The 113940-nt window shown below is 74.7% G+C and carries 96 protein-coding genes, 1 tRNA gene and 2 pseudogenes (2 of these 99 running past the window's edge); 38 read left to right on the top strand and 61 right to left on the bottom strand.

Annotated features, from left to right (window positions below):
- A protein-coding gene (locus IE106_RS20815; RefSeq protein WP_189536279.1) for a M14 family metallopeptidase crosses the window boundary here: on the bottom strand, positions 1-276 show its 5' end (the start). It extends 1023 nt beyond the left edge of the window; only the first 276 of its 1299 coding nucleotides appear in the window; its start codon is at positions 274-276; its stop codon lies beyond the left edge, outside the window.
- Entirely contained in the window at positions 273-2306 is a 2034-nt protein-coding gene (locus IE106_RS20810) for a Xaa-Pro dipeptidyl-peptidase (protein WP_373295969.1), read from the bottom strand. Before IE106_RS20810 ends, IE106_RS20815 begins: the two co-directional genes overlap by 4 nt.
- Positions 2307-2507: 201 nt before the next feature.
- Here IE106_RS20810 and IE106_RS20805 point away from each other — a divergent pair, with 201 nt between their 5' ends.
- Positions 2508-4079, top strand: coding sequence for a M1 family metallopeptidase (locus IE106_RS20805; protein ID WP_189536277.1), 1572 nt, complete (start codon positions 2508-2510; stop codon positions 4077-4079).
- Between the two features lie 517 nt (positions 4080-4596).
- Here IE106_RS20805 and IE106_RS20800 read toward each other — a convergent pair.
- Entirely contained in the window at positions 4597-6765 is a 2169-nt protein-coding gene (locus IE106_RS20800; RefSeq protein WP_189536275.1) for a TerD family protein, read from the bottom strand.
- A 198-nt stretch (positions 6766-6963) separates the two neighbouring features.
- Between IE106_RS20800 and IE106_RS20795 the strand changes: the two genes are divergently transcribed.
- Positions 6964-8013 (top strand): LacI family DNA-binding transcriptional regulator, encoded by a 1050-nt coding sequence (locus IE106_RS20795; RefSeq protein ID WP_189536273.1) that lies wholly within the window; start codon positions 6964-6966, stop codon positions 8011-8013.
- A gap of 96 nt (positions 8014-8109) precedes the next feature.
- Here the strand turns inward: IE106_RS20795 and IE106_RS20790 are convergent, their stop codons facing one another.
- Entirely contained in the window at positions 8110-10878 is a 2769-nt protein-coding gene (locus IE106_RS20790; protein ID WP_189536270.1) for a glycosyl hydrolase, read from the bottom strand.
- 244 nt (positions 10879-11122) lie between these two features.
- Between IE106_RS20790 and IE106_RS20785 the strand changes: the two genes are divergently transcribed.
- The 4 genes from IE106_RS20785 (at position 11123) to IE106_RS20770 (ending at position 15792) form a co-directional block, all read left to right on the top strand.
- Positions 11123-12427, top strand: coding sequence for an ABC transporter substrate-binding protein (locus IE106_RS20785; protein WP_189536268.1), 1305 nt, complete (start codon positions 11123-11125; stop codon positions 12425-12427).
- A gap of 95 nt (positions 12428-12522) precedes the next feature.
- Positions 12523-13494, top strand: a complete 972-nt coding sequence (locus IE106_RS20780; protein WP_189536267.1) for a carbohydrate ABC transporter permease — start codon at positions 12523-12525, stop codon at positions 13492-13494.
- Positions 13491-14327, top strand: coding sequence for a carbohydrate ABC transporter permease (locus IE106_RS20775; RefSeq protein ID WP_189536265.1), 837 nt, complete (start codon positions 13491-13493; stop codon positions 14325-14327). The genes IE106_RS20780 and IE106_RS20775 overlap by 4 nt, the downstream gene beginning before the upstream one ends.
- 49 nt (positions 14328-14376) lie before the next feature.
- Complete coding sequence (locus IE106_RS20770; protein WP_189536263.1) at positions 14377-15792, top strand: GH1 family beta-glucosidase; 1416 nt, start codon at positions 14377-14379, stop codon at positions 15790-15792.
- On the opposite strand, the gene IE106_RS20765 is transcribed toward IE106_RS20770, so the two are convergent.
- Positions 15764-16639 (bottom strand): oxygenase MpaB family protein, encoded by an 876-nt coding sequence (locus IE106_RS20765; RefSeq protein ID WP_189536261.1) that lies wholly within the window; start codon positions 16637-16639, stop codon positions 15764-15766. The two genes, IE106_RS20770 and IE106_RS20765, sit on opposite strands and share 29 nt — an antisense overlap.
- 233 nt (positions 16640-16872) lie before the next feature.
- On the opposite strand from IE106_RS20765, the gene sph reads away from it, so the two are divergent.
- Positions 16873-17889, top strand: coding sequence for a sphingomyelin phosphodiesterase (gene sph, locus IE106_RS20760; RefSeq protein WP_189536259.1), 1017 nt, complete (start codon positions 16873-16875; stop codon positions 17887-17889).
- On the opposite strand, the gene IE106_RS20755 is transcribed toward sph, so the two are convergent.
- The 4 genes and pseudogenes from IE106_RS20755 to IE106_RS20740 form a co-directional block, all read right to left on the bottom strand.
- Positions 17862-18656 (bottom strand): GNAT family N-acetyltransferase, encoded by a 795-nt coding sequence (locus IE106_RS20755; RefSeq protein ID WP_189536256.1) that lies wholly within the window; start codon positions 18654-18656, stop codon positions 17862-17864. The two genes, sph and IE106_RS20755, sit on opposite strands and share 28 nt — an antisense overlap.
- Positions 18657-18843: 187 nt before the next feature.
- Positions 18844-19035, bottom strand: a pseudogene (locus tag IE106_RS20750) (Appr-1-p processing protein); the annotation flags it as partial.
- Between the two features lie 159 nt (positions 19036-19194).
- Positions 19195-19440: pseudogene (locus tag IE106_RS31010) on the bottom strand (hypothetical protein); the annotation flags it as partial.
- 258 nt (positions 19441-19698) lie between these two features.
- Entirely contained in the window at positions 19699-20343 is a 645-nt protein-coding gene (locus IE106_RS20740; protein ID WP_189536255.1) for a hypothetical protein, read from the bottom strand.
- Between the two features lie 503 nt (positions 20344-20846).
- Here IE106_RS20740 and IE106_RS20735 point away from each other — a divergent pair.
- The gene (locus IE106_RS20735) at positions 20847-21584 is read left to right on the top strand and encodes a MerR family transcriptional regulator (RefSeq protein WP_189536253.1); all 738 of its coding nucleotides are present in this window, start codon (positions 20847-20849) and stop codon (positions 21582-21584) included.
- 249 nt (positions 21585-21833) lie between these two features.
- Here the strand turns inward: IE106_RS20735 and IE106_RS20730 are convergent, their stop codons facing one another.
- The 4 genes from IE106_RS20730 to IE106_RS20715 are packed head-to-tail and all read right to left on the bottom strand — an operon-like array spanning position 21834 to position 27601.
- Positions 21834-24005, bottom strand: a complete 2172-nt coding sequence (locus tag IE106_RS20730; RefSeq protein ID WP_189536553.1) for a 3-hydroxyacyl-CoA dehydrogenase NAD-binding domain-containing protein — start codon at positions 24003-24005, stop codon at positions 21834-21836.
- A gap of 45 nt (positions 24006-24050) precedes the next feature.
- Positions 24051-25265 (bottom strand): acetyl-CoA C-acetyltransferase, encoded by a 1215-nt coding sequence (locus IE106_RS20725; protein WP_189536251.1) that lies wholly within the window; start codon positions 25263-25265, stop codon positions 24051-24053.
- Between the two features lie 51 nt (positions 25266-25316).
- A complete protein-coding gene (locus tag IE106_RS20720; protein WP_189536248.1) occupies positions 25317-26459 on the bottom strand; it encodes an acyl-CoA dehydrogenase family protein in 1143 nt (380 codons plus the stop codon).
- Positions 26456-27601, bottom strand: a complete 1146-nt coding sequence (locus IE106_RS20715; protein WP_189536247.1) for a CaiB/BaiF CoA transferase family protein — start codon at positions 27599-27601, stop codon at positions 26456-26458. Before IE106_RS20715 ends, IE106_RS20720 begins: the two co-directional genes overlap by 4 nt.
- 188 nt (positions 27602-27789) lie before the next feature.
- Between IE106_RS20715 and IE106_RS20710 the strand changes: the two genes are divergently transcribed.
- Positions 27790-28983: a saccharopine dehydrogenase family protein gene (locus IE106_RS20710; protein ID WP_189536245.1), complete on the top strand. Its 1194-nt coding sequence runs from the start codon at positions 27790-27792 to the stop codon at positions 28981-28983.
- Between the two features lie 52 nt (positions 28984-29035).
- Here the strand turns inward: IE106_RS20710 and IE106_RS20705 are convergent, their stop codons facing one another.
- The 3 genes from IE106_RS20705 to IE106_RS20695 are packed head-to-tail and all read right to left on the bottom strand — an operon-like array spanning position 29036 to position 31267.
- On the bottom strand, positions 29036-29401 hold the full coding sequence (locus tag IE106_RS20705; RefSeq protein ID WP_189536242.1) for a VOC family protein: 366 nt from the start codon (positions 29399-29401) through the stop codon (positions 29036-29038).
- Positions 29398-30105 (bottom strand): endonuclease V, encoded by a 708-nt coding sequence (locus tag IE106_RS20700; protein WP_189536240.1) that lies wholly within the window; start codon positions 30103-30105, stop codon positions 29398-29400. The genes IE106_RS20705 and IE106_RS20700 overlap by 4 nt, the downstream gene beginning before the upstream one ends.
- A gap of 13 nt (positions 30106-30118) precedes the next feature.
- Positions 30119-31267: a beta propeller repeat protein gene (locus IE106_RS20695; RefSeq protein WP_189536238.1), complete on the bottom strand. Its 1149-nt coding sequence runs from the start codon at positions 31265-31267 to the stop codon at positions 30119-30121.
- Between the two features lie 141 nt (positions 31268-31408).
- On the opposite strand from IE106_RS20695, the gene ssgD reads away from it, so the two are divergent.
- The 3 genes from ssgD to IE106_RS20680 all read left to right on the top strand — a co-directional run bounded on the left by ssgD (position 31409) and on the right by IE106_RS20680 (position 34851).
- Positions 31409-31825 (top strand): spore wall synthesis regulator SsgD, encoded by a 417-nt coding sequence (gene ssgD / locus IE106_RS20690; protein WP_189536236.1) that lies wholly within the window; start codon positions 31409-31411, stop codon positions 31823-31825.
- A gap of 325 nt (positions 31826-32150) precedes the next feature.
- Complete coding sequence (locus tag IE106_RS20685) at positions 32151-33770, top strand: ABC-F family ATP-binding cassette domain-containing protein (RefSeq protein ID WP_189536234.1); 1620 nt, start codon at positions 32151-32153, stop codon at positions 33768-33770.
- 106 nt (positions 33771-33876) lie between these two features.
- The gene (locus IE106_RS20680; protein WP_189536232.1) at positions 33877-34851 is read left to right on the top strand and encodes an acyl-ACP desaturase; all 975 of its coding nucleotides are present in this window, start codon (positions 33877-33879) and stop codon (positions 34849-34851) included.
- A 46-nt stretch (positions 34852-34897) separates the two neighbouring features.
- On the opposite strand, the gene IE106_RS20675 is transcribed toward IE106_RS20680, so the two are convergent.
- From IE106_RS20675 to ligD, 3 genes are all read right to left on the bottom strand, one after another.
- Positions 34898-35167, bottom strand: coding sequence for a WhiB family transcriptional regulator (locus IE106_RS20675; protein ID WP_308427890.1), 270 nt, complete (start codon positions 35165-35167; stop codon positions 34898-34900).
- 215 nt (positions 35168-35382) lie between these two features.
- Complete coding sequence (locus IE106_RS20670) at positions 35383-36186, bottom strand: VOC family protein (RefSeq protein ID WP_189536228.1); 804 nt, start codon at positions 36184-36186, stop codon at positions 35383-35385.
- Between the two features lie 5 nt (positions 36187-36191).
- A complete protein-coding gene (gene ligD / locus IE106_RS20665) occupies positions 36192-37199 on the bottom strand; it encodes a non-homologous end-joining DNA ligase (RefSeq protein WP_189536226.1) in 1008 nt (335 codons plus the stop codon).
- Positions 37200-37265: 66 nt separating this feature from the next.
- Here ligD and IE106_RS20660 point away from each other — a divergent pair, with 66 nt between their 5' ends.
- Positions 37266-38330, top strand: a complete 1065-nt coding sequence (locus IE106_RS20660) for an ATP-dependent DNA ligase (RefSeq protein WP_189536224.1) — start codon at positions 37266-37268, stop codon at positions 38328-38330.
- Positions 38331-38449: 119 nt separating this feature from the next.
- Here the strand turns inward: IE106_RS20660 and IE106_RS20655 are convergent, their stop codons facing one another.
- Entirely contained in the window at positions 38450-38644 is a 195-nt protein-coding gene (locus tag IE106_RS20655) for a hypothetical protein (protein WP_189536222.1), read from the bottom strand.
- 170 nt (positions 38645-38814) lie between these two features.
- Here IE106_RS20655 and IE106_RS20650 point away from each other — a divergent pair, with 170 nt between their 5' ends.
- Entirely contained in the window at positions 38815-39075 is a 261-nt protein-coding gene (locus IE106_RS20650) for a hypothetical protein (protein ID WP_189536220.1), read from the top strand.
- 4 nt (positions 39076-39079) lie between these two features.
- Here the strand turns inward: IE106_RS20650 and IE106_RS20645 are convergent, their stop codons facing one another.
- The gene (locus tag IE106_RS20645) at positions 39080-39514 is read right to left on the bottom strand and encodes a YchJ family protein (protein ID WP_189536218.1); all 435 of its coding nucleotides are present in this window, start codon (positions 39512-39514) and stop codon (positions 39080-39082) included.
- 142 nt (positions 39515-39656) lie between these two features.
- Here IE106_RS20645 and IE106_RS20640 point away from each other — a divergent pair, with 142 nt between their 5' ends.
- Together IE106_RS20640 and IE106_RS20635 are read left to right on the top strand one after the other, a co-directional pair.
- Positions 39657-41429: a hydroxysqualene dehydroxylase gene (locus tag IE106_RS20640; protein WP_189536216.1), complete on the top strand. Its 1773-nt coding sequence runs from the start codon at positions 39657-39659 to the stop codon at positions 41427-41429.
- 24 nt (positions 41430-41453) lie between these two features.
- Complete coding sequence (locus IE106_RS20635) at positions 41454-42797, top strand: 6-phospho-beta-glucosidase (protein WP_189536214.1); 1344 nt, start codon at positions 41454-41456, stop codon at positions 42795-42797.
- Positions 42798-42863: 66 nt separating this feature from the next.
- Here IE106_RS20635 and IE106_RS20630 read toward each other — a convergent pair whose 3' ends face one another.
- From IE106_RS20630 to IE106_RS20610, 5 genes are all read right to left on the bottom strand, one after another.
- Complete coding sequence (locus IE106_RS20630; RefSeq protein WP_189536551.1) at positions 42864-44996, bottom strand: SpoIIE family protein phosphatase; 2133 nt, start codon at positions 44994-44996, stop codon at positions 42864-42866.
- 158 nt (positions 44997-45154) lie between these two features.
- Positions 45155-48130, bottom strand: a complete 2976-nt coding sequence (locus IE106_RS20625; RefSeq protein ID WP_229840640.1) for a SpoIIE family protein phosphatase — start codon at positions 48128-48130, stop codon at positions 45155-45157.
- A gap of 136 nt (positions 48131-48266) precedes the next feature.
- Entirely contained in the window at positions 48267-49097 is an 831-nt protein-coding gene (locus IE106_RS20620; protein WP_189536213.1) for an SAM-dependent methyltransferase, read from the bottom strand.
- Between the two features lie 112 nt (positions 49098-49209).
- Positions 49210-49446, bottom strand: a complete 237-nt coding sequence (locus tag IE106_RS20615) for a DUF397 domain-containing protein (protein ID WP_023590865.1) — start codon at positions 49444-49446, stop codon at positions 49210-49212.
- Positions 49447-50313 (bottom strand): Sco1979 family transcriptional regulator, encoded by an 867-nt coding sequence (locus IE106_RS20610; RefSeq protein ID WP_189536211.1) that lies wholly within the window; start codon positions 50311-50313, stop codon positions 49447-49449. It lies immediately after the preceding gene.
- Between the two features lie 215 nt (positions 50314-50528).
- On the opposite strand from IE106_RS20610, the gene IE106_RS30460 reads away from it, so the two are divergent.
- Both IE106_RS30460 and IE106_RS20600 read left to right on the top strand, forming a co-directional pair.
- On the top strand, positions 50529-51059 hold the full coding sequence (locus IE106_RS30460) for an ATP-binding protein (RefSeq protein WP_373295968.1): 531 nt from the start codon (positions 50529-50531) through the stop codon (positions 51057-51059).
- 5 nt (positions 51060-51064) lie between these two features.
- A complete protein-coding gene (locus IE106_RS20600; protein WP_189536206.1) occupies positions 51065-51496 on the top strand; it encodes a hypothetical protein in 432 nt (143 codons plus the stop codon).
- 335 nt (positions 51497-51831) lie between these two features.
- Here IE106_RS20600 and IE106_RS20595 read toward each other — a convergent pair whose 3' ends face one another.
- Complete coding sequence (locus IE106_RS20595) at positions 51832-52866, bottom strand: LacI family DNA-binding transcriptional regulator (RefSeq protein WP_189536204.1); 1035 nt, start codon at positions 52864-52866, stop codon at positions 51832-51834.
- Positions 52867-52988: 122 nt separating this feature from the next.
- Between IE106_RS20595 and IE106_RS20590 the strand changes: the two genes are divergently transcribed.
- Positions 52989-54398, top strand: a complete 1410-nt coding sequence (locus IE106_RS20590; RefSeq protein WP_229840638.1) for a glycoside hydrolase family 10 protein — start codon at positions 52989-52991, stop codon at positions 54396-54398.
- 113 nt (positions 54399-54511) lie between these two features.
- Here the strand turns inward: IE106_RS20590 and IE106_RS20585 are convergent, their stop codons facing one another.
- Both IE106_RS20585 and IE106_RS20580 read right to left on the bottom strand, forming a co-directional pair.
- Complete coding sequence (locus IE106_RS20585) at positions 54512-55573, bottom strand: rhamnogalacturonan acetylesterase (protein WP_189536200.1); 1062 nt, start codon at positions 55571-55573, stop codon at positions 54512-54514.
- 18 nt (positions 55574-55591) lie between these two features.
- Positions 55592-56695: a glycoside hydrolase family 43 protein gene (locus IE106_RS20580; RefSeq protein WP_189536198.1), complete on the bottom strand. Its 1104-nt coding sequence runs from the start codon at positions 56693-56695 to the stop codon at positions 55592-55594.
- Positions 56696-56822: 127 nt separating this feature from the next.
- Between IE106_RS20580 and mmuM the strand changes: the two genes are divergently transcribed.
- Positions 56823-57749, top strand: a complete 927-nt coding sequence (gene mmuM / locus IE106_RS20575; RefSeq protein WP_189536196.1) for a homocysteine S-methyltransferase — start codon at positions 56823-56825, stop codon at positions 57747-57749.
- Between the two features lie 104 nt (positions 57750-57853).
- Positions 57854-58975 (top strand): LacI family DNA-binding transcriptional regulator, encoded by a 1122-nt coding sequence (locus IE106_RS20570; protein ID WP_189536194.1) that lies wholly within the window; start codon positions 57854-57856, stop codon positions 58973-58975.
- Here the strand turns inward: IE106_RS20570 and IE106_RS20565 are convergent.
- The 6 genes from IE106_RS20565 to IE106_RS20540 all read right to left on the bottom strand — a co-directional run bounded on the left by IE106_RS20565 (position 58948) and on the right by IE106_RS20540 (position 66666).
- Positions 58948-59481 carry a hypothetical protein gene (locus tag IE106_RS20565; protein ID WP_189536192.1) on the bottom strand — a complete coding sequence of 178 codons (534 nt, stop codon included), beginning with the start codon at positions 59479-59481 and terminating at the stop codon, positions 58948-58950. The two genes, IE106_RS20570 and IE106_RS20565, sit on opposite strands and share 28 nt — an antisense overlap.
- A 311-nt stretch (positions 59482-59792) precedes the next feature.
- Entirely contained in the window at positions 59793-62528 is a 2736-nt protein-coding gene (locus IE106_RS20560) for an exo-rhamnogalacturonan lyase family protein (RefSeq protein ID WP_189536191.1), read from the bottom strand.
- A gap of 359 nt (positions 62529-62887) precedes the next feature.
- Positions 62888-63481, bottom strand: a complete 594-nt coding sequence (locus IE106_RS20555) for a hypothetical protein (protein ID WP_189536189.1) — start codon at positions 63479-63481, stop codon at positions 62888-62890.
- Between the two features lie 7 nt (positions 63482-63488).
- Positions 63489-64346, bottom strand: coding sequence for a carbohydrate ABC transporter permease (locus tag IE106_RS20550; RefSeq protein ID WP_189536187.1), 858 nt, complete (start codon positions 64344-64346; stop codon positions 63489-63491).
- On the bottom strand, positions 64343-65353 hold the full coding sequence (locus IE106_RS20545) for a carbohydrate ABC transporter permease (protein ID WP_229840636.1): 1011 nt from the start codon (positions 65351-65353) through the stop codon (positions 64343-64345). The genes IE106_RS20550 and IE106_RS20545 overlap by 4 nt, the downstream gene beginning before the upstream one ends.
- Positions 65354-65367: 14 nt before the next feature.
- Entirely contained in the window at positions 65368-66666 is a 1299-nt protein-coding gene (locus IE106_RS20540) for an ABC transporter substrate-binding protein (RefSeq protein ID WP_189536184.1), read from the bottom strand.
- Positions 66667-66998: 332 nt separating this feature from the next.
- Here IE106_RS20540 and IE106_RS20535 point away from each other — a divergent pair, with 332 nt between their 5' ends.
- Positions 66999-67448 (top strand): GNAT family N-acetyltransferase, encoded by a 450-nt coding sequence (locus tag IE106_RS20535; protein WP_189536182.1) that lies wholly within the window; start codon positions 66999-67001, stop codon positions 67446-67448.
- A 64-nt stretch (positions 67449-67512) separates the two neighbouring features.
- Here IE106_RS20535 and IE106_RS20530 read toward each other — a convergent pair whose 3' ends face one another.
- The 5 genes from IE106_RS20530 to IE106_RS20510 form a co-directional block, all read right to left on the bottom strand.
- Positions 67513-68532, bottom strand: a complete 1020-nt coding sequence (locus IE106_RS20530) for a LacI family DNA-binding transcriptional regulator (RefSeq protein ID WP_189536545.1) — start codon at positions 68530-68532, stop codon at positions 67513-67515.
- A gap of 229 nt (positions 68533-68761) precedes the next feature.
- A complete protein-coding gene (gene arfA / locus IE106_RS20525; protein ID WP_189536181.1) occupies positions 68762-70288 on the bottom strand; it encodes an arabinosylfuranosidase ArfA in 1527 nt (508 codons plus the stop codon).
- Positions 70289-70320: 32 nt separating this feature from the next.
- A complete protein-coding gene (locus IE106_RS20520; protein ID WP_189536179.1) occupies positions 70321-71178 on the bottom strand; it encodes a carbohydrate ABC transporter permease in 858 nt (285 codons plus the stop codon).
- Positions 71175-72140, bottom strand: coding sequence for a carbohydrate ABC transporter permease (locus tag IE106_RS20515; RefSeq protein WP_189536177.1), 966 nt, complete (start codon positions 72138-72140; stop codon positions 71175-71177). The genes IE106_RS20520 and IE106_RS20515 overlap by 4 nt, the downstream gene beginning before the upstream one ends.
- Positions 72137-73459, bottom strand: coding sequence for an extracellular solute-binding protein (locus tag IE106_RS20510; RefSeq protein WP_189536175.1), 1323 nt, complete (start codon positions 73457-73459; stop codon positions 72137-72139). The genes IE106_RS20515 and IE106_RS20510 overlap by 4 nt, the downstream gene beginning before the upstream one ends.
- A gap of 194 nt (positions 73460-73653) precedes the next feature.
- Between IE106_RS20510 and IE106_RS20505 the strand changes: the two genes are divergently transcribed.
- Together IE106_RS20505 and IE106_RS20500 are read left to right on the top strand one after the other, a co-directional pair.
- On the top strand, positions 73654-74364 hold the full coding sequence (locus IE106_RS20505) for a Clp protease N-terminal domain-containing protein (RefSeq protein ID WP_189536173.1): 711 nt from the start codon (positions 73654-73656) through the stop codon (positions 74362-74364).
- A 171-nt stretch (positions 74365-74535) separates the two neighbouring features.
- Positions 74536-75768 carry a CDP-glycerol glycerophosphotransferase family protein gene (locus IE106_RS20500; RefSeq protein WP_229840633.1) on the top strand — a complete coding sequence of 411 codons (1233 nt, stop codon included), beginning with the start codon at positions 74536-74538 and terminating at the stop codon, positions 75766-75768.
- A gap of 197 nt (positions 75769-75965) precedes the next feature.
- Here the strand turns inward: IE106_RS20500 and IE106_RS20495 are convergent, their stop codons facing one another.
- Complete coding sequence (locus tag IE106_RS20495; RefSeq protein ID WP_189536171.1) at positions 75966-78104, bottom strand: tetratricopeptide repeat protein; 2139 nt, start codon at positions 78102-78104, stop codon at positions 75966-75968.
- 207 nt (positions 78105-78311) lie between these two features.
- Here IE106_RS20495 and IE106_RS20490 point away from each other — a divergent pair, with 207 nt between their 5' ends.
- Positions 78312-81536, top strand: coding sequence for an AfsR/SARP family transcriptional regulator (locus IE106_RS20490; RefSeq protein WP_189536169.1), 3225 nt, complete (start codon positions 78312-78314; stop codon positions 81534-81536).
- 360 nt (positions 81537-81896) lie between these two features.
- Here IE106_RS20490 and IE106_RS20485 read toward each other — a convergent pair whose 3' ends face one another.
- From IE106_RS20485 to IE106_RS20475, 3 genes are all read right to left on the bottom strand, one after another.
- Positions 81897-82964, bottom strand: a complete 1068-nt coding sequence (locus IE106_RS20485) for a hypothetical protein (RefSeq protein ID WP_189536167.1) — start codon at positions 82962-82964, stop codon at positions 81897-81899.
- 60 nt (positions 82965-83024) lie between these two features.
- Positions 83025-83267 (bottom strand): hypothetical protein, encoded by a 243-nt coding sequence (locus IE106_RS20480; RefSeq protein ID WP_189536165.1) that lies wholly within the window; start codon positions 83265-83267, stop codon positions 83025-83027.
- Positions 83268-83428: 161 nt separating this feature from the next.
- Positions 83429-84361, bottom strand: coding sequence for an alpha/beta fold hydrolase (locus IE106_RS20475; protein ID WP_189536163.1), 933 nt, complete (start codon positions 84359-84361; stop codon positions 83429-83431).
- A gap of 110 nt (positions 84362-84471) precedes the next feature.
- Here IE106_RS20475 and IE106_RS20470 point away from each other — a divergent pair, with 110 nt between their 5' ends.
- The 3 genes from IE106_RS20470 to IE106_RS30455 all read left to right on the top strand — a co-directional run bounded on the left by IE106_RS20470 (position 84472) and on the right by IE106_RS30455 (position 86993).
- Complete coding sequence (locus IE106_RS20470) at positions 84472-85101, top strand: TetR/AcrR family transcriptional regulator (RefSeq protein ID WP_189536161.1); 630 nt, start codon at positions 84472-84474, stop codon at positions 85099-85101.
- Between the two features lie 95 nt (positions 85102-85196).
- Entirely contained in the window at positions 85197-85910 is a 714-nt protein-coding gene (locus IE106_RS20465; RefSeq protein WP_189536158.1) for a hypothetical protein, read from the top strand.
- Between the two features lie 24 nt (positions 85911-85934).
- Complete coding sequence (locus tag IE106_RS30455) at positions 85935-86993, top strand: class I SAM-dependent methyltransferase (RefSeq protein WP_229840631.1); 1059 nt, start codon at positions 85935-85937, stop codon at positions 86991-86993.
- Positions 86994-87134: 141 nt separating this feature from the next.
- Here IE106_RS30455 and IE106_RS20450 read toward each other — a convergent pair whose 3' ends face one another.
- Complete coding sequence (locus IE106_RS20450; RefSeq protein ID WP_189536155.1) at positions 87135-87581, bottom strand: cupin domain-containing protein; 447 nt, start codon at positions 87579-87581, stop codon at positions 87135-87137.
- Between the two features lie 52 nt (positions 87582-87633).
- Here IE106_RS20450 and IE106_RS20445 point away from each other — a divergent pair, with 52 nt between their 5' ends.
- Positions 87634-88662 (top strand): GlxA family transcriptional regulator, encoded by a 1029-nt coding sequence (locus IE106_RS20445; RefSeq protein WP_189536153.1) that lies wholly within the window; start codon positions 87634-87636, stop codon positions 88660-88662.
- 194 nt (positions 88663-88856) lie between these two features.
- On the opposite strand, the gene IE106_RS20440 is transcribed toward IE106_RS20445, so the two are convergent.
- Together IE106_RS20440 and IE106_RS20435 are read right to left on the bottom strand one after the other, a co-directional pair.
- Positions 88857-88941 (bottom strand) — tRNA-Leu (locus tag IE106_RS20440).
- A gap of 143 nt (positions 88942-89084) precedes the next feature.
- Positions 89085-90029: a beta-ketoacyl-ACP synthase III gene (locus IE106_RS20435; protein ID WP_189536151.1), complete on the bottom strand. Its 945-nt coding sequence runs from the start codon at positions 90027-90029 to the stop codon at positions 89085-89087.
- Between the two features lie 211 nt (positions 90030-90240).
- Between IE106_RS20435 and fdhD the strand changes: the two genes are divergently transcribed.
- Positions 90241-91095 (top strand): formate dehydrogenase accessory sulfurtransferase FdhD, encoded by an 855-nt coding sequence (fdhD, locus tag IE106_RS20430; protein WP_189536149.1) that lies wholly within the window; start codon positions 90241-90243, stop codon positions 91093-91095.
- Positions 91096-91177: 82 nt separating this feature from the next.
- On the opposite strand, the gene IE106_RS20425 is transcribed toward fdhD, so the two are convergent.
- Complete coding sequence (locus tag IE106_RS20425; RefSeq protein ID WP_373295967.1) at positions 91178-91567, bottom strand: (2Fe-2S) ferredoxin domain-containing protein; 390 nt, start codon at positions 91565-91567, stop codon at positions 91178-91180.
- Positions 91568-92409: 842 nt separating this feature from the next.
- Between IE106_RS20425 and IE106_RS20415 the strand changes: the two genes are divergently transcribed.
- Positions 92410-94233 (top strand): AMP-dependent synthetase/ligase, encoded by a 1824-nt coding sequence (locus IE106_RS20415; RefSeq protein ID WP_189536143.1) that lies wholly within the window; start codon positions 92410-92412, stop codon positions 94231-94233.
- Positions 94234-94370: 137 nt separating this feature from the next.
- Here IE106_RS20415 and IE106_RS20410 read toward each other — a convergent pair whose 3' ends face one another.
- The 4 genes from IE106_RS20410 to IE106_RS20395 all read right to left on the bottom strand — a co-directional run bounded on the left by IE106_RS20410 (position 94371) and on the right by IE106_RS20395 (position 98015).
- Positions 94371-95168, bottom strand: coding sequence for a hypothetical protein (locus tag IE106_RS20410; protein ID WP_189536141.1), 798 nt, complete (start codon positions 95166-95168; stop codon positions 94371-94373).
- Positions 95168-96451, bottom strand: coding sequence for a VWA domain-containing protein (locus IE106_RS20405; RefSeq protein WP_189536139.1), 1284 nt, complete (start codon positions 96449-96451; stop codon positions 95168-95170). The genes IE106_RS20410 and IE106_RS20405 overlap by 1 nt, the downstream gene beginning before the upstream one ends.
- Positions 96452-96685: 234 nt before the next feature.
- Positions 96686-97540 carry a class I SAM-dependent methyltransferase gene (locus IE106_RS20400; protein WP_189536137.1) on the bottom strand — a complete coding sequence of 285 codons (855 nt, stop codon included), beginning with the start codon at positions 97538-97540 and terminating at the stop codon, positions 96686-96688.
- A gap of 169 nt (positions 97541-97709) precedes the next feature.
- Positions 97710-98015, bottom strand: coding sequence for a 4a-hydroxytetrahydrobiopterin dehydratase (locus IE106_RS20395; protein WP_189536135.1), 306 nt, complete (start codon positions 98013-98015; stop codon positions 97710-97712).
- Positions 98016-98118: 103 nt separating this feature from the next.
- On the opposite strand from IE106_RS20395, the gene IE106_RS20390 reads away from it, so the two are divergent.
- Positions 98119-98934 carry a helix-turn-helix domain-containing protein gene (locus tag IE106_RS20390; RefSeq protein WP_189536133.1) on the top strand — a complete coding sequence of 272 codons (816 nt, stop codon included), beginning with the start codon at positions 98119-98121 and terminating at the stop codon, positions 98932-98934.
- A gap of 4 nt (positions 98935-98938) precedes the next feature.
- Here the strand turns inward: IE106_RS20390 and IE106_RS20385 are convergent, their stop codons facing one another.
- The 5 genes from IE106_RS20385 to ctaD form a co-directional block, all read right to left on the bottom strand.
- The gene (locus IE106_RS20385; RefSeq protein WP_189536132.1) at positions 98939-99361 is read right to left on the bottom strand and encodes a hypothetical protein; all 423 of its coding nucleotides are present in this window, start codon (positions 99359-99361) and stop codon (positions 98939-98941) included.
- A gap of 309 nt (positions 99362-99670) precedes the next feature.
- Positions 99671-100831, bottom strand: a complete 1161-nt coding sequence (locus IE106_RS20380) for a zinc-dependent alcohol dehydrogenase (protein ID WP_229840629.1) — start codon at positions 100829-100831, stop codon at positions 99671-99673.
- Between the two features lie 20 nt (positions 100832-100851).
- Positions 100852-101325, bottom strand: coding sequence for a hypothetical protein (locus IE106_RS20375; RefSeq protein ID WP_189536127.1), 474 nt, complete (start codon positions 101323-101325; stop codon positions 100852-100854).
- 208 nt (positions 101326-101533) lie between these two features.
- Complete coding sequence (locus IE106_RS20370) at positions 101534-101893, bottom strand: hypothetical protein (protein ID WP_229840627.1); 360 nt, start codon at positions 101891-101893, stop codon at positions 101534-101536.
- Positions 101890-103605: an aa3-type cytochrome oxidase subunit I gene (gene ctaD, locus IE106_RS20365; protein ID WP_229840626.1), complete on the bottom strand. Its 1716-nt coding sequence runs from the start codon at positions 103603-103605 to the stop codon at positions 101890-101892. Before ctaD ends, IE106_RS20370 begins: the two co-directional genes overlap by 4 nt.
- Here ctaD and IE106_RS31100 point away from each other — a divergent pair.
- Entirely contained in the window at positions 103556-104212 is a 657-nt protein-coding gene (locus IE106_RS31100) for an STAS domain-containing protein (protein ID WP_506004944.1), read from the top strand. The two genes, ctaD and IE106_RS31100, sit on opposite strands and share 50 nt — an antisense overlap.
- 227 nt (positions 104213-104439) lie before the next feature.
- On the opposite strand, the gene IE106_RS20355 is transcribed toward IE106_RS31100, so the two are convergent.
- A complete protein-coding gene (locus IE106_RS20355; protein ID WP_189536122.1) occupies positions 104440-104886 on the bottom strand; it encodes a DUF4383 domain-containing protein in 447 nt (148 codons plus the stop codon).
- Positions 104887-105114: 228 nt separating this feature from the next.
- On the opposite strand from IE106_RS20355, the gene tdh reads away from it, so the two are divergent.
- The 3 genes from tdh (at position 105115) to IE106_RS20340 (ending at position 108448) form a co-directional block, all read left to right on the top strand.
- Positions 105115-106143, top strand: coding sequence for an L-threonine 3-dehydrogenase (gene tdh / locus IE106_RS20350; RefSeq protein WP_189536120.1), 1029 nt, complete (start codon positions 105115-105117; stop codon positions 106141-106143).
- Between the two features lie 84 nt (positions 106144-106227).
- The gene (locus IE106_RS20345; RefSeq protein WP_189536118.1) at positions 106228-107421 is read left to right on the top strand and encodes a glycine C-acetyltransferase; all 1194 of its coding nucleotides are present in this window, start codon (positions 106228-106230) and stop codon (positions 107419-107421) included.
- 103 nt (positions 107422-107524) lie between these two features.
- The gene (locus tag IE106_RS20340) at positions 107525-108448 is read left to right on the top strand and encodes a LysR family transcriptional regulator (protein ID WP_189536116.1); all 924 of its coding nucleotides are present in this window, start codon (positions 107525-107527) and stop codon (positions 108446-108448) included.
- A gap of 152 nt (positions 108449-108600) precedes the next feature.
- Here the strand turns inward: IE106_RS20340 and IE106_RS20335 are convergent, their stop codons facing one another.
- From IE106_RS20335 to IE106_RS20325, 3 genes are all read right to left on the bottom strand, one after another.
- Positions 108601-109998, bottom strand: coding sequence for an amino acid permease (locus tag IE106_RS20335; protein WP_189536115.1), 1398 nt, complete (start codon positions 109996-109998; stop codon positions 108601-108603).
- A gap of 67 nt (positions 109999-110065) precedes the next feature.
- The gene (locus tag IE106_RS20330) at positions 110066-112183 is read right to left on the bottom strand and encodes a phage holin family protein (protein ID WP_189536113.1); all 2118 of its coding nucleotides are present in this window, start codon (positions 112181-112183) and stop codon (positions 110066-110068) included.
- A gap of 111 nt (positions 112184-112294) precedes the next feature.
- Positions 112295-112699, bottom strand: a complete 405-nt coding sequence (locus tag IE106_RS20325; protein ID WP_189536111.1) for a hypothetical protein — start codon at positions 112697-112699, stop codon at positions 112295-112297.
- Between the two features lie 58 nt (positions 112700-112757).
- Here IE106_RS20325 and IE106_RS20320 point away from each other — a divergent pair, with 58 nt between their 5' ends.
- Positions 112758-113525, top strand: coding sequence for an MBL fold metallo-hydrolase (locus tag IE106_RS20320; protein ID WP_189536109.1), 768 nt, complete (start codon positions 112758-112760; stop codon positions 113523-113525).
- On the top strand, positions 113522-113940 hold the 5' portion of the coding sequence (locus tag IE106_RS20315; RefSeq protein ID WP_189536108.1) for a DedA family protein. The gene runs 220 nt beyond the window's last position; only the first 419 of its 639 coding nucleotides appear in the window; the start codon lies at positions 113522-113524; its stop codon lies off the right edge, out of view. The genes IE106_RS20320 and IE106_RS20315 overlap by 4 nt, the downstream gene beginning before the upstream one ends.

Raw genomic sequence — 113940 nt, 5'->3', positions numbered from 1 at the left:
GCCCGCGCCGACGCGGACGAGCCGGAGGGGGCGGCCCTGGCGGGTGGTGCCGAGGGTGGTCGTGGTCGTCCGGTCGCTGCCCCGGTCGACGGCGGCGAGGAAGCGCTGTTCCTCGTCGGGACCGGTCCAGCGGGCGCCGCCGCTGGACTCGAAACCGGTACGGGGCGGCTGCGGGCCGGCCGCAGCGGCCTGCGCCGGACCGGCGGGCAGGGTCAGCGCGGCGGCGCAGGCGGCCAGGGCGGCCGACGCGGCCAGGGCACGGAGGCGGAGGTTCATCGGGCGGCTCCCGGGATCGGCGGCTGGGCGCGCGGCGGACGCGGGGCGTCCACTCCGGCGAGGGGGGCGGGGCTCGCGGGGGCGTCGGCCCGCGGGCGCGGGAAGGTGGCCAGGGCGTACGCCAGGGGGCCGCCGACGACCGGGACGCGGGCGTGGGTGCGGGCCAGGTCGAGGGTGAGCGTCGGGGTGGCGGGCGGGGCCTCGACGAGGTCCTCGTCGGTGCCCGCGATGATCAGGGCGAGTCGGTGCCCGGCCGGGACGACGTGGTCGGCCGCGTGCAGGCCGAGGGTGATCGTGTGCGGTTCGCCGGGGGTGAGCGGGCGGCCCCGGCGCGGGTCGGCCCAGGTGCCCAGGTCGGCCCAGCCGCGGCTGACGACGGTGAGGCCGACGTCCGCCGTCCGGGCCTCGGTCTCCTTGAAGCAGGCGCTGTCGCCTGCGGTGCTCGCGCCCCAGCAGGTGCGCTCGGTGAGGGTGGTGATGCCTTCGCCGGGCGCCGCGTAGTCGCGGATCACGGCGGGGCCCAGGTCGACGAGGACGGCCGTCAGATGGGCGCTGGTGGTGGTCGGGGTGGCGGTGACGGTCACCGTGGCGGAGCCGGCCAGCCGCAGGTCGCGGGCGAGCGGGCGGGTGGCGAACCCGGCCTTGGCCGGGGTCGGGGAGTCGATCCGCGCGGCCCAGTCGAGTTCGCCGAGCGACGGGTCGTCGGTGAACGTCTCGGTGGCGCCCGCGGGGGCGAGCAGCAGCCCGAGCGTGCCGACTCCGGGTGCGGGTCCGGGAGTGGGGCGCAGGGTGGCCGTCGCGGTGCCCGCCGGGGGCCAGGTGCGGTCGGTGGTCCACTGGTCGGGGGCGCGTTCGATGGTGGCCATGGGCTCCCGTTCGACGCCGTTGTCGTATCCGAGGAGATAGTGGTCGAACCAGCGGTGCAGGGTGCGGACCCACGCGGCGCGGCGCAGGTCGAAGGGGTCGACGTGCCCCGCCCGGGAGAGCCAGATCCTCCGTTCGACGCCGTGCTCGGCGAGCGCCCGCCACCACCGGCCGAGGTGGCCGGTGCGGACGTTGAGGTCCTGCAGGCCGTGGACGGCGAGGACGCTGGCCCGGACGCGGGAGGCGTCGGGCACGTGGTCGCGCGCGTCCCACAGCGGGGTCAGGTCGCCGGAGCGGGGGGCGCCCTCCACGAGGGCCCGCTGCACGGCCTGGCAGCGGGCGCGGGCCTCCGGGCTGCCGACGTGGTGGGACAGCCGGTCGGGGCCGGAGCCGTGGAGGGGGGCGCCCTGGCTGAAGTAGTAGTCGTACCAGGAGGAGATCGCGCCGATCGGCACGATCGTCTTCAGGCCCTCCACGCCGGTCGCGGCGACGCCGTTGGCGACCGTGCCGTCCCAGCTCTTGCCGATCATGCCGGTGGCGCCGGTCGACCAGTGTGCGCGGGCGGGGGTGGTGCCGGTGCGGGTGGTGTAGGCGGGGGCGCGGCCGTTCAGCCAGTCGACGACGGCCTTCGCGGACCGGACGTCGGAGGGGCCGCCGACGTCGACGCAGCCGTCGGAGCGGTTGGTCCCGGCCAGGTCGACGGCGACGAAGGCGTAGCCGCGCGGCACGAAGTAGTTGTCGTAGAAGAGGGGGAACCCGACGGGGCCGCCGTTCGCGTCGTAGGTCTTCCTCTGGCTCTCGTTGCCGCGTCCGCAGCAGGAGTAGTACGGGCTGGCCTCCATGATGACCGGGACCCTGCGGCCGTCCCGGTCGGCCTCGCGCGGCCGGACGACGTCGGCGGCCACCCGGTCGGCCCTGCCGTCGCCGTCGCCGTCGAGGCCGGTGTCCACCCAGACGGACTCGCGGATCGCGTTGTCGTACGCGTAGACGGGCCGGGACGTCCCGGGGCGGGGGGATCCGGCGCCGTGGGCGCCGGCCGCGGGGACGAGGGCGGACATCAGGGCGGCCGCGGCCGCCACCACCAGGGCCCTGCTCGGCAGGGGGGTCGCCCCTGCCCGGGCGGAGCCGGGAGCGTGGGAGGGGGTTCTCCGCATGCGTATCGGCATGGGCGGACGGTACTGCCGTCAACCGCGGCGCAGAAGAGGACGATTGCGGGGCAAGAGCGGCAGAGGGGGCGTGGCGGTTCCGGAGGGGCCATGTCGGCCGGATGGCGATCGTGTGACAGTGCGCGTCGTGGACATGACTGCGGCGGCCGAGCTGAATAGCGTTCAGACCGTCCGATCTTCCGACGACTTGGAGAGACACACGTGCACCGCAGACTGATCGTCCCGGGCGCGATCGCGGCCTCCCTGCTGCTGGCGATCCCGGCATCGGCCGCCGACTTCGAGCCGGGCGCGCCGGGTATCGGCGATCCCTACTACCCGGCCAGCGGCAACGGCGGCTACGACGTCACCCACTACGACCTGCGGCTGAAGTACCAGCCGTCGACGGACCTGCTGGAGGGGACGGCCACGATCCTCGCCACCCCGACGCAGAACCTGTCCCGCTTCAACCTGGACCTCGGCCTGAAGGCGCTGGAGGTGCGGGTGAACGGCCGGAAGGCCGCGTTCAGGGCGACGGGCACCCAGGAACTGGAGATCACTCCGGCGGCGCCGCTGCCGAAGAACCGACCGGTTTCGGTCGTCGTGCGGTACTCGGGCAAGCCGTCCGAGGTGAAGATCGACGGGTGGACGGCGTGGCACCGCACCCCGGACGGCGGGGTCGCCGCGCAGCAGCCCGAGGCGGCCGCCTGGTGGTTCCCCTCCAACGACCACCCGCTCGACAAGGCGACCTTCGACGTCTCCGTCTCCGTCCCGGACGGCACGCAGGCGATCAGCAACGGCGTGCTGCAGTCGCAGAGCTCGCGGCTCGGCTGGACCCGCTACAACTGGCGCTCCGACAAGCCGCAGGCGACGTACCTGGCGACGCTGGCGGTCGGCAGGTTCGACCTCACCACCGACACGACCGCGAACGGGCTGCCCGTCCTCAACGCCTACAGCAAGGACCTCGGGGCGAACGCGGGCGCGGCGCGCGCGAGCGTCGAGCGGACCGTCGAGGTCGCGGAGTGGCTGGAGGAGGTCTTCGGGCCGTACCCGTTCAACGCGCTCGGCGGGTACGTGCCGAACGTGCGCAGCGGGTACGCGCTGGAGACGCAGACGCGGCCGTTCTACAGCCCGCGTCAGTTCGCGGCCGGCTCCAACGTGTCGGTGGTCGTCCACGAGCTGGCCCACCAGTGGTACGGCGACAGCGTGTCCGTGGAGGGCTGGAAGGACATCTGGATCAACGAGGGCTTCGCCCGGTACAGCCAGTGGCTGTGGTCCGAGCGCGAGGGCGAGGGCACGACGCAGGAGCTGGCGGACTGGGTGTACGCCTCGCACCCGGACGACGACCCGTTCTGGACGGTCAAGCCGGGTGACCCGGGCCCGGACAACCAGTTCCACCTGGCCGTCTACGACCGGGGGGCGCTGGCGCTCCAGGCCCTGCGCAACGAGCTGGGCGACGAGGACTTCTTCCGCGTCCTGAAGGGCTGGCCGACGGAGCGGGCGTACGGCAACGCGAAGGTGGCGGACTTCGTCGCGTACGTGGAGCGGGTCTCCGGCAAGCGGCTGGGCGGCCTGTTCGACACCTGGCTGTACCAGCCGTCGAAGCCGCAGACCCCGCCCACCCCGTCCGCCCCGTCCGCCGCGGCGGCCCGCACGGCGACGGCGGTGCCGGTGAGCCCGCCGAAGTCCTGGTCCAAGATCGCCGCGACGAACACGATCCACGACCACGGCGACCACGGCGACCACGGCGACCACAGTGACGGTCACGGTCACGAGGACGGCCACGGCCACGACTGAGTCCGGTCCGGCCGGTCCCGGGAGGCCGCCTTCCTCGCTGCCGGGGGAAGGCGGCCTCGCCACAGGGACGGCAGGGAAGGACGTGGCCGAGGCCGCCTCCGCCGAAGTCCGCGGGGGTCCCGGACCCGGCTCCTTCTTCCGGCTCGGCCGTGAAGGTCGTACGGGAGGGGCGGGCGGGAGTCCCGTCACCCTGGAGCCGGCCGGGTGCGCCGCCCGTCCGTCCCGGCACCGGCTCCGCGCTCGGGGTGCCGGCCGGGTGGGGGCGCAGGGCGGTCACCGCATCCAGCCGGGTCCCGCCCTCGGCGGGGACGGTGGCCGCCATCCGCCGGACCGGGCCTGGACCCGCCGTACCGGCCCGGAGCGCCCGGTCCGGCCGACGCCGGGGAACGACGACGCCGGGGTGCCCCATCGGGCACCCCGGCGTGATGTCGGCGGCGAGGAAAGCGGAGGAACTGGATTCATGAGAGGAGTGGAGAAGGAAGCCCCTCCATGGCCTCGCCGCGCCCCACGCTAGCAGTCAGCCCGGGATCAGCGCGCGCAGGTTTTCCGGGGTGATCACCAGCGACTCCGGGTGCAGTCCGTCCGGGCGCTCCAGGCCGACGTACGTGACGGGGCCGTCCGGGACCGTGCCGTCCCACAGCGTGGTGGCCGTGGCGCGGTCGGCCATCAGGTCGGTGAGGTACCGGACCGTGAGGTGCTCGCGCTCGACGATGCCGCGCACCAGCGTGGCGACCGACAGCTGGTTCTCCTCGACCCGGTTGGCGGCCGGGGCGCCCCTCAGGTACAGGTGGAGCCACTTGGCGTGCCAGCGGCCGTCGTCCCCGCGCAGGAACACGAGCGGCAGGGCGACCCGGCCCGGCCCCCGCAGCTCCGACTTCATGCGTACCGTGCGCGCCTCGAAGGGGCGGCCCTTCTGCCCCGCCTCGCGCAGCATGAAGCCGAAGAACGACTCCTCGGCCTCGTCGAAGCCCTCCCCCGAGTAGATGTGGACCTGCGGGACGATGAAGGCCCCGCGCACGGCGCCCAGGCGCAGGTCGATGAATTCCGAGGCCCCGTGGGGGGCCTCCGTGACGTCACCGGAGTGCACACCCTCGAACTGCTTCAGGGCGGTGTACGACAGCCAGCAGTCGGTCTCGTAGCCGGCGTCGAGCATCAGCGCCGACAGGTCGTAGTCGGTGCGTCGGCGCTGCTGCTTCCAGTGGACGAAGAAGCGCAGCAGTTCGCCCTGGACGGGCGTGAGGGAGCCCCGGGGCAACACGCCGAAGCCACCGGTCGTCGCCCTGCCGCTGAGCGGGAGCGCCACGTCCAGGACGTCCGGGTCGATCAGCAGGTGCCCGGGGTCGGGAAGGCGGCGGCGGGTCTCCCCGTCCAGCGCGGCGATCAGGCGCGCGACGTCGGACGGCGGCACGGGCGCGCGGGTGTCGGCCACGACCCGGGCGCGTCCGCCCCGGTTGACGAAGACGCGGCTGCCGCCGGTGTTCCCGGCGCGGTGGTGCAGGTGCTCGCGGACCGACAGCAGGACCCGGCCGGAGACCTCCGGCAGGACCCGCTCGGCGGCGGCCACGACGGCGTCACGGGCGTCCTGGGTGCGGCACACGCGCAGCAGGCGGTCCAGGGAGCGCAGCAGCATGCCGGGGGCGGCCGTCAGGAGCCGCGCCGCGCCGGTCACGTCGTCCGCGCCGAGCAGTTCCTCGACGCGGCTCTCCAGGGTTCGGGCCTCCTTGTCGCCCCGGGCGACGGCGAACACGTCGGCGGCGTGCGGCCAGCGCGGGTACTCGTGCGGGTGGAGGCGCTCGCCGAGGCGCTTGAACGGCTCGCGGTGCGCGAGGACGTCGGCGAGTTTGGCGGGGGCGGCCGCGACCACCGCGTCGAGCCCGGCGAGCAGGGCGCGGCGCACCGGCCGGGACAGCGCCCGGAAGCGGGTCGGTTCCGTCAGGGTCACGTCGCCGCCGGAGAGGGCGCAGGCCAGACGCAGGACGTCGGTGACGGTGTCCAGCACGGGCTCGTGGCCCGCCATGAGCCGGGCGGCGTTGACGACGGCGCGGTTCTCGCGGACCGGCACCGCCTCCGGCTGCGGGCCGGCGGCGCAGTGCTCCGCGAGGGCGTACAGGTCGCGCAGGCCCTCGTCGCCCAGCGGCGTGGTGCTGCCGGCGAGGGCCGGGTACAGGGCGGCCACCTCGTCCTCGGCGGGGCCGCCCGGGTGCAGTACGGTCACCCGGTCGCCCGCCGCGGCGAGCAGCTCGTCGTGGGCGGCGAGCAGTTCGGCGTACGTGTGCTGCGGTCTGCCGTACGACGGGAGGGACAGCAGGTCCACCACACCGGCGCGCAGCCGGGCGAGCACGCCCGGACGCGAGGCGCCGTCGTCGAGGGCCTCGCGCACGCACCGCGCCCAGAAGTCGGGCGTGTCGGGGACGTTGGCGGGGAAGTCGCGGAAGTACGCGTTGTGCTCGACGTGGTCGCCGACCATCGCCCGGACGCAGTCGAGCGTCGGTGTGGCCGTGGCGACGACCGTCTCCTCGGACAGCTCCGACAGCCGCTCCAGCAGCTCCTTCGACAGCTTGAAGCCCGCGGACATCAGCGCCGCGTCGAACTGCCGCGCCACGACCTCACCGCGCCCTCGCGGTCCGGACGGGACGGGCAGTCGGTGGGTGTGCCGGACGACCAGGGATGCGAGAGGGTGAACCATCCGCGCATCGTCCCAAAGGGGCGTGCGGTGAGGCATCCGGGTTTTCGCACACGAGTGCGTGGTCGGAGTCCCTAGCTCCGTGCCGCCTCCGTGCCCGCGGGAGGCTCCGGACGCCGGGGTGAGAGCGCTCTCAGCACGGCCGGGACCGGATATTCTGACCGGTGTACGCCTTGCCGCAGCCGCCCTGAGGAGTCCGCCTTGCCCGATCCGAGCCCGGGGGCCCGTCCCACGCTCGAAGCCGTCGCGGCCCGCGCCGGCGTGTCCCGGGCGACGGTGTCGCGCGTCGTGAACGGCGGGGCGGGGGTGCGCCGGCCACTGGTGGAGCGGGTGCGCCGGGCCGTCGAGGAGCTGGGCTACATCCCGAACCACGCGGCCCGGACCCTGGTGACCCGGCGCAACGGCGCCGTCGCGGTGATCATCGCGGAACCGGAGTTCCGCGTCTTCTCCGACCCCTTCTTCGAGCAGCAGGTGCGCGGCATCAGCCGCGAGCTGACCGCGCACGACTCGCAGCTGGTGCTGCTGTGGGTGGAGGGCGCCGGCGACTACGAGCGGATCGCCCGCTACCTGGGCGGCGGCCACGTCGACGGGGCCCTGGCGTTCTCGGTGCACGACGACGACGAGCTGCCGTCGATCGTCCGCCGCGTGCAGGTGCCCACCGTGTTCGGCGGCCGCCCCGGCTGGCCGGGGGCGACCGGCGAGCTGGCCGTGCCGTACGTGGACGCCGACAACCGCGGCGGCGCCCGGGAGGCCGTGCGGTACCTGCTCGCCCAGGGCCGCGGCCGGATCGCGCACATCGCGGGGCCGCGCGACCAGACCTCGGCGACGGACCGGCTGGCCGGCTACCGGGACGTCCTGCTGGACGCCGACCCGGACCTGGTGGCGCAGGGCGACTTCACGGAGGAGAGCGGCGCCCGGGCCATGGCCGAACTGCTGGAGCGGCGGCCGGGCCTGGACGCGGTGTTCGCGGGCAACGACCTGATGGCTTCCGGCGCCCTGCGCGTGCTGCGCGAGCGCGGACTGCGGGTGCCCGAGGACGTGGCGCTGGTCGGCTTCGACGACATGGCGTCGGTCGCCGAGGCGACGGACCCGCCGCTGACGACGGTCCGGCAGGACATCGAGGGCATGGGCCGGCTGATGGTGCGGCTGCTGATGCGCGCCCTGCACCAGGACGGCGGCCCCGGGGCGCCGGACGCCGCCCCAGGGTCGGTGATCACGCCGACGGAGCTGGTCCGCCGGGCGTCCGCGTGAGCCCGGCGCGCGGACCCCGGACGGGGCCCGCGCGCCGGACGGGGTCCACGCGCGGACGGGGCCCGCGCGTGAGCGGGATCCACGCGCGGGCGGGGTTCACGCGTACGGGATGACCAGGACCGAGCGGTCCGTGCCCGTCTGGAGGCGGGCCGTGCCGTTGCCGATGGCGTGCCACACCTCCAGGCGGACCGTGCCGCCCCGGAGGTCGCCGAGCGTGCCGGTGGCCGCCTTCAGGCCGCGCGCCTGGGTGTACTCCTCCCAGCCCGTCACCGGGTCCGTCGCGAAGTACTGGTACGTCTCCGTGCGGTCGAACGTCCCGTCGCCCGTCAGGTCGTAGCTGACCCGCGCCTGCTGGCCGAGGGCGACATTGGTGCCCGCGTCGACCTGGAGGCGGAACGCCGTGGCCGCGCCCGGCCGGAGGGTGCCGTGGACGCCCTTCGCCTCGTAGACGAGCGGCAGGTGCGGGGTTCCGTCGTGGTTGCCGCCGGAGGCCGAGGCGATCGTGTCGGCGCCGGCCGTGCCGTCGGTCGCGGTGGTCAGCGCGCCGCCGGTGCGCAGCTGGAACGTGTTCCCGGTGGAGGGTCCGGGCTGGCCCGGGTCCGTGCCGCCGGTCCCGGTGCCGGTGGCGGTGGAGCGGGCCGGGACGGTGAGCTTCGCGCCGTCGGAGAAGGTGACGGTGCGGGCGGTGGAGCCGTGGTTGTGCGCCGCGTACGTCCGTACCGTGCCCTTGGTGAAGACCGCCGACGTCGGCAGGTCGCCCGTCACGGACGGGTCGGGCGCGCCGAGGGTGTCCAGGGTGGTCAGCCAGTGGTACGTGTGCGCCTTCGACTCGCCCTGCTCCGGGGTGTACGCGGCGTGGCCCGCGTCCCAGCGGGACTTGGCGGCCGCCGGGTCGGCGAGCGACTGGAACTCCCACAGGACGTCGCGCCACTCGACGGCCGGGCCGCCGTTCTCGCGCTCCATCTCGGCGATGTTGCGGCGGATCGCGTCCTTGCGGGCGGCCAGGTGCAGGGAGCCGCCGGTCACCGGCAGGACGTTGATGCCGTGGATCTCCTCGGGGTTGGCGGTCCACCAGGTGGAGTACGCGCCGCCGCTCCCCCACACCATGCCGACCGTGTCGTGGCCGAAGGAGGCGGGGAAGACCTGCTGGTCGGCGTCGAACCAGTACTGGCTGATCGCCTCGGACTCGGTGGTGAGGAGGTAGACGCCGAGGTCGCGCAGGGAGGTGTCGCCCGTCGCGGCGCCCCACAGGACGAGGCCGGCGCTGAGGTTGGTGGACTCCGAGGACGACTCCTGGTTGTTGCCCGCGGCGAAGCCCTGGTGGCCGGAGGCCCAGCTGTGCCCGGCGTACACGTCGAAGCCGCGCAGGAAGGGGAAGGCGGAGTCGGTGCGGCTGGGGTTGGCGGCGTCCCGGACGAGGGTCTTCACCATGCCGCCCCACGCCGAGTCGGCGGCCCAGGCCGGGTCGTACTGGGCGACGACGGCCGCCGCGTACACGTAGTACGAGTAGTGGAAGTGGTGGTCGTTGAGCTCGCTGTCGCTGCCGTACGAGGCGGGGTAGCCGGTCAGGGTCCGCCAGGTGCGGTCGTAGCTGAACTCGGAGGCGCCGCCCGCGGTGAACCACTCCTGGAGGCGGCCCTTCAGCAGTCCGAGGAGGCGGTCGCGGACGCCGGTCTCGCCGATCTGCTCGGCGACCGGGACGAGCTGGGCGAGCCGGCCGAGGGCCTTGCCGGTCCAGTACGTGTCGGTGGCGCCGGAGAACGGGTCGGGGGCGCCCACGACCTCGTTCAGGTAGCCGCGCAGCCGGGCCGCGTCGGTGCCGGACGCCTTGGGGAGGGCGGGCAGGACGGAGGCGGCGCGCTGGCTGGTGGTGAAGGTGCGGGACTCGCGGACCTTCATGGTGCCGCGCGGGGAGACGTACGTGTACGCGGTGAGCGGGTCCGCGGTGTGCAGCCACTGGTGGCGGTAGAGCGCCTGGAGGGTGCCCGTCTCGGTGCCCTCCTGCGGCTGGGTGGTGAGCGCGTAGGTGGCCCGGACGGTGCCGCCGCTCGTGCTCCAGCTCGCCTGGGAGCCGGTGACGAAGCTGTACGCGTACTTCCTGAACGTGGCCAGCGCCCCGGTGGAGGGCAGCACGGCGAGCGAGAAGTAGTCCTTGCCGGCCAGGCCCGCGGTGAGGGTCGAGCCGGAGACCGTCCAGTCCGCGCCGGTCGGCGCGAACAGCGCGTAGTGGTGGCCGGCGACGGTGATGCCGAGGACGTTGCCCTGGTCGGCGAAGACGGTCGGCGCGGAGGCGGTGGTGACGCGGGCGTCGCCGCCGGTGCCCTTGGCGTACACGAAGGGCAGGCCGTGGCCGATGGTGGTGCGCAGGGTGCGGGCGCCGTCGGACCAGTAGGGGGTGACGGTCCAGTCGGACCAGGCGTCGGCCTTGGTGTCGGGCGCGTTGAGGCCGGTCAGGCCGAGGGTGAGGTCGCGTTTGTGGGCGAACTCGTACTGCCGGCCGTCCCCGACGACGGCCGGGGTGGTCGGGTAGCCGACGTCGAGGCCGGCGGCGGTGGCCTGGTAGGTCAGCGGGTGGCCGTACATGGGGGTGGAGTACGGGTTGCCGCCGTAGCGCTGGAAGGCGAGGGACGACCACCAGTCGTTGGTGGGGACCGGTCTGCCCTGGGCGGCCGGGGTGACCTTGGGCGTGACGGGGGTGCCGGTGTCGGTGGTCGGTCCGGTGGTGCCGGGCGGGCGGGTGTCGGAGTGGCTGCCGGCGCCGACCGGGACGGTGGCGGCCGCCGCGGGGGCGGCGGCCGGGCCCGTGAGGCCGACGGCGGCCAGGGCCGCGGCCAGGGCGACGACGCCTGAGCGGGGGGTTCTCATGGGGGTCACCTCAGTGGTGAGGGTGGCGGAAAGCATTCGAGAGCGCTCTCAGATGCCTGGAACGTAAAACTCCTGAAACATGGCTGTCAATACAAGCGACACGGCGGGGAGTTGGGGGCGGCCCACGGCCGTTATCCGTTCGAGCCTTGACGCGACACGGCCCGCCGGGGCACGCTCCCCCCACATTTGTGAGAGCGCTCTCAACGAATGGTCACCGCTCGATCGAAGCCAAGGGAGGCTTCCCATGCCCATCGCCCGAGCCGCCAGAAGGGCCGCCGTCCGACTCGGTGCGGTCGCGCTCACCGGAGCCCTGCTCGCCGCCTGCGGATCCGGCGCGTCGGACGGTTCGTCCGACGCCGCGGGCGGCAAGGTCACGATCACCGTCGACCTGTTCGGCTCGTTCGGCTACAAGGAGGCCGGGCTGTACGCCGAGTACGAGAGGCTCCACCCCGGCATCACGATCAAGCAGACCGACACCGAGGACGAGCAGGACTACTGGAAGTCCCTGCAGACCCGGCTCGCGGGCGGCGGCGGGCTCGCCGACGTCCAGGGCATCGAGGTCGGGCGCATCGCCTCCGTCACCCAGCAGCAGGCCGACAAGTTCGAGGACCTCGGCAAGTACGGCGCCAAGGACCTCAAGGACCAGTTCGCCGAGGCCAAGTGGTCGGCGGCCACCACCAAGGACGGCCGCGTGCTGGGCCTGGGCACCGACGTCGGCCCGGAGGCCATGTGCTACCGCACCGACCTGTTCGAGCAGGCCGGCCTGCCCACGGACCGCGAGGAGCTCGCCAGGAAGTGGGCCACCTGGGACGGGTACCTGGAGCTCGGCAAGCAGTACAAGGCGAAGGCCCCCGCCAAGAGCGCCTGGCTGGACAGCGTCGGCAGCCTCTACACGATCATGATCGGCCAGGAGGAGGAGCGGTACTACGACGCCTCCGGCAAGCTGGTCTACGAGGAGAACCCGGCCGTCAAGGCCGCCTGGGACGCCGCGACCACGGCCGCCCGCGCGGGGCTGAGCGCCAAGCTCGACCAGTGGTCGCCGCAGTGGAACCAGGCGTTCGCCGCCGGGTCCTTCGCGACCATCCCGTGCCCCGCCTGGATGCTCGGCTACATCAAGGGCCAGGCCGGCGAAGCGGGCAAGGGCAAGTGGGACATCGCCAAGCTGCCCGGCGGCGCCGGCAACTGGGGCGGCTCCTACCTGGCGGTGCCGCGCGCGGCGAAGCACAAGAAGGAGGCGTACGAGCTGATCAAGTGGCTGACGGCGCCCGAGCAGCAGGCCAAGCTCTTCGAGAAGCAGGGCAACTTCCCCTCCTCGACCGGCGCCATCGCCAAGGTCGCCGACGCCAAGGACCCGTACTTCTCCGACGCGCCCATCGGGCGGATCTTCGGTGACGCCGCGAAGGAGGCGCCGGTCCAGATCCTCGGCGTGCACGACAAGAACGTCGCCGACCAGATCACCAACGCGCTGAGCGAGGTGGAGCGCAAGGGCACCGCCCCGGACAAGGCCTGGGCCAACGCGAAGAAGGGCGTCGACAACGTCATGGGGTGACCCAAGGCGCCGGCCCCGCCGGGCGCTGCCCGCCCGGCGGGGCCCTCCCCCTCGTCCCGACCCACCGACCCACCGACCTCCCGAAGGGCCGCACCGTGACCCTGACCGCTCCGGCGGGCACCGCCGCGCCGCCGACCCCGCCCCCCGACGAGGCCGCCCGGCCCTCGGCGGCGCGCCGGGTCTGGGCGACCGTCTCGCCGTACGCCTACATCGCCCCCTTCTTCACCCTCTTCGCCGCCTTCGGGCTCTTCCCGCTCGTGTACACCGCCTTCGTGTCGCTCTACCGGGTCGAGCTGCAGACCCCCGGCGACATGGAGTGGCGCGGACTCGGCAACTACACGGCGCTGTTCGCCGACGAGTTCTTCTGGACCTCGCTGCGCAACACGTTCACCATCGGCGTGCTGTCCACGGTCCCGCAGCTCGTCATGGCGCTGGGCCTGGCGCACCTGCTCAACTACAAGCTGCGCGGGCGGACCTTCTTCCGCACGGCGATGCTCCTGCCGTACGCCACCTCCGTCGCCGCGGCGACGCTCGTCTTCGCGCAGCTCTTCGGCCACGACTTCGGCCTGGTCAACTACGTCCTCGGACTGGTCGGGATCGGCCCGGTGGACTGGCAGACCGGGACGGTCGCCTCGCAGGTCGCCGTCTCGACGATCGTCGTCTGGCGCTGGACCGGCTACAACGCGCTGATCTACCTGGCCGGCATGCAGTCGATCCCGAGCGAGCTGTACGAGGCCGCCGAGATGGACGGGGCCTCCCGCTGGCGGCAGTTCCTGCACGTGACGCTGCCGGGGCTGCGGCCGACCATCGTCTTCACCGTCGTCGTGTCGACGATCGGCGCCACCCAGCTGTTCGGTGAGCCGCTGCTCTACGAGGGCTCCGTCTCCGGCGGCATCTCGCACCAGTACCAGACGCTCGGCCTCTACATGTACGAGCAGGGCTGGGGCTTCTTCCACCTGGGGCGGGCCGCGGCCATCGCCTGGGTGATGTTCCTGCTCATCGTGGTGCTCGTCGGGGCCAACGCCCTGTTCGCGCGCCGCCGTTCCCGCAAGGAGGCCGGTCGATGACCACGCGCGCGGGGCGCACGCTGCACGGCGGCAAGGTCGCGTACGCGATCCTGATCCTCGCCGTCCTCGTCTCGGCCTTCCCGTTCTACTGGACGATCGTCGCCGCCAGCCGGTCCAACGCCGACCTGGCCCAGGTGCCGCCGTCGCTGCTGCCGGGCCCGAACCTGATCCGCAACATCGAGGCGGTGATGGAGGAGGCCGACATCGGCACGGCGCTGGTCAACTCGCTGATCGTGTCCGGGTCCATCACCGTCGGCACCGTGCTGTGCTGCACGCTCGCCGGGTTCGCCTTCGCCAAGCTGCGCTTCCGCGGCCGGGGCGCGCTCCTCGCGGTCACGGTCGGCACGATGATGATCCCGCCGCAGCTCGGGGTGATCCCGCTGTTCATGGTGATCGCCGAGCTGAGTTGGGTGAACCAGCTCCAGTCGGTGATCCTGCCGGGCCTGGTCTCGGCGTTCGGGGTGTTCTTCATGCGGCAGTTCCTGGTGCAGGCCCTGCCGGACGAGCTGATCGAGGCGGCGCGGGTCGATGGGGCGTCGACCGCGCGGATCTTCTGGTCGATCGTGGTGCCGATCGCGCGGCCCGGCATGGCCGTGCTCGGACTGCTGACGTTCATGGCCGCCTGGAACGACTTCTTCTGGCCGATCGTCGCCCTGTCGTCGCAGAACCCGACCGTGCAGGTCGCGCTGCGCCAGCTCGGCGGCGGCTACGTCCACGACCAGTCCGTGATCATGGCGGGCACGCTGCTGGGCACGCTGCCCGTGCTGCTGGTCTTCGGCCTGCTGGGCCGGCAGATCGTCGGCGGCATCATGCAGGGCGCGGTCAAGGGCTGACCCCCGCCCCCCTTCCCCTTCCCCTCCGACTCCCGGGAGTTCCCTCCTCATGACCGCTGTCGACGCACGGCTCCGCCCGGCCGCGGGGCGCGCCTTCCCCGCCGGCTTCCGCTGGGGCACCGCCACCGCCGCCTACCAGATCGAGGGCGCCGCCGCCGAGGACGGCCGGACCCCGTCCATCTGGGACACCTTCAGCCGTACGCCCGGCAAGGTGCGCAACGGCGACACGGGCGACATCGCCGCCGACCACTACCACCGGATGGCCGAGGACGTCGCGCTGATGCGGGACCTCGGCGTCACCGACTACCGCTTCTCCGTCTCCTGGTCCCGCGTGCAGCCCACCGGGAGCGGCCCGGCCTCGCAGAAGGGCCTGGACTTCTACCGCCGGCTGACGGACGAGCTGCGCGGGGCGGGCATCCGCCCGGTCGCCACGCTGTACCACTGGGACCTGCCGCAGGAGCTGGAGACCCCGTCCGCCGACGGCCCCGGCGGCTGGCCGCACCGGGACACGGCCGAGCGGTTCGCCGAGTACGCGGCGCTGACGGCCGGCGCGCTGGGCGACCGGGTCGCCACCTGGACGACGCTGAACGAGCCGTGGTGCGCCGCGTTCCTCGGGTACGCCTCCGGGGTGCACGCCCCCGGCCGTACGGACCCGGCCGCCTCCCTGCGCGCCGCGCACCACTTCAACCTGGCGCACGGCCTCGCGGTACGGGCGCTGCGGGCGGCGCTGCCCGCGTCGGCGGAGGTGTCGCTGACGCTGAACCTGCACGCGGTGCGGCCGCTGACCGGGTCGGACGCGGACCGGGACGCGGCGCGGCGGGTCGACGCGCTCGGCAACCGGGTGTTCCTCGACCCGGTGTTCCACGGGCGGCTGCCCGAGGACCTGGTCGCGGACACGGCGGCGCTGACGGACTGGTCGTTCGTCCGGGACGGCGACCTGGAGGCGGCGTCCGCGCCCGTCGACTCGCTGGGGATCAACTACTACTCCCCCACGGTCGTCGCGGCCGGCACCCACGAGGGGCCGTCGCCCTGGCCGGGCGCCGAGGGGCACGTCCGGTTCGAGCCCGCGCCGGGGCCGCGCACCGCGATGGACTGGCCGGTGGACGCGGACGGGCTGTACGAGCTGCTGACCCGGCTGCGCGACGAGCTGCCGCACGTCCCGCTGGTGATCACCGAGAACGGCGCGGCGTACGACGACTACGCCGATCCGTCCGGCGCCGTCCACGACCCGGAGCGGGTGGCGTACCTGCACCAGCACCTGGCCGCCGTGCACCGGGCCCTCGCGGACGGCGTGGACGTGCGCGGGTACTTCCTGTGGTCGCTGCTGGACAACTTCGAGTGGGCGTACGGCTACGGCAAGCGGTTCGGCATCGTCCACGTCGACTTCGCGTCGCAGCGGCGCACCCCGAAGGACAGCGCCCGCTGGTACGCGGACGTCATCGCGCGGGGCGGCCTGCCCGGCTGAGCCGGTGGGCGCGGCGCGCCTCCCGGGCCCGCGGGAGGTAGCGCAGCCGCTCGGGGAGTGCGGGCACGACGGCCCGCACGACCCGGGCCAGGAGGCGCAGCCTGCGCTCCTGGGCGTCCGACCACTCCAGGCCGATCGCCTCCCGCGCCTCGGGCGGCAGGAACCCCACGGCGACGAAGGCGCGGAAGCGTGCGAAGCGCGGCCACAGCAGGGGCCACAGCGGGCGCAGCAGGAGGCGGAGCGGCAGGGGCCCGCGGTCGGGCGGCGGCAGCGGGACGTCGGTGGCCAGCAGCTCGCGGACGACGGCGGTCGCCTCGACCTCGTCGGCGAGGACCTTGCGGTAGTAGGGCCAGAACTCCTCGACGGTCTGCGGCATGTCGCGGTCGCGGATGCCGAGGATCCGGCCGACCTGGAGCCACTCGGCGTAGAAGCGGCGCTCCTGCTCCTCGGTCATGGGGCGGACGAGGTAGCGGGCCGCGTGGCGGTGGACGGGGAAGCCGGTGGCGTGGACCCAGGCGTAGACCGCCGGGTCCAGGGCGTGGTACGAGCGGCCGTGCGCATCGGTGCCGCGGATCGCGCGGTGCGCCCGGCGCAGGCGCCGGCCCTCCTCGGCGGCGGCCTCTCCCCCGTACACCCACAGCTGCAGGGAGCGCAGGGAGCGCTCGGCGCGGCCCCACGGGTCGGTGCGGAAGACGGAGTGCTCGTCGACGCCCGCGCCGACGGCCGGGTGGGCGACCTGGAGGACGAACGCCGAGGGCAGCATGAGCAGGGCGCGGACGTCGCCCGTGAGGCTCCACAGGACCCCGCCGGGAGGGGGCGGCGCGGGGTGGTCGGGGGCCTCGGTCACGGGAGCTGCTCCGGGGGTGCGGGTGGCGGGCCGGTGTCCGCCGGGTGGACTTCCAGTATGCGAGCGGCGGCGGTGGAGACCGTGGCGGGGTCCGGGGGCTTCGGGCGGCGGTTCTTCGCCGGACCGCCCGATCTCCGCAAGATTTCCTCCATCCGCGATCTACCCGAGAGTAACCGCGGCTGCTTTGATGTGCGGCGCCGAGTCCGACGCCCCACCTCTCCGAGGGAGTTGCCGTGCCCCTTTCCCCGCGTTCCGCGGTCCGCCGCGCGCCGCGCGCCGCCCTGTCCGCCGCGGTGTCCGCCGCGCTCGCCGCGGTGTCGCTGGCCGCCGCGGCGCCGCGGGCGGCGGCCGCCCCCGCCGCGGCCGAGGCGACGCCGAGCCTGAGGGTCCTGACGTACAACGTGTTCCTCTTCAGCCGGTCGCTGTACCCGAACTGGGGGCAGGACCACCGCGCGAGGGCCATCCCGGCGGCGCCGTTCTTCCAGGGCAACGACGTGGTGGTGGTCCAGGAGGCGTTCGACAACTCCTCGTCGGACGCGCTGCTGGGGAACGCGTCCGACCGGTACCCGCACCGGACGCCCGTGATGGGCCGCGGCACGTCCGGCTGGGACGCGACGGGCGGGTCGTACGCGTCGGCCACCCCGGAGGACGGCGGGGTGGCGGTGCTGAGCAGGTGGCCGATCCTGCGCAAGGAGCAGTACGTGTACAAGGACGCGTGCGGCGCGGACTGGTACTCCAACAAGGGCTTCGTGTACGTGGTGCTGGACGTGAACGGCACGCGGGTGCACGTGGTGGGCACGCACGCCCAGTCGACCGACCCCGGCTGCGCGGCGGGCGAGGCGGCGCAGGTGCGCGCGCGGCAGTTCCGGGCGATGGACGCCTTCCTGGACGGCAAGCACATCCCGTCGTCGGAGCAGGTGATCGTGGCCGGCGACCTCAACGTCGACTCGCGGACGCCGGAGTACGCGACGATGCTCGCCGACGCGGGCCTGGCCGACGCGGACGCGCGCACCGGCCACGCGTACTCCTTCGACACGGCGGAGAACTCCATCGCCGCGGAGCGCTACCCGGACGACCCGCGCGAGGACCTCGACCACGTCCTGCACCGCGCCGGGCACGTCCGCCCGGCCGGCTGGACGAACCTGGTGGTCAAGGAGCAGAGCGCCCCCTGGAAGGTGTCGAGCTGGGGCCGGGAGTACACGTACACCAACCTGTCGGACCACTACCCGGTCGTGGCGTCCGGGCGGTAGTCGTACGGGGTCGTGGTGGACAGCACCGTGAAGCCGAGGCGGGCGAGGACGGGGCGGCTGTCGTCGGACGCGTCGACCTGGAGCCAGGGGTGGCCGCGGTCGGCGGCGATCCGGGCCCGGTGGGCGACGAGGGCGCGGTAGAGGCCCCTGCCCCGCCACTCCGGCACGGTGCCGCCGCCCCACAACCCGGCGAATCCCGTGCCGGGCGCCGTCTCCATGCGCGCCGAGCTGACCGGCCGGCCGTCCGCCACGGCGACGACGGCGACGACCGTGCCGGCCTGCTCGGCGAGCTGCCCGAGCAGCCGCCGCCGCAGGCGGGTGCCGTCCGTGCCGAACGCCCGGTCGTGGACGTCCACCAGGAGGTCCACCCCGGTGGCGTCCGTCACCGGGACCAGGTCCACCCCGGCGGGGAGCGCGGCGGGGACGGCGGCGATCCGGGCCGTCTCGGCGACCATCAGCGCCTCGCGCTGCCCGGGGGCGAAGCCGGCGGCACGCAGCCGGTCACCCAGGTCCCCCGGCTCGTCGTGCTCGTACAGCTTCCACTCGAACTCCCGGCCCAGGGAGGTGAAGTGGCGGACCTGCTCCTCGATCGCGCGGTCCGCCGAGGAGGCCGTGAGGCCGCTCCACAGCACGCCGTTCCACGCCTCCGCCGGGCCGGTCTGCCGCACGACGCCCCCGACCCGCTCGATCCGGCACCCGGGCCCGTCCGGCCGGGCCTCCCGCCGTACCCGCCGGTCGAACAGGGCCAGTACCTCCGCGTCGTCCATGCGGGCACTCGACCACCTCGGCGCGGCGGACGGCAAAGGGTTTTCGGCCCCGCCCCCGTGCGGGCGCCCCAGACCCCCGCCTGAACACCCCTCCCCCTGCCTCCGCCCTCCTCCCCTCCCCTGCTCCTCTCCTCCCGGCCGCTCGGGCCGTCGGTCCGCGCCGGCAGGGAGGCCGGCCGGCTCAGCCGTCGTGGTCCTGGACCGTCACCGGGACGCCGCCGCTGCCCGTGCGCACGCCCCGCCGGCCCACCATGTCGGCGACCCACGGGTACGGGCCCACCCGCACGTCCTGCACGGCGCCGAGGCCGAAGTCGTTGCGGGCGCGCTCGCGGTGCCGGCGGCGGTAGGCGGCCTCCGGCTCGGGCCACCGGCGCGACAGGGCGCAGGTGGTCCTTGCGTGAACCGCCGCCTCCTCGCCGCCGAGCGCCGGTCAGTACGCGGAGGGCCAGCCGCCGCTCCACTCGAGCAGGTTGAGGCCGAGCTTGGGAGCACCGCCGTCCCTGCCGTCGTAGTAGTGGTAGACGAGCAGGTCCTTTCCGCCGTCGGGCGCCCGCAGCATGGTCGGGTCGTGGACGACGACGTCGCCGGTGACCCTCCCGGGGCCCGGGTAGGCCGACGCGCTCGACGGCACCGCCGCGGCCTTCGGCTCCATGTCCTGTCCGAACACCCCGAAAGCCGTGCCGTAGGCCACGGCCCCTGCGGCGGCCAGCGCCAGCGGGATTCCCGAGAACAGGGCCGTCCTCCTGCGATGCCGCGCCTTACCGTGGCCGGGCCGCTCAGCCATGCGTGTCTTCCCGATCTGTACGTACGTGGGGGGCGCCCGTGAGGAACGGGCTGCTCCTCAGTCGCCGCAGACTCGAGAAGGGTTGCCACCCCGCCGAAAACGCCTGCCTCCAGCCGCTGCCCCAGGGCACGGGGAGACGGCCGGCCCCCAGCTGCCCGGCGCGCTCCTCCCGCCGGTCCCGGTGATTCAGAGGCACTCATGGAGTGGGATGAGGTGCAGCGCGGTGTTCCAGTCCTGCTTGCGCCGCAGGCCAGGGCCTCAGGCGGCGGATGGATCGGGGTGGCCGGGCAACTGCTGCCCCGGGCGCAGGAATCGCTGGCCGCCCTGTTCGTCGCGCACCGCGAGGTACCCGGCGTCCGTCAGCCGCTGTGCGATCTTCCCGCGGCGGGTCGCGCCCACCGTGAACGCCACGGTGAAGAGCAGCGCGACCGCCCCGCCGGAGGCGACTGCTTCGACCGGCGACCCGTCGACAAGCAGGAGGGCGGTCAGGACCGCGCAGGCGAGGTAGCCCATCACCTTCTGTCTCCGGTCGGCTACGTAAAGGGCCATGACGTCGAAGGTGATGAGGTCCTTCAGCACGGCCACGGCAGCGACCGCTTCGGGGAGCGGCTTCAGCGAGCCTTGCTCCAGCCCCGGCACCGTCCCGCGGTTGCCCGCCTGCGGATGGGCGGTGATGGTGGCCGCCTCGCGGACGCGGGCGGCGGGCCGCGGGTCCCGGTACATCCGGACCTGGATGAGCGAGTTCTTGAACCCGGTCCTGTACGCCATGCCGTACGTGTAGCCGTACTGCTCCGCCACGTGCGCCAGGGCGGCCGCCTTCGGCGTGGAGCCCTGAGGGGCGATCTCGACGGTGTCCTGCTGCCGGGCGATCTGCTGGAGCATCCCCGCTATGTGACGTTCCACCGACATCCTCTTCCCCGCCCCCTTGGGGCCCCGCGCCCGGGGCCGACCGGCACACACCCTAAAGCGTGTTGCACAAGGTTGTGATCAGGCAGGTCGGAGCAGGATCGTCGACAAGCCCACCGGCCGCGCGGAGCGCAAGCTTCCCCAGCTGGGGGCACAGGCCGCGTCAACACGTGCCGGCCGCCGTGGCTCGCTCTGGTCGACGGCACTGGCAGCGCGGTGGAGACCTGTGGGGGTGCGGCGAGGCACACGCGCGCCTGACCGGTCGGCGCACCCGCCGTCATAACGGGATGCCGTCGGCTGAGGTTCGTGCCACGACCGTGCCGGACGCAGGGGTCAGCCACGGCCGACAACGGCGCCCCGCGGCCGAGTGCCCATCCCCTTCCCCGGACGGCGAAGCAGCAGCTCATCAGCCCGCAGATCACCCCGCCTCTCCTTCACAGCGGTGGTGGGACAGCAATACTGTTGCAGCAGTGCGACACCACAGTGGAAACGAGGCCCCCTTGGCGACCGAGACGCAGCAGTCGGCGTTCACCGTGGACGAGCTCGCCGCGCGCGCGGGCGTCACCGTCCGCACCATCCGCTTCTACAGCACGCGCGGGCTGCTGCCGCCGCCCGTCATCGGCCCCCGCCGGGTCGGCCGGTACGGGGCCGAGCACCTGGCGCGGCTGGCGCTCATCGAGGAGCTCCAGCACCAGGGCATGACCCTCGCGGCGATCGAGCGGTACCTGGAGCAGCTCCCCGCGGACGTGGACGCCCACGGCCTGGCCATCCATCGGGCCCTGGTGGCCACCTGGTCGCCGGACGCCGCGGAGCACCTGACGCGGGCCGAGCTGGAGCGGCGGGCCGGACGGGAGCTGACCGACGCGGACATGGACCTGCTCACCGCGATGGACGTGCTCACCGGCCCGGACGAGGAGGGGCTCCTCCGCGTCGACCTCGGGCTCCTGCGGCTCGGGCTGCAGCTGCTCGACGTGCCGATCCCGCACGCCACGATCGTGGCCGCCCGCGAGGTGCTGGTCGAGCACACCCGCGACGCGGCCCAGGAGCTGACCCGGCTGTTCCGGGACGAGGTGTGGAACCCGTACCGGGAGCGGGAGGCGGACCCGGAGGACCCGCAGCACGTCAGGGCGATGAAGTCCCTGTCCGCGCACATGCAGCCCCTGGTGGTGCAGGCCCTGGTCACCGCCTTCCAACGGTCCCTGACCGACGAACTGCGGGCCGCCTTCCGCGTCCCCTAGGCACACTCCCCTCTCCGGGGACGCCCCCCCTGTAGCGCTCGTGGAGCCGAAGGGGGACGCCCGCCGTGGAGCCGAAGGCACGCGGATGTCGGGAGGGGGCGGGTGCCCCCCTGTAGCGCTCGTGGAGCCGAAGGGGCGCGCGGGTGTCGGGAAGACGAGCGCGCGCAGGCCCCGAGGTACGAGGGGCCGAGCACGGTCGACTTCCCGACACCCGCACACAGCGCCCCGGAGGCGGAACGAGCCCAAAAATCAGTCCTTGAAGACCTCGCCCCGCTCGGCCTTCTCCACCAGCAGGGCCGGCGGCTCGAACCGCTCGCCGTAGCGTTCGGCCAGTTCGCGTGCCCGTGCGACGAAGCCGGGCAGTCCGCCCCGGTAGCCGTTGGCGTACTGGAGCACGCCACCGGTCCAGGCGGGGAAGCCGATGCCCATCACGGAGCCGATGTTGGCGTCGGCGACGGAGGTGAGGACGCCCTCCTCCAGGCAGCGGATCGAGTCGAGTGCCTCGGAGAACAGCATCCGTTCCTGCATGTCCTCGAACGGGACGTCCGCGTCCGGCCGGGTGAAGTGTTCCCGCAGGCCCGGCCAGAGGCCGGTGCGCCGGCCGTTCTCGTCGTAGTCGTAGAAGCCCGCGCCACCGCTGCGGCCGGGCCGGTCGAACTCGTCGACCATCCGGTCGATGACGGCCTCCGCGGGGTGCGTGCGCCAGGTGCCGCCCGCCTCCTGCACCGCGCGCCGCGTCTCGTCGCGGATCCTGCGGGGCAGGGTCAGGGTCAGTTCGTCCATCAGGGACAGCACCTTCGCCGGGTATCCCGCCTGGCCCGCGGCCTGCTCGACGGACGCGGGCTCGACGCCCTCGCCGACCATGGCGACGCCTTCGTTGATGAACTGGCCGATGACGCGTGAGGTGAAGAAGCCGCGCGAGTCGTTGACGACGATGGGCGTCTTGTGGATCTGCCGGACGAGGTCGAAGGCTCGGGCCAGTGCCTCCTCGCCGGTCCGCTCGCCCTTGACGATCTCGACGAGCGGCATCTTGTCGACGGGTGAGAAGAAGTGCAGGCCGATGAAGTCCGCCTGCCGTTCCACGCCTTCGGCGAGGGCGGTGATCGGCAGGGTCGAGGTGTTGGAGCACAGCAGGGCGTCGGGCGCGACGACGCCCTGGACCTCCTGGAACACCTTGTGCTTGAGCGCGGTGTCCTCGAAGACGGCCTCGATGACGGCGTCGCAGCCGGCGAGGTCGGCCGCGTCGGCGGTGGGCCGGATCCGGGCCAGCAGCGCGTCGGCCTTCTCCCGGGTGGTGCGGCCCCGCTCCACCGCCTTGGCGCACAGCTTCTCGGAGTACGCCCGGCCCTTGGCCGCGGCCTCCTCGGAGACGTCCTTGAGGACGACCTCGACACCGGCCTTCGCGCAGGCGTACGCGATGCCGGCGCCCATCATGCCGGCGCCGAGGACGGCGACCTTGCGGACGGTGCGCGGTTCCACTCCCCGGGGGCGGCTGCGGCCGGCGTTGACGGCCTGGAGGTCGAAGAAGAACGCCTGGATCATGTTCTTGGCGGTCTGGCCGGTGACCAGTTCGGTGAAGTAGCGGGCCTCGACGACCTGCGCCGTCTCGAAGTCGACCTGGGACCCCTCGACGGCCGCCGCGAGGATGTTGCGCGGGGCGGGGAAGGGGGCGCCGTTCAGCTGCTTCTTCAGGTTGGCGGGGAAGGCCGGCAGGTTCGCGGCGAACCGGGGGTGCGCGGGCGTCCCGCCGGGGATCTTGTAGCCGGGTTCGTCCCAGGGCTGGCGGGACTCGGGGTGCGCGTCGATGAACGCGCGGGCCTTGGCGATCATCTCCTCGGGCGTCTCGGCGACCTCGTGGACCAGGCCGTTCTCCAGGGCGCGCCGTGGCGGGTACTGCGTGCCTTGGAGGAGCACCTTCAGCAGGGCGTCCGTGACGCCCATGAGCCGTACGGCGCGGGTGACGCCGCCGCCTCCGGGGAGCAGGCCGAGCGTGACCTCGGGCAGGCCGATCCTCGAACCGGGCGCGTCGAGGGCGATCCGGTGGTGGGAGGCGAGGGCGATCTCGTACCCGCCGCCAAGCGCGGCGCCGTTGATCGCGGCCACCACGGGCTTGCCGAGGGTCTCGATGCGGCGCAGGGAGCGCTTGACGTCGCAGGACGCGTCGAAGACCCGCTGGGCGTCGGCCGGGCCGGCCTTCATCATGTCCTTGAGGTCGCCGCCCGCGAAGAAGGTCTTCTTGGCGGAGGTGTAGACGATGCCGCGGATGGAGTCCCTCTCCGCCTCCGCCCGGTCGGCGATCGCGGCGATCGAGGTGCGGAACGCCTCGTTCATGGTGTTGGCGGACTGGTCGGGGTCGTCGAGGACGAGGGTGACGACGCCGGTCTCGTCCTGCTCCCAGCGGATGGTGGAACGCGTCGGCATGGCGGTCATGGGTGCTTCTTCCGTGACGGGGGTCGGACGGGGCGGTCAGAGACGCTCGACGATGGTGGCGATGCCCATGCCGCCGCCGACGCAGAGGGTCGCGAGGCCGTACCGCTTGTCCTGGCGCTCCAGTTCGTCGACGAGGGTGCCCAGGATCATCGCGCCGGTGGCGCCGAGGGGGTGGCCGAGCGCGATGGCGCCGCCGTTGACGTTGGTCTTGTCGAGGGGCAGCCCCATGTCCCGGGCGTAGCGCAGGACCACCGCGGCGAACGCCTCGTTGATCTCGACGAGGTCGATGTCGTCGATGGTGAGTCCGGCCTTGGCGAGCGCCTTGCGGCTGGCGGGGGCGGGGCCGGTGAGCATGATGGTGGGTTCGGAGCCGGAGACGGCGGCGGAGACGATGCGGGCGCGCGGCGTCAGCCCGTACCGTTCGCCGACCTCGCGGGAGCCGATGGCGACGAGGGCGGCGCCGTCGACGATGCCGGAGGAGTTGCCGGCGTGGTGGACGTGGTCGATCTTCTCGATCCAGTGGTACTTCTGCAGGGCGACGGCGTCGAAGCCGCCCATCTCCCCGATGCCGGCGAAGGACGGCTTGAGCGCGGCGAGGCTGTCGGCGGTGGTGCCGGGGCGCAGGTGCTCGTCGTGGTCGAGGACGACGAGGCCGTTGCGGTCCTTGACGGGGACGACGGACCGGTCGAAGCGGCCTTCCTTCCAGGCGGTCGCGGCGCGTTCCTGGGAGAGCGCCGCGTACTCGTCGACGTCGCGCCGGGAGAAGCCCTCCACGGTGGCGATGAGGTCGGCGCTGATGCCCTGGGGGACGAAGCGGGTGTCGTGGTTGGTCATCGGGTCGGACATCCAGGCGCCGCCGTCGGAGCCCATCGGCACGCGGGACATCGACTCGACGCCGCCGGCGAGGACGAGGTCCTCCCAGCCGGAGCGGACCTTCATGGCGGCGGTGTTGACCGCGTCCAGCCCGGAGGCGCAGTAGCGGTTCGACTGGACGCCGGCGACGGTGTCGGGCAGTCCGGCGGCGATGGCCGCGATCTTGGCGATGTCGGAGCCCTGGTCGCCGAGCGGGGAGACGACGCCGAGGACGATGTCGTCGACGGCGGCGGGGTCGAGTCCGGGGAGGCGGTCGCGCAGCTCGTGGATCAGGCCGACGACGAGGTCGATGGGTTTGGTGCCGTGGAGGGAGCCGTTGGCCTTGCCGCGCCCGCGCGGGGTGCGGATCGCTTCGTACACGTACGCTTCGGTGGTCACTGGTCGGGCCTTTCGCGTCGCGGGAGGGGTCGCTTCGACGTCCGGGGTGGGTCAGCCGAGCAGCGAACGGCCGATGATCTCCTTCATGATCTCGGTCGTGCCGCCGTAGATGGTCTGGATCCGCCCGTCGGTGAACGCCCGGGCGACCGGGTACTCGCTCATGTAGCCGTACCCGCCGTGGAGCTGGAGGCACCGGTCGGCGACCCGCTTCTGGAGCTCGGTCGCCCACCACTTGGCCATGGAGGCGTGGACGGCGTCGAGCCCGCCGTCCACGTGGTCCTCGATGCAGCGGTCGAGGAACGCGCGGGTGACGGCGCACTCGGTGGCCATCTCGGCGATCTCGAAGCGGACGTGCTGGAGCCTGGCGAGGGGCCGGCCGAACGCCTCGCGCTCCTTGACGTACGCGGTGGTGATCTCCAGGAGGTGTTCGGCGCCCGCCGCGGCGGCGACGGCGATGGCCAGGCGCTCCTGGGCGAGGTGGGTCATCAGGTGGACGAAGGCGCCGTCGACCTCGCCGAGCAGGTTCTCCTTGGGAACGCGGACGTCGTGGAAGAACAGCTCGGCGGTGTCCTGGGCCTTCTGGCCGATCTTGTCGAGGTTGCGGCCGCGTTCGAAGCCGGGCATGCCGCGTTCGACGACGAGGAGGGACAGGCCGTGGGCGCCGCCCTCGGGGGTGGTCTTCGCGACGACCACGACGAGGTCGGCGAGGATGCCGTTGGAGATGAACGTCTTGGAGCCGTTGAGCAGCCAGTGGTCGCCGCGGTCCTCGGCGGTGGTGCGGATGCCCTGGAGGTCGGATCCGGCGCCGGGCTCGGTCATGGCGATGGCGGTGACGGTCTCGCCGGTGCAGAAGCCGGGCAGCCAGCGGCGCTTCTGCTCGTCGGTGCCGAGGTCGGTCAGGTACGGGCCGATGATGTCGTTGTGCAGGCCGATGGCGAGGCCGGGGGCGCCGGCGCGGGTGAACTCCTCGGCGAGGACGGCGCCGTAGCGGAAGTCGGGGTTGCCCCCGCCCCCGTACTCCTCGGGGACGGCGAGGCCGAGGAGGCCCTGCCGGCCGGCGGCGAGCCAGGCCTCGCGCGCGACGACGCCGTCCTTCTCCCACCGGTCGTAGTGCGGCAGGACCTCCTTGGCGAGGAAGGTGCGGACGGTGTCGCGGAACGCGTCGTGCTCGGCGTCGAAGATCCGGCGCTTCAACTCGGCCTCCTGTCGGCGGGGTGGATGCTCGGTACGTCCCAGTCGCGGGCGACCTCGTCGGCGTCGGCGCCCGGCCGGGCGGGCGGGCGGCGCACGGAGCCCGGGGTCGCGGAGAAGCGGGGCGCGGGCGCGGGCTGGGTGAGTCCGCCGTGCGCGGTGAAGGTGGAGCGGGCGGCGAGGTGCGGGTGGCCGGGGGCCTCGCGCAGCGACAGGACGGGGGCGACGCAGGCGTCGGTGTCCTCGAACAGGGCGGTCCACTCGGCGCGGTCGCGGGTGCGGAACCGGGCGGCGACGGCGGTGCGCAGCTCGTCCCAGCGGGCGGGGTCGTGGCGGGCGGCGGCGGTGTGCTCGTCGAGTCCGAGGAGGCGGGTGAACTCGTCGTAGAACCGCTGTTCCAGCGCGCCGACCGCCATGTGGCCGCCGTCGGAGGTCTCGTACGTGCCGTAGAAGGGGCAGCCGCCGTCGAGGAGGTTGGTGCCGCGCCGGTCCTGCCAGGCGCCGGCCGCGAGCATGCCGTGGATCATCGTGGCGAGGTGGACGGCGCCGTCCGTGATCGCGGCGTCGACGACCTGTCCGGTGCCGCCCTCCGCGCGGGCGTGGTGCAGTGCCGCGAGGACGCCGACGACGAGGTAGAGGGAGCCGCCCGCGTAGTCGCCCAGCAGGTTGGCGGGGACGGCCGGCGGCCCGCCGGGCGCGCCGATCATGGACAGGGTGCCGGTGACGGCGAGGTACGTGATGTCGTGGCCGGCGCGGTGGGCGAGCGGCCCTTCCTGGCCCCAGCCGGTCATCCGCCCGTACACCAGCCTCGGGTTGCGGGCGAGGCACGCGCGGGGGCCGACGCCGAGGCGTTCGGCGACGCCGGGGCGGTAGCCCTCGATGAGGACGTCGGCGCGTTCGACGAGGTCGAGTACGGCCGCGGGCCCGTCGTCGGCCTTGAGGTCGACGAGGACGGAGCGCTTGTTGCGGTTGGTGAGGTCGTACGCGGGGTCGATGCCGAGGCCGGCGCCGCCGGGCCGGTCGACGCGGACGACGTCGGCGCCGAGGTCGGCGAGGAGCATGGCCGCGTACGGGCCGGGGCCGATGCCGGCCAGCTCGACCACGCGCACTCCGCGGAGCGGGCCGGTGCCCGTCGTCGCCGTCATCCGGCCCCCTCGCCACTCCACTGTGACACTTCCGCTGTGACAGTGATGATGTTAAGAACGTGTTCCACCGCGCACAACCCCTTCGGGCGGGTCCGCGCGGACGGTACCCCGGGAAGGCGGGGAGCGGGGCGGGCGCTAGCCTCTGCCTCCTCACATCAGCCCACCGGAGCAGCGGCGGAGGAGACCGGATGGACACGCGGGACGGCACGCCACGGACGTTCGACGTGGTTCTCTTCGGGGCGACCGGGTTCGTCGGGGAGCTCACCGCCCGGTACCTCGTCGCGCACGCGCCGGCCGGCTGCCGCTGGGCGCTCGCCGGGCGGGACCGGGACAGGCTGGAGCGGCTGCGCGACCGGCTCGCCACCGAGCACCCGCGGTGCGCCGGGCTGCCGCTGCTGGTGGCGGACGCCGGTGACGCGGAGGCGCTGCGCGGCCTCGCCGAGTCGGCTCGGGTGGTGGCCACGACGGTCGGCCCGTACGTCTGGTACGGCGAACCGCTCGTCGCCGCCTGCGCCGAGGCGGGCACGGACTACGTCGACCTGACGGGCGAGCCGGAGTTCGTCGACCTGATGTACGTACGCCATGACGCGCGGGCGCGGGAGACGGGGGCGCGGCTGGTGCACGCCTGCGGCTTCGACTCGGTCCCGCACGACCTGGGCGTCTACTTCACCGTGGGGCAGCTGCCGCGGGACGTGCCGCTGCGGGTCGACGGGTTCGTCCGGACGAACGCCTTGTTCTCGGGCGGCACGTTCGCCTCCGCGCTCACCGCCCTGGGCCGGGGCCGGCAGACGGCGAGGGCGGCGCGGGAGCGGCGGCTGCACGAGCCGCGGCAGGTGGGGCGGCGGGCCGTGGCCCCGCTGGGCGGGCCGCGGTTCAGCCGGGAGACGGGCGCGTGGGCGCTGCCGCTGCCGACGCTGGACCCGCGGGTCGTGGCCCGGTCGGCGGCGGCGCTGCCGGTGTACGGGCCGGACTTCCGCTACCGGCACTACGCGGCGGTGCGGACGCTGCCGGTGGCGCTGGGCGGCGCGGCGGCCGTGGGGGCGGGCTTCGCGCTGGCGCAGCTGCCGCCGGCGCGGCGCTGGCTGATGAGCCGCCACGCGCCGGGCAGCGGGCCGGACGCGGAGCGCAGGCGGCGCAGCTGGTTCCGGGTGCGGTTCGTCGGCGAGGGCGGCGGGCGGCGGGTGTGCACGGAGGTCTCGGGCGGCGACCCGGGCTACGACGAGACGGCGAAGATGCTCGCCGAGTCGGCGCTGTGCCTCGCCTTCGACAGCGGCCTGCCGAGGACGGCCGGGCAGGTGACGACGGCGGTCGCGATGGGCGACGCGCTCCTGGCGCGGCTCCGCGCGGCGGGCGTCCGCTTCCGGGTCGCGGACGCCCGCTGAGCCCCGGCGCACGGGCGGGACGGGGGCGCGGACGGCTCGCGGGCGGGGACGGTCACTCCCGTACGAGGCAGAACGGGTGGCCGGCCGGGTCGGCGCAGACGATCCAGCCCCGGTCCGGGCCGCCCGCGTCCAGGACGGACGCGCCCAGCGCCACGACCTCGTCGCGGGCTCGCGCCGGGTCGGCCACGCCGACGTCGAGGTGGGACCGCTGGGGGTGCTCCGGGTCGGGCCGGTGGGCGGCCGCGCGCTGGAAGGCCAGGACGCGGCCGTCGTCGAGGTGGAGCGTCGCCCAGTCGTCGTCGAGGGACCAGCGGGGGTCGGGGCGGTCGACCTCGCCGCCCAGCACGTCCCGGTAGAAGCGGGCCAGGCCCTTCGGGTCCGGGCAGTCGAGGACCACGCACTGGAGGCGGCCGATCACAAGCCGCTCCCCTGCCGGACCGCGGCCTCCCGCAGCGCCCGGCGGCACAGGGCGTCGGCGTACCGGGTCGTCTCCGGCAGGCGGTAGCGGGGCGTCAGCGCCAGGGTGTGGGCGCAGGCCCCGTCCAGGGTGACGCGGTGCCCGGCCGAGACGAAGACCGGCTTCACGCCGTCGCGGGTGCGCAGGGCGCGCCCCACCTCCTCCGTCCCGGCGAGCAGCGGACTGGCGGCGCCGCGCCGGGGGCCGGGCTGCTCGTACGTGAAGGCGAAGGGGTTCTTGGCGACCCCGAGCGCCGGCAGGCCGGTGAGCACGCCCAGGTGGCTGGCGAGGCCGAAGCGGCGCGGGTGGGCCTGCCCGTAGCCGTCGCAGACGACGAGGTCGGGCCCGGTCGTCAGGGCGTCCAGCGCGGCGAGGACGGCGGGGAGCTCACGGAACGCCAGGAGGCCGGGCACGTACGGGAAGGAGACCCGGCCGACCGCGGTGGCCTCGTCGACCACGTCGAGGGTGCGGGCGTCCAGCACGACGGCGGCCGCGGCGACGAGGTCGCGCTCGTCGTCGTACGCCACGTCGACCCCGGCCACGAGGCCCGTGCCGACCGGGGGCCCCGGCTCGTCCAGGACCACGCGGGCGCGCAGCCCGTCCTGGACGGCCAGGGCCTCGGTCTCGTCGGCGGGCCAGCCGGCGGGTGTTTCGAGGATCGTCATAGTGCCCGTCAGCCTAGGGCTCCCGGACGTGGCCGGCACCCCCGTGGGCGACGAGCCGCGCCACGCGCCCCTGGGCGCCGGAGGCCCAGCACCCGAAGTCGGGGGCGCAGTCGACGGTGTCGTACGAACCGGTGTCGACGGTCCGCCAGGTGCGACCGCCGTCCGTGGTGAGGTCCGTGCCGGTCGGGCCCACCGCGAGCGCCGCCGAGCGGCTGTGCGGCAGCCACGCGACGCCGGAGCGGTAGGCGGGCGGCGGCGCGGCGGCCGGGCGCCAGGTGCGGCCGCCGTCCCGGGTGACGGCGGCGGCGTGCGGGGACGGCTGGTCGGCGCGGTAGTCGCCGCCGACCGCGAGGCCGTGCGCGCGGTTCCGGAAGGCGAGCCCGAACACCCCGCGCGCGGGGTCGCCCGCCGGCATCACCGCGTCGGCGGCGGTCCAGGTCAGGCCCCGGTCGCCGGAGTGCAGCACGCGGCCGGCCGCGCCGCCGCCGGTCGCCAGCCACACGTCGCGGGGACCGGAGGTCACCAGGCACTGGCCGCTCGCCGCGAACCCGGCCTCGCCCGGGAGCGCCTCCGGCATCCCGGCGTCGGGCAGGACCCGCCAGGTGCGCCCGCCGTCCGCCGTGGACAGGACGCGGAACCGGCCGTCGACGGGATCGCTCACGGCGAGGCCGTGGCGCCGGTCGAAGAAGGCGAGGCAGTCGTAGAACGCCCGTGGGTCGGGGTTGCGGAACCCCTCCGTCCAGGTGCTCCCGCCGTCCTCGGTGCGCAGGATGCGGGACGCGTCGCCCTCCCCGATGGCCAGGACCACCGCGTGGCGCTCGTCGAACGCCTCGACGTCCCGGAACTCCAGCTCCCCGGCGCCCGGCGGGGACACGTCCCGCCAGGCGCGGCCCCCGTCGGCGGTGCGCAGGACCGTGCCGCGCGATCCGGCGACCCACGCCGCGTCGCGACTCACGGCGGCCAGGCCGCGGAACCGGGCCGTGCTCCCCGTCGCGGCCGGCCGCCAGCCGATCCCGCCCCCGGCCCCTGCGGTCACCTCGGCCGCCCTGGCCGGGACCGGCCCGGCCTGCGCCGCCGGGCCGGTGAGCAGGGCCGTCACGGCCACGACCGCCCCACACAGTGCCAGTGACACCGACCGTCTCGTCTTCCCCATGGCTGTCATGGCGCCGGAACGTACTGCCCTCCCCGCGCCCCGTCCAGGGCACCCACCTCCGTGACGCAGGTCACAGTGGCTGACAGTGCACGTCGTGGCCGGATTCGCCGTCCTCTCCCGTGAACAGGGAGACCTACGAGGGAGCCGGACGTGTCCACCGTCATCGAACAGGCCCTGCAAGCCCGCCTCGTCGCGTCCGCGCCCCGCATGGACGTCGTCCCGACCGTCCTCCGCTACGACCCCGCCGACCCCTTCGCCGTCCGCATGGCCTTCCCCGCGCCGGCCACCCTCGAAGGGGTGGAGGCCGTCTGGGAGTTCTCCCGCGAGCTGCTCGCGGCGGGGGCGGACGCGCCCGCCGGCGTCGGCGACGTGCGGATCCGGCCGTTCGGCCACGACCGGACGGTGGTGGAGTTCCACGCCGTCGAGGGCGTCGCCGTGGTCCACGTCCGCACCGGCGAGATCCGCCGCTTCCTGGCCCGCACCGAGCGGGCGGTGCCCTCCGGGTGCGAGCGCCTCTTCCTCGACCTGGACCGCGACCTGGCCCAGCTGCTGCGCGACGCGCACTGACCGGCGGGGCGGGCGGGGCGGGCGGGGCCGTAAATCGTTTGCCGCCCGCGCCGGGCCCCTCCTAGGGTTCTCCTCGGCCCTGTAGCCGTCGATCGGAGTAGGACATTGCTCGTCTGAGGTCTTGAGACACCGTGCCGCCGCACCGCCGCGCCTCCGCGCGCCGTGCGTGCCGCCCGAGTGCGACCTCGGCGTACGAGCCCGTCCCCCGCCTTCCCGCACCGCCGTCCCGGCGGTCGCCCGCGCGGTGTGCCGCCGCCCCACCCGGTCGCCTCCCCGGTGTCTCGCCCGTTGCCCTCGACCCCTCTCACGCAACCGGGAGACGCTCATGTCATTTCCCCCCGCCCACCCCGCCCTCTCCTGCGCCGGCCTGACCTTCGCCTGGCCCGACGGCACCCCCGTCCTGGACGGGCTGAACCTCGCGGTCGGCCCCGGCCGCACCGGCCTCGTCGGCCGGAACGGGTCGGGCAAGTCGACCCTGCTGAAACTGCTGGCCGGCGAGCTGGCGCCGGCCGCCGGGACCGTCCGCGCCGCCGGGGACGTCGGCTACCTCCCGCAGGACGCCGCGCTGGACACCCGGCTGCGGGTCGACGAGGCCCTGGGCATCGCCGGCACGCGGGCCGCCCTGCACGCCATCGAGTCGGGCGACGCGCGCGAGGAGCACTTCACGGCCGTCGGCGACGACTGGGACGTGGAGGAGCGGGCGCGCGCCACGCTCGACCAGCTCGGGCTCGACCGGATCGGCCTGGACCGCACCACCGGGGAGGTCTCGGGCGGCGAGTGCGTGCTGCTGAGGCTCGCCGCCCTGCTCCTGGCGCGGCCCGCCGTCCTGCTGCTCGACGAGCCGACGAACAACCTCGACCTGCACGCCCGGCGCCGCCTGTACGCGGCGGTCGACGCCTGGCCGGGCGTCCTCCTCGTGGTCAGCCACGACCGGGAGCTGCTGGAGCGGGTCGACCGCGTCGCGGAGCTGCGCGACGGCGAGGTGGCCTGGTACGGCGGCCCCTACTCCGCGTACGAGGAGGCCGTCGCCGCCGAGCAGGAGGCGGCCGAGCGGATGGTCCGCGCCGCCGAGTCCGACGTGCGCCGGCAGCGGCGCGAACTGACCGAGGCGCAGACCAAGCTGGCCAAGCGGAGGAGGTACGGGGAGAAGAGCGCCGCGAACAAGGTGGTGCCGCCGATCGTCGCGGGCAACCTCAAACGCGCCGCGCAGGTCTCGGCCGGCAAGCACCGGGCCGTCCACGCCAAGCGGCTGGACCAGGCGCGGGAGCGGCTGGACGAGGCCGTGGAGGCGGTGCGGGACGACGAGGCGATCCGGGTCGAGCTGCCGTACACGGCCGTGCCGCCGGGACGGGGCGTGCTGCTGCTGCGCGACCTGACGCTGCGCCACGGTGCCCGGCTCGACGGCGAGTTCGAGGTGCGCGGACCGGAGCGGATCGCCCTGGTGGGGCGGAACGGATCGGGCAAGTCGACGCTGCTGCGGACGGTCGCCGGGGAGCTGGAGCCGCGGGCGGGCGAGGCGGTCGTGCGGGTGCCGCTGCGCTTCCTGCCGCAGCGGCTGGACGTCCTGGACGACGGGCTGACCGTCGTCGAGAACGTGGCGCGGTTCGCGCCCGGCGCCACGCCGAACCGCGTCCGGGCGCGCCTCGCGCGGTTCCTGTTCCGGGGCGCGAAGGCCGACCAGCGGGCCGGGACGCTGTCGGGCGGCGAACGCTTCCGGGCGACGCTGGCGGCGCTGCTGCTGGCCGAGCCCGCGCCGCAGCTGCTGATGCTGGACGAACCGACGAACAACCTGGACACGGCGAGCGTGCGGAGCCTCACGCAGGCGCTGGAGGCGTACGAGGGCGCGCTGCTCGTGGCGAGCCACGACACGCCGTTCCTGGAGGCGATCGGCATCACACGCCGTCTGGACCTGGACGCTCTCACCTCCTCCCATAACGGAACGTAAGCGGTCATCGCCATGGGCGGGCTTGGCGGAGGCCTTACGGCCTGTTTAGCCTACGGTCTCGTAACCTACGAATCCGTAGGTAGTGATCGTTCTTTCAGGAGCCCCCGTGACCCTTACCTCTCCCCACCTCGGCAGTTCGGCGGAATGGACTGATGCCAGACTGCTGTACGCGTTGGAAGAGGTGGTCGAGAAGGAACTGAACCGCCACCTCACCGTCGCCAAGGACTGGATGCCGCACGAGTACGTGCCGTGGTCGGACGGCCGGAACTTCCCGGGCCTCTTCGAGGACGGCGAGCCCTGGGACCCGCAGCAGTCGAAGGTGTCCGACGTGGGCCGGATCGCCCTGGTGGTGAACCTGCTCACGGAGGACAACCTGCCGAGCTACCACCACGAGATCGCCACCCTCTTCGGCCGGGACGGCGCCTGGGGCACCTGGGTGCACCGCTGGACCGCCGAGGAGGGCCGGCACGGCATCGTGATGCGGGACTACCTGCTCGCCTCGCGGGCGGTGGACCCGGACAAGCTGGAGCAGTTCCGCATGGCCCACATGAGCGAGGGCTTCGAGTCGGACAACCGGCACTCGATGCTGCACTCGGTGGCGTACGTGGCGTTCCAGGAGCTGGCGACGCGGATCTCGCACCGCAACACCGGGCACCAGTCGGGCGACCCGGTGTGCGACCGCATGCTGGCGCGCATCGCGACGGACGAGAACCTGCACATGGTCTTCTACCGGAACCTGCTGGGCGCGGCCTTCGAACTCGCCCCCGACCTCACCATGCAGGCGGTCCGGGACGTGGTGGTCGGCTTCCGGATGCCCGGGCACGGCATGCCGGGCTTCGAGCGCGCGGCGGCCCAGATGGCCATCGGCGAGATCTACAACCTGCGCATCCACCACGACGACGTGCTCCAGCCGGTGCTGCGGTTCCTCAAGGTCCTGGAGATCGACGGGCTCGGCCCGGAGGGCCTCAAGGCGCAGGAGGAGCTGGGCCTGTACATGAACGGGCTGGACACGGAGGCGGCGAAGTTCGACGAGAAGCTCGCCGCGCGCAAGGCCCGGATGGCGGCCCGCGCCGGACGCTGACGGCCGGTGGCCGTCGGGGGCGGCGGGCCCGCCGGACGACGGGCGCTCAGCGGCGGCCGGCGCGCCGCCGCTTGAGCGCGTACCGCTCCTGCTCCGAGAGCCCGCCCCACACGCCGAACCGCTCGTCGTGCCTGAGGGCGTACTCCAGGCAGGCCACGCGGCCCTCGCACATCCCGCAGAGGAACTTCGCCTCGCGGGTCGACGAGCCCGGCTCGGGGAAGAACAGCTCGGGCCCCGTCTGGGCGCACAGGGCGGTCTCCTGCCAGGAGAGCTCGGCGTCCGCCGGGGCGGAGTCGGGGGCGGTGCGGTCCTCGATGCGGACCACGGTGCGGTCTTCGGCGCGGTCCTCCGCGCGGACGACGGTGCGGTGTTCGGTGCGCTCTTCGATGCGGTACGTCGGCATGCGGACCACGCTGCCCAAGGCCGATAAACGACTTGTCAACGACGGATCAACGCCCGGCCGGGCGGTCGCTCCCGGTCAGGATCGCCCCGCGCAGGGTGACAGGACAAGGGGTTGCCCGGCCAGGCGTGTCACGCTTCGCGGCGGCCGGCGCGCAGGACCGCGAAACGGGCGCCGTACGGGTCGGTGAGCTTGGCGCAGCGGCCGAGGCCCGCCAGGTCGGCGGGGCCCCTGCGGACCTTCCCGCCGCCCCGTTCGGCCTCCGCGACGACCGCGTCGAGGTCCTCGACCTCGAAGTACGGCGTCCAGGACGGGCCGTCGGCCGCCTCGACCGGGTCGCTCGCGAGCGGGACGACGGCGCCGAACGCGTCATCGGGCGAGGCCGGTCCGGTGCCGGCCGGCCGGAGCAGCGTGTACGCCCCGCCCGCCCCCTCGGCGAAGGTGTGGGCCTCCGTGCCGAAGACCAGGTCGTAGAAGGACAGGTCGGCCACGGGATCCGGGGTGTACAACTCGGTCCAGCACAGCGCGCCGGGTTCGCCGGCCACGTCGAGGCCCTGGTTCGCGCCGGGCTGCCAGACGCCGAAGTCCGCGCCGGTGGGGTCGGTGAACAGGGCCGTGCGGCCGAGGTCGAGGACGTCCATCGGGTCGAGGGCGACGCTGCCGCCGCCCGCCCGTACGGCGGTCGCGGCGGCGTCGGCGTCGGGGACGCGGAAGTGCAGCGTCCAGGCCGATCCGCCCCGCTCCGGCGGGGCGGTCATGCCGCCCGCGACGGTCCGGCCCTCCCGGGTGAACATCCCGTAGCCACCGGTGCCGGGGCCCGCCGGCGCGAACTCCCAGCCGAACAGCGCCCGGTAGAACGACCGGGCCCCGTCGAGGTCGGGCGTGCCGAGGTCGACCCAGACGGGGGACCCGGTGACGAAGCGGGTGGTGAGCATGGGGGTCACTCCTTCTTGGCGCGGCTCGGCTGCACCCGTTTGGGCTCTCCGGGCATCTTGGGGTGGTCCGGCGGGTACGGCAGGTCTCCGAGCCCGTGGTCCCGCTCGTCGCGCTCGGCGCGTTCCAGGAGCCCCTCCAGGGCGAAGGCGTGGTCGTCCATGTCGGCGTGGACGTCGCCCTGCTCGGCGTACCGGGCCGGCATGGTGGCGAGGTCGAAGTCGCGCGGGTCGGCGCCGTCGAGCTCCTCCCAGCGCAGGGGCGCCGAGACGGGGGCGTGCGGCCCGGGGCGTACGGAGTAGGCGGAGGCGACGGTGCGGTCGCGGGCCGTCTGGTTGTAGTCGACGAGGATCCGCGCGCCGCGCTCCTCCTTCCACCAGGCGGTGGTGACCTCGCCGGGCATCCGGCGTTCCAGTTCGCGGCCCAGGGCGATGGCGGCGCGGCGCACCTCGGTGAACGTCCAGCGCGGCTCGATGGGCACGAAGACGTGCAGGCCCCGGCCGCCGGACGTCTTGGGCCAGCCGCGCAGCCCGTACTCGTCGAGGAGCCCGCGCAGCTCGCGCGCGGCGCGGACCGCCTCGGCGAAGCCGGTGCCCGTCTGCGGGTCGAGGTCGACGCGCAGTTCGTCGGGGTGGTCCGTGGCGTCGCCGCGCACCGGCCAGGGGTGGAAGGTGAGCGTGCCGAGGTTGGCCGCCCACAGGACGGCGGCGATCCCGGTGGGGCGGAACTCGTCGGCGCGGCGGCCGCTGGGGAAGGCGACGCGGGCGGTGGGGATCCAGTCGGGGAGGTTCCTCGGGGCCCTCTTCTGGAAGAACGACTCGCCACCGATCCCGTCCGGGAAGCGCTCCAGGGTGGTGGGCCGGTCGCGCAGCGCCCGGGTGATGCCGTCGCCGACGGCGAGGAAGTACCGGGCGACGTCCAGCTTCGTGAACCCGCGCTCGGGGAAGTACACCTTGTCGGGGTGGGACAGGCGCACGGTCCGCCCACCGGCCTCCAGCTCCACCGCTTCTCCCATGGGCGCCACCGTAGGCGGAGCACGCACGACGCGCACATCGGACGGGTCCGGGCGCAGAATCGTGCCATGGACCTGCCGGTGACGCCGCCCGTGAGACCGATGCTGGCGAAGAGCGTGCGGACCATCCCGCCGGGGATGCACTACGAGGCGAAGTGGGACGGCTTCCGCGCCCTCGTCCACCGGGACGGGGACGAGGTCCTGATCGGCAGCCGCACCGGGAAGGCGCTGACCCGGTACTTCCCCGAGCTGGTGGACGCGGCGCGGCGGCTGCTGCCGGAGCGGTGCGTCGTGGACGGCGAGATCGTGGTCCCCCACGACGGGCGGCTGGACTTCGACCGGCTGGCCGAGCGCATCCACCCGGCGGACTCCCGGGTGCGGCTCCTGGCCGAGCGGAGCCCGGCGCGGTTCGTCGCCTTCGACCTGCCGGCGCTGGGGGACGCGTCCCTGATGGACCGGCCGCTGACGGAGCGGCGGGCGGCGCTGGAGCGGGTGCTCCGCGGGGTGCGGCCGCCGGTGCACCTGGCGCCCGCGACGACCGACGTCGACGTGGCGCGGCGGTGGTTCGAGCAGTACGAGGGCGCGGGGCTCGACGGGGTGGTCGCCAAGCCGCTCGACCTGCGCTACCGGCCGGACGCGCGGCTCATGTACAAGATCAAGCACGAGCGCACGGCGGACGTGGTGGTGGCGGGCTACCGGTTCCACCGGAGCGGCCCCGTCGTCGGCTCGCTGCTGCTCGGGCTCCACGACGCCGAGGGCGCGCTCCAGTACGTCGGGGTGTGCGCCGCGTTCACGGCCGGGCGGCGCAGGGAGCTGGTCGGAGAGCTGGCGCCGCTCGTCATGGACCCGCCGGACGGGCACCCGTGGGCGGCGTGGACGGACGCCGCCGCGCACGAGGACGCCCGGCTGCCGGGGGCGCCGAGCCGCTGGTCGGGCGGGAAGGACCTGTCGTGGGTGCCGCTGCGCCCGGAGCGGGTGTGCGAGGTGGGGTACGACCACATGGAGGGCGACCGGTTCCGGCACACGGCCCGGTTCCGCCGGTGGCGCCCGGACCGGACGGCGGCCGGGTGCGGCTACGCGCAGGTGGAGGAGCTGGTCGCGTACGACCTGGACGAGGTGCTGTCGGGACCGTGAGGCCCGCCGCGCCGTGGCGGGCCGGCGGCCCCCCGGCTCCCCGCACCGCGGCGGGCACGCGGCGGGGGCGGGCACGGGCCCCGTACGGCAGCCCGTGCCCGCCCCCGCCGTCCGCCGGGTCACTCCCCCCGGCGTTCGCCCTCGGGTCCGCGGCCGCGTTCGGTGCGGGAACCCCGGGAGCGCCGGACCGGCGACCTCCGCAGCGTCGCGTTCGCCTCGTCGTTGGCGTCCTGGTCGGAGACGCCGCGGCCCTCGGCCTCCTTGCGGAGCCGGGCGCGGTGGATGTCGTACTTCTTGCTGCCGGGCTCGGGCATGCGATCACCTCCGACCCGCTCGGGTACCCCTGGCGGGGGAGGGAAACGCCGAAACGGTTGCAAGACGGATACAGACCCGGGTGAGAACCGGTGCCCCGGAGCCGTCACCATAGGGGGGTACACCCCGCACCCGACGCCTGCCACAAGCAGGACAGCAGTAAGGACCCCCCGTGACCGTGTCGCGCCTCATCCCCGTCCCGATCCCCGACCACGTCGCCGCCCTGATCGGGTCCTGCATGCCGACGGGTGTCCTGCAGGCGGAGATCGACGCCGAGTGCGCGGCCCGCGAGGTGCGCCGCTTCCGCGGACCGATGTGCCAGGAGGACCAGGCCGACCGGGAGCACGCCCTGGCGGCGCTGGCCCGCGCGAACAAGGTGCTCGCCGCGTACAACCCGGGTCTGGTGCTCCGCCCCGGCGGCGGCATCCGCTGACCGGTCAGTCGAAGGTGCCGTCCACGTACAGCCATCCGCCGTCCGCCTTCTCGAAGCGGCTGCGCTCCCGCAGGGCGCCCGGCTCGCCGCGGTGGGTGTAGCGGGCGGTGAAGGTGACCGTGCCGGTGGTGTGGAAGAGGGTCCCGTCGGTGGTGTCCAGGACCTCCAGGCCCTCCCAGCGCGTGTCCGGGTCGAAGTCGACGGCGTGCGGCCGCGTGGCGGGTGACCAGGTGCGCAGCAGGTAGGGCTCGTCGCGCGTCACGAAGGCGCTGTAGCGGGACCGCATCAGCCGCTCCGCGGTCGGGGCCTTCGCGTCGCCCGCGTGGAAGCGGCCGCAGCACTCCGCGTACGGGGCGGGGAGCCCGCAGGGGCACGGGCCCTCCGGCCGGACGGCCGGGGCGGCGGGGGCGGGCTTCGGGCGGGGCTTGCGTCGCGACATGGGGCCATTGTGCCCGGCGGCCGTCTCCAGGCGGGTTCCGGCCATGGTGCGCGGCCCGTGCCGCGCGGTGCTTCCGGGTTCGAGGGGGCGGCCCTATCCTCCTGCGCCGGACGTGTTGGTTACCGCCGGTAAAGGGGTGGGCATGGAGCGTACGGGTACGACACGACGCGTGTTCGTGGCGGGCGCGGCCGCCGTCACCGGCGCGGGGGCCGCCGGCCCGGCCCGGGCCTCGGCGCCCCGCCCCGCGCGCTCCGCGGGCGGCGGCACCGTCGCGGTCATGGGCGGCGGCGTCGCGGGGCTGACGGCGGCGCACGAACTGGCCGAGCGGGGCTTCTCCGTCACCGTGTACGAGCGGCGGGCCCTCGGCGGCAAGGCGCGCAGCATGGACGTGCCGGACAGCGCGCGGGGCGGCCGCAGACCGCTCCCGGCCGAGCACGGCTTCCGGTTCGTCCCGGGCATCTACCACAACCTGCCGGACACGATGCGGCGCATCCCGTTCCCCGGGAACCCGAACGGCGTGTACGACAACCTCGTCGCGCCCCGCGAGATGATGTTCGCCCGCACCGGCCGCGAGGACCTGCGCTTCGCCATCCCCTGGCCGGGCCACCGGCCGGAGCGGCTCACCCCCGACGAGCTGCGCCGCGCGCTGACCGCGCTGCTCGACACCGCGGTCCGGCTGCCCGCCCACGAGGTGGCGTACTTCGTCGGCCGCGCCCTCGTCTTCCTGACCAGCTGCCAGGAGCGGCGCGACGAGGTGTGGGAGCACACCCCGTGGTGGGAGTTCACCCGCGCCGCCCGGATGTCCGTCGACTACCAGCGGATCCTCGCCGTCGGCGTCACCCGCAACATCGTCGCCACCAAGGCCGAGGAGGCCAGCACCCGCACCGTCGGCACGCTCGGCGAGGCGTTCGTGCTCAACGCGCTCGGCCGGGGCGCGGACGGCCCCCCGGACCGCATCCTCGACGCGCCGACGAACGAGGCGTGGATCGACCCGTGGGTGGCCCATCTGCGCTCCCTCGGCGTGGAGTTCAGGATCGGCTGGACGCTGCGGGAGATGCGCCACGGCGACGGCCGGATCACCGCCGCGCTGGTCGACGACCCCGACGGGGTGCGCCACGCGGTCACCGCCGACCACTACGTCAGCGCGCTGCCGGTGGAGCACGCCCGCCGCACCTGGGGGCCGGCGCTGCGGGCGGCCGACCCGCAGCTCGCCCGGTGCGACCGGCTCCGCACGGACTGGATGACCGGCATCCAGTTCTACCTGACCGAGCGGCCGCCGCTCGTGCGCGGCCACGTGAACTGCATCGACTCGCCCTGGTCGCTGACCGCCATCGCGCAGGCCCACCACTGGACGGGCCGGGACTTCGCCGCCGAGTACGGCGACGGCACGGTCGTGGACTGCCTGTCGGTCGACGTCTCGGAGTGGGACCGGCCCGGCGTCCTGTACGGGAAGACCGCCAAGCAGTGCACCCGCGACCAGGTGGCGCGGGAGGTGTGGGCGCAGCTGAAGGCCGCGCTCAACGACACGGGGAGCCCGGCGCTGAAGGACGGCGCGCTCCACTCGTGGTTCCTGGACCCGGGGGTCGACGGGCTGGGCACGCCGCACCCGACGAACGAGGACGAGCTGCTCGTCCACCCGGTGGGCACCTTCCACGACCGGCCCCGCTCCGAGACGCGGGTGCCGAACTTCTTCCTCGCCGGGGACTACGTCTCCGTCGACATCGACCTGGCGACCATGGAGGGCGCCAACGCCTCGGCCCGGCAGGCCGTCAACGCCCTGCTGGACCGGGCGGGTTCGACGGCGCCGCGCTGCACGGTCCGGTCGCTCTTCCGCCCGCCGGAGCTGGAGGCGCTCAAGCGGCACGACCTGCTCCGGTACCGGATGGGCCTGCCCAACGCGCTCGACCTGGGGTGACGGGCGACGCAGTAGCGTACGGGCATGAGGCTGACGATTCTGGGCGGCGGCGGGTTCCGGGTGCCGCTGGTCCACCGGGCGCTGCTGGCCGACCGGGGCGAGGGCCGGGTCACCCGCGTCGTCCTGCACGACGTGGACGCGGGCCGGCTGGCGGCGATCGGCCGCGTGCTGGCCGAGCAGGCCGAGGGCGTCGCGGACGCGCCCGCCGTGACGACGACGACCGACCTCGACGAGGCGCTGCGCGGCGCGGACTTCGTCTTCTCGGCGATCCGCGTCGGCGGCCTCGCCGGCCGGGCCGCCGACGAGCGGGTGGCGCTCGCCGAGGGCGTGCTGGGGCAGGAGACGGTGGGCGCGGGCGGCGTCGCGTACGGGCTGCGGACCGTCCCGGTGGCGGTGGACGTCGCCCGGCGCGTGGCGCGGCTGGCGCCGGACGCCTGGGTCATCAACTTCACCAATCCGGCGGGGCTGGTGACGGAGGCGATGTCGCGGGTGCTGGGCGACCGGGTGATCGGCATCTGCGACTCGCCGGTGGGACTGGGCCGGCGGGTGGCGCGGCTGCTGGGCGCCGACCCGGCGGAGGTGTGGGTCGACTACGCGGGCCTCAACCACCTGGGCTGGCTGCGCGGGCTGCGGGTCGGCGGGCGGGACCTGCTGCCCGGACTCCTCGCGGACGAGGAGGCGCTCGGCTCGTTCGAGGAGGGCAGGCTGTTCGGCGCCGAGTGGCTCCGCTCGCTGGGCGCGATCCCCAACGAGTACCTGCACTACTACTACGCCAACCGCGAGACGGTACGGGCCTACCGGGAGGCCGAGCGGACGCGCGGCGCCTACCTGCGCGACCAGCAGGCCGGGTTCTACGCGGCGGCCGCCCGGCCGGAGGTGCGGGCCCTGGACGCGTGGCGGCGCGCCCTCGCCGAGCGGGAGGCCACGTACATGGCCGCCAACCGGGCGGCGGCCGGCGACGCCGGGGGCCGCGCCGAGGAGGACCTGGAGCCGGGCGGGTACGAGCAGGTGGCGCTCGCACTGATGCGGGCCGTCGCCCGCAACGAGCGGGCCACGCTGATCCTGAACGTCCGCAACCGGTCGGCGCTGCCGGTGCTCGACGCGGACGCGGTGGTCGAGGTGCCGTGCCTGGTGGACGCGGACGGCGCGCACCCGGTGTCCGTGGCGCCGCTGCCGTACCACGCGGTGGGACTGGTGGCGGCGGTGAAGGCGGTGGAGCGGGAGGTGCTCGCGGCGGCGGAGAGCGGGTCGCGGGAGACGGCGGTGAAGGCGTTCGCCCTGCACCCGCTGGTCGACTCGGTCGCGGTGGCGCGGCGGCTGCTGGACGCCTACCGGGCGGAGCACCCGGGGCTCGCGTACCTCTCCTAGGGGACGCGGGGAGGCGCCGACCGCGGCCGGGAGGCCCTTCGAGGCGGGGCGGCCGGGCGCGGTGGCTCAGGGCGGGTCGGCCGGTGCGGTGGCCGTCCCGAGCCTGACCAGGAGCAGCGCGATGTCGTCGGTGCGCCGGTCGGCCGGGTCCGCGTGCTCCAGCAGCAGCTCCAGCAGCCGCTCCGGGTCCTCGGTGCTCCAGGTGGCGAGGTGTCCGGCCAGGCGGTCGATGGCCTGCTCGATGTCGGTCCCGGCGGTCTCGACGAGCCCGTCGGTGTAGAGGACCAGCACGGCTCCGGGCGGCAGGTCGAGCTCGGTCACCGGGTACACGGCGTCCGGGTCGACCCCGAGCACCGGTCCCGGCGGCACGTCCAGGCGCCGGGCGCGGCCGTCGGGGCAGCGCAGCAGCGGCGGCGGGTGGCCCGCGCTGACCATCCGCACCCGTCTGCGGTCCAGGTCGAACCGTGCGTACAGGCAGGTGGTGAAGAGTCCCGGGTCCAGGTCCAGCAGCAGCCGGTTGGTGCGGGCCAGGACCTCCTCGGGGGCCGCGCCCGCCGTGGCGTGGGTGTGGACGGCGGTGCGGACCTGCCCCATCAGGGCGGCGGCGGCCACGTTGTGGCCCTGGACGTCGCCGATGACCGCGGCGGCCGTCGTGGCGTCGATGCGCAGCAGGTCGTAGAAGTCGCCGCCGATGTCCATGCCGCGCGTGGCGGGCAGGTAGCGGGCCGCGACGCGCAGCCCGGGAGCGGACGGCAGCCGGTGCGGCAGCAGCGCCTCCTGCAGGCCGTGCGCGAGCTGGTGCTTGGCGTCGTACAGCCGCGCCCGGTCCAGGGCCTGCGCGACGAGGCCCGCCAGCGAGGTGAGCACGGCCCGCTCCTCGGCGGGGAAGGTGTGCGGGCGGTCGTAGGTGAGCACGCAGACGCCGACCGGGCGGCCCGAGACGATCATGGGCAGGAACGCCCACGCCTGCTTGCCGCTCACCCGGGGTGCCTCCGGGTAGATCCGGGCCATCTCGTCGGGGTGGCTGAAGAAGGAGGGCACCCCGGTGGACAGCGCCTGCCCGGCGGGGGTGAAGCGGGTGTCCATCGGCAGGCCGTCGAGCTGTTCGACGACGTGCCGCGGGTAGCCGCGCGAGCCGGTGATCCGCAGCCGGCCGGACTCGGCGCTGGACAGGACCAGGCCCTGGGCGCCGAACGCGGGCATGATCTGGTCGGCGACCACGTCCACCACGTCCTGCACGCCCACCGTCTCGGTGAGGGCGGCCGTCAGGTGCAGCAGCTGGTACAGCTGCCCCACCCGGGCCGGTGCGGCGGCGGGCGCCGGCCGGTCGGGGCCGGTGGCGTCGGGCGTGTCGGGCTGCCGGCCGGCGGGGGTGATGCGGACGCTGACGCCGCTCGCGTCGGGGTAGAGCCGGAAGTCCAGCCAGCGGTCGGGGGGCCGGCAGGCGGTGAAGGACACGGGCCGGCGGCTGATGACGGCGGCGCGGTACCGGTCCTCGTACACCGGGTCGTCCAGCCACGGCAGGGCCTGCCAGGGCAGCGTGCCCAGCAGGGCCTGCGGGTCGCCGCCGAGCAGGGCGGCGCCCCTGGCGCTGACGTAGGCGATGCGGCCCTGGAGGTCCAGGGCGCAGCACCCCTCGGGCAGCCGCTCGGCGAAGTCGGCGGCCGCCATGGCCGGCTGCGACCCGGTGGGGCCCCGGACGTCCTCGCGGCTCAGCACGCGCGGCGTGTCGGGCACGGTCACCGGCCGACCGGCGGCCGCCGCCTCGTCCAGCAGCCGCGCCAGCCGCCGGCTGCTGGAGGTGATGTGGGAGCGTTCGCGCCGGGACGTGCGGGGCGGGTGACTGCCCGGCCACATCAGCAGCAGGGACCCCCAGCGCCGCTCCCCGCTCACCGGGACGGCCGCCAGCGTGAGCTGGTACGGCAGGGCCACGGCCGAGCGGGGGTACCTGCGCGCCATCTCCGTCTGGTCGCCGATCCAGACCATCCGGTCCTCCCGCAGGGCGTCGGAGACCGGCGCCGGGGAGGCGAGGGCGACCCGTGACCACGGGGTCGCGAGGTCGGCGGGCACTCCGCCGACCACCACCAGCCTCAGCAGGTCCTGTTCCGGGACCAGCAGGTAGAAGGCGCCGACGGACGCGCCGGTCCGGCGCATCGTCTCGGCGAGCGCCGCCTCGAGGTCCCCGGACCGGGGCGGCATGTCAACGCCGACGCCGCTCACGGCCCGCCCTCCGGTCCTCGCCGCGGCGGCCGCCGTGGGCCCCCGCCCCTCCGCACCTCACCCGTACCGGGACGCCACGCCCCGCCGACGGTGTGCGCACACCGGTGCGCGACCGCGTGCCGGCGGTCCCCGGGGGCTCACCCCACGTCGTCGAACATCGCCAGCAGCGCATGTCCCTCCGCCTCCGGGGACTGCCGGTCCGCGTGCGGCACCTGCTCGGCCCACACCGTCTTGCCCTGCGGCATGAACCGGGCGCCCCACCTCCTGGTGAACTGCGCCACGAGGAACAGGCCGCGCCCGCCCTCCTCGGTGGTGGCCGCCCGCCGGATGCGCGGTGACGTGTTGCTGTGGTCGGACACCTCGCAGATCAGCGTGTCGTCGCGGAGCAGCCGCAGCGACACGGGGCCGCCGCCCCCGTACCGCACGGCGTTGGTGACCAGTTCGCTGACCACCAGGCCGGTGGTGAACTCCATGTGCCCCAGCCCCCACTCGGTGAGCTTCCGGCGCACCAGCGCCCGGGACTCGGCGACGACGGACGGGTCGGCGGGCAGCTCCCAGGTCGCCACCCGGTCGGCGGGCAGGGCGCGCACCCGGGCCACCAGCAGCGCCACGTCGTCGCGCGGGCCGCCGGGCAGCACCGCCTCCGTGATCCGGTCGCAGACCCGCTCCGGGTCGCGCGAGGGGCCGGGGCCGGCCAGCGCGGACAGCAGCCGGCCGGTCGACGCCTCGACGTCACCGTAGGCGCGGCCCTCCTTGAGCAGCCCGTCGGTGTACAGCGCCAGCAGGCTGCCGGGGGCGAGGTCGACGGTGGCGGACTCGTACGGCTGCAGCCCGCCGAGGCCCAGCGGCGGTCCGGCGGGCAGGTCGAGGAGCCGCGCCTCGCCGCCGGGCGGTGCCACGGCCGGCGGCGGGTGGCCGGCCCGGGCGGCGGTGCAGCGGCAGGTGACCGGGTCGTACACCGCGTACAGGCAGGTCGTGGCCGTGGCGGCGTCGTACTCGTCGGCCGGGTCGCCGGAGGGGCGTCCGACCAGTTCGTCCAGGTGGGCCAGCACCTCCTCGGGCGGCAGGTCGAGCCCGGCGAGGGTGCGCACCGCCGTGCGCAGCCGGCCCATGGTGGCGGCCGCCTGCAGCCCGTGGCCGGCGACGTCCCCGACGACCAGCGCGACGCGCATCCCGGACAGCGGGATGGCGTCGAACCAGTCGCCGCCCACCCCCGCGCTCGTCCCGGTCCGCCCGTCCGCCGGCAGGTAGCGGGAGGCGAGGTCGGCCGCGGTGAGCCGGGGCATGGCGTGCGGCAGCAGGCTGCGCTGGAGGGTGAGGGAGGCGTTGTGCTCGCGGCTGAAGCGGCGGGCGTTGTCCACGCTGATCGCGGCGCGGGCCGCGAGTTCGCCGGCGAGCGTCAGGTCGTCCTCCTCGAAGGGGCGGTCCTCGCCGCGGCGGTAGAAGCCGGCCAGGCCGAGGATCCGGCCCCTGGCGTACAGCGGGGCGGCGACGTACGCGTGGACGCCTTCGCCCAGCAGGGCGACCGGGTGGGCGGCGCCGGCGGCGGCCGCCGCCGGTACGGAGTCGGCCACCGGACGCCCCGTGCGCAGGCACCGCGCCTGCGGGGTGCCCGTGGGGTGCCGGACCGGGCCGGGGTCGGTGAAGGCGCCGGTCGCGGTGGTGCCGGCGCGCAGGGCGGCACGGCACAGGGTGGTGCCGGGGGCGAGCGGGCCGGGCGGCGGTTCCTCACCCGCGAGGACGCCCTCCACGAGCTCCACCACGGCGAGGTCGGCGAAGCGCGGCACGGCGATCTCGGCCAGTTCCTCGGCGGTGCGCCGCATGTCCAGGGTGGTGCCGACGCGGACGCCCGCCTCGTTCAGCAGGGAGAGCCGCCCGCGCGCCTCGGCGGCCAGGCGGCCGACGCCCTGCTCCCCGACGAGCAGCAGCCACGCGTCGGTCCCGTTCCCGCCGGGAACGTCACGCCCGCCGGGAACGTCGTGCTCACCGGGAGCGTCGTGTTCGCCGGGAGCGCCGTGTTCGCCGGGAGCGCCGTGTTCGCCGGGAGCGCCGCGCCCGCCCTGCTCCGGGGCGGTGCCGACCGCGCCGCTCGACAGCAGCGGGACCTCCCGCCCGTCGGGCGCCGTCGCGGTACCCCCCGTGGTGCCGGCGGGTCCGCCGGGCGCGAGCGCCGGTGACGGTACCGCCGTGCCCCGTGCGGCGGTACCGACGGGGCCCCGGGGGCGGGAGTCGCGGAAGACGACCTCGACGGCGGCGCCCTCCGCGTCGCCGTGGCGCAGCTGCCTGCGGCGCAGCGCGGCGACGCGTCCGCCCGTCAGGACGACCTCGGCGGACGACTGCTCGTTCGAGCCGATCAGGTCGACGGCGGCGTCCAGCAGCGCGACCCGCTCGTGCCGGTCCAGCAGGGGCGCGGTGTCGCCGTGGCCGGCCAGCTCGCCCGTACCGACGTGGAGGAGCCCGGCGTGCCCGCCGCGCCGCCTGGTCCGGAGGAAGGAGGTCACCAGCTCCCGCTCCCGGGTGGTGCTCAGCTCCAGCAGCCGCTCCCCGATGCGGTCGGTGGCGTTCTGGAGCATCAGCGCCATCTCCGGCTTCGCCAGCCCCTCGGGGACGGAGAGGTTGACCACGCCCTGCACGACGCCGCCGACGGGGTCGCGCACGGGTGCGGCCATGCAGGTCAGCGCCTTGAGGTTGTGCAGGAAGTGCTCGTGCCCGACGACCATGAAGGGCGCCCGGGTGCTGAGGACCATGCTGACGCTGCTGGTCCCCATGAACCGCTCGTCCACGTTGGCGCCCCGCACCAGCGACGCCTCGTCCATCAGGTCGAGCCCCATGGGGTCGCCGCGCCGGTCGATGATGTGGGCGCGGGCGTCCGTCAGCGACACGGTGACCGGCAGCCCGGAGAACCGCGCGCACAGCCGCTCCAGTACCGGCGCGGCGGCCCTGATCAGCCGCGAGTCCGGGTCCAGGTCGCTCTCGATGGGCAGCGCCGTGCCCTCGACGTCGATGCCGAGCAGGTGCGACCGCTCCCACGACGCCCGGATCTCCTCGCGCACCCCGCCGCGGGGCCGCCCCCTGGCGGGACCGGCCCCCGCAGACGTCGGAGAGGAATCCACCCTGACAGGATAATCGGGCAAAAGGGACATCTGCCCGTCCGGGGCCGATCCGGGTGACGCCGCCCGCACGACGCCCGCGCCCCTCGGGAGCGCGCGGGCGCCGGGCAGCGGGTCCGGTCCGGCCCCGGGCGCGCCGTCACGGCTTGCGGGCGACTCCGGCGTACCCCGGGATGGGGTCGTCGCCGGCGACCGGGATGGGCTCGCCCAGCTCCGGGCGCCAGTCGGCGGTCAGCGTCACGCCCGGCTCGACCAGCTCCAGGCCGTCGAAGAAGCGGGTGAACTCCTCGCGGGTGCGCGGCCGCAGGGTGAGGCCGCGCCCCTGGTACATGGCGCGCGCCTTCGCCGCGCCCTCCGGGTCGAACTCGCTGGTGACGTGCGACAGGACGAGGTAGCTGCCCGGCGCCAGCCGTTCGACGAGGCGGGACACCAGCTCGTACGCCCCGTCCTCGTCGTCGACGAAGTGGAGCAGCGCGAGCAGGGACAGCGCGACGGGCCGGGTGAAGTCGAGGACCTCGCCGGCGCGCTCCAGGATGGTCTGCGGGTCGCGGGCGTCGGCCTGGATGTACGCGGTGGCGCCCTCCGGCGTGGAGCGCAGCAGCGCCTCGGCGTGGGCCAGGACGATCGGGTCGTTGTCGCAGTAGACGATCCGCGCCTCGGGTGCGACCTGCTGGGCTATCTGGTGCAGGTTGGGCTCGGTGGGGATGCCGGTGCCGATGTCCAGGTACTGGCGGACGCCCGCCCTGCCCAGCCAACGGGTCGCGCGGTGCATGAACGCCCGGTTGACGCGCGCCATGTCGCGGCCGCGCGCGTCGATGGTGAGGAGCTGGTGGGCCATCTCCTCGTCGACCGGGTAGTTGTCCTTGCCGCCGAGGAACCAGTCGTACATCCGGGCGGGATGCGGCTTGCTGGTGTCGATCCGTACGCCTGCGGCGGGTACGCCGTCGGTGGCGGCGTCGTTCCCGGTCATCGGCTGCTCCAGGGGTCGGGGGTCGGGGCGTGCTCGGTCACTGAGGACGTTCCGGTGCGCGGGGTCGGCCGCGTGGTCAACGCCTCGGTGGACGTCACCTTATGACTCCGGGTCAGGTGAGCAGGAAGTCGGCCTGCCCGGACTTGGCACCCTGGATGAACGCGGCGATCTCCCCAGGGGTGTAGATGAGGGCGGGGCCGTCAGGATCGGCGGACTGGCGCACCGCGACCCTGCCGTCGGCCAGCTTCATGGCCTCGATGCAGTTGCCGCCGTTGCCGCCGCTCCACGGCTTGTGCCACCCCTCGGCGCCGAGGTCGGCGGCGGGCATGCCGTTGTATATGCGAACCATTCACAGCTCCTTGCGGAAAGCCCGGAGGATTTCCTTCGTACGTTGTGCGGTGGCGGCCTGCGCCGCCATGCGGTCCATGACCTCCAGGTGGGAGGCCACCTCGGGACGCGCGTCGAGGTAGACCGCGCCGGTCAGGTACTCGCTGTAGACCATGTCCGGGAGTTCCGGCATCGCGAACCGGAACAGCACGAAGGGGCCGTACGTGCCGGGGTGGTGGCCCGTCGCGAACTCCGCGACCTGCAGGGTGACGTGGGGCAGCTCCGCCGCCTCGACCAGCCGGTCGAGCTGGGCGCGCATGAGCGCGGGGCCGGTGCCGGGCGGACGGCGCCGCAGCACCGTCTCGTCCATGACCACCCAGAACTTCGGGGGGTCGGGCCGGGTCAGCAGGCCCTGCCGCTCCATCCGCAGCGCGACGTGGCGCTCGGTGTCCTCGGGGCTGACCCGGCCGACCGCGCCGGCGCGGAGGACGGCCCGGGCGTAGTCCTCGGTCTGGAGCAGTCCGGGGACGAAGTGCGGTTCGTAGGCCCGGATGATGCTCGCGGCGCCCTCCAGGCTGACGTACATGCTGAACCAGCCCGGCAGCACGTCGTGGAACCGCTGCCACCAGCCGGGTCTGTTGGCGTCCTCGGCGAGCCGCACGAAGCCGTCCGCCTCGTCGCGGTCGACGCCGTACGCCTGGAGGAGCAGCTGGACGTAGGGGATCTTCAGGGCGACTTCCGCGGTCTCCATGCGGCGGATCGTGGCCGGGGCCACGTGCAGGACCCTGGCGGCCTCCTCCCGCTTCAGGCCCGCCTTTTCCCGCAGATCCTGCAGTCGCTTGCCGAGTACGACCTGTCCCACCGTGGGGGCGGACCGCGGCTCGCTCACTTCTGACCTCCCCACGCGCTTTTTCGTTGAGTGTGCCATGCGATTGCCAGAGAGGACACATCACTCTGCAATTTTCAGAGTGCCGCTTGCCAAGTGTCCACGACGGGAGGAAAGTATTCCGATGAACCAGTCGGTGAACCAGTTCACGCGGCTGCCGCGCGCTCTGCCCCGGGGAGATGCGGCGTACGGCGCCGCTCCCATGTGAGGAATCGGTCGTGGCACCTGGCAATGCGCTCACCCCCCAGCTCGCAGCCGCTCGACCGGTGACCCCCGCTCCACACCCCCATGGGCTGCCCCGCGTCCCGCGCCCGTACGCGCACGCGAACCGGCCGGGCACGCCCGACGTCCGCCGCTTCGCCTTCGAGCTGCCCGCGCGCGCCGAGTCGGTGGCCCGGGCCCGCCGGCTCGTCGTGGAGCGCCTGGCCCTGTGGGACGTCACCGGGGACGTGCGCGACACGGCCGAGCTGGTCGTCTCCGAACTGTTCACCAACGCCGTGGTGCACACCGCGAGCGGGCGCGTCGTCTGCGAGCTGCGGGACCGCGGCGAGCTCGTGCGGATCGCCGTCCACGACGAGGGCTGCCGGGTGACCGGGCCGCGGCTGCGCGCGGCCGAGCGGGAGGAGTGCGGCCGGGGGCTGTTCCTCATCGACGCGATGTGCAGCGCGTGGGGCACCCACGACGCCCGGCACGGGGCGGGGCGCGTCGTCTGGGCGGAGCTGGTCCACGGCACGGCGGAGCCATGCTGAGATCGATGGTGACCCCCTTGTCCCCGTACGGCCCGCACGGCCGCCGCAGGGCCGGCGCGCTGTGGGAGGAGCCGCTCGGCGAGGTGCGGCTGACCCCGCCGCCGCACCTGCCGGCCACCCTGGGCTGCGACGCGGTGGGGATGCCCGCGCGGCACGGGATGCGGCTGCTCAGCAGGCTGCCCGGGAACGGCTGCGTGTTCGCCGACTCCGACTGGTGGTGGTGGCTCGTCCCGGCCGGCTCCGACGCGGACCTGCGCTGGCCGCTGCCCGCCTGCTACGCGCCCGGCGGCTACGTCCCCGACCGGCACCCGCGGCTGATACGGCGGCCGGGCGGCACCTCGCCGTACACCCCGCCGATCCCGCTGTACCTCGTGGTCTGCCAGCTCACCGGCACGGAGCCGGCCTGGACGGTGCCGGGGGTCGGCTCCCGGATCTGACCCCCGCTCCCCCGCGCCGGGGCGGCGGCGCCTCCCCCTGCCGGGGGCGGGCCACGGGACCCCTCGCTCCCGCGCGGTTCCGGGAGGTCCCGGGGGATCCCCCTCGGCCGTCCGGGACGCCTCGGCGGGCGCGGCGCCCGTGCGGCGCGGCGGGAGAACGCTCCCAGAACCTCTGAAAGCCTTCCGGAAGGCTTCCGGAAGCGGGAGGACGCTCACCCACCTCCCCGCCCCGTCCCGACCTCGCTTCCCGGGCGCGGTCCCCGCGCCCTCCCCCCACCGCTTCCCCGAGCGGACGCGGCCCCGCCGGCCGGGTCCGGACCGGCGGGGCCGCGCGGTCACCTCGCGGGCGGGGCCGTGCTGGACCGTACGACCAGCTCCGTGGCGAGCTCCACGCGCGGGGAGTCCAGCTCCTCGTCGCGGGCGAGGCGCAGGACCGTGCGGACGGCCGTCTTGCCCATCTCGACCAGCGGCTGGCGCACGGTCGTCAGCGGCGGCGAGGACCAGCGCACTTCCGGCAGGTCGTCGAAACCGACGACGCTCATGTCCTCCGGCACCCGCAGTCCGCGCCGGCGCAGGGCCTCGATGGCGCCGAGGGCCATCTGGTCGCTCGCCGCGAACAGCGCCGTCGGCGGGTCCTCCCGGTCGAGGAGGGTGGTGCAGCCGGTGAACCCGGACGCGTGGTAGAAGTCGCCCTGCACGACGAGGGACTCGTCGACGGCGATCCCCGCGCCCTCCAGGGCCGCCCGGTGGCCGTCGAGACGCGCCCGCGAGCAGAGCAGCCGGGGCGGCCCGGCGACGAAGCCGATCCGGCGGTGGCCGAGCCCCAGCAGGTGCTCGGTGGCGGCGAGGCCGCCCGCCCAGTTGGTGGCGCCCACGGTCGGGGCGTCCAGGGCCGGGGAGCCGGCCGGGTCGACGACGACCAGGGGCACGCCGAGGCGCCGCAGTTCCTCGTGGAGGACGGGCTCCAGGACGGACGTGACGAGGATGACGCCGCCCGAGGCGCGGGCGCGCAGGTTGCGCATCCACTGGCGGGCGTCGCCGCTGCGGCCGTGGATCGCCGAGACGACGGTGCCCATGCCGGCCGCGTGGGCGACCTGCTCGACGCCCCGGATGATCTCGACGGCCCAGGGGCTGTCCAGGTCGTTGAAGACGAGGTCGAGGAGGGCCGCGCGGTCGCCGGGCGCGGTGGGGCGACGCCGGTAGCCGTGCTCCCTCAGCAGGTCCTCCACGCGCGCGCGGGTGGCGGGCGACACGTCCGACCTGCCGTTGACGACCCGCGACACGGTCGGTACGGAGACCCCCGCCTCCCGCGCGATCTCCGTGATGGTGATCTTCCCCCGGGCGGCCCCGGGCGTTCTGCCCTCTGCCAATTCCCCCACCTCCGTTGACGGTTGCCCCGCGCGCCTCTACCGTTCCGGACGCACTCTCGAAACCTTGCAGCAGTCTTCCGGAAAACCGGGGGAGACCGGAAGCCGTCATGAGAGGGACGTCCATGAAGCTCCAGAGCTTACGCAGAGCCGTGTTCGGCCTGTCGACCGCCGCCCTGCTGGTGGCCGGCACCGCGGTGCCGGGACACGCCGCCGGGACCGCGGACCCCGTGCTGCGGGACCTCGCCGCGGCGAAGGGCGTCTACTACGGGACGGCCGTGACCGCGTCCAAGCTGACCGGCACCTACGCGGCCGTGACCGCCGGGCAGTTCGACTCCGTCACCCCCGGCAACGAGATGAAGTGGGGCTCGGTCGAACCGGTCCGCGGCGACTTCCGCTGGTCCGGTGCCGACGCCGTGGTGGACTTCGCCGAGGCGAACGGGCAGAAGGTGCGCGGCCACACGCTGGTGTGGCACAGCCAGCTCCCGTCGTGGGTGGAGAACGGCTCGTGGACCGCCGAAAGCCTGCGCACGGTGATGACGGACCACATCGCCACCGAGGCGGGCCGCTACAAGGGCCGCATCCACCACTGGGACGTGGTCAACGAGGCGTTCGAGGAGGACGGCACGCGCCGCCCGTCGGTGTTCCAGCGGGTCGTCGGGGACGGCTACATCGCCGACGCCTTCCGCGCCGCCCGCGCCGCCGACCCCGCGGCGAAGCTGTACCTCAACGACTACAACGTCGAGGGGATCAACGCCAAGAGCGACGCCATGTACGCCCTGGTCCGCTCGCTGAAGGCGCAGGGCGTGCCCATCGACGGCGTCGGCCTCCAGGCCCACCTGATCGTCGGTCAGGTGCCGTCCACCCTCCAGGCGAACATCAAGCGGTTCTCCGACCTCGGCGTGGACGTGGCCGTCACGGAGCTCGACATCCGGATGCGGCTCCCGGCGACCGAGGCGAAACTGGCCCAGCAGAAGGCCGACTTCAAGGCCGTCACCCAGGCGTGCGTCGCGGTGGCCCGCTGCACGGGCGTGACCGTGTGGGGCTTCACGGACTCCGACTCGTGGATCCCCGACTTCTTCCCGGGCGAGGGCGCGGCCACCCCGTACGACGAGGGCTTCCGGCCCAAGCCCGCCTACCACGGCATCGCCGAGGCGCTCGGCTGGAGCGGCGGACCCGGCCCTGGTCCCGATCCGGTGGGCGGCTGCGCGGTGACCTACGCGGTGCAGAACCAGTGGAACGGCGGCTTCACCGCCCAGGTGACCGTGCGGAACACGGGCACCGCCCCGGTGGACGGCTGGCGGGTCGGCTGGGCGTGGCCGTCCGGGCAGAGCGTGACCCAGGCGTGGAACGCCTCCGTCAGCCAGTCGGGGACGTCGGTGACGGCCGCGAACCTGCCGTACAACGCGGTCGTCGCGGCCGGCGGGTCGGTCACGTTCGGCCTCAACGGCGCCTGGTCCGGCGCCAACACGCCGCCGGCCGCCTTCACCCTGAACGGGGCGGCGTGCGCCGTGTCGATGCCCACCGCCGGGTGACCGGCCGCACCGCGGCGCACGGCCGGGCCGGCCGGGGACGGCGCTCCCCGGCCGGGCCGACCGGTCCCCCCGCCCGGGGCCCGCAGGCCGCGGGCGAGGGGTGCGGACGGGGGTCAGGGCGCCGCCCGGCGGGTGAGCAGTCCCCGCGCCGCCAGCTCGTCCGCGACCAGCCGGGCGTACTCGGTGGCGCCGCGCACGGAGGTGTGGGTGTTGTCGCGCTTCTCGTCCGTCAGGTACAGGGCCTTCGACGCCTCGGGCCCGAGCTGCTCGACCCGCGCCTTGGTGAGCGCGGTCAGGTCGACGAGCGGGGTGCCGAGCCGGGCGGCGAGGGCGCGGACCTCGGCGGGGTGGTCGACGCCGAGCCCGTTGACGAGGAGGGCGGTGCCGTTGTCGAGGGTGCCGTCCGGGTTGAACCAGCGGCGGACGACGGGCGTGACGAGCACCGGGCGGCCGCCCTCGGCCCGGACGCCGTCGACGAGGGCGGTGAGGTTCGCGCGGTAGGTGGCGGCGTCGGTCTGCTTGTCGTTGTGGGCGAGCTGGACGAGCACCAGGTCGCCGGGGCGGATCCGGGCGCGGACGCGGTCGAAGAGGGCCGGGTTCGCCAGGTAGCTGACGGTGGACTCGCCGGAGTCGGCGTGGTTGGCGACGGCCGTGCCCCGGCCCGGGAACCGGGGCAGCTGCTGGCCCCAGCCGCTGTAGGGGGCGCCCGGCTGGTCGCACACGGTGGAGTCGCCGATCAGCAGCAGCTTCCGGGCACGGGGGGCGGGCGTGACCCGGATCGCGGCGAGCGCCGGGGCGGCGCCGTCGGCGCCGGTGAGGACGAGGTCGAGGCCGGGTGTCCCGTCGGGTCCGGTGGGCTCGCCCTCCGGGGTGCGGACGTCGACGGTGAACGAGCGGGTGGTGCGCTCCCCCGCCGCCGTCGGCGTGGCGGCGAGCACGGTGCGGCGGGTCTCGGCGGTGACGGAGGTGGTCGCGGCGGTGTCCGCGCCGAGGGTGACGGTCACGTCGTACGTGCCGGGGGGCACGTCGTAGTGGCAGGTGACGGGGGCGGTGCCGGCGCAGTGGCGCGGGCCCTGCCCGTACGGGCCGCCGGCGGCCGCGGGGGTGGCGGTCAGCGCGGTGGCGGCCGTGGCCGCGGCGGTCGCGAGCAGGGCGAGGCGTCTCGTCCCGGTCATCGGGGGCTCCTTCGGGGATCAGGTGCGGTCGGCGACGGGGACACCGAAGTCGGGGGTCCCGTCGGGCTTCCAGCCGAGCCTCTGGAGACGGGTGTGGCGGTTGGGGTCGTGCAACGGGTCGCCGGTGATCTCCTTGTACTGGCGGGCGTGGTAGACGAGCACGTCGGTGCGGCCGTCCTCGGCGACGGTGAAGCAGTTGTGGCCCGGCCCGTACTGGCGGGTGGAGTCGTTGCTGGTGAAGACGGGCGTCGGGGACTTGGTCCAGGAGGCCGGGTCCATGAGGTCGCTCGTGTCGTCGGCGGTGAGCAGGCCCAGGCAGTAGTTGCTGTCGGTGGCGCTGGCCGAGTACGTCATGAAGATCCGGCCGTTGCGGCGGAGGAACGCGGCGCCCTCGTTCACCTTGAAGCCGACGCACTCCCAGTCGTACTCGGGCGTGGTGAGCCGCACCTGGGGGCCGGTCAGGGTCAGCGGATCGGCCATCCGGGACAGGAAGACGGCGGTGTTGTTGTCCGTGCCGGGCTCGTGCTGCGCCCAGGCGAGGTAGCGGGAGCCGCGGTGGGTGAAGGTGGTGGCGTCGAGGGAGAAGGTGTCCCAGGCGGTGGTGATGCTGCCCCGTTCGGTCCAGGTGCCCTGGAACGGGTCGGGGTGCCGGTTCTCCAGCACCCACATCCGGATGCGCCAGACGTCGTGGGCGGGTGCGGCGGCGAAGTAGACGTACCAGCGGCCGTCGATGTGGTGGATCTCCGGGGCCCAGATGTGGGCGGCCATGTCGCCGCTCGTGTGCCGGCGCCAGACGACCGCCTCGTCGGCGGTGGCGATGCCGGCGAGGGTGCGGGAGCGGCGCAGGATGATGCGGTCGTACTCGGGGGCGGTCGCGGTGAAGTAGTAGCGGCCGTCGGTGTGGCGGTGGACGTGCGGGTCGGCGCGGTTGCGTACGAGCGGGTTGGTGTACGGCCTGCCGGGCAGCGCGCCGGGCGCCTGTGCCGCGACGGTCCGGCCGGCGGTGTCCGCCGCCGGGGCGGCCTCGGCCGCGCGGGCGGCGGACACGGGCGCGGCGGCGAGGGCTCCGGCGGCGGCGCCCTGGAGGAGGAGTCGGCGGCTGAGGGAGTGACGGTGGCTCATGGGATGTTCGCTCGCCTTCCGTTCGTGATGTCGAACAGCATCTGCAATTCCGAACGGCGAAACGGTAAGGGCGCGTTACGGAGAGGTCAACGGGGCGGGAGTGACGGACTTCGCTACGTTCGCATTCATGACCACCGCCGCTCCCCCGCTCGCCGAGGTCCTCGCCTCCCCCTCCGCCGTGCTCGTCCTCGACGGCGGGCTCTCCTCCCAGTTGGAGTCCGCCGGGTACGACCTGGACGACGACCTGTGGTCGGCGCGGCTGCTCGCCGAGGAGCCCGAGGGGCTCGTCGCGGCGCACCACGCGTACTACGAGGCCGGTGCCGACGTGGTGACGTCCGCCGGCTACCAGGCCACGTTCGAGGGGTTCGCCCGCCGGGGCGTCGGCCGCGACCGCGCGGCCGGGCTGCTCCGGCTCGGCGTGGACCTGGTCCGCGAGGCCGCCCGGCGGGCCCGCGCGGGCGGCGTCACCCGCCCGTTGTGGGTCGCCGCGTCGATCGGCCCGTACGGGGCGATGCTCGCCGACGGCTCGGAGTACCGCGGCCGGTACGGGCTGGGGGTCGACGCGCTGGAGGCGTTCCACCGCCCCCGCCTGGAGGCCGTGGCCGCGGCCCGGCCCGACGTCCTGGCGCTGGAGACCGTGCCGGACGCCGACGAGGCCCGCGCCCTGCTGCGCGCGGTGCGCGGCCTGGGCGTACCGGCCTGGCTGTCGTACACCGTCGACGGGGAGCGCACCCGGGCCGGCCAGCCGCTGGAGGAGGCGTTCGGGCTCGCGGCCGACGCGGACGAGGTCGTCGCGGTCGGGGTGAACTGCTGCGCGCCGAAGGACGCGCGGCGGGCGGTGGAGGTCGCGGCGCGGGTGACGGGCAAACCGGTGGTGGTGTACCCCAACAGCGGCGAGACGTGGGACGCGGCGGCGGGCGGCTGGCGCGGCCGGCCCACGTTCTCGGCCGACCTCGCGGAGGAGTGGCGGCGGGCCGGGGCGCGGCTGGTCGGCGGCTGCTGCCGGGTGGGGCCGGACGCCGTCGCCGCCGTGTCGGACCGGCTGCGGGGGTGAGCCGGAGCCCCCGGGGAGATCACCGGTGCGGCACGGGTCTTCCCGCCGGGTGGCGGCCCGACCTAGGGTAGGAAGCGCTTACTACGCTGTTCGGAGGGAGCACCATGACGCGTACGGTGAGCGCCGCCGGACCGACGCTGGCGGTGGTCGCCCGCGAGGCCGGGGTGTCGGTGCCCACCGCGTCGAAGGTCGTCAACGGCCGTGACGACGTGGCGCCCGAGACCCGCCGCCGGGTCACCGAGGTGCTGGACCGGCTGGGTTACGTGCGCCGCCGCCGGAGCGGCCCCCCGAAGCCGTACGGCATGGTCGACCTGGTGCTGTCCTCGCTGGACGGCTCGGGGGCGGCGGTGCTGCGCGGCGTGGAGCGGGCCGCGCACGCGGAGGGCCTGGAGGTCGTCGTGTCGACCGGCCGGCACCTGGGGCGGGACCGGCTGGACCGGTTGGCCGCCCGGGGCACGGCGGGGGTGCTGTTCCACGGGGACGGGCTGACCGCGTCCCGGCACGCGTGGCTGACCCGGCACCGGGTGCCGTACGTGCTGATCGACCCCGGGCGGGAGCCGTCACCGGACTCCGTGTCCGTCGGCGCGGCGGACCGGGAGGGCGGGCGCGCGGCGGCCGGGCACCTGCTGGCACTGGGCCACGAGCGGATCGCGCTGGTCGCCGGGCACGGCCGGAGCGCGCGGCTCGCCGGCTGGCGCGAGGCGCTTGCGGCGGCCGGGCTGCCCCACCGGCGGGAGTACGTGCGCCGCACCGGTCCCGACGAGCCGGAGGAGTGCGGGGCGCGGCGCCGGACGCTGGAGCTGCTGGACCTGCCGGAGCCGCCGACGGCGGTGTGCGCCGGTTCGGACGCGATGGCGTCGGGCGTGTACGGGGCGCTCGCCGAGCGGGGCCTGCGCGTGCCGGATGACGTGGCCGTCGTGGGCTTCGGCGACCTGCCGGAGGCGCGGTGGGCGGTGCCGGGGCTGACGACGGTGCGGCGGCCGCTGGCGGAGATGGCCGGGGCGGCGCTGGCGCTGCTGGTACGGATGGCGGCCGGCGAGCCGACGGACGGCTTACCGGTGGAGCTGGCGACGGAGCTGGTGGTGCGGTCGAGCACGGCGCCCCCGCCCGCGGCCGGGGCGGGAGCGGCGGCCGGCGCCTCCCGCCCCGGTCGTGCGCCGGCCGGACGGCGGGCGCGGGCGGGAGGCGCGGCGGGGGGTCAGCGGTACGCGGCGGAGACGCTGTAGGCGTAGACGCCGACGAGGGCCATCACGCCGAGCAGGATGACCCAGGACATGAGGCTCGTGTGCCGCGAACGCCTCCCGCCGGTAAGGGACTTGCTGGTACGGGACCTGCCGGTACGGGACCCGCCCGGGCGGCCCGTGGGGGCGCCGCCCCCGCCGCGGCCGCGCCGCCCGCCCGCACGGGCGGACCCGGTCCGTGCCGCCGCGGACGGCTCCGCGTCGGCCGCGGCCTCGGCCAGCAGGCGGCGGCAGACGGCGGCCAGTTCGTCCCGGCCCGCGGAGAGGCTCACCACCACTTCGGAGCGGGCGGGCGCGGTGGTGCCGCCGTCGAGGATGCGGCCCGCCCGGATGAGCACGTCGTCGCGGGTGCCGCGGGGCGACAGGCTGATCCACCGCCGCACGTGCTCACCCCGGATGACGACACCGCCCGACCGCTCGCGGTACAGCGTGTGCTCCCGCCACAGGACCGTCGCCAACTCCTGGGCCAGATCCCTGAGTCGCGTGTGCATGGCCTCCCCTTCACTCCGCCACACGCGCCTCGAACACGCATGCGCACGGGCACTGTAGCGGGCGCCTCCGACAGGGGCTCGCCGGGCACCGGCCCGGACGTCCGCGCGGGCTGCGGCGGCGGGCCCCCGGGCCGGTCCCCGGACCGCGTCCGCGCCCCGGGGCGGGACCGGCCGTACGACGGGCGGCGGACCGGCCCCGTGGCGATGGACCGGCTCCGTGGTGGCGGACCGGCTCCGTGGTGGCGCGAGCGCCACCGCTCCCCCGTCGGCGGGCCGGCCCCGCTCCCGGCGCGGGGCCGGCCCGCCGGGTGTCACCCCGGCATCTTGTCGCCCACCAGGGCCAGGTTCTGGATGGCGGCCAGGCCGAACAGGGCCGTGGTGTTGGTGGAGATCCACGGGTGTTCGTAGCCGGGCTCCAGGACCTGCGGGCCCTTCAGCGGGGTCTTCTCCCACTTCATGGCCTTCGTGTACCCGTCGCTGTCGTGGAACTTCCGCCACGCCCGCGCGGCCAGCGCGTCGTCGCCCGTCCGGGCGGCGGCGTACGCGTCCTGGCGGGAGTGGCCCTGGAGCAGGATGAGCGAGCCGAAGTTCTTGCCGTACCGGGCCGCCTGTTCGGCCTTCGTCGCGTTGAAGTAGCGGCAGTAGTCGAGCCACGCCTCCTCGAACGCGGGCATGTCGATCAGGTCGATCAGCTCGGCGCACATCTCGACCAGGCCGAACATCGCCGACAGGTGCGAGACGCCGACCACCGGCTCGGTCGCCACCGCGAACCGCCCGGTGTCCAGGTCGTACAGGCCCGTGCCCTGCACGAAGCCGTTCGGCTGGGCGGCGATCGTCTCCATGGTGGACCGCAGCCGCGCCTCCGCCTTCGCCGCCTTGGGGCCGCGCCGCTCCCACTCGGTCAGCCACGCGGCCGCCAGTCCGCTCCAGTCCGTGCCGAAGCCGATCGACAGCGCGTGCCGGTCGGGCTCGTACGGCTCGGTGCGGATCTTCCGGATCGGGTCGAGGACGAGGAAGGTCTCGTCGGAGTCGACCAGGTCGTGCATGAGGTCCCCGACCCGCTCGTCGGCGGTGAGGAAGTAGTACGGCCGCCGGTACACGGCGGTGGAGATCCGCTGCTGCTTCGCGCTGTCGGCGAAGTGCTGCACGCCGTGCCGCGTGCCGAGCCCCGCCCACTGCCCGAGGTGGTAGACGTCGACCTCCCCGGTGTGCCGGGTCATCGCCTCCGCGAACCGGAAGACGTCCGCCCGCCCCGAGCGCAGGTACGCGTACCAGAGCCACAGGTCAGGCGACAGCTCCGAGTTGTCCCAGGCGTACCCGCCGACGTCGTACCGCCACTGGTGCCGGTCCTCGTCGTACGTGTGCATGATGTCGCCGTAGTCCCAGAAGCCGTACCAGCGGCGCTGCTCGACCTGGTCCTTGTAGTACGCGAACAGGAAGTCCAGCTGGTCCTCGATCGCCCTCTTCGCTGGGGTGGACCGGTCGACGGGGGCGAACAGCCCGCCGAACACCTTGGCGCGGGCCAGGTCCTCGGGGCCGACGGCCAGTTGCGGCGGTGTCCGCACGGCCCGCGCCTGGGCGACGAGGACGTCGGCGGTGGGGGTGGCCGCGTTGGCCCAGAACATCAGCTCGCTGGTACGAGCGATGCCGTAGGGGGTGCCGAAGCCGGGCTCGTGGTCCTCGTACGTGATGTTGAGGCCCTCCAGCTGCTCGGGGTACGTGTCCTGGCCCAGGCCGTCGTGGTAGAAGCGCAGGTCCATGGGCTGCGCCTCGGGCGACCAGAGCCACAGGGTGACCTCGGCGGCGTCCCCGGCGGCGCCGCGGACGTCGAGCTGGGCGGGGTGCTTCTCCCAGAAGTCGCGCAGCCCGAAGGAGAACCCGCCGCTGACCCCGCCGACGTACGCGAAGCCGTTGGCCCGGCGGCCGCCGCCGGCGGGGATCCAGCCGTGTCCGGGCTTGGTCCGCTTGCGGAGCGCGAAGCCGTCCGCGGACAGCTGGGAGAGCGTGTAGTCGCCCCAGGTGGGGACGTACTGCAGGCGGGTGGTGACCCGCTGGTCCCAGGTCGACGGGTCGGGCAGCTTCTCGCCCTTGACCTGCGCGGCCCGCACCGCGGCGCCGGGGTCGCGGCGCAGGCCGGTGACGCCCTGGACGGCCTCGGTGAGGAACCCCTCGCCCTCCCCGGCGATACGGATGTGCCGGTCGTACGCCGCGTCCCGCAGGGGCACGGTGAAGCGGACGCCGAGGCCGCGGACGAAGTCCTTGTCCTGGTCGCCGTCGTAGGTGATGGTGTGCACCATCCGGAACGACTCGGCGCCCGCGTAGAAGTACAGCCGCACGCTGAACGGCAGCCACCTCCGGCTCCCCTTGCGGTGCCTGCCGTCGATCCGCACGACGGCCCGCACGGGGCCGCGCTGCTCGACGACGGCCCGCTCGATCTCGCCGTCGAACCGCTCCCACCGGGCGTTGCCCTGGTCGCCGTCGTCGAGGTCGCCCTGCCGCAGCAGGACGAGCCGGCCGTCGGTGGCGATCTTCGTGCCGTCGCGGGTGACGGACTCGACGAGCTTCCCGCCGTCCTTGGAGACGACCGCCTTGATGGTGCCCGTGTCGACGGTGACCCGCCGGCCGGTCTCCGTGACGGTGACGCGCTGGGCGGGGGCGGCGCCCCCGCTGCCGGGCGTGAGCGTGAACTTCTCGGCACCCGCCGCGGCGGGGCCCACGGCGTGGGCGGTCCACTTGAGGGAGCCGTCGGGCCAGTAGGCGGTCGCCCAGCTCTGCACGGGCACGGTCTGGCCGTCCTCGGTGGCCAGGGCGAAGTCCCGGCCGGCCGGGACGGCGCCCTTGGGCCAGGGCACGCCGAACGTGGAGCCGGGCGCGGCGCCGAGCCCGCCGTCCTCCAGCCAGCCGACGCGCACCGGCGCGTCCCCGGCCGCCGCCTCGGCCCCCGGCGCCGCCTGTGCGGTCCCCTGGCCCAGTGCCCGGCTGAACTGCGCGGCGGCCCCTACGGCGGCCGCCGCCTTGAGGAGGGATCTGCGCGGTATGGGAGACATGAACGTTCCTTCCTGACGGTGAGTGCGGATGAAACCGAGCAACGCCCCCGTGCCGTGGGGGCGGGGCACGGGAGCCGGGGCGGTGGGTCCGCGCCGCGGGGTACGCCCCTCCCCGGGGTCCCGGGGAGGGGCGGGCGCGGCGGGGCGCTCCCCGTCCGGTAGGTCCGTCCGGGAGGCCCGGCGCCGTCCCGTGGTGGTGCGGTGGCCGGGACGCCCGGCTCCGGCGCGGCGGCCGGGTCCGGCGGTCAAGCCCGACGGTCGGGTACGGAGGTCGGGTGCGACGGCCGGGCCCGGCCCCGGCATGACGGTCGGGCCGGCGGTCACGCGTGGCGGTCGGGCCCGGCGGTCGCGTGCGGCGCTCAGGCCAGGCGGCGTTCCACCGCGAGCGCCGCCCCCACCAGCACCCCCACCGCGGGCACCGCCAGCGGCGGCGACAGCCACGCCGACGCGGCGATCACCGCCAGCCCGCACACCAGCGCCAGCGACCCCGCCGGGTCGCGCACGGTGCGCCGTACCGCCGCGCCCATCAGCGCGCGCCACGACGCGCCGGGCCGCCACACCGCGGCGGCCCGTACGCCGGCGACGACCAGGCCCAGCAGGGCCAGCACCCCGACCGCCCCGGCGAACGCGCCGCCGGGCAGTCCCCCGGCGCGCACGACGGCCAGGTCGGCCCGGACGAGTGCGGCCGCCGCCCAGCCGGCGGCTCCGACCAGCCAGCCGTGCCGGGCGGCGGCGGTCCGCAGGTCGGCGACGAACTCCCGGACCCCGCCCGCCTCGTCGGCGAGGACCCGCCGCAGGTGCGCCGCGCCCGCGGCGAGCGCGGCCGGCAGCGTGACCAGCGGCAGCGCCGCCACCGCGATCCACACCCCGGTCAGCAGGCACTCCGCGAAGACCGCGAAACCCGCGGGGAAGCCGGACGGCCGCGCCGCCCGCCCCGTGTTCGTCGTCGACACGTCCGCGTCACCCCTTCAGGCCCGAGGTGGCCATGCCGTCGATCAGGTACCGCTGGAACGCGAGGAAGAACACCAGCACCGGCAGCAGCGCGACCAGCGACATGGCGATCATCCCGCCGTAGTTGGCGACGCCGTCCTGGTCGACGAACATCTTCAGGCCGAGCGACACGGTGTACTTCTCGGGCTCGTTGAGGTAGATCAGCGGGCCCATGAAGTCGTTCCACGCGTTGATGAACGTGAAGATCGCGCTGGTGATCAGCGCCGGCCGGCACAGCGGCAGCACGATCGACCAGTAGGTCCGCAGGTGCCCGCACCCGTCGAGGCGGGCGGCCTCGTCCAGCTCCTTCGGCAGGTTCCGCATGAACTGCACCATCAGGAAGACGAAGAAGGCGTCCGTCGCGAGGTACTTGCCGAGCAGCAGCGGCGTGTAGGTGTTGACCAGTTCCAGCTTCTGGAACAGCACGTACTGCGGGATGAGCAGGACGTGGTACGGCAGCAGCAGCGTGCCGATCATCAGGGTGAACAGCACCCCGCGCCCGGCGAACCCGATGCGGGTGAAGGCGTAGGCCGCCAGGGAGCTGGAGGCCAGCACGCCGACGACGGAACCGACCGCCAGGAAGAGGGAGTTGCCGAAGAAGGTGCTCAGGGGGATGTCGGCGATGCCCTGGGCGAGGTGCCGGTAGTTGTCGGTGATGGGGTCGGTGGGGAACAGCTGGAGGCTGCCGACGATCTCGTCGTTGGGTTTGAGCGAGGCGCCGATCACCCACAGCACCGGGTAGAGCACCACCGCGAGGACGGCGAGGGCCCCGGCGTGCCAGGCGATCGAGCCGGCGCCGCGGCGGCGGATGGTGGCGAGCGCGCTCATCGGGCGGCCTCCTCGTAGTGCACCCAGCGCTTCTGGGACCAGAACAGCACCGCCGTCACCAGGCCGACGGCGAGCAGCAGCATCCAGGCCATGGCGGAGGCGAAGCCCATGCGGCTGTTCTCGAAGCCCTGCACGTACAGGTAGCAGGTGTAGACGAGCGTCGCGTCGGCCGGTCCGCAGGTGCCGCCGGCCTGGCCGCCCAGGATGTAGGCGGATCCGAAGATCTGGAAGGAGTGGATGGTCTCCAGCAGGACGTTGAAGAACAGCACCGGGGAGATCATCGGCAGGGTGATGTTCCAGAAGCGGCGCCACGGCCCGGCGCCGTCGACCTCGGCGGCCTCGTACAGCTCGCGCGGCACCTGCTTCAGGCCGGCGAGGAAGATGACCATCGGGGCGCCGAACTGCCACATCGTCAGGGCGATGAGGCTGTACACGATCCAGTCGGGGTCGCCGATCCAGCCGCCGACGTCCATGCCGAGCAGGCTGCGCTGGGCGCGGTCGACGATGGCGTCGTCGGAGAAGATCGCGCGCCAGACGACGGCGATGGAGACGCTGGCGCCGATCAGGGACGGGGCGTAGAACGCGGCCCGGTAGAAGCCCTGGCCGCGGCGCTTCTGGTTGAGCAGCAGGGCCACGGCGAGGGCGGCGGCCAGCTTCAGCGGGGTGCCGACGACGACGTACCAGAGGGTGACGTCGACGGAGTGGCGCCACCGGGGGTCGGCGAACATGTCGGTGAAGTTCTTCAGGCCGATCCAGCGGGGCGCGTCGAAGAGGTTGTAGTCGGTGAAGGCGAAGTAGAGCGAGGCGATCATCGGGCCCGCGGTGAGCAGCGCGAAGCCGGCGATCCACGGGGACATGAAGAGGTAGCCGGCCAGGTTCTCCCGGCGGGCCCTCCGCCGGGCGCCGGGGCCGGAGCGCTCCTCGGCCGCGCCGCCCCGCCCCGGGCCGGGGCCCGCCGCGTCCCCGGTGGGGAGGGCCGCGGCGGTGGGCGTCTGTACAGGTGTCACGGTGTTCCTCCCCCTCAGGAGCCGAGGGCGGTCTTCGACTCGGAGAAGAACTGCCGGACCGCTTCGGCCACGGAGCTCTTGCCGAGGGCCATCTCCTCGGCGATCCGCAGGAACGCGGCCTCCGCGATGTCGGCGCCGGCCGGGTGCGGGGTGATCTGCTCCAGGACACCGGAGTCGACGAGCTGCTGCTCGTAGGCGGCGATCTTCTTGTTGACCGGGTCGGTGGGCTTGAACGCCTCGTACTGGGCGGTGGTGGCGGGCACGCCGCGGTCGTAGCCCATGATCGTGGCGACCTCGGGGTCGTGGACCATGAAGTCGATGAACCGGGCGACCTCCTCGGGGTGCTTGGTGCGCTTGGAGGCGCTGAGCATGAGGGAGCCGAGGTACTGGCCGGTCCGCTTGCCGTCGGTGGTGGGGACGGGCGCGAGGCCGTACTCGCTCTTGCCTTCGGAGGTGTAGCGGATGGTGAAGTTGTCCCAGGTGAACTCGCACGCGGACAGTCCGGCGGACAGGGCCGCCTTGGGCTTCACCTGGGAGACCTTCTTCGGGTCGGAGTAGGTGCCGGCCCGGACGCCCTGGAGCGCCTTCGTCCACCAGTCGGTGAGGTCGGCCTCCGTGAAGCCGAGCCCCTTGGGCGTGAAGAACGCCTTGCCGTGCTGGCGGAGGTGGAGGTCGTACAGGTACATCACGCCGTACATGCCGCTGTCGCCGGCACGGCCCTGGGTGTCGCGGATCTTGGCGAGGGCGGCGTGGAACTCCTCCCAGGTCCAGCCCGGCCGGGGGGTGATCCCGGCCTTGCCGAAGACCTTCTCGTCGATGACGAGGGCCATGGAGTTGGAGCCGACGGGGACGCCGAGGAGCCTGCCGTCGACCTCGCCGAACGTGTCGAGGCCGGCGCGGAAGCCGTCCATGCGGAGGTTGCCCGCCTCGACCTGCCCGCCGAGGTCGAGCAGGACGTTCTTGGCGTCGTACTTGCGGAGGAAGCCGACGGCGTTCTGGAAGACGTCCGGCGGATTGCCGCCGGAGGCCTGGGTGTTGAACTTCTTCCAGAAGTCGAGGTACGGCTGGAAGTCGGTCTTGACCTTGATCTTCGGGTGCTTCTTCTCGAACAGCTCGATCGTCTGGTTGATGCGCTTGGCGCGGTCGTCCGACCCCCACCACGCGTACCGGATCGTGACGGTCCCGCCGTCCGAGCCGCTTCCACCGCCGCAGCCCGCCGCCGTCAGGCCGAGGGCGGCCGTGGAGCCGCCCACCAGCTTCAGCAGGCCGCGCCGGTCGACAGACCCCTGGGTCCCGGTCCCGTTGGTACGCACAGTCGTCCTCCAGCGCGCATTGAATCGTTTTAGGAAAGCGCTTGCCGGGACAACGTAAGGACCCGGAGCCGGGGAGTCAACGGTTACGACGAGATCCGTTCACCCGGGCGGCGCGGCGACCCCGGGCCGGGCGCGCCGCCCCGGAGGGCGCACGTCCGACGGGCCGAACCGCGGGGCTCCGCACCAAGGCCCCGAACCCTCCGCGGCGCCCCCTCCCCCGCCACCGAGAAGACCCGCGGGCGCGGGCCGGGGCGACACCGAGGGTCGCGACCGCGACGGCCCCACCTCAGAAAGTAATGGTCGAAAACCGTCCGCGACCCTATACTCCGAGGATGTTTCCCCTCACGATCAGGCGGGCCGCCGCCTCGGACGCGGAGCGCCTCACCTCGCTGGTCCGGGGGTCCGGCGCCTACCGGGGGGCCTACGCCGCGATGGTCTGCGGATACCGGGTCACCGCGGACTACGTGGCCCGGCACCGGGTCTTCGTGGCCGTCGACACCGCCGGCCGGCTGCTGGGCTTCTACTCCCTCGTCCTGGAACCGCCCGAGCTGGACCTGGCGTTCGTGGCGGACGAGGCGCAGGGGTCGGGCGTCGGCCGACTCCTGGTGGAGCACATGCTCGGTCAGGCCGGGGAGGCCGGCCTGACCGAGGTGCGCGTGGTGTCCCACCCGCCGGCCGAGCGGTTCTACCGGCGCCTGGGCGCCGAGCGGGTGGGCACGGTGGCCCCGTCCCCGCCGAAGGTGGCCTGGGAGCGCCCCGAGTTGCGGTTCACCCTCGCCTGACGGGCGGCCGGCCGCCCGCGGAACCCACGGGCCGGATCAGGCCGGACCCCACGGGCCGGGCCGGTCACGGACGGCCGCGGGGCGCGAGGCTGGAGGCCCGGACCACCAGCTCCGGCCGGAGGACGATGTGCCGGTGCGCGTGGGCCTCGGCCGCGCCGTTCGTCTCCTCGATGAGGAGTTCCGCCGCCAGGCGGCCCATCCGCTGGGCCGGCTGGCGCACCGAGGTGAGCGGCACCGCGGCGGCCGCTGCGAACTCGATGTCGTCGTAGCCGACCAGCGCGATGTCCCCGGGCACCGAGACCCCCGCCGCGAACAGGGTCTGGAGGACGCCCAGGGCCAGCAGGTCGTTGGCGCAGAAGACGGCCGAGGGGCGGGGCGACATGCCGAGCAGCCGCGCGCCGGCGTCGCGCCCGGAGGCCACGTCCAGCCGCTCGGTGTCGACCCGTACGAGCGCGTCCGGCGGCAGCCCCGCCTCGGCGACCGCCGCCAGGGCGCCCGTGCGCCGGTCCTGGATCTGCGGCAGGTGCGCGGGCCCGCCGACGTACACGATGCTCCGGTGGCCCGCGTCGAGGAGGTGCCGCGCCGCGAGCGCGCCGCCCTCGACGTCGTCGACGGAGACGGAGCACGCGTCGGTGCCGGCGGCGGTGCGGTCGACGAACACGTACGGGATGCCGTGCCGGGCGAAGGCCCGCAGCGTGTGCCCCTCCGGGTCGGCCGGGGTGACCAGCACCCCGCGCACCCGCTGCTCGGCGAACAGCCCCAGGTACTCCGCCTCCTCCTGCGGGTCCTGCGCGCTGTTGCAGAGCATGACCCCGAGGCCGGCCTCCCGCGCGGCGCGCTCCGCGCCGGTCGCCAGGTCCACGAAGAACGGGTTCGCCATGTCGAGGACGAGCAGCGCGATGATCCGGCTGCGCCCGGCCCGCAGCTGCCGCGCCGACTCGCTGCGGACGTAGCCCAGGTCCTCGATGGCGGCCTGGACGCGTTCGCGGGTGGCCTCGGCGACGGTGCCGGGCCGGTTGATCACGTTGGAGACGGTGCCGACGGACACCCCGGCCCGTTGCGCCACGTCCTTGATTCCCACCATGCGCGCCACGCCCGCGCACCCCTTTCGCTCCTGTCCCCCCGGCCCGTCCCGGACGGACGCCCCATCGTACGCGTGAATCGATTCACCGGGGTTTCGCGCGCCGCTTCCCCACGCCGAAGCGCCGTGGCGGCGTCCTCGGGGGGACGCCGCCACGGCGCTTCCGGCGGGCGGGGGGGTCAGGCCGGGGCGGCGGTCCGCGCGCCGGGCCCCGGGCGCCGCCCGGTCCTCGTCACCTCGCCCCGAGCCGGATGACGTTCCACGACATCGGCTCCAGCACCGCCCGCAGCACCCCGTCCTCCACCCGGGTCCCGTCCACCGCGTGCGGCGTCACCCGCTCCGGCTCGTCGCGCGTGTTGCGCGCCTCGGGGTCCGGGTCGGCCAGCGCCGTGTGCTCCAGGACCTCCGCCGCCCCCAGCCCGTGCAGGGTCACGTCGAGCGGCAGCGGCGCGGTCCGGTCGCGGTTGACGGCGAACACCGTGACCGTGCCGTCGTCGGCGCGGACGGCGGTGGCGTGCAGCAGCGGGACCGTGCCGTACTTCCTCGTCTCGTACGTCGGCGACTCCACCCGCACGTCGAGGACCCTCCCCCGCCCGTACCGGGACGCCTGGGCGAACGGGTGGAACGTGGTCTGCCGCCACGCCGGGCCGCCCGGCTCCGTCATGATCGGCGCGATGACGTTGACGAGCTGTGCGAGGCAGGCCACGGCCACCCGGTCCGCGTGGCGCAGCAGGGCGATCAGCAGGGAGCCGAAGACCACGGCGTCCGTCACCGAGTAGACGTCCTCCAGCAGCCGCGGCGCCTCGGGCCAGTCCAGCGGCTCGGCCTCGGCCTGCTGCTGGTAGCGGCTCAGGTACCAGACGTTCCACTCGTCGAAGGAGAGCCGGAGCTTCTTCGGGGACTTGAGGCGCGCCCCGACATGGTCGCAGGTGGCGACCACCTCCTCGATGAACGACTCCATGTCGACGGCCGAGGCGAGGAAGGAGTCCCGGTCGCCGTCCCGCTCCTCGTAGTAGGCGTGCAGGGAGACGTAGTCGACGAGGTCGTACGTCTCGGCCAGCACCGTCGCCTCCCACGTGCCGAACGTCGGCATGGCGCGGGAGGAGCTGCCGCACGCGACGAGCTGCACGTCGCGGTCCATCTGGCGCATGGCGCGGGCGGTCTCGGCGGCGAGCCGCCCGTACTCCTCGGCGGTCTTGTGGCCGGTCTGCCAGGGGCCGTCCATCTCGTTGCCGAGGCACCACAGGCGGATGCCGTACGGGTCCTTGTCGCCGTGCGCGGCGCGGCGGTCCGACAGTTCGGTGCCGCCGGGGTGGTTGGCGTACTCCTGGAGCTGGAGCGCCTCGGTGACGCCGCGCGTGCCGAGGTTGACGGCCATCATCGGCTCGGCCTGGGGGCCGATACGCCGCAGGAACTCCATGTACTCGGCGAGGCCGAAACGATTCGTCTCGGTGGTCCGCCAGGCCAGGTCGAGGCGGCGGGGGCGGCTGTCGACGGGGCCGACGCCGTCCTCCCAGCGGTGGTTGGAGACGAAGTTGCCGCCGGGGTAGCGGATGACGGTGACGCCCAGTTCACGGACGAGGGCGAGGACGTCGGTGCGCAGGCCGGCGTCGTCGGCGGCGGGGTGGCCGGGCTCGTGGATGCCGGTGTAGACGCAGCGGCCGAGGTGCTCGACGAACGAGCCGAAGAGGCGCGGGTCGACGTCGCCGACCGTGAAGGCCGGGTCGAGGGTGAAGCGGGCGGGGGCGGTGCCGGTCATGGGGACGGGGTTCCCTTCGGGGGGTCGGTGGGTCACTGGCCGGCGAGGCCGGTGTGGGCGACGCCGCGGACGATCTGCCGCTGGAAGAGGGTGAAGACCACGAGCAGCGGGAGGCCGGCGACGACGAGGGACGCCATCATCTGCGCGTACCGCACTCCGTACGACGACTGGACGCTGACGAGGCCGACCGGGAGGGTCATGCCGCCCGGGTCGGTGGTCACGAGGAACGGCCAGAGGAAGTTGTTCCAGGTGGAGATGAAGGTGAAGATCGCGACGGCGGCGAGGACGGGCCGGGACAGCGGCATGACGATCGTCCAGAAGACCCGCCACCGGCCCGCGCCGTCGACGAACGCGGCCTCCTCCAGCTCGCGCGGCACGCCGTCGAAGAACTTCACCAGGATGAAGACCATCGCGGGCACGGCGACCTGCGGGAGGATCACGCCCCAGTACGTGTCGACCAGGCCGAGGGCGGCCATCTCGGCGAACAGCGGGGCGATCAGCACCTGCGGCGGCACCATGATCCCGGCGAGGACCAGCCCGTACAGCACCCGGCGGCCGCGGAACGCGGTGCGGGAGAAGCCGTACGCGGCGGTGGCGCACAGCAGCACGGTCAGCGCGGTCGTCACCACCGAGACGTACGCGGAGTTGAGCATCCAGCGGGTGAGGTCGCCCGAGTCCCACACCTGCCGGTAGGCGTCGAGGGTGACGGTGGAGCCGATCCACTCCAGGGGCGTCCGGGTCGTCTCGCCCTCCGGTTTGAGGGAGGTGGCGACCGCCCAGGCCAGCGGGAGCACCCACGCGACGGCGAGGACGAGCGCGGCGAGGAGCGCCAGCAGCCGGCCGGCGGTCCAGCGGGCGCGGCGGGCGGGGGTGTCGGCGGCCGCGCTCATCGGGCGGTCTCCTCTCGGGTACGGCGGGACAGGCGCAGCTGCACCAGGGAGACGATCAGGATCAGCGCGAAGAAGAGGTACGAGACGGCGGAGGCGTAGCCGGTGCGGTAGCCGGTGAACCCGGCCTGGTAGACGTACTGCAGGATCGGCCGGGTCGCGTCGTCGGGGCCGCCGCCGGTCATGATGTACACCTGGTCGAAGACCTTCAGCGAGGCGAGGACCTGCAGGACGACGACCACGCCGGTGGTCGTGCGGAGCATGGGCAGGGTGATGGAGCGCAGCCGCTGCCAGGGGCCGGCGCCGTCCAGTTCGGCGGCCTCGTACAGGTGCTGCGGGATGGCCTGGAGCGCGGCCAGGTAGAGCAGGAAGTTGAAGCCGACGGTCCACCAGACGGTGGTGAGGACGAGGGAGAGCATCGCGTACCGCTCGTCGGTGAGCCAGCCGATGCCGGGGTGGAGGCCGAGGGCGGCGAGGAGCTGGTCGGCGAAGCCGAAGTCGGACGGGTAGATCACCCACAGGAAGAGCAGGCCGACGACGCCGGACGGCAGCAGGAACGGCGCGAACCAGCTGAGCCGCCACAGCCACTGGACGACCCGCAGGTGGTGGGCGAGCAGGGCGAGGACGAGGCCCGTCACGACCAGCGGGACCGTGGACAGGACGGTGAACCAGACGGTGTTCCACAGCGACGACCAGACGGCCGGGTCCCGGATCGCCTCGGCGTAGTTGTCGAGGCCGACGAAGCCGCCGCCGACGCCGGAGATGTTCTCGCTGGTCAGGCTCATGCCGAGGCCGGAGACCAGCGGCCAGAGCAGGAAGGCGCCGTAGACGAGGAAGAAGGGGGCGACGAAGACCAGGCCGTGTTCGGTCCAGTGCCGGCGCGGGGCCGTCGGGACCTGGTGCGGGGCCGGGGGCGTCGCGGGCGGGGCGGGGCGCGTCGGCGCGGGGGTGGGGGCGGCGCTCACCGGGTGCCTCCCAGGGGGTTCGGCGTGTCGAGGAGGGCCCGGAGCCGGGCCTTCGCCTCGGCGAGGGCGTTCCGTGGGGTGCGGGACCCGGTGAGCACGCCGGAGAAGACGGCGCCGAGCTCGATCCACATGACGGAGGCCGATCCGGCGAACCAGGCGGGCTCGTCGAGCGCCACGTCGTCGACGACGGAGCGGTACGCCGACTGCGGGGAGAGAGCGAGGTAGTCGGGCCGCCGCAGGGTGGGCAGGTAGGCGGGCACGTGTCCGCCCTTCGCCCATTCGACGGTGTGCCGCAGCATCCAGGCGACGAACGCGTGGGCCGCCTCGTCGGGCGGTCCGCCGCGCCGGTCCTGGTGCGGCAGGACGAAGGCGTGGCAGTCGGCCTGGGCGGTGGGCCGGCCGAAGAGGCCGGGGACGCGCGTGACGGAGAAGGGCACCCCGGTGGCGAGGAAGGAGCTGATCTCCCATTCGCCGTTGAGGTAGAAGCCGGTGGCGCCGTTGCTGAACACGCCGACGGCACCCGGGTAGTCGACGCGGCGGACCGCGAGGCCCTGCTCGACGAGGGCGCGCATGTACTCCAGGACCGTCAGCGCCTTGGCGTCGTCGAGGGCGAGGGTGGTCCCGTCGGGGCCGAGGACGGCGCCGCCGAGCTGGGAGTACAGGGTGGAGAACAGCCGCCAGGGGCCGATGCAGTCGGAGCCCAGCGTCTCGGTGACGAGCGCGGGCCGTCCGGTGACGTCGCGGACGGCGCGCAGGGCGGCGGTGAACCGGTCGGCGCCGTCGAGCGGTTCGAGGGTGCCGTCGGGGGCGAGCAGGCCCGCCTTGGCGCAGACCTCGGTGTTGTAGAAGAGCACCATGGGGTGGGTGTCGAGCGGTACGGCGTACTGCCGCCCGCCGACGGCGCCGCGCCGCCAGATGCCGGGCGGGAAGTCGGCCTCCCGCACGCCGTGTTCGGCGAGGAGGTCCAGGTCGAACGGGTCGAGGAGCCGGCCGGGCGCGAACCCGGCGAGGCGGGCCAGGTGGAGGACGGCGACCTCGGGGGCACGGCCGCCGGCGCCGGCCATGGCGAGCTTGGTGTAGTACGGCGGGCCCCACTGGAGGGTGGCGGCCTCCAGGGCGACGTCGGGGTGCTCGGCGCGGAAGGCGTCGAGCATGGCGAGCATGGTGATGCCGTCGCCGCCGCCGAACAGGTGCCAGTAGCGGAGCCTGGTCCGCCCGGCGTCGGCGGTCCGCGGCGCCGCGCAGCCGGCGGCGCCGGCGGCCGCGGCCCCTCCCATCGCGGTGAGTGCCTGTCTGCGGCTCAGGGCAGGTCGTCCCATTCCAACCCTCTGTTCGGTATATCGAATGATGATCGCGACTTCGAACGGGTGGGACCGTAGGTTCCCCGGTCCCGGCCGTCAATGGCTCGCGCAAGGATCCGGGGAAATCGCCTCCCCGGTTCGACGGGGCGAACAGGGCGATCCGATGTCAACCCGAGGTTGACAGTGCCCGGCCGTCAACCTACGGTTGACACATGACGAAACCCGAAGACGTCACCGCGTCCGTCCGCCTGGACGACCTCATCCACGCCATCAAGAAGACCCACCCCGACACCCTCGACCAGCTCTCCAGCGCCGTCATCGCCGCCGACCACCTGGGCGACGTGGCCGACCACCTGATCGGGCACTTCGTGGACCAGGCCCGCCGGTCGGGGGCGTCGTGGACGGACATCGGCCGCAGCATGGGCGTCACCCGGCAGGCGGCGCAGAAGCGGTTCGTGCCGAAGGACCCGGGCGAACCGACGGAACCGGACCCCAGCCAGGGGTTCGGCCGGTTCGACGACGCCGCCCGGAAGGTCGTCGTCGCCGGGCACACCGCCGCGCAGAACGCCCACAGCGCCGAACTCGGCCTGCCCCACCTGGTGCTGGGGCTGGTGGCGGAACCGGAGACGGCCGTGGTGAGGGCGATCACCGCGCAGGGCGTGACCCTCGACGACGTGCGGCGCGCCGCGACCGCCGCGCTGCCCCCGGCCGCCGACGAACCGCCCTCCCTCGTCCCGTACGACCAGGCCGCCAAGAAGGTCCTGGAGCTGACGTTCCGTGAGGCCCTGCGCCTCGGGCACCAGTACGTCGGCCCCGCGCACCTGCTGCTCGCCCAGCTCGAGTACGAGAACGGCGACGGCCTGCTGAGCGGCCTCGGCATCAGCAAGGAGGCGTCCGAGGCACACCTCACGGCGGCCTCCTGAGCGGTCCCGCGTGCGCGGGAGCGGCCGCTCCCGCACGCGCGGGGCGCACCACACGGCGCATCGAGAGCACACGCGTTCGAGCAAGGTTTCTGCAAGGGCTCGGCAAGGACGCCGTCCACCCGCCCGGGCATCCGCCTCCCCGTCAGCCGATTGCGATGCGGGGGGAATGCAGTGAAGGCGATCAGCAGGTTCACGCGGTCCGCGGCGGCCGCGCCCGGCGCCCGTCAGTGGCTCACGCTGACCGGGCGCAAGACCGTGCTGGTGGTGGCGCACACCATCACGTACGGGAAACGACTGCTCGACGTGGTGCCGCTCCTGGAGTCGGACTTCCGCGTCCAGTGCGTGTTCACCGTGCCGCCGCACGAGCTGGGCGACGGCACGGCGCGGTTCCTGCACGAGACGGGGGGCGCGGTGGTGCCCTGGGAGGAGGCGGTGCGGACGGACTTCGACCTGGCGCTGGCGGCCGGGCCGCGCCACATGGCGTCGGTGCGCGCCCGGGTCGTGCTGCTGCCCCACGGCGCGAACTTCGTGAAGCGGTTGCGCGGCGCCCCCGGCTCGGAAGTGCTGGGCCTGCGCCGCCGGGACGTCCTGCTGGACGGCAGGACCCCCGCCGCGGTGGTCCTGGCGCACCGGGACGACCTGGCCGCGCTGGGCCGCAGCTGCCCGGAGGCGGTGCCGGTGGCGTCGGTGGTGGGCGATCCGGCGCGGGACCGGATCGTGACGAGCCTGCCGCGTCGGGACGCCTACCGGGCCTCGCTCGGCCTGGGGCGGGGCGAACGGCTCGTCGCGGTCACCTCCACGTGGGGGCCCGGATCGGCGTTCGCCCGGTTCGACCTGCTGCTGCCGCGCCTGATGGACGAGGTGCGGAGCACGGGCGACCGGCTGGTCGTGCTCCTGCACCCCAACGTGTGGTCGGGACACGGGTCCCGACAGGTGCGGGCCTGGCTGCACTGCTGGGCGGAGCGGGGCCTGGGGGTCGTCCCGCCGGACATGGACTGGAGGCCGGTGCTGTGCGCCGCCGACCTGATCGTCGGCGACCACGGGTCCGTCACCCTGTACGGGGCGCTCACGGGTGCACCGATCCTGATGGCGGCGTCGCCGGAACAGGAGATCAACCCGGGCTCGCCCGCGGCCGACCTGGCCCTCCTGGCGCCGTCCCTGTCACCGGTGCACCCGCTGGACGAGCAGTTCACCTACGCCGAGGCGGAGTACAGCGCACCGGCGTACCAGGCCCTCGCCGCGCGCATCACCTCCGAGCCGGGCCGCTTCGACCGCAACATGAGGGCCCTGTTGTACCGGCTCCTGGGTCTGGGCCGACCGGCCCACGCCCCGCTCACCCGCCCCCTGCCACCACCGCCGGCCGTACGCGTGTGGCCTCACGCGGAGCGGGAGGCCACGGCGTGAGCGGCACACGGCGGGAGCCCGACCTCGGGTGGCTGCCCGGTGACTGGCTCGTCGCGGACGCCGACGCGCCGGGGCAGGAGCGGCTGCGGGAGCTGGCGGACGTCCTCTACCGGTGCCGGCCGGGCGGCCTCGCGGAGGCGCGTGCCCTGCTGGACCGGTATCCGGGATGCGTCCTGGTGGTCCTCGCGGCGGCCGGTTCAGGCCCCCGATGCGGCGAGCCGGCCGGCGACCCTGGCCGCGTCCCCGGGGTTCGTCCGGGCGAAGAGGGCACGGGCCCGCTCATAGGAGTCGCGCGCGACGTCCGGGTCACCGCCCTCCTGCGCGCTGAGGCCGATCATCTCCAGGGTGCGGGCCTGCCAGTGCACGGCGCCGGATTCCTCGAACGCCCCCAGCGCCTCGCGGAGCCGCTCCATACCAGCCGCGTACTGCCCGGCGCGGGCCCGTGCCCGCCCGAGGAAGGCGAGGGCACGGGTCGCGTCGTGCGGGTCCCGCACGTCGAGGAGGATCACCCGGGCCTCCTCGAACTCCGCGACGGCGCGCGGGGCGTCGTCCGCCGCAAGGGCGACCTCGCCGAGCACGATCCGGGCGAGGCCCACCCCGCGCCGGTAACCGGTTTCCTCCCACAGGGCGACGGCCCGGTCCAGGTGGGTGACGGCTTCGGCGTGCCGCCCGGCCTCGAAGTGGGCGGCGCCGACACCGAGCAGTGCCTGCCCCTCGTCGCGGCGGTCGCCCGCGCGCCGGGCCGCCGCGCGGGACTGCTCGTACCAGGAGATCGCGTCGTCCGGCCGCCCGGCCGCGCTCAGGCCGATGGCCCCGGAGTTGAGCATCTGCCGCTCTGCCCCGGCGTGTCCGGCGTGCCGCGCGGCGGCCAGGCCGGCCTCGTGGGCGGTGATCCACAAGTCGTACACGCGCAGCCGGAGGAAGAGCGGCCACATCGCGTCGACCAGCTGCCACACGAGGGTGTCCCAGCCCCGCTCCTCGGCGGCGGCCAGCACGGCGCGCAGGTCGTCCTGGTGGTCGGCCAGCCAGCGCAGCGCGCCGGCCTCGTCGGTGAAGGGCGGCTCCAGGGCGGGCAGGCCGGACGCATAGGTGCGGTCGAGGGTGAGCTGGGCGGGGGTGATGAGCTTCTGCGCCTCCGTCGTGGTGGCCAGGTACCAGTCGCAGACCCTGCGTAGGGCGGCGGTGCGGGCGTCGGCCGACTCGTCGGCGGCGCCGCGCTCGCGCGCGTGGAGTCCGATGAGGTCGTGGAAGCGGTAGCGGTCGGGGCCGGTGTCTTCGACGAGGTTGGCCTCCACGAGGGCGTCGAGGAGCTCGCCGGCCCGGTCGAGCGGCAGGGCCGCGGCGGCGGCCGCGCTCCTGGTGCCGAAGCCGGACAGGGGCAGTTGGCCGAGCAGCCGGTAGAGCCGGGCGGCCGGCGCGTCGAGCGCGGCGTAGGAGGCGTCGAGGGCGCTGCGCACGGCGGGTTCTCCTTCCACGGCCAGGACGGCGAGCCTGTTCTGGTCCCGGGCAAGTGCGTCGGCCAGGTCGCCGACGGGCTGGCGGGGGCGTGCCGCGAGGCGGGCGGAGGCGATGCAGACGGCGAGGGGAAGGCCGGCGCACAGCTTCACGACACGCCGGGCGGCGCCCGGTTCGCCGTCGGCCCGGGCCCGCCCGATGCCCCGCACGAGGAGTTCCTCGGCGGCTTCGGGCGGCAGGAGGCCGAGCGGGTGGAAGAGTGCGCCGTCGATCCGCAGGCCGGTGAGCCGGCGGCGGCCGGTGACGGCGACCAGGCTCTGCCCCGAGCCGGGCAGCAGCGGTCTGGCCTGGGCGGCGGTGTAGACGTTATCGAGCATGACGGCGAGCCGCAGCCCCGCCGTGAGGGAGCGCCACAGCGCGGTCTTCTCGACGGTGTCGGCGGGTACGGGCCCCGGATGGATGGCCCGCAGGAACCGGCCGAGGACCTCGCCCGGCGGCACGGCCTCGTCGGCGGCGTGGCCCCGCAGGTCCGCGTAGAGGTGCCCGTCCGGATACGCCGCGGCGCCGCGGTGGAGCCAGCGGGTGACGAGCGCCGTCTTGCCGACCCCGGCGGGTCCGGTGACGACGACCAGCCGCGGCGTCCGCTCCCCGTCGCCGCCGGGGCGCTCCGGCTCCCCCGGGTGCCGGTCGATCAGCACGTCGAGGGCGGCGATGTCGCTCTCCCGGTCGGTGAAGTGGGGCGACACCGGTAGCAGCTGCCGGGGCACCGGCACCGGGGGGACGCCCTGGACGTGGGTGTGGATACCGCCGTGGACGGTGTGCGTCTGCACGGTGACGCCGTGGACGGTGGCGGAACCACCGATCGTGTTGGTGTGATCCACGTACCTCGCGAGGCCCGTGTCGTCCCCGCGGTTCCCCTGACCGGTCACTGCGCGCCCCCCGTGGTCCGTCCCGTCTTCCCCTACCCGCCGGAGCACGGCCGTAAGGGGCGGGAATCCGCCGGTAATTCGCCCTCGACGCACTGTTCCGGGTCCGAACGAGCTGCCATCCTGTGCAGTCCACCACGGGAGCCGGCGGGAGGAACGCTGGTGGACATCCACATCCTCGGCCCGGTCGGTCTCGGTTTCCGCGGCGGCCGGCTGGGGCTCGGTTCGGACAAGGAGCGCCTGCTGCTGACGGCCCTCGCCCTGGACGTGGGCCGCCCGGTGGCGCTCGACGCCCTCGTCGAGCGACTGTGGGACACGGGTCCTGCCCCGGCGAGGGCCAGGGAGAACGTCCACACGTACGTCTCGCGGATCCGCCGCGCCATCCGCTCCGCCGCCGGCCCGGACGGTCCCGCGGCGGCCCTGACGTACCGGACTCACACGTACACGTTGCGGGTGCCGCCGGAGGCGGTGGACTGGCACCGGTACCTGCGGCTCGCGGACCGGGCGCGCACGGCGTCCGCAGAGGGCGACGACGTACGGGCCGCGGAGCTGATGCGCCGGGCCGAGCAGCTCTGGGTGGGCGAGGCCTTGGCGGGTCTCCCGGGCCTGTGGGCGGAACGCGTCCGAGCGGGCCTCTCCGAACGCAGGCGGGGCATCGCCACCGCGCGGATCGCGATCGAGCTGCGCCTGGGGCGGTTCGCGGAGGCCGCGGCGGAGCTGTCCCCGCTCGTCGACGAGCACCCGGGGGACGAGACGCTCGTCGGTCAGCTGATGGTGGCGCTGTACGGGAGCGGCCGCCACGCCGACGCGCTCCTCGCCCACCAGGCTCTGCGCAGGAGGCTGCGCGAGGACTTCGGCACCGAGCCGGGTGAGGAACTGGCACGGATCCACCGGCACGTCCTCGCGAGGGGGCCCGTCGGGGAGCTGACGGGCAGCACCGCGCGTGCCTCCTCGCCCGCCCCCGCGCCGGGGGCGGCGCCCCATCCGCTGCGCAACCAGCTCCCCTACCAGGCGGCCCTGATAGGCCGGCACGACGAGATGCGGCGCATCCTCGCGGCCATCGACACCGCCGGGACGCACGGGTCGACGGTCAGCCTGGAGTCGATCTCCGGCATGGCGGGCGTGGGGAAGACGGCGCTGGCGGTCCGGGCCGCCCACGAGTTCGGGGACCGCTTCCCCGACGGCCAGCTCTACGTCAACCTGCGCGCGCACGCCCAGGGCCTGGAGCCGCTGTCGGCGGGGGCGGCACTCGCCACGCTGCTGCGCCTCCTCGACGTACCGCCGCAGTCCATCCCCGCGGACGTGGAGGAGCGTGCGACGCTGTGGCGGCGGGTCCTGGGGCAGCGGCGGGTGCTGATCGTGCTGGACGACGCGGCCGGACCCCGTCAGGTACGGCCGCTGCTGCCGGGCGAGGGCTCGGAGTGCTTCACCATCGTCACCAGCCGCCGCAGCCTCGTGGGCCTGCCGCAGGCCCGCACGCTCGCCCTGGACGTACTGCCGCCGCGGGACGCGATCACCCTGTTCCGGGAGGTGGTGGGGCCGGACCGGTGCGGGGACGAGGCGGAGGTCGCCCGCATCGTGGAACTCTGCGGCCATCTGCCGCTGGCGATCGAGATCGCGGCCAACCGCCTGAACACCCACCCTTCCTGGGACCTGGCCGTCCTGCGGGAGCGGCTGGCGCGGACGCCGAGCCGGCTGGGCGAGATCCGGGACGGCTACTCGGAGATCGGCCGGGCCTTCGAGATGTCGTACCAGGCCCTCAGCGCGGCGGAGCAGGCCACGTTCCGGATGCTCGGCCTGCACGTGGGGCCCGAGTTCGGCCCGCACGCTGCAGCCGCGCTGTGCGGCCGGCCGGTGGAGGAGGTCGAGCGGGTGCTGGAGAGCCTCCTGCAGTGCCATCTGCTCCAGGAGCCGGCCCCGCACAGGTTCCGCTTCCACGACCTGCTGGGCGAGTACGCGCGGCTGCTGTGCGCGGCGACGGAGACCGCCGCGGAGCGGGACGCCGGGGTGGAGCGGCTCCTCGGCTTCTACCTGCGCACGGCCGACCGGTGCGACCGGGTGCTGTACCCGCGGGAGTACCGCCCCGGCGCGAAGGCCGCGCTGGACGGAACGGGCACGCCCGAGGGGCCAGCCGGCGCTCCGGAGGAGCCATGGGTACGGATCGACCGGGAGGAGGAGGCCCTGGCGTGGTTCCGGGCCGAACGGTCGAACCTGGTGAACGCCGAGCGACACGCCCGGTTGCGCGGCTCCGCCGGCCGCGCGGCCCTCCTCAGCCGCGTCCTGGCCGGTTTCCTCTACGGCGAGTGCCACTGGACGGACGCGATCCGCATGCACGGCGCGGCGGCCGGGCACTGGCGCCGTACGGGTGACGGTGGCGCGCTGTGCCGATCCCTGCTGCACCTGACGGCGGCGCACACCGCGACCGGCGACTACGCGGCGGCCGAGGCGCGGGCCACCGAGGCCCTGGCCCTGTCCGAGGAGACCGGCGACCCGGACGCCCAGGGCGAGGCGCTTCGCGAGCTGGGCGTCCTGCAATGGCACACAGGCCGCAACCAGCGGGCCCTCGGCCTGCACCGCAGGGCGCTGGAGTTGTGCGCGGCCTCCGGCGACGGGTGGCGGCAGGCGCGCTGCCACAACCACATCGCGATCTCCCTGATGTACCTCGGGCGGTACGACGAGGCGCTGAGCCACTACCGCCATGCGATCGCAGGGTTCCGGGAGGGCAACGACGAGCGGCTGCTGGCGAAGACGCTCAACAACCTCGGAAACCTCTACATGCACATGGGAAATCCGGTCCTCGCCCGCGGCACGCTGGAGAGCGGCCTGCGCATCGCGGAACGGACCGGCAGCCGCCTGGACCTCGCCACGCTGCAGATCAACCTCGCCGAGGTCCTCGCGAACTCCGGAAACCCGCGCAAGGCCGTCACGATGTACCGGCGGGCGCTCCGGGTCTTCCAGGAGCTGGGCGACCGCAAGAACGAGGCGATCACGTCGGCCGGGCTCGGCATGGCCCACCAGGCGATGGAGGAGACGGAACGGGCGGTTGCCCACTTCCAGCAGTCCCTGGCCCTGGCACGGGGCATCGGTGCGGGCTTGGAGGAGGTGCAGGCGCAACGGCTCCTGGGCGGTGCCGAGTTGGCCCGGGGCAACGCCCGGGAGGCCGAGTCCCACCTCACGTCGGCGGTCGTCTCGGCCCGGCGGATCCACTCGCCGGAGGAGGAGGCCCGTGCCGAGGAGCGCCTCGCCGAGGTGTATGCGTCTACCGGCCGCCGCGCGGAAGCCCTCGAACTGTGGCGGCACGCGTGCGCGCTGCTGGACCCCCTGGACGCGGGGGCGGCGGGGCGGATCAGGAAGAGGATGGCCGAATGCGGGCCCACGGCCGGATGATCGACCGGCGGACTCTAACCCCGCGCTCTCATGAATATGACAGAGGAAAGGCAAGATCACCTGGATTGGTGACAGGTCGATTTCTTATGGTAATTATGCGCGGTGAAAGTTGATCACCAAAGGCGTCGGCCTTTCGGATCCGTCGCCGCGCCCGCCCTCGTGCTCGCGTTCGGCACCCTGCCCCTGACCTTCGACTCCGCCCCCTCCCCCTGGGCTCATCCCGGCGGGCCGCGCACGGCGGTACCGGCCGCGAGCCGGGACATCGCCCTCCGGGACACCACCGACGGGTCCTGCCTCCCCACCAGGGAGCCGGTCGCGGCCATATGAACCGGAGGGGCGGCCCACCGGGCCGTCCCTCCCTCAGCCGAGCCTCCAGCGGTGGAGGCGGCCGGCGTCGTGGGTGAGCCAGGTGCCGTCGCCGAGGGCGGTGACCGCGTTGCCCACCGGACGGGGGTAGCGCAGCCGGCCCAGGGGCCGCAGGGTGTCGGCGGCGAGCAGCCAGTGCGTCGGCTCCAGCGGCCCCCGGGGCGGTACCCAGTCGGCGGTGACGAGGAGGTGCCGCGCGTCGAGCGCGTACACGTGGTCGAAGTCGTCGTCCTCGGGCTCCCACGACAGGTCGTTCAGGTCCAGCACCGCCGCCGCGGACGGGTCGTGGACGTCGTGGAGGGCGAGTTCGTACCGGTCGTCGTCGAGGCTCATGCCCTCGGCGCGGCGCATCGTCACCAGCCGGGACGTGCCGGGGACGAACGCGGCGGCCTCGTGGCGGTCCAGGCCGGCGCCCAGGACGCGCAGGCCGTCGTACGAGGCCTCCAGCCAGCACCCCGCCCAGCCGTACCAGGCCGTCCAGAACGACGCCGCCAGCACCGCCCCGTCGGCGCGCCACCGGAGGGCGACCGCTCCGGACACGGCCGCGACCGGCCGCTCGTCCAGGACGGCGCCGGTCGCCGCGTCCAGGAGGAGCAGGCGGTCCCGGCCGTAGCCGCGCCGGGGCGGGCCGTCGTCGACGAGGACCTCCCGCTCCCGCGCCCCGTCCCCGGGCAGCAACGTGGGCACCGTGACCGCGACGAATCGCCCGCGGGGGCCGGGCGCGGGGGCGCCGGGCGCGCGGGGCGGGCGGTGGCCGCCGTGCCAGGTGTCGTGCGGGACCTCCCAGCGCGTCGTCCCGTCGGCGGTGACGGCCCGCACGCGCGACGCCTCGGCCACCACGAACCCCCCGTCGGCGGCGGGCTCCGCGTGCGCCCCGTCCGGCAGGTCGCACCCGGCGAGGGGCTCCCGCGCACCGGCGAGGAACGCCTCCCGCCCGTACACCTCGACGCGACCGCCCGCCCGGACCGCGAGCCGCCCGCCGGCCACGGCCCGCACCGGGCCGGCCGTGTCGGTCGCGCCCACCGGCACGGCGTCGATCCGTGTGTCCCCCGTCTCCCTCATGTCCGGGATCCTCACACGGCCCGGCGCGGGTCCGCCCGCAGTTTCCGGGCGGGGCGGCCGTCAGGCGCGCGGGGACCAGTGGTACTTGCCGCCGCCGACCCACCGGACGACGGCCGGGTCGTCGAGGTCGACGTGGGCCATCCCCGACGCGTGGGCGAGCCTGATCACGTCGACCATGTCGCGGGCGAGCCCGACGACGTCGCCCCTGACCTCCACCACCCGGTACGGGGGGTCGGCCGGTGCGACGCCGAGGACGACGATCGGGGCGGACTCCGGGGCGCCTTCGGGAAGGTCGTCGCTCATCGCTTCGGGTCTCCTTCGGTACAGGCGGCGGCCTGGGGCGGCAGTCGGACGTATCCGGTCTATCACCTCGGAGGGGACTTCCCGGCGAGGCCGGGGCGGGGACGCCGGCCGATCCGCCCCCTCACCCGCGGCCCCTCACCCCCGGCCCGGCGCCGCCGCGCTCACGCCGTGTGCCGCAGCACCTCCTCCGCCAGCCGGCCGTCCAGCACGGACGGCAGGGTGTGGCCCAGACCGGGCACGGTGACCAGCCGCGCGCCGGGTATCGCGGCGGCGACGGCCTCGCCGTGCGGGAGGGGGAACATCGGGTCCTCGGTGCCGTGGAGCACCAGCGTCGGCACGGTCACCCCGGCGAGGTCCTCGGTGCGCCCGCTGCCGGCCGCACCGGCGAGCGTGTGGTTGAGGGCCGCGGACAGGCTGCGCGCCCGTCCGTACACGCGCGCCTCCATCGTCCGGTACTCGCCCTCGTCGAAGGGCAGGACCGTGCCGTGCAGGACGCGCCAGAGCGGCAGCCGCGCGGCGAGGTACTCCTCCTCGCTCATCCCCTCGGGCGACGGCGCCGAGACCAGCGTCGCCAGCAGTTCCGGCGCCGGCGGCGGGAGTTCGCCCTCCAGGGGCGGCTCCCCCGCCATCGCGCGCCCGATGACGCCCCCCATGTCGGTGCCCAGGGGCGACGAGGCGAGGGCGGTGAGGGTCAGCATCCGGTGGGGGTGGGTGACGGCGAGCCGCTGGGCGATGACGCCGCCGAGGGAGGCGCCCACGAAGTGCGCCCGGTCGACGCCGAGGGCGTCGAGCACGGCGAGCGCGTCCGCCGCCATGTCGGCGACCGTGTACGGGTGGGTGGCGAAGTCGACGGTGGAGGAGCGGCCCGCGTCCCGGTGGTCGTACCGGATGACGCGGCGGCCCCCGGCCACGAGCCGCGCGACGAACCCGTCGTTCCACTGCACGCCCTGGGCGCCGGCGCCCATCAGCAGCAGCACCGCCGGGTGCGCCGGGTCCCCGAACTCCTCGGTCCAGAGCCGGAGGTCCCCGGAGGGCACCATGCGCTCGACCCCTGCGAAGCGGTCCTTCTCGGTCCCGCACTCATTTTCCTGCATGACTGTTCAAACTAATGAGGTCGTGGAGGCGGCCGCCACCGATTTCCGGCCGGATGGCGGCCCCCGGACACGGCTGGACGGGGGGAGGGCGCCCCGGCACCCTGTTCCGCATGGCAGGGGTCAAGGGGCAGGTGCAGAAGCGGGGCGCGGAGCGGCGCCGCGCGTTGGTCGACGCGGCGATCACACTGTTCGCGCGCAACGGCGTGCGCGGTACGGGCGTCGCCGCCGTCGCCGAGCGCGCCGGTGTCACGCCGTCCGCCCTGATCCACCACTTCGGCAGCAAGGACGGCCTGCTGCGCGCCGTCCTGGAGGAGCTGGACCGGCGGGCCCTGGAGCGGCTGTCGGCGACGCCCGAGGCGCGGCCCACCGTCCGCCAGGCGTTCGACTGGTTCGTGCGGGACGCGGAGCACACGGCCGCCGCGGAGCGCGAGCTGGCCGCGCTGCACCTCACCCTGACCGCGGAGAGCCTGGAGCCGGGATCGGTGCTGCACGCCTGGTTCCGGGACCGCGGCAGGGCGCTGCGGGCGAGGCTCGCGGACGTGTTCCGGCGGGCTGTCGCGGACGGTTCGGCCCGCGCGGACCTGCCGGTCGAGGCGCTCGCGGCGGAGGCGGCCGCGTTCCTGGAGGGCGTCCACCTGCTGTGGCTGCTGGACCCCGGGAAGGTGGACCTCGTCGCCGTGAACCGGGGGTACTTCGACGCGCTCGCGGCCCGGATCGAACCCCCCGCGCCCGGGCGCTGAGGGCCGCGCCCGGCCCCGCGCGCACCGGCCCCGCCGCCCGCGGGCGCGCCCCCGCCGACGGGCATAGCCTGGAGACGACGGACGGAGGTGGCGCCATGTCGCACGAGCGGACCGACGGGCACACGGACCAGGTGACGGGGGGCGCGGAACCGGCCGGCCGGCAGGCCTCCGCACCGGACGCGGAGCCGCGGCCGCTGTCTCCGACCGCGGACCGCGACCTGTTCGCCGACCGGGCCCCGCTGGGCCTCGTCCGGCTCTTCGAGGCGTCGGTGCCGCTCGTCCTGGACGGGGAGCCCGTCGAGGACGAGGAGCGCATGCACGCCGACCTCGCCGGCCCCCTGCACCTGACCCCGCTCGGGCGCGGCGCCGACACGGTGCTGGGCGCGTTCACCGACCGGGCGGCGATGCTGGAGGCGGCGCGCCGGGAGGACGACGCGGACGAGGAGGTGTCCCCGGAGCGGCTGGAACGGGCGCGGGCCTCCTTCGAGCACATCTGCACGAGCAACCCGAGCGTCCTGCCCGCCCGCGTGTGCTTCTTCGAGGACGCCGGCGAGCAGGGCGACGCGAAGTGCCTCGACCCCGGCCTGGGGTACCCGAACCTGAGCCGGGTGCGCCGCGGCTTCCTCTCCACGCAGAACTGGAACGACGTGATCTCGTCGCTGAGCTGGTGCCGTTTCGACGTGTCGCTGTTCGACGCCTTCGACTGGCAGGGCAACGAGTTCTTCGCGCGCAAGGGCTGCAACAACCCGGACCTGGCCCGCTTCGGCTGGGGCGACCGCGCCGCGTCGATCGCCAACTGGGGGACGTGACGCCACCGCGGGTACGGTACGCGCATGACGGATGACGACGCGTCAGAGGCCCGGTACGGGTCCGTCCCGCCGGTCGTGCGCGCGGTGTACGGACCGGACGACCTCGGTTCCGTCCCGGTGTTCCGGGGCGGTTTCATCAACTTCGGCTGCTGGGACGGGATCCCACTGGACGGCCCGCTCACCGCGGAGGACCGCGAGCGCAGCGAGCGGCAGCTGTACCGGCGGGTGCTGGACGCACTGGACGGCGGCGGGCGGCGCCTGCCGGACGGTGGTGACGGGCGGCTGCCGGATGACGGTGGCGTACGGCCCCCGGACGGTGCCGTCGTACGACTCCCGGACGGCGGCGGGCGACTCCCAGACGGTGACGAACGACAGTCGGACGGTGACCGGCATCCGCCGGACGGTGACGGGCGGCTGCCGGACCACCGTGGCGTACGGCCCCCGGGCGACGCCGGCGGGCGGGGCGGCCGGGCGGTGGAGGTGGGCTGCGGCCTGGGGGTGGGCTGCGCGCTCGCCCTGCGGGAGTACCCGTACGCCTCGGTGACCGGGATGGACATCCACCCCGACCAGCTGGACCGCGCCCGCCGCGCCAACGCGGCCCTGCTGGCCGCGTCACCGGAGCGGTTGCGCCTGGTGCGCGGCGCCGCCGAGCGGATGCCGTTCGGAGCCGCCGAATTCGACTACCTGTACTCGGTGGAGGCCGCCCAGCACTTCTCCGACCTGGACGCCTTCGCGCGGGAGTGCGCCCGTGTGCTGCACCCCGGCGGCCGGACGGCGGTGGCGTCGTTCTTCGTCCCCGGCGACGAGGACCGGCCCGACGCGGCACGCGCGCTCGCCGAACGCCTGGACAGCTTCGCGTCCGGGCTGGACGCGGCGCGCCCGCTGGGGGCGCTGACCGGCGCGCTGACGGCGGCGGGGCTGGTGGACGTGCGGGCGGAGTCGATCGGCGCGTCCGTCTGGCCGGGCCTCGACCGGTACCTGGCGGGGATCGACCTGCCGGTGACGTGGCCCCGCAACTTCCTCGGCGCGTACCGGGACGGACTCCTCGACTACTACCTGGTCACGGCGGCCCGCCCGGCCTGACCGCACACCGCGCCGCCCCGGACGTGTCCGGGACGGCACCCCGTGGCGGCGGGACCCGACCCGATCTCACACGGTGCGCGGCAGCGGTATGCGGCGGCAACGCTCGATCGCGGCACACGGCGGCGGTGCGTGACGGCGGGCTCAGGACCGCCGCGTCCCGTCCGCCCCGTCCACCGCCCCCGCCGCCGTGTGCGGGAGGTCGAGCGCGTGTCCCGTCGTGGCGTCCACGTGGTCGGGGACCTCCTCGTGGCGGTCGCCGACCGACGACGTCCCGGTGGGCTCGAACAGGAGGATCGACGCGCCCCCGGGGGCGTACGGCCGGTGCTCCGTCCCCCGCGGGACGGTGAAGACCGCCCCCCGCGACAGCCGCACCGTGCGCTCCCCCGCCGGTTCGCGCAGCGAGATGCGCAGTTCGCCGTCGAGGACCAGGAAGAACTCGTCGGTGTCGTCGTGGGCGTGCCATACGTGCTCGCCCGCCACCTTGGCGACGCGTACGTCGTAGTCGTTGACGTGGGTGACGACGCGGGGGCTCCACAGCGCGTCGAAGGAGGCCAGGGCCTGGGTCAGGTCGATGGGTTCGTTGCTCACGGGAGGATCCTCGCGGGTCGGGCGCGGCCCGCGGGAGTGCTAGGAATCGCACATGACGCAAGATTCCTCTCACGCGGCTCCGGTCGGGCGGCCCCACCGGGTCGTCGTGATCGTGGACGAGAACTCGAACCCCTTCGAGCTGGGCTGCGCGACCGAGGTCTTCGGCCTGCGCAGACCGGAACTGGGGCGCGACCTGTACGACTTCCGCCTGTGTTCGCCGGAGCCGGAGACCTCGATGCGGGACGGCTTCTTCACCCTCGCGGGCGTCGCCGGTCTGGAGGCGGCCGAGTCGGCGGACACCCTGATCGTCCCCAACCGGCCCGACGTGGAGGTGCCCCGCCGCCCCGCCGTGCTGGACGCGGTCCGGCAGGCGCACGCGCGCGGGGCGCGGCTCGTCGGGTTCTGCAGCGGCGCCTTCACGCTCGCCGAGGCGGGGGTCCTCGACGGGCGCCGGGCCACCGCCCACTGGCAGTGGGCGGACGCCTTCCGGGCCCGTTTCCCCGCCGTCCGGCTGGAGGAGGACGTGCTGTTCGTGGACGACGGGGACGTCCTCACCGCCGCGGGCAGCGCGGCCGCCCTCGACCTCGGGCTGCACGTCGTCCGCCGGGACCACGGCGCGGAGGTCGCCAACTCCGTCAGCCGGCGCCTGGTCTTCGCGGCGCACCGGGACGGCGGGCAGCGGCAGTTCATCGAGCGGCCCGTGCCCGACGTACCGAACGAGTCGCTGGCGTCCGTCCTGGCCTGGGCGCAGGAGCGGCTGGACGCGCCGCTGACCGTGTCCGCCCTGGCGGCACGCGCCTCGGTCAGTCCGGCGACGCTGCACCGCCGGTTCCGGGCGCAGCTGGGCACGACGCCGCTCGCGTGGCTTACGCGGGAGCGTCTCGCCCTGGCCTGCCGGCTGATCGAGCGGGGCGAGGCGCGGTTCGAGGTGGTCGCCCGGCGCAGCGGGCTGGGCACCGCCGCCAACCTGCGCACCCTGATGCGCCGCGAGACGGGACTGGCTCCGTCCGCGTACCGGCGGCGGTTCGGCCCGGAGGCCGCCACCGGCACCGCTCCGGCCGGCCGGTCGCCGGGACCGTGACACGGCGAGCGGCGAGCCGCGATGGGGAACGGGCCCGGAAGGGTGGGCGAGGAGGGGCGCGCGGCAGGGCCGTGCGGGAGGGGCTCGGCCGCCCCGTCACGGGGGGGGCGGCCGGGGCCTTGGGCGGCGGGGGCGGTCGGGGGCCCCATGACGAAAGCGCCGGCCGGATGATCCGGTCGACGCTTCGTCGTGAGTGTCCGAGGGGGGACTTGAACCCCCACGCCCGATAAAGGGCACTAGCACCTCAAGCTAGCGCGTCTGCCATTCCGCCACCCGGACAAGGTGTCTGTCGCTCCGGGGTGTTCCCCGCGGCGACATGGATAACTCTACCAGGGGTTCGAGGTGCCCTTCACCCTCATATCCCGTGGTCAGGCGGGGTGCCCGGCCGGTTCCGGGGGCGTCACGCAGTGTGAGGGGCGGTCTTACGGGGTGCGGACCACCTGGCCCGCGTACGACAGGTTGCCGCCGAAGCCGAAGAGGAGGGCCGGCGAGCCCGGGGGGAGGTCGCCGCGGGCCACGAGCTTCGACAGGGCCATCGGGATGGACGCGGCCGACGTGTTGCCGGACTCCGTGACGTCGCGGGCGACGACCGCGTTGACCGCGCCGATGCGCTGGGCGAGGGGCTCGATGATGCGGAGGTTCGCCTGGTGGAGGACGACCGCCGCCAGGTCCTCCGGGGCGATGCCGGCGCGCTCGCAGACGCGGCGGGCGATGGGCGGGAGCTGGGTGGTGGCCCAGCGGTAGACGGTCTGGCCCTCCTGGGCGAAGCGGGGCGGGGTGCCCTCGATGCGGACCGCGTGGCCCATCTCGGGGACGGAGCCCCACACGACCGGGCTGATGCCGGGGACGCCGTCCGGGGCGGCCTCCACGACGGCCGCGCCGGCGCCGTCGCCGACCAGGACGCAGGTCGTGCGGTCCGTCCAGTCGGTGATCTCGGTCATCTTGTCCGCGCCGATGACCAGGGCCCGGCGCGCCGAACCGGCCCGCACGGCGTGGTCGGCGGTGGCCAGGGCGTGGGTGAAGCCGGCGCACACGACGTTCAGGTCCAGCGTGGCCGGGGAGGCCATGGCGAGGCGGGCGGCCACGCGGGCGGCGGTGTTCGGGGAGCGGTCGATCGCGGTGGACGTGGCGACGACGACCAGGTCGATGTCGGTGGACGCCAGGCCGGCGGAGGCGAGGGCCTTCGCGGCCGCGTGGGCGGCCATCTCGTCGACCGGTTCGTCCGGTCCGGCGACGTGGCGGGTGCGGATGCCGACACGGCTGCGGATCCACTCGTCGCTGGTGTCGACCAGCGCGGCCAGGTCGTCGTTGGTGAGCACCTTGGCGGGCTGGTAATGCCCGAGCGCGGCGATACGAGTGCCCGTCATGCTCGGGGACCCCCTCGGCTGGTTGGTTCGTGATGGTAAGGAATCCCCCAGTCTGGTCAGCGACTCACCGGTAACCCGTCACGTGATCCCACAGCATTCCCGCCCGTCCCTTGGAGGGTCCGCCACATCACCGCCGGTCGGCTCGCCGGACGCGCCGTGGACGACAATGGCCTTCGGAAGCGCTACGGCCACGGCGAGGGGACGGGGAGACATGGGACGGGTCACGGAACGGCGGCGCGTCATCCGGGTGCGGGACGGGGCCGTGTCCGCCCGGCCCGACACCCTCGTCGCCGAGGAGCCGCTGGAGATCCGGATGAACGGCAAACCCCTCGCCGTCACCATGCGCACGCCCGGCGACGACTTCGCGCTCGCCGCCGGGTTCCTGGTCAGCGAGGGCGTCCTCGGCGCGGCGGAGGACGTGCGGAACATCGTGTACTGCGCGGGCGCCCGCGACGACGGCGGCAACACGTACAACGTCGTGGACGTGCAGCTCGCCCCGGGCGTACCGGTGCCCGACATCACGCTGGAGCGGAACGTCTACACCACCTCCTCGTGCGGTCTGTGCGGCAAGGCCAGCCTGGACGCGGTGCGCACCACCACCCGGTTCGCGCCGGCCGACGGCCCGCCGGTACGGGTCGGAGTGGACGTGCTGGCCGCGCTGCCCGACCGGCTGCGTGCCGCGCAGCAGGTGTTCGAGCGGACCGGCGGGCTGCACGCGGCGGCGCTGTTCTCCGCGTCGGGCGAGCTGCTCGACGTGCGGGAGGACGTGGGGCGGCACAACGCCGTCGACAAGGTGGTCGGGCGGGCCCTGCGGGAGGGGCGGCTGCCGCTGGGCCAGGCGGTGCTGATGGTGTCCGGGCGGGCGTCGTTCGAGCTGGCGCAGAAGGCGGTGATGGCGGGGGTGCCGGTGCTGGCGGCGGTCTCCGCGCCGTCGTCGCTCGCCGTGGACCTGGCCGCCGAGACGGGGCTGACGCTGGTGGGGTTCCTGCGGGGCGGTTCGATGAACGTGTACGCCGGGGAGCACCGCCTCCTGGACGCGGACGGCGCCCCGCTGGCCGCTCACTGAGGGGGCCGGGCGGGCGCTCGGGAGGGGCCGGGTGGGCGGTGTGCGAGGGGGCCCGGCGGGCACGCTCGGGGAGGGCGGGGCGTCAGCGGGCCCGGCGGCGGGCCTCCGACGGCGGGTCGATCATCTGGAGGGCGAGCGTCGCCGGCGGCTCGGCCATCCCCGGGCCGCCCGCCTCCACCCAGGCAAGGACGTCGTCCAGGCAGTCGTCGTCCAGCGCCCAGCCGATCCACGCGGCGCGGGCGCCGCGGCTCCGGGCCTCGGTGGAGGGCTGGACGACCATGACGTTGGCCTGGCCGCACGGGCCGAGGCAGTCGCTCGTACGGACGGCCAGCCTGCCGCCGGACGCCGCCGCGGCCTGCCGCAGCCGCTCCAGCTGACCCGCGTGGTCGGTCCCGGGGTTCTTGCGCGCGTCGCCGCAGCAGCAGCCCCGGCAGACGACGAGCGAGCACGGCCGGGACGCTCCGGGGCGCATCCAGCCGCGCGTCACCGCACACCGCCCGGGCGGGAGGGCGGGGGGACGGGGCACGGGCCGGGGACGGGCGCGGAGGCGCGGGCCGGGGCGGGTGTCGCGGGTGCGGGCATGGCTCTCACCGTAGCCGCCGTGATCTTGGCCGGTCGGGGCGGGTGCGCGCCGGACGGCGGCGGGCGGCTCGGGGCGGTGGCCGGGCGACCGGCACGGCGGCTGCGTCGCCGGCGTGGTGGGGGCTGCCCGGCGTGGTGGGGGCTGCCCGGCGTGGTGGGGGCGGCCTGCGCGGTGGGGGCTGCCCGGCGTGGTGGGGGCTGCCGGCACGACGGAGGGGTGCCCGCCCGGATGCGAGGGGTGCCCGCCCGGCGCCGGGGGCGGCCGGTGGGGTGGCGGGTCGCGGGGGCGCGTTCGCGGTGGTGCGGGGGCTCGGTGGGGCGGGCCCGGCGGGTCGGGAGCGGTACGGGTTGGCCCGGCGGGTCCGGGGGTACGAGGGTGACCCGGTGGCACGGGACGACCGGCGCGCTCGGGGCCCGGAGCGCGGGGCCCACGGCGCGGGCGGTCCCGGTCCGGTGGCCGTCCCCTTCCTCCCGTACGGTCGCGGCGCCCCGCCACCGGCGCTCTTCGGCCACCCCCGCTGTGGTCGGCCCGTACAGATTCGGTGGAGATTCCCGACGCCGCTCCTGACCCGCCGGTCAGTAACGGGCGGCCCCCCGTCCCCGTGACCATGCGCTGACCGGTCTGACCAGTGGCAATGTCGTTTGTCCGGACTTTAGGAAGAGTCTCCCGCGCCAACTCTCCGTACGGTACGGTCACCCTCCGCTGTGCTGAGCGCCACAAGGAGCAGGCCATTGCGCGAGTTGACAGTCCCGCCCCTGGCGGCGGCTCCGCTGGTCGGCGGCCTGGCCGACGTCGTGTTCGACCACGCCGCGAGTGATCCGGACCGGGTCGCCCTGGGCCGGAAGGACGCGTCCGGGACGTGGGGCGACGTCACCTCCCGGCAGTTCCGGGACGAGGTGCTGGCCCTCGCGAAGGGTCTGCTCGCGCGGGGCGTGCGGTTCGGGGACCGGGTCGCGATCATGTCCCGCACCCGCTACGAGTGGACGCTGTTCGACTTCGCGCTGTGGACCGTGGGCGCGCAGCCCGTGCCGGTGTACCCGACGTCCTCCGCCGACCAGGTGCACTGGATGCTGCACGACGCGGGCGTCAGCGCGTGCGTCGTCGAGCACGAGGACCACGCGATGACGGTCGGGTCGGTCGTCGACCGCCTGCCCCTTCTGAAGCAGCTGTGGCAGCTCGACACCGGGGTGGTCGACGAACTCGTCCGGGCGGGGGCGCGGATCGACGACGAGGTGGTGCACCGGCACCGGCGCGCGGTCACCCCGGAGTCCGTCGCCACCGTCATCTACACGTCCGGGACGACCGGGCGCCCCAAGGGGTGCGTGCTGACGCACGGGAACTTCATGTTCGAGTCGGACACGCTCCTGCACCGCTGGGAGCCGGTGTTCCGCTCCAGGCCCGGCGAGGAGGCGTCGACGCTGCTGTTCCTGCCGCTCGCCCACGTCTTCGGCCGCATGGTGGGGGTCGCGGCGGTGCGGGGCCGGGTGAAGCTGGGCCACCAGCCGCTGCTGTCGGCGGGCGCGCTGCTGCCCGACCTGGCGGCGTTCCGGCCGACGTTCGTGCTCGCGGTGCCGTACGTCTTCGAGAAGGTCTTCGACGCGGCGCGGCGGCGCGCGGAGGCCGAGGGGAGGGCCGGAGCCTTCGACCGTGCGGTCGAGGTGGCCGTGCGGTACGCGGAGGCCCAGGAGGACCGGGACTTCGGCCTGGGCCCGGGGCCTTCGGCGGCGCTGCGGGTGCAGCACCAGTTCTTCGAGAAGGTCGTGTACGGGAAGGTGCGCGAGGCGTTGGGGGGCCGGGTCCGGCACGCCATGTCGGGCGGCTCGGCGATGGACCGGCGGATGGGCCTGTTCTTCGCGGGCGCGGGCGTGACCGTGTACGAGGGGTACGGGTTGACGGAGACCACGTCGGCGGCGACCGCCAACCCGCCGGAGCGGACCAGGTACGGCACGGTGGGGCAGCCCGTACCGGGCACGTCGGTGCGGATCGCGGAGGACGGGGAGGTGTGGCTGCGCGGCCCGCACGTCTTCTCCGGGTACCTCAACGACCCGGCCGCCGGCGAGGCGGTGCTGCGCGACGGGTGGCTCGCCACCGGGGACCTGGGGTCGCTCGACGAGGACGGCTACCTGACCATCACCGGGCGGAAGAAGGAGATCCTGGTGACGACCAGCGGCAAGAGCGTCTCGCCGCTCGCCCTGGAGGACCGCGTGCGGTCCCATCCGCTGGTCGCGCAGTGCGTCGTGGTCGGCAACAACCGGCCGTACATCGCGGCGCTGATCACCCTCGACCAGGAGGCGGTCGACCACTGGCTCGCGATGCAGGGCCGGGCGACGCTGCAGACGGCCGAACTGGTCCGCGACCCGGCGCTGGAGAGGGAGATCCGCCGGGCGGTCGTCGCCGCCAACACGCTCGTGTCGCACGCCGAGTCGATCCGCACCTTCCGCATCCTGGCGCACCCGTTCAGCGAGGAGCACGGCCTGCTGACCCCGTCGCTGAAGCTGAAGCGGCGCGCGATCGAGACGGTGTACGCGGCGGAGGTCGAGGCGCTGTACCACTGACGCCCGGCGCGACGGCCCCGCGTGAGGGTCCGGCGCGAACGGTCCCGTACGGGCGGTGCGGGCGGTGCGGTGCGGGCGGCCCCGTGCGGGCGGTGCGGTGGCCGGGCCTCGTGGGCCCGGCCACCGCGTCCGCCCGGTCACGGCCTGCCGGGCACTCCCGCCGGGCGGCCGCCGCCGCGGGTCAGGGAGTGGCCCCAGACCCCGGCGAGGGCGGCGAGCACGGCGCCGCCCGCCGTCCACAGCCAGCGCGTCGACCACCAGCCGGACGACCAGCCGTCCTCCGGTTCCACGGTCGCCGACGACCCCTGGACGAGGGGCTGCGCCAGGCTGCCGTCCACGTCCGCGGCGGCGCCCACGGCGTCGGCGGAGACGTCCAGCGCCGCGTCGAAGGGCAGGCCGACGTCGGCCGCGGCGAGGCGCACGGCGGTCAGCCGGACGTAGTAGGCGCCGGGCAGCGGATCGTTCGACCACGGCTCCGCCCAGCCCCGGACCGTGCGCAGGTGGCAGGTGAGCGTGACCGTGCGGGCGTCCGCCGCGAGGGTGCGGGAGTCGCTGCCGTGGCGGCACGCCTGGCGGCGGCGCAGCCCGTCGTACACGTCGATCCGCCAGGTGCTGCCCGCCCCGCGGGCGGACGACTCGGGCAGGGTGACCGCGGCGCGGACGGTCGCCCGGTCCCCGGCGTCGGCGGGGAACTGCCAGTACAGGTAGTCACCCGTCGACGCCCGGGCCGTGGCGCGCTGGCCGGGGCGGACGGCGGTGGCGGCACGGAACGACGTGCCGGCCTCGGTCGGCGCGGGCGGCTCGCCGTCCGACGCGGCCGGGGCGGGCGTGGGGCTCGCGGCCGCCGCCGTGCCCGGGGCGATCAGGCCCAGCAGGGCGGCCCCGGCGAGCAGGGCGGCGGCGATCGCGGTCCGCGGTGTCCGTACGGTACGCATCAGTTGGTCCTCCAGACGGTGACGCGCCAGCGCGAGATCCAGCCCCACAGCAGGCCGGCGAGGAAGCCGACGAGCGTCAGCGTGCCGAGCAGCCACCAGCCGCGGCCGAGGCCGAGGAAGGCGGGGTCGCCGGCCTCGTCAGGGCCGTCGACGACGGCGACGCTCAGTTCGACGGGCAGGCCCGGCGTGGTCTTGACGCCGGCCGGCGCGGAGAAGGAGTTGCTGACGCGCAGGCAGACCGTCTCGGCGGCGGGCTTGCCGTCGTCGGTGTCGGCGTCGTCGACGTCGGGCCGGGGGTAGCGCAGGCCCGTCGACATGACGTCGGTACGGCCGTCACCGGCGGCCTCGCCGCGCACGATCTCCCGGCCGGCCAGGGTCGACGCCCGCAGCAGGACGCCGTGGTCGCGGTGGACGGGGCGGTCGGCGGCGACGCTCACCGCGGCGCGCAGCTCCTGGCCGGGCAGCACCTCGACGCGGTACCAGCGGTGCTGGCCGAACACCTCGCGGTCGGTGTAGAGGCCGGGCCGCAGGAGGGGGGCCTCGGCGCACCGGTCGGCGCCCTCGGTGGCGACGGGGGTGAGGACGGGCTTCGCGGCGCGGTCGACCAACTGGCTTACTCTCGACGACAGTTCGTCGGTGTGCTGGACCGAGGTGTAGGTGCCGCCGGTGGCCTCCGCGATGCAGACGAGCTGGGCGCGGGTCTTGGCGTCCGGGACGAGGCCGAGGGTGTCGATGGTGAGGTGGATGCCCTTGGCGGCTATCTCCCGCGCGACCACGCAGGGGTCGAGGGGGGCGCAGGTGTCCTCGCCGTCGGTGATGAGGACGATCCTGCGGGTGGCGTCGCCGCCCTCCAGGTCCTCGGCGGCGCCGAGCAGCGCGGGGCCGATGGGCGTCCAGCCGGTCGGGGTCAGCGTCGCCACGGCGGCCTTGGCCTCGGTGCGGTCCAGCGGGCCCACGGGGTAGAGCTGCCGGGTGTCCTTGCAGCCCGTCTTGCGGTCCTTTCCGGGGTAGTCGGCGCCGAGGGTGCGGATGCCGAGCCGGACCTCGGCGGGGACGGCGTCGAGGACCTCGTTGAACGCCTGCTTCGCCGCGGCCATCCGGGACTGCCCGTCGATGTCGCGGGCCCGCATGGACCCGCTGACGTCCAGCACCAGTTCGACCTTGGGTGCTTCCTTCGCGGCGGGTTCGCCGGCGTCGGCCCGGGCGGCCACCGGGGAGAGGCCGCCCGTCAGGGTGACCAGCAGGCCGCACAACCCGGCCGCCAATCGCTTTCGTGTGATCATCGCCGGATCATAGTGAGGGCGCGGAGCCGTCCCCAACTCGCCCGCGCGGCACCCCCTGTGCGGCCGTCCACCGCGTGACGGGCACGGGCGGGGCGGGGTCGGCGACGGCCTGCCGCACGGTGCGGCGGCCGGGCGGCAGCCGTACGGGGACGCGGGCCGGCGGTCCCGGACGGACGGCGGCGGGGCCGCCCGTCCGGGCGCCGCCGGGAGGTGCGGCGGGCGGGGTGCGGGCCGTCAGGAGGCGCGGCGGGCGGTGTGCACGGTGCGGGCCGTGAGGAGGTAGGGGTCGGGGCGGTGGTGGAGGCCGGCGGGGTCGTCCGGGTCGAGCAGCCGGTCGAGGGTGGCGAGGTCCTCGGCGGGGAGCCGGTCGGCGAGGCCGGTGCGGGTGCGGGTGAACACCTCGACGATGTGCTCGCGCACGGCGGCGGGCACGGGCGCGGGGACGTCCAGCAGGAACGTGCGCGTCCCGGCCGGGACGAGCCCCGCGGCGGTGAGCAGCGCCGGCCAGTCCTCCGTCTCCTCGCGGGCACCGGGCAGCGCGGCCCGCATCTCGCCGAACCAGCCGGCGGACGCGGCCTCGACGCGGGCCTCCAGACCGGGCCGGCCGATGCCGATGTCGCGGGGCAGGTGCCGCGCCGCCAGCCCGCCCTCCGCCAGGGCGAGCATCCCGCCGGGGCGCAGCCGGCGGGCGAGGCCCGCGAGGGCGGCCCGCTGGTCGCCGATGTGGTGGACGGACTCCCCCGCCCAGACCAGGTCCGCCTCGCCCAGTTCGTCGACGGCGGCGGGCAGTTCGGCGAGCCGCGTGGTGATGCGGCCGCCGAGGTCGGCGTTGCGTTCCCGGGCGCGCTCCAGCAGCTCGGGCGTCGCGTCGACGGCGACGACCTCCGCGTACGGGAACGCGTCGGCGAGGATGCGGGACAGCACGCCGGGGCCGCTGCCGACGTCGAGGATCCGCCGGGTGGCGCCCATCGGCAGCAGGTCGGTGAGCCAGGCCGCCGCCTGCCGGTACAGCGGGGTGCGCAGCTCGGCGCCGCGTTCCAGCAGCGGCAGCATCGTGGGCCAGTCCATGTGGGTGTGGTCGTGCGTCATGGTGACAGGGTGCGGGCCGGGGCCGCCGGCGGCGAGGAAGCGTGCCGGTCCGGCAACTTCCCGGCGCACGCCGAACGGCGCTCCCCCGGGCCGGCGCCCCGGGTCCGTCCGCACGCGGCGCCCGGCGCGGGGGCGCCGCGCGAGGGGGCCGCGGCCGGCCGGCGGGGCGTCAGGAGGCGCCGTGCGCCGCGGCGACGGCGTCGACGCGCGACGCCAGTTCGAAGTCCCGCTCGGTGACGGCGCCGCCCGCGTCGTGGGTGTTCACCGACAGGGCGACCGTGTCGTAGCCGAGGGTCAGGTCGGAGTGGTGGTTCAGTTCGTCCTGCACGCGGGCGACGTGGACGACCATCGCGGCGGCCGCGAAGTGCGTGGCGAGGCGGTACGTACGGGCGATCCGGTCGCCCGCGAGGGACCAGCCGGGCAGTTCGCGCAGCCGGTCCTCGATCTCCTTCTGCGACAGCGGTTCGGTGGGCATGTCCCGTGCTCCTTCCGGTTCGGTGCCGGTGGCGCTCCCGACCTTACGGTCCCGGTACCCGCCGCTCGTGGTCAACACGGCGGACTCGGCTACCGTCTGCGGTATGACAACGGTCGCGACGGTCACGGGTGTGGGGGCTCTGCTGCGGGAGTGGCGGGAGCGGCGGCGGCTGAGCCAGCTGGAGCTGGCGCTGCGCGCGGACTCGTCGGCCCGGCACATCTCGTTCGTGGAGACGGGCCGGTCACGGCCGAGCGAGGAGATGGTCCTGCGCCTCGCCGAGCACCTGGACGTGCCGGTGCGGGAGCGCAACGCCCTGCTGCTGGCGGCCGGTTACGCGCCGAGGTACACCGAGTCGGCGCTGGACGGCCCGGAGCTGGGGCCGCTGCGCGAGGGCATCGACCGGCTCCTGGCGGGGTACGACCCGTACCCGGCGGTCGTCGTGGACGGGTCGTACGCGGTGCTGGCCGCGAACCGGGGTGCGGGCCTCCTGCTGGACGGGCTGCCCGGGCACCTGCTGGAGCAGCCCAACGCCATGCGGATCACCCTGCACCCGGAGGGCCTGGCGCCGAGGATCCGCAACCTGCGGGAGTGGCGCGGCCACCTGCTGGCCCAGATGGAGCGGCAGATCGCCCTGGACCGGTCCGAGCTGCTGCGGAGGCTGTACGAGGAGGTCGCCGCGTACCCGGTGGCCGGCGGCCGGGACGCGGCGGACGGCGGGCGGGAGGAGCCGGAGCCGTACCCGTACTTCGCGCTGCCGCTGCGGATCGAGGTGGCCGGGCGGGTGCTGTCGTTCGTGTCGTCGATCTCGACGTTCAACACGCCGATGGACGTGACGGTCGCCGAGCTGGCCATCGAGACGTTCCTCCCGGCCGACGCGGCGACCGCCGCGTTCCTCCGCTCCGTGCCGCTGCCCGGCTGACGGGTCAGCGGCCCGCGCCCCAGGCGCGCAGGGAGGTCCACTGCAGTACGGCGAACCCGGCGACGGTCGCGGCCTGGACGGGGATCCACACGGTGCCGGCGGTGCTGGGCTCCAGCCAGGCGACGAGCGCGACGAGGCTGAGCGCGGCCCACACGGCGTTGACGTCGACGACGGCCGTGACGGCCGCGGCGGGCGGGCGCCGCCGGGAGGCGAGCGCGGCGACGGCGGCGGCGTACGCGAGGAGGAAGACGCCCAGGGCGAGCAGCAGCGTGGCGTCCACGCCGAGCAGCCGCCCGAGCGGGCCGGACGCCGCGGCGTAGGCGAGGCCGTTCGCCCCGGTGACGACCGCGTCGAGGGCGAGGAACCGGCGCAGCATGGCACGCGGTTCGGTGGTGCGGGAAAGGCCGGCGAGCAGGGCCTGGGACATGGCGGGTCACCCTCCATCGGGGTCGTACGCGGTCGCGGGGCCGGACGCCGGGCGGAGTGCGCCGCCCGGTGTCCGGTACGACCCACCCTGCCGGTCGGCCGCCACCGGGTCGATTACTCCGGAGGTAATGACCGCGGGGCGCCGGCCCGCCGCACCCCGGCCCGTCCGGGGACGGCCCGCCCCGTACGAGGCCGGGCCGTCCCCGGACGGGCCCCGGGCGCGGGCCGACGCGGGCACCCGGGTCCGGGGCGTCCTACCGGTGCCGCCCGCCTCCGCGCCGCGCGCGTGCCCCGCCGTGCGGGCCGCCGGTCACCCGGTCCGTCCCGGGCCGGTGAAGACGGCGCGGACGCATCCGTCGCTCTTCTCCTTGAACATGTCGTACCCCTCCACGGCCCGTTCCAGGGGCATCGTGTGGGTCGCCAGGTGCGCGGTGCTGATCTCTCCCCTGGCCATGCGGTCCAGGAGCATGGGGATGTACCGCTGGCCGTGCTGCTGCGCGCCGCGCACGGTGAGGCCCTTGTTGACGACCGCGCCGAGGGGGAACTTGTCCACCATCCCCGCGAACACGCCGAGGACGAACACGGTGCCGCCCTTGCGGCAGGCGTGGACGGCCTGGCGGACGGCGGTCGGCCGGTCGGTCTGGAGGCGCAGCTGCTGCTTGACCTGGTCGTACAGGTGCATCGGCCCGTCGCTGTGGGCCTCCATGCCGACCGCTTCGATGCACACGTCGGGTCCGCGGCCGCCGGTGCGTTCGCGTAGTTCGGCGGCGACGTCGGTGGAGGTGTAGTCCAGCGTCTCGGAGCCGATGTGGCGCTCGGTCATCTCCAGCCGCTCCGGGATTCGGTCGATGGAGATCACCCGTTCGGCGCCCAGCAGGATCGCGGCGCGCGCCGCCATCTGCCCGACGGCGCCGCAGCCCCACACCGCGACGACGTCGCCCGGCTTGACGCCGCCGAGGTCGGCGCCCATCCAGCCGGTCGGCACGGAGTCCGACGCGAACAGGGCGCTGACGTCGTCGACGCCGTCGGGCACCGGGAAGGCCCCGTAGTCGGCGAAGGGGACGCGGACGTACTCGGCGTGGCTTCCGCGCAGGCCGCCCATGGCGTGCGAGTAGCCGAAGATGCCGCCGGACTCGTAGCCGAACAGGGCCTGGCCGATGCCGGGGTTGGTGTTGGTGTTGTCGCACAGGGACCACAGGTCGTTGGCGCAGTACCAGCAGCGCCCGCAGCCGACGAAGGAGGCGACGACGACCCGGTCGCCGACCTTGTGGCGCCGCACCGCGCTCCCCGTCTCCACGACCTCGCCGAGGAACTCGTGGCCGATCACGTCACCGGCGCGCATCGCGGGGATGTACCCGCCGATCAGGTGCAGGTCGGAGCCGCACGTCGTGCCGGCGACGAGCCGGACGATGACGTCCTGGTCGTTGCGCAGCTCGGGGTCGGGCACCTGCTCGACGGACAGCTCGTTCACGCCTTGCCAGCACAGCGCCTTCACAGCACTCCCTCCCCGCCCGAGCGGCGGGCGACCATGCCGATGGCCTTCCCGACCGGGGTCTCCTTGGTGGTGGGCGGAGTGTCCGGCAGCATGACCTCGCCCGCCTCCAGGATCGCCTTGGCCTCCCGCAGGGCGGTCCTCACCTCCTGGCGGGGGTCCTCGCCGGCGAGGCGGCCCGGCAGGGAGGTCTCCGCGTCGGAAGGGGTCTCCCTCAGCCGTACCGCCAGTTCGGCGCCCCGGTCCCCCGGGGCGGGGCGCACCCGGGCCTCCAGCCGGTCGGCCATCCGGTCCAGGGGTTGGGGCAGCGTGCCGTCGGGCATGACGTCCGTCGGCGCGCGGTTGATCGTGACGGTCAGCCACCGGTCGGCGGACTCGTCGCCGGCGGCGGCCCGCGACCGGGTCCGGCGGGCCGCGACGGCCCCCGTACCGACGGCCGCCGCCACCACGAGAGCGGACTTGACGTGCTTCACCGGGCACCTCCTTCGTGGGGATCTGGCTCTGGAAACGCCCCTCACCGGTGCTCTTCGCGGGCGTGGGCGAACGGCGTCCACCCGTCGAGTGCCCCGTGGGGCCCGTACGACACGGGACCGCGCCCGGGGTGTCCCCGGGGGCGGTCCCGACGGCCGGTGGCGGAGCGTGACGGGCGAGGCGGGGCCGCCGGTCACGCAGGTTCCCACCTCACCCGGCGATGATCCGGACGCCGGCGCACAGTGCCGCCGCGGTGACGAGCGAGGCGACGCTCGCGCACAGGAGGCGCCGCCGCAGGCGCGTGTAGCGCGCGGTGTACTCGGCCCGCAGTTCGACGCAGCGGTCGGCGACCGCCCGCAGGGCCCTCTTCGACACCTCGACGCGCTCCTCCGCGTAGAGGCGGGCGACCTCCTCGTGCTGGGCGGTGGTCAGCCAGGGCATGCGGCGCGCGAACGCCTCGCCCTCCTCGCGGGCCTTGAGCAGTTCCGCCCGGGCCAGGAGGTAGCCCTCGATGCGGTTGATGCCCTCGGCCGTCTCGCGGCTCGTCACCGAGGCGGTCGTGCGCGTCACCGCTCCTCCTCGCCGCCCGACGCGGCGGACGTCCCCTTCTCGGGTTCGATCACGTCCCGGCGGCCTCCCGTCTCCTGTGCCCGGAGGGCGGTGATCTCGGGGTGGTGCAGGTCGAAGGCGGGGGACTCGGAGCGGATCCGGGGCAGGGTGAGGAAGTTGTGGCGGGGCGGCGGGCACGACGTCGCCCATTCGAGGGAGCGGCCGTAGCCCCAGGGGTCGTCCACCTCGACCCGCTCGCCGACCTTGGCCGTCTTCCAGAGGTTGTAGAGGAACGGCAGGGTGGACAGGCCCAGCAGGAAGGCGCCGATGGAGGAGAGCATGTTGAGGCCGGTGAAGCCGTCGGCGGCGAGGTAGTCGGCGTACCGGCGGGGCATGCCCTCGGCACCCAGCCAGTGCTGGACGAGGAAGGTCAGGTGGAAGCCGACGAAGAGGGACCAGAAGTGGATCTTCTCCAGTCGCGCGTCGAGCATCTTGCCGGTCATCTTCGGCCACCAGAAGCTGAATCCGGCGAACATGGCGAAGACGATGGTGCCGAACAGGACGTAGTGGAAGTGGGCGACGACGAAGTAGGTGTCGTGGACGTGCCAGTCCAGGGGCGGTGAGCCGAGGATGATGCCGGTCAGCCCGCCGAAGAGGAAGGTGACCAGGAAGCCCACGGCCCACAGCATGGGCGGCTCGAAGCTGAGCGAGCCCTTCCACATGGTGCCGATCCAGTTGAAGAACTTCACGCCGGTCGGCACGGCGATGAGGAAGGTCATGAAGGAGAAGAACGGCAGCAGCACCGCCCCGGTGGCGAACATGTGGTGCGCCCACACCGTCACCGACAGGCCGGCGATGGCGATCGTGGCGGCCACCAGTCCGATGTAGCCGAACAGCGGCTTGCGGGAGAAGACCGGGATGACCTCGCTGACCACCCCGAAGAACGGCAGGGCGAGGATGTAGACCTCCGGGTGGCCGAAGAACCAGAACAGGTGCTGCCACAGCAGCGCGCCGCCGTTCTCCGGATCGAAGACGTGCGCGCCCAGCTGGCGGTCGGCCTCCAGGGCGAACAGGGCGGCGGCCAGGACGGGGAAGGCGAGCAGCACCAGCAACGAGGTGAGCAGCACGTTCCAGGTGAAGATCGGCATGCGGAACATCGTCATGCCGGGGGCCCGCATGCAGATGATCGTGGTCATGAAGTTGACCGCGCCGAGGATCGTGCCGAACCCGGACAGCGCCAGCCCCATGATCCACATGTCGCCGCCGGCGTAGGGCGTGCGCTCCCCGCCGCTGAGGGGGGTGTAGGCCGTCCACCCGAAGTCCGCCGTGCCGTGGGTCGTCAGCAGGCCGGCGACGACGATGAGGCCGCCGAAGAGGAACAGCCAGTACGACAGCATGTTCAGCCGGGGGAAGGCCACGTCCGGGGCGCCGATCTGCAGCGGCATGATCGCGTTGGCGAACCCGGCGAAGGTCGGGGTCGCGAACAGCAGCAGCATGATCGTGCCGTGCAGGGTGAAGGTCTGGTTGTACTGCTCGTTGGAGAGCAGCTGGAGACCGGGACGCGCCAGCTCCGCACGGAGCATCAGAGCCAGGAGACCACCGAACAGGAAGAAGCCGAACGACGTGATCAGGTAGAGGTGCCCGATCTTCTTGTGGTCCGTCGTGGTGAGCCAGTCGACGACGATGCGCCCCACTCCGCGCCCCTTCACGGGCACGAGGGTGGGCGGGTCCATGGATGCGACCATGCGAAACCCCATCCGGGCGGTCGGTGGTGATCGGAAAAGAACGGGCGTCCGTGTTCCCCCGCCGCCCCGCGGCAAACACGGCGTTCGGGCACGTGTCGCCGACGGCCCCGGGCGGGGCCTCCGGGCGGCGGGGGCCGCCCTGCCGTGGGGACACCGCCCGGGGCCGGTTACGGCCCTCCCGGGAGGGAACCCGTCGGCGGTGGGACGGCGCGGAGGAACGGGCGGGCCGGCCGGCCGGAGCCGGCGGCGGGAGGCGGGGCCGGCCCATCTCGTCGCCACGGTCACCGGGTCGCACGAGGACCGGCCGGTGGTGGCGGTGATCGGTGAACTCGACGCCGCCCAGGTCCCCCACCTGCACGCCACCCTGCTCGCGGCCCTGGACTCATCGAGCGGCCTCGACCTCGACCTGTCGGCGGTGTCGGTCTGCGACCGGGCGGTCCTCCACCTCCTCCTCGCCGTCCACCGGCGTGCCGTGGCCGAGGGGAAGCCCTTCGTCCTGACCGGCAGCAGCCGGGCCGTGCGGCTCGTCGCACGGCCCGCCCACGCCGGACACCTCCTCGACGTGCCCGGCCACGCCGGGGTAATGCGCGGATGAGGACGCCCGGGGCGCCGGGGCGGGCACGGGCGGAAGCGGGCGCCGGGCGCCGCGGAGGGCCCGACGTACCCGCGTGGGGAGTGGTGGCCACCGCTCCCCACCTTGTCCGGCCGCCGGTCCGGCGGGGGCTCACGGGGCGGTCCGGTGGCGCGTGGTCACGCCACTGCCGGACCGAACCGCTCCCGCGGGACCCCTGCGCGGTCCCCCGTACCGAAGGGCCCGCCCTCCTACCGGCCGGCAGGACGGCCGCGGGTCAGCAGGACACCCAGGGCGATCATGGCCACCCCGAGGACGAAGTGCAGCCAGTTGTCGGCGGTGTTCACGGGCACGAAGTTGGCGGCGCTGTCGTGGTCGATGATCAGGCCGTAGATCCACAGGATCAGGTAGACGACGCCGCCCCCGATGAGGAAGGTACGGGCGGTGGGGGCCGCGCGGGACATGAGGATGCCCGCGAGCCCGAACAGCAGGTGCACGATGTTGTGCAGGATCGACACCTGGAACAGGCCCAGCAGCTTGGCCTCGGAGTGGTGCTCGGCGAACTTCATCGTGTCGTAGTCCGTCGTGATCCCGGGGATGAAGCCGAGGATTCCCACCAGCAGGAACACCGCGCCCACCAGGAGCGCGGCCTGCTGTACGGGGGTGCGTGCGGCCGCCGTACGGGGGTGAGTGGTCATGAGCCGACCTCTTTCTCGCGGGGCGGCGGGTGCCGCCGTCCGGCTCTCACGACGCCGACTACCCCTCACCCGGCCTTTCAGCCCCGTCGGGGCGGGACTCGTCACCCGCCCGGCGGGCGCGCGTGAAGCTGGGCTGTGGGACCGCTTAAGAAAACCTCGATGGACGCGGCCCCTCCGGGTCGGCAGATTGGTCGCGTCCGCCCCTCCCTCCCGCCTGGAGTCACCGCGATGAAGGCCCTTGTCAAGCAGAAGGCCGAGCCCGGCCTGTGGCTGATCGACGTCCCCGAGCCCGAGACGGGCCCCGGCGACGTGCTGATCAAGGTGCTGCGCACCGGTATCTGCGGGACCGACCTGCACATCCGCGCGTGGGACGGCTGGGCCCGGCAGGCCGTGTCGACGCCGCTGGTCCTCGGCCACGAGTTCGTCGGCGAGGTCGCCGCGGTCGGCTCCGGCGTGCGGGACGTCGCGGTCGGCGACCTGGTCAGCGGCGAGGGCCACCTCGTGTGCGGCAAGTGCCGCAACTGCCTGGCGGGCCGCCGCCACCTGTGCCGCGCCACGGTCGGGCTGGGCGTCGGGCGGGACGGGGCGTTCGCCGAGTACGTGGCGCTGCCCGCGTCCAACGTGTGGGTGCACCGCACGGAGGTGGACCTCGACATCGCGGCCATCTTCGACCCGTTCGGCAACGCGGTGCACACGGCGCTGTCGTTCCCGCTCGTCGGCGAGGACGTGCTGATCACGGGGGCCGGGCCGATCGGCATCATGGCGGCGGCCGTGGCCCGGCACGCCGGCGCGCGCAACGTGGTGATCACCGACGTGAGCGAGCCCCGGCTGGAGCTGGCCCGCAAGGTCGGCGCGACCCTCGCGGTGAACGTCGCGCGGACGAGCATCGCGGACGCGCAGAAGCAGCTGGGGCTGCGGGAGGGCTTCGACGTCGGCCTGGAGATGTCCGGCCGCCCCGAGGCGATGCGCGACATGGTCGCCAACATGACGCACGGCGGGCGCATCGCGATGCTCGGCCTGCCGGCGGAGGAGTTCCCGGTCGACTGGTCGAAGATCGTGACGTCGATGATCACGGTCAAGGGCATCTACGGCCGGGAGATGTTCGAGACGTGGTACGCGATGACGGTGCTGCTGGAGGGCGGCCTCGACCTGAGCCCGGTGGTCACCGGCACGTACGCGTACAAGGACTTCGACGCCGCGTTCGACGAGGCGGCGACGGCCCGCAGCGGCAAGATCATCCTCAACTGGGACGCGTGACGGGCCCCGCCCCCTCCGCACCCGCACCCGCACCCGCACCCGCACCCGCACCCGCAGCCACCGCGATTCCTAGGAGCACCCCTCATGTTCGTGTCCGTGCGTGACGAACTGCGCGCCACCCTCGACGAGATCCGCGACGCCGGGCTGTACAAGCCCGAGCGGGTCATCGGCACCCCGCAGTCGGCGTCCGTCGGCGTCACGGCGGGCGGCGCGCCCGGTGACGTGCTGAACTTCTGCGCCAACAACTACCTGGGCCTCGCCGACCACCCCGAGGTCGTCGCGGCGGCCAAGGACGCCCTGGACCGGTGGGGCTACGGCATGGCGTCCGTGCGGTTCATCTGCGGCACCCAGGAGATCCACAAGGAGCTGGAGCGGAGGCTGTCGGCGTTCCTCGGCCAGGAGGACACGATCCTGTACTCCTCCTGCTTCGACGCGAACGGCGGCGTCTTCGAGACGCTCCTCGGCCCCGAGGACGCGGTGATCTCCGACGCCCTGAACCACGCGTCGATCATCGACGGCATCCGCCTGTCGAAGGCCGCCCGGTACCGGTACGCCAACCGCGACATGGCCGAGCTGGAGGCCCGGCTGAAGGAGGCGGCGGGCGCCCGGCGCCGGCTGATCGTCACCGACGGCGTGTTCTCGATGGACGGCTACGTGGCGCCGCTGCGGGAGATCTGCGACCTCGCCGACCGGTACGACGCGATGGTCATGGTCGACGACTCGCACGCCGTCGGGTTCGTCGGCGCGGGCGGCCGGGGCACGCCGGAGCTGCACGGCGTGATGGACCGCGTGGACGTCGTCACGGGCACGCTCGGCAAGGCGCTGGGCGGCGCGTCCGGCGGCTACGTGGCGGCGCGCGCCGAGATCGTGGAGCTGCTGCGCCAGCGGTCCCGCCCGTACCTGTTCTCCAACTCGCTCGCCCCGGTGATCGCCGCCGCGTCACTGAAGGTCCTCGACCTGCTGGAGTCGGCGGGCGACCTGCGGGAGCGGCTCGACGCGAACACGAAGCTGTTCCGTACGCGGATGGCGGAGGAGGGCTTCGAGATCCTGCCCGGCGACCACGCGATCGCGCCCGTGATGATCGGGGACGCGGCGAAGGCGGGGCGGATGGCGGAGCTGCTGCTGGAGCGCGGCGTGTACGTGATCGGCTTCTCGTACCCGGTCGTGCCGATGGGCCAGGCCCGGATCCGGGTGCAGCTGTCGGCGGCGCACTCCACGGCGGACGTGGAGCGCGCGGTGGCGGCGTTCGTGGACGCCCGGGCGGCGATGGACGCGTGAGGTGCGGCCCGGCGGCCGGGGCGGCGGACGCGTGAGGTGCGGCCCGGCGGCCGGGGCGGCGGACGGGTGAGGCCCGCCCCGGCGGCCGGGTGACAATGGCAGGGTGATCGACCCCCGCCGGCTGCGCATACTGCGGGCCGCGGCGGACCACCGCACGGTGACCGCCGCCGCCGCAGCGCTGTACCTCACGCCGTCCGCCGTCTCCCAGCAGCTCGCCGCGCTGGAGCAGGAGACGGGGCACACCCTGCTGACCCGCAGCGGCCGGGGCGTGCGGCTCACCCCGGCCGGGGAGATCCTGCTGGAGCACGCCAACGAGGTGCTGGCGCAGCTGGAGCGCGCCGAGGCGGAGCTCGCGGCGTACGCGGACGGGACGGCCGGCGAGGTGTCGGTCGCGGCGTTCGCGACGGGCATCGCGGAGGTGCTGGCCCCGGCGATCGGGCGGCTGGCGGAGCGGCACCCGGGGATCCGGCTGCGGGTGCGGGACGCGGAGGGCGACGAGTCGCTGCCGCTCGTCCTGGACGGCGAGGCCGACCTGGCCCTGGCCGTGGAGTACCGGGGCGCCCCGCGCGAGGGCGACCGGCGGCTGGCGCGGGTGCCGCTGTACGCGGAGCCGTTCGACGCGGTGCTGCACGCGGGCCATCCGCTGGCGCAGGAGCCGGAGGTCGCGCTGGCCGCGCTCGCGGGCAGCGACTGGATCGGCCAGTCACCCGGCAACCCGTGCCACGACATGGTGCTGCTCGCCTGCGAGCTGGCGGGTTTCGGGCCGCGGCTGGTGCACGTGTCGGACGACTTCCGCGCGGTCGTGGCGCTCGCGGGCGCGGGTGCGGGGGTGGCGCTCGTGCCGCGTTCGGCGCTGCGCGGCATCGAACTGAAGGACGTGGTGGTCCGGCCGGTGGCGGGCCCGGCGGCGTTCCGCCGGGTGTTCGCCGCGGTGCGGCGGGGCGCGGAGGAGCACCCGCTGATCCGGCCGGTCCTGGAGGCGCTGGCGCGGTCCGCGGCGGGCCTGTCGGCGCCCGGCGCGGGCTGAACCCCGGTACCGCCCGGCGCCGACCGGACCCCGGGCCCGACGGCTCGGATACCGCCCGGCGCCGACCGGACCCCGGTCCTGCCCGGACCGGGGGCTTCGGCACCGCCCGGCCCGGCGACTCGGCCGCCGCCGGTGCGCCGGGCGGCTGCGCGTCAGGCGGCGGCGTGGTCCTCGCGGTCCCTACGGGCCGCCCTCCACGCGTACACGAGGACGCCGGCGAAGAGGAACAGCACGCCCTGGTAGACGGCGGCGTACCCGGATCCGGCGACCAGCCACAGGGAGAAGCCGAAGGCGAGCGCGGCGAGGACGCCGTCGCGGACGAGCCGCGGGCCCCGCACCCGATCGCGCTGCCCGGAGAGCAGGAAGTAGATCTGCGCCGCCGTGGACAGCAGGTAGGGGACGGTCGCCGTGAACGTGGTGACCAGGACCAGCGTCTCGAAGACGCCGTCGGAGCCGGCCGTGTAGTTGTAGACGGTCAGCAGGGACGCGAGGACGACCGTGACGAGGACGCCGACGGTCGGGACGCCCCGCCTCCGGCGGGTGAAGGCGCGCGGGAACAGCCCGTCGCGGGCGGCGGCGTACGGGGTCTGGGCGCTCAGCAGCGTCCAGCCGTTGAGGGCGCCGACCATCGACACGAGGGCCATGCAGGCGACGGCCGCGCCGCCCCAGGTGCCGCCGAACATGGCGTCCACGGCGTCGGAGAACGGCGCCGAGGAGTCGACGAGCCGGTCGTGGGCGACGGTGCCGAACACGGCGACCGTGCCGAGCAGGTACAGGACGGCGGCGCCGAGGGTGCCGAGGACGGTGGCGCGGCCGACGTTGCGGCGCGGGTCGCGGACCTCGCCGGCGCTGACGGCGGCCGACTCGACGCCGAGGTAGCTGAACAGCAGGATCGCCGCGGACGCGGACAGCGCGCCGAGCGTGCCGGAGCCGCCGCTCTGGAAGGGGCCCAGGTTGTCCGCGTCGAAGAAGAACAGCCCGCCCACCGCGACGAGCAGCAGCGGGACGAACTTCAGGACGGTGGCGACCAGCTGGACGGCGCCGACGTACCGGGTGCCGGCCAGGTTGGCGAGGGCGGGCAGCCACTGCAGAAGGAGCGCGGCGGCAATCGTCGCGGCGACCGAGTCCCGCAGCGGCAGCAGCACGTCCAGGTAGCCGACGGCGGCGACGGCGAGGGCGGCGTTGGAGACCCAGGCGGTGATCCAGTACGACCAGGCCGACAGGAACCCGGCGAAGTCGCCGAACGCCTCGCGGGCGTACACGTAGGGGCCGCCGGTGCGCGGGTGGCGCTCGGCGAGCCGCCCGAAGACCAGGGCGAGGGCGAGGGCGCCGGCGGTGAGGACGGCGAACGCGACGAGGCTGATCGTGCCGTACGGCGCGACGGACGCGGGCAGCAGGAAGATGCCGCCGCCGATGATGTTGCCCATGACCAGGGCCGTGGCGACGGGGAGGCCGAACCGCCGCGTGTGCGCGCCGTCGTCCTCCCGCGCGCCGGGGGGTGGGGTGTGCGGGGTGTCCTGCCCGGTGTCCGGGGTGATGACCGTGGTCATGAGGGTGGTGCGCCTTTCTCCGTACAAACGTCCACCATGCTCGCGTACGGCGAAACAGCGCTCCAAATCACCCGTTTTTGTCCGGTGCGAGACCGTCCACAACCGGAAATGTTCCGTCCGCTTGCCGCGGCGGCGATGATTCCTGCGTGGAGGTGACCGGCGTCTCGGCGTGTCTCCCGGGAGGGCGCCCCTCCTCCAGCCAGCGCCGCAGCACCCGGTGCACGGCCTCCGCGCCCACCAGCGCCCCGCCCTCCGCGACGGGCGCCGACAGCTCGCGCGGCCACAGCAGGAACGCCTCGGACTGGTCGCCGCCGAGCCCGCCGTGCGAACCGATCTGGTCCTCGAAGGCGTGCACCCGGTCGGTCCCCGGGTCGTACATCGAGTTGACCATGACGTCCGCGACGTGCGGGAACGCGTCGGTACGCCGGATCGCGGCGGCCACGCCCGGCCCGAACGCGGCGAGCGGCCCCGACGTGTCGGTCAGCTCGGCGACCGGCGCCTCGAACCCGTTCGCGCCGAGCACCACCGAGCCGTGCCGCTCGGAGCGCACCAGGACGAAACCGATGCCGGGGTGCCCGGCGAGGGTCCCCAGCAGCCCCGGGCAGCGGCGGTCCAGCTCCTCGCGCGACATCCGGTGCGGCACGTCGGGGAAGGACACGAGCCCCAGGTTCCCCGACGCCAGCACCACCGGACCCGCGCCGCGCGCCGGGGGCTCCCCGCCGCGCTCCCCCTCCGCCGGCCGGTGCAGGGCGCTGCGCAGCGCGCCCCGGGCCTCCGCGCCGCCGGCGCCGTGCCGCACCCGCCGGGAGACCGGCAGTCCGCAGCCCGCCCGCACGAGGTCGCGGAGCGTCAGCCCGTAGGCGCTCTCGAAGGTCTCGCCGAAGCTCTGGCCGTGGTCCGAGAGCAGGACGATCCGGTAGGGGCGCGGGGCGTGCCCGGCGGCCTTCGCGATCAGCCCGACGCACCGGTCGAGACGCTCCAGGACCTTCGCCGCGTCCCCGCCGTACGGCCCCGAGTGGTGGGCGACCTCGTCGTACGCCACCAGGTCGGCGTACACGGCCGTCCGCCCGGCCAGCACGTCGCCCATCACGGCCGCGACCACCACGTCCCGCTCCACGACCGTCGCGAAGGCCCGCACGAACGGGTACAGGCCGCCGCGCGGCACCCGCGGCCGGTCGCCCCGCAGCCGGGCGGCGAGCGACTGGCCGACCTCCCGGAACACCTCCGCGACGAACGACACGGCGGTGCGGGTGGCGTTGGCCGGGTCCCGGAAGTAGGCGAAGTACCCGGCGCGGGAGCGGGTCCCCGGGCCGCGGCGGCCGGAGACCGACAGCACCAGGGCGAGCTGCTCGGCGCCGCCGCCGAAGAGGTTGCCCCGGCTGGCCCCGTCGCCGGCGAGGAGCCCCGGGTCGCCGGTGCGGGCGGCGGCGCGGCGCTGGAGCTCGGCGGCGGCGGCGGGCCGGTTGCTCACCATGAGGCGGCCGGTGTCCTTCTCGTACCAGCGGAACGCGGGCACGTCGTGGTTGGTGCCGTGCAGCAGGGCGAGCTGGCTGGCGCCGGTCTGGCTGGACCAGTCGGTGCGCCACGGGACGAGCCGGTGCGTGACCCCCTCCCAGGCGGCGAGCGTCGGCATCAGCCCGGCGTCGAGGGCGTCGCGCAGCACGCGGTGGCCGACGCCGTCGAGCTGCAGGAAGACCGTGCCGGGCGCGGCGCCGGGCGCGGGGGCGGTGCGGCGGCCGGCGAGCCGGTACAGGCGCCGCCGGTAGGCGTCGTCGTCGCCGACGGCGAGGGCGGTGGAGGTCGCGGACGCCACGGCGGACATGACGGCGGCCACGACCACGGCGTTGTCCGGGTCGGCCTCGCCCCGCCCGTCGGGGATCAGCCAGAGCGCGACCAGCATCAGCGACCCGTTGAGGAAGAACACGAGCACGCCGAGGACGAGCGCCGGGACGAGCAGCAGCGCCCGTACGACCAGGGGCCACACCAGCGCGCCGAGCAGGCCGAACGCGCCCGCGCCCCAGGCGGCGGTGACGGCCGTGCGGGTGGCGCTGTCGCCGTCGTCGGACTGGAGCCGGAAGTCGGGGAGCGCCCCGGCGAGGACGAGCAGGGTGAGCGTCGACACGGCCCACACCACGACGACCCGCAGGGCGGCACGGCTCGCCGACCGCCACCGTCCGAGACCCACGCCATCCGCCTTTCGCCCGTTTTCGTCCGGCGGCTCCAGCGTGGCACACCGCGCCGTGGCGGCGGCCGGGCCGGGCGGCCCGGGCCGCGAGGGGGCTGCGGGGGCGGGGTGTCAGCAGCCGTCGTAGCCGGCGGTGGGCATCGACAGCCGCCGGTGCACGCGGGCCTTCGTCTCCGCGTCGTACGCGGGCTCGTCGAGACCGGCGGTCTCCAGGCGCACGCCGCGCCGCGCGCACTCGGCGGAGAAGTCCCGCGCCGACGTCAGGGCCCGTTCCAGGACGCGCTCGTTGGGCGCGACGAACAGGTCGACGGCGCCCTCCTCGACGTCCGCCCACAGGGTGCGGTGGTCGGGGCGCAGCCCGTAGAAGAGGAGCTCGCGGCTGACGACATAGCCCTTGTCGGCCGCCCACCGCTCGCACATCGCGTGCTGGCTGCGCGTGTCGACCAGGAACGGGTCGCTGTCGAGCTCCTCGAGCGGCGTCAGGCTGGCGATCGCCGCCACGCGTACGTCGTCCATGGGCCGACCCTACTCCCGACGGCGCCCGCCGGAGGCGGCGCCGCTCTACGCTCGTGGCATGGAGGTCACCTGGTGGGGCCACGCCACCTGCACGGTCGAGGACTCCGGTGTGCGGGTGCTGACGGACCCGCTGTTCACGCGGCGGCTCGCGCACCTGCGCCGGCGCCGGGGCGCGCTGCCGCCGCCCGAGGCGGCGCTGGCCGACCTGGTGCTCGTGTCGCACCTGCACGCGGACCACCTGCACCTGCCCTCGCTGGCCCGGCTCGCGCCCGGCACGCGGCTGGTGGTGCCGCGCGGCGCGTCCCGGACGGTGCCGGGGCTGCGGCGGCTGGCGGGGCTGCGGATCACCGAGGTCGGCGCCGGCGACGAGGTGCGGGCGGGACCGGTGGTGGTGCGGGCGGTGCCGGCCGCGCACGACGGGCGGCGGCTGCCGGTGGGGCCGCACCGCTCCCCCGCGCTCGGGTACGTGGTCCGGGGCGCGGCGCGCACCTACTTCGCCGGGGACACGGGGCTGTTCGACGGGATGGCCGCCGCGGTCGGCGAGGTCGACGTGGCGCTCCTCCCGGTCGGCGGGTGGGGCCCGTTCCTGGGCCACGGCCACCTGGACGCGCGGCGCGCCGCGCAGGCCCTGGCGTCGCTGGCGCCCCGGGCGGCGGTGCCGGTGCACTACGGCACGTACTGGCCGGTCGGGATGGACGCGGTGCGGCCGCACGAGTTCCACGCGCCGGGCGGCGAGTTCGCCCGGCTCGCGGCGCGGCTGGCGCCGGACGTGGCGGTGCACCCCCTCGGGCACGGGGAGAGCCTGCGGCCGGGGGCGGCGCGGTGATCGGGGAGCTGGCCGGCCAGCTGCCCCCGGAGGAGGCGCGGCGGGTGGTGGGCTACCCGGCGCTGTTCCTGCTGGTCGCGCTCGGCGCGCTGGTGCCGGTCGTGCCGACGGGGGCGGTCGTCAGCTCGGCGGCGGTCGTGGCCTCCCACCAGGCGGCGCCGCTCGCGCCGCTGTTCGTCTTCCTGGTGGCCGCGGCGGCGGCGCTCGCGGGGGACGCGGCGCTGTACTGGCTGGGGCGGCGCGGGGTCACCTCGCGGGGCGGGTCGCGGTGGCTGGCGGCGCTGCGGGCCCGGGCGGCGCCGGACCGGCTGGAGCGGGCCCAGGCGAGGCTGCGGGAGCACCGGGTGCCGGTGCTGGTGCTGTCCCGGCTGGTGCCGGCGGGGCGGATCCCGGTGATGCTGGCGTGCCTGCTGGC

This window comes from Streptomyces roseolilacinus (assembly GCF_014649335.1).
Taxonomy (GTDB): Bacteria; Actinomycetota; Actinomycetes; order Streptomycetales; family Streptomycetaceae; genus Streptomyces; species Streptomyces roseolilacinus.
Note: the sequence above shows the minus strand (reverse complement) of the source record. Positions and strands in the feature narration are given on the sequence as shown.

What these genes read in the sequence shown, in the direction of transcription:
- IE106_RS20630 (WP_189536551.1), bottom strand. Translation starts at nt 44,996, where the DNA reads ATGCCGCCCCGGTCCGGGGACCTCGAGGCGGCGCTCGCCGAGACGATG.
- IE106_RS20730 (WP_189536553.1), bottom strand. Translation starts at nt 24,005, where the DNA reads ATGCCGACGCGTTCCACCATCCGCTGGGAGCAGGACGAGACCGGCGTC.
- IE106_RS20435 (WP_189536151.1), bottom strand. Translation starts at nt 90,029, where the DNA reads ATGACGGGCACTCGTATCGCCGCGCTCGGGCATTACCAGCCCGCCAAG.
- IE106_RS20325 (WP_189536111.1), bottom strand. Translation starts at nt 112,699, where the DNA reads ATGGACGACGTACGCGTGGCGGCGATCGCCAGCCTGACGCCGCTCGAG.
- IE106_RS20755 (WP_189536256.1), bottom strand. Translation starts at nt 18,656, where the DNA reads ATGGACGACGCGGAGGTACTGGCCCTGTTCGACCGGCGGGTACGGCGG.
- ligD (WP_189536226.1), bottom strand. Translation starts at nt 37,199, where the DNA reads ATGGGAGAAGCGGTGGAGCTGGAGGCCGGTGGGCGGACCGTGCGCCTG.
- IE106_RS20585 (WP_189536200.1), bottom strand. Translation starts at nt 55,573, where the DNA reads ATGACCGGGACGAGACGCCTCGCCCTGCTCGCGACCGCCGCGGCCACG.
- IE106_RS20640 (WP_189536216.1), top strand. Translation starts at nt 39,657, where the DNA reads ATGGAGCGTACGGGTACGACACGACGCGTGTTCGTGGCGGGCGCGGCC.
- IE106_RS20645 (WP_189536218.1), bottom strand. Translation starts at nt 39,514, where the DNA reads ATGTCGCGACGCAAGCCCCGCCCGAAGCCCGCCCCCGCCGCCCCGGCC.
- IE106_RS20385 (WP_189536132.1), bottom strand. Translation starts at nt 99,361, where the DNA reads ATGTCCCAGGCCCTGCTCGCCGGCCTTTCCCGCACCACCGAACCGCGT.
- IE106_RS20510 (WP_189536175.1), bottom strand. Translation starts at nt 73,459, where the DNA reads ATGGGACGACCTGCCCTGAGCCGCAGACAGGCACTCACCGCGATGGGA.
- IE106_RS20660 (WP_189536224.1), top strand. Translation starts at nt 37,266, where the DNA reads ATGGACCTGCCGGTGACGCCGCCCGTGAGACCGATGCTGGCGAAGAGC.
- IE106_RS20670 (WP_189536228.1), bottom strand. Translation starts at nt 36,186, where the DNA reads ATGCTCACCACCCGCTTCGTCACCGGGTCCCCCGTCTGGGTCGACCTC.
- arfA (WP_189536181.1), bottom strand. Translation starts at nt 70,288, where the DNA reads ATGACCGGCACCGCCCCCGCCCGCTTCACCCTCGACCCGGCCTTCACG.
- IE106_RS20520 (WP_189536179.1), bottom strand. Translation starts at nt 71,178, where the DNA reads ATGAGCGCGGCCGCCGACACCCCCGCCCGCCGCGCCCGCTGGACCGCC.
- IE106_RS20620 (WP_189536213.1), bottom strand. Translation starts at nt 49,097, where the DNA reads ATGACCGGGAACGACGCCGCCACCGACGGCGTACCCGCCGCAGGCGTA.
- IE106_RS20475 (WP_189536163.1), bottom strand. Translation starts at nt 84,361, where the DNA reads ATGCAGGAAAATGAGTGCGGGACCGAGAAGGACCGCTTCGCAGGGGTC.
- IE106_RS20505 (WP_189536173.1), top strand. Translation starts at nt 73,654, where the DNA reads ATGACGAAACCCGAAGACGTCACCGCGTCCGTCCGCCTGGACGACCTC.
- mmuM (WP_189536196.1), top strand. Translation starts at nt 56,823, where the DNA reads ATGACCACCGCCGCTCCCCCGCTCGCCGAGGTCCTCGCCTCCCCCTCC.
- IE106_RS20405 (WP_189536139.1), bottom strand. Translation starts at nt 96,451, where the DNA reads ATGATCACACGAAAGCGATTGGCGGCCGGGTTGTGCGGCCTGCTGGTC.
- IE106_RS20770 (WP_189536263.1), top strand. Translation starts at nt 14,377, where the DNA reads ATGACCGCTGTCGACGCACGGCTCCGCCCGGCCGCGGGGCGCGCCTTC.
- IE106_RS20710 (WP_189536245.1), top strand. Translation starts at nt 27,790, where the DNA reads ATGGACACGCGGGACGGCACGCCACGGACGTTCGACGTGGTTCTCTTC.
- fdhD (WP_189536149.1), top strand. Translation starts at nt 90,241, where the DNA reads ATGGGACGGGTCACGGAACGGCGGCGCGTCATCCGGGTGCGGGACGGG.
- IE106_RS20790 (WP_189536270.1), bottom strand. Translation starts at nt 10,878, where the DNA reads ATGAGAACCCCCCGCTCAGGCGTCGTCGCCCTGGCCGCGGCCCTGGCC.
- IE106_RS20565 (WP_189536192.1), bottom strand. Translation starts at nt 59,481, where the DNA reads ATGCACACGCGACTCAGGGATCTGGCCCAGGAGTTGGCGACGGTCCTG.
- IE106_RS20810 (WP_373295969.1), bottom strand. Translation starts at nt 2,306, where the DNA reads ATGCCGATACGCATGCGGAGAACCCCCTCCCACGCTCCCGGCTCCGCC.
- IE106_RS20715 (WP_189536247.1), bottom strand. Translation starts at nt 27,601, where the DNA reads ATGACGGCGACGACGGGCACCGGCCCGCTCCGCGGAGTGCGCGTGGTC.
- IE106_RS20465 (WP_189536158.1), top strand. Translation starts at nt 85,197, where the DNA reads ATGTCGCACGAGCGGACCGACGGGCACACGGACCAGGTGACGGGGGGC.
- IE106_RS20355 (WP_189536122.1), bottom strand. Translation starts at nt 104,886, where the DNA reads ATGACCACTCACCCCCGTACGGCGGCCGCACGCACCCCCGTACAGCAG.
- IE106_RS20395 (WP_189536135.1), bottom strand. Translation starts at nt 98,015, where the DNA reads ATGCCCACCGAACCGCTGTCGCAGAAGGAGATCGAGGACCGGCTGCGC.
- IE106_RS20530 (WP_189536545.1), bottom strand. Translation starts at nt 68,532, where the DNA reads ATGGTGGGAATCAAGGACGTGGCGCAACGGGCCGGGGTGTCCGTCGGC.
- IE106_RS20335 (WP_189536115.1), bottom strand. Translation starts at nt 109,998, where the DNA reads ATGACCACGGTCATCACCCCGGACACCGGGCAGGACACCCCGCACACC.
- IE106_RS20425 (WP_373295967.1), bottom strand. Translation starts at nt 91,567, where the DNA reads ATGCGCCCCGGAGCGTCCCGGCCGTGCTCGCTCGTCGTCTGCCGGGGC.
- IE106_RS20560 (WP_189536191.1), bottom strand. Translation starts at nt 62,528, where the DNA reads ATGTCTCCCATACCGCGCAGATCCCTCCTCAAGGCGGCGGCCGCCGTA.
- IE106_RS20600 (WP_189536206.1), top strand. Translation starts at nt 51,065, where the DNA reads ATGGTGACCCCCTTGTCCCCGTACGGCCCGCACGGCCGCCGCAGGGCC.
- IE106_RS20410 (WP_189536141.1), bottom strand. Translation starts at nt 95,168, where the DNA reads ATGCGTACCGTACGGACACCGCGGACCGCGATCGCCGCCGCCCTGCTC.
- IE106_RS20785 (WP_189536268.1), top strand. Translation starts at nt 11,123, where the DNA reads ATGCCCATCGCCCGAGCCGCCAGAAGGGCCGCCGTCCGACTCGGTGCG.
- IE106_RS20655 (WP_189536222.1), bottom strand. Translation starts at nt 38,644, where the DNA reads ATGCCCGAGCCCGGCAGCAAGAAGTACGACATCCACCGCGCCCGGCTC.
- IE106_RS20345 (WP_189536118.1), top strand. Translation starts at nt 106,228, where the DNA reads ATGTTCGTGTCCGTGCGTGACGAACTGCGCGCCACCCTCGACGAGATC.
- IE106_RS20390 (WP_189536133.1), top strand. Translation starts at nt 98,119, where the DNA reads ATGACAACGGTCGCGACGGTCACGGGTGTGGGGGCTCTGCTGCGGGAG.
- IE106_RS20700 (WP_189536240.1), bottom strand. Translation starts at nt 30,105, where the DNA reads ATGACGATCCTCGAAACACCCGCCGGCTGGCCCGCCGACGAGACCGAG.
- IE106_RS20445 (WP_189536153.1), top strand. Translation starts at nt 87,634, where the DNA reads ATGACGCAAGATTCCTCTCACGCGGCTCCGGTCGGGCGGCCCCACCGG.
- IE106_RS20480 (WP_189536165.1), bottom strand. Translation starts at nt 83,267, where the DNA reads ATGAGCGACGACCTTCCCGAAGGCGCCCCGGAGTCCGCCCCGATCGTC.
- IE106_RS20570 (WP_189536194.1), top strand. Translation starts at nt 57,854, where the DNA reads ATGACGCGTACGGTGAGCGCCGCCGGACCGACGCTGGCGGTGGTCGCC.
- IE106_RS20685 (WP_189536234.1), top strand. Translation starts at nt 32,151, where the DNA reads ATGTCATTTCCCCCCGCCCACCCCGCCCTCTCCTGCGCCGGCCTGACC.
- IE106_RS30455 (WP_229840631.1), top strand. Translation starts at nt 85,935, where the DNA reads ATGACGGATGACGACGCGTCAGAGGCCCGGTACGGGTCCGTCCCGCCG.
- IE106_RS31100 (WP_506004944.1), top strand. Translation starts at nt 103,556, where the DNA reads ATGCGCCCCACTCCGCGCCCCTTCACGGGCACGAGGGTGGGCGGGTCC.
- ctaD (WP_229840626.1), bottom strand. Translation starts at nt 103,605, where the DNA reads ATGGACCCGCCCACCCTCGTGCCCGTGAAGGGGCGCGGAGTGGGGCGC.
- tdh (WP_189536120.1), top strand. Translation starts at nt 105,115, where the DNA reads ATGAAGGCCCTTGTCAAGCAGAAGGCCGAGCCCGGCCTGTGGCTGATC.
- IE106_RS20535 (WP_189536182.1), top strand. Translation starts at nt 66,999, where the DNA reads ATGTTTCCCCTCACGATCAGGCGGGCCGCCGCCTCGGACGCGGAGCGC.
- IE106_RS20695 (WP_189536238.1), bottom strand. Translation starts at nt 31,267, where the DNA reads ATGACAGCCATGGGGAAGACGAGACGGTCGGTGTCACTGGCACTGTGT.
- IE106_RS20580 (WP_189536198.1), bottom strand. Translation starts at nt 56,695, where the DNA reads ATGAGCCACCGTCACTCCCTCAGCCGCCGACTCCTCCTCCAGGGCGCC.
- IE106_RS20485 (WP_189536167.1), bottom strand. Translation starts at nt 82,964, where the DNA reads ATGAGGGAGACGGGGGACACACGGATCGACGCCGTGCCGGTGGGCGCG.
- IE106_RS20320 (WP_189536109.1), top strand. Translation starts at nt 112,758, where the DNA reads ATGGAGGTCACCTGGTGGGGCCACGCCACCTGCACGGTCGAGGACTCC.
- IE106_RS20635 (WP_189536214.1), top strand. Translation starts at nt 41,454, where the DNA reads ATGAGGCTGACGATTCTGGGCGGCGGCGGGTTCCGGGTGCCGCTGGTC.
- IE106_RS20590 (WP_229840638.1), top strand. Translation starts at nt 52,989, where the DNA reads ATGAAGCTCCAGAGCTTACGCAGAGCCGTGTTCGGCCTGTCGACCGCC.
- IE106_RS20470 (WP_189536161.1), top strand. Translation starts at nt 84,472, where the DNA reads ATGGCAGGGGTCAAGGGGCAGGTGCAGAAGCGGGGCGCGGAGCGGCGC.
- IE106_RS20400 (WP_189536137.1), bottom strand. Translation starts at nt 97,540, where the DNA reads ATGACGCACGACCACACCCACATGGACTGGCCCACGATGCTGCCGCTG.
- IE106_RS20550 (WP_189536187.1), bottom strand. Translation starts at nt 64,346, where the DNA reads ATGAGCGCGCTCGCCACCATCCGCCGCCGCGGCGCCGGCTCGATCGCC.
- IE106_RS20800 (WP_189536275.1), bottom strand. Translation starts at nt 6,765, where the DNA reads ATGGTTCACCCTCTCGCATCCCTGGTCGTCCGGCACACCCACCGACTG.
- IE106_RS20775 (WP_189536265.1), top strand. Translation starts at nt 13,491, where the DNA reads ATGACCACGCGCGCGGGGCGCACGCTGCACGGCGGCAAGGTCGCGTAC.
- IE106_RS20615 (WP_023590865.1), bottom strand. Translation starts at nt 49,446, where the DNA reads ATGGTTCGCATATACAACGGCATGCCCGCCGCCGACCTCGGCGCCGAG.